Source organism: Shewanella psychrotolerans (assembly GCF_019457595.1).
GTDB classification, from domain to species: Bacteria; Pseudomonadota; Gammaproteobacteria; order Enterobacterales; family Shewanellaceae; genus Shewanella; species Shewanella psychrotolerans.
In genome coordinates this window covers 980,418-1,095,760 of record NZ_CP080419.1, presented here as the reverse complement: position 1 = coordinate 1,095,760, position 115,343 = coordinate 980,418, and the positions used below count along the sequence as shown (strand labels likewise).

The 115,343-nt window shown below is 44.1% G+C and carries 95 protein-coding genes, 2 tRNA genes, 3 rRNA genes, 3 pseudogenes and 1 riboswitch (2 of these 104 cut by a window edge); of the genes and pseudogenes, 46 read left to right on the top strand and 57 right to left on the bottom strand.

Annotation, left to right across the window (positions count from 1 at the left end; genetic code table 11):
• On the top strand, positions 1-110 hold the final stretch of the coding sequence (locus tag K0I62_RS04825; RefSeq protein WP_220070382.1) for an aryl-sulfate sulfotransferase. 1,690 nt of this gene lie to the left of the window's left edge; the window shows 110 of its 1,800 coding nt (coding positions 1,691-1,800); its start codon lies off the left edge, out of view; its stop codon occupies positions 108-110.
• Between the two features lie 52 nt (positions 111-162).
• Positions 163-319: pseudogene (locus K0I62_RS04820) on the top strand (IS5/IS1182 family transposase); the annotation flags it as partial.
• Positions 320-743: 424 nt separating this feature from the next.
• On the opposite strand, the gene K0I62_RS04815 reads toward K0I62_RS04820, so the two are convergent.
• Positions 744-820: transfer RNA gene (locus K0I62_RS04815), tRNA-Trp, on the bottom strand.
• 417 nt (positions 821-1,237) lie between these two features.
• On the opposite strand from K0I62_RS04815, the gene K0I62_RS04810 reads away from it, so the two are divergent.
• From K0I62_RS04810 to K0I62_RS04800, 3 genes are read left to right on the top strand one after another with little or no spacing between them, the layout of a single operon-like run.
• Positions 1,238-2,014: a gluconate 2-dehydrogenase subunit 3 family protein gene (locus tag K0I62_RS04810; RefSeq protein ID WP_220070381.1), complete on the top strand. Its 777-nt coding sequence runs from the start codon at positions 1,238-1,240 to the stop codon at positions 2,012-2,014.
• Between the two features lie 3 nt (positions 2,015-2,017).
• On the top strand, positions 2,018-3,787 hold the full coding sequence (locus tag K0I62_RS04805; RefSeq protein WP_220070380.1) for a GMC family oxidoreductase: 1,770 nt from the start codon (positions 2,018-2,020) through the stop codon (positions 3,785-3,787).
• Entirely contained in the window at positions 3,784-4,461 is a 678-nt protein-coding gene (locus K0I62_RS04800; RefSeq protein ID WP_220070379.1) for a c-type cytochrome, read from the top strand. The genes K0I62_RS04805 and K0I62_RS04800 overlap by 4 nt, the downstream gene beginning before the upstream one ends.
• Before the next feature lie 60 nt (positions 4,462-4,521).
• Here K0I62_RS04800 and rrf read toward each other — a convergent pair.
• The 4 genes from rrf to pssA form a co-directional block, all read right to left on the bottom strand.
• Positions 4,522-4,637, bottom strand: a 5S ribosomal RNA gene (rrf, locus tag K0I62_RS04795).
• Positions 4,638-4,740: 103 nt separating this feature from the next.
• Positions 4,741-7,634, bottom strand: a 23S ribosomal RNA gene (locus K0I62_RS04790).
• A gap of 369 nt (positions 7,635-8,003) precedes the next feature.
• Positions 8,004-9,546 (bottom strand): 16S ribosomal RNA (locus K0I62_RS04785).
• Together the 16S, 23S and 5S rRNA genes form the textbook arrangement of a ribosomal RNA operon.
• A gap of 812 nt (positions 9,547-10,358) precedes the next feature.
• On the bottom strand, positions 10,359-11,210 hold the full coding sequence (gene pssA / locus K0I62_RS04780) for a CDP-diacylglycerol--serine O-phosphatidyltransferase (protein WP_220070378.1): 852 nt from the start codon (positions 11,208-11,210) through the stop codon (positions 10,359-10,361).
• 151 nt (positions 11,211-11,361) lie between these two features.
• Here pssA and K0I62_RS04775 point away from each other — a divergent pair, with 151 nt between their 5' ends.
• Complete coding sequence (locus tag K0I62_RS04775; protein WP_220070377.1) at positions 11,362-11,805, top strand: DUF4124 domain-containing protein; 444 nt, start codon at positions 11,362-11,364, stop codon at positions 11,803-11,805.
• A gap of 55 nt (positions 11,806-11,860) precedes the next feature.
• Here K0I62_RS04775 and K0I62_RS04770 read toward each other — a convergent pair whose 3' ends face one another.
• From K0I62_RS04770 to rluD, 4 genes are all read right to left on the bottom strand, one after another.
• Entirely contained in the window at positions 11,861-12,172 is a 312-nt protein-coding gene (locus tag K0I62_RS04770) for a hypothetical protein (RefSeq protein WP_220070376.1), read from the bottom strand.
• 224 nt (positions 12,173-12,396) lie between these two features.
• Complete coding sequence (clpB, locus tag K0I62_RS04765) at positions 12,397-14,970, bottom strand: ATP-dependent chaperone ClpB (protein WP_220070375.1); 2,574 nt, start codon at positions 14,968-14,970, stop codon at positions 12,397-12,399.
• A gap of 110 nt (positions 14,971-15,080) precedes the next feature.
• The gene (gene pgeF / locus K0I62_RS04760; RefSeq protein WP_220070374.1) at positions 15,081-15,800 is read right to left on the bottom strand and encodes a peptidoglycan editing factor PgeF; all 720 of its coding nucleotides are present in this window, start codon (positions 15,798-15,800) and stop codon (positions 15,081-15,083) included.
• 15 nt (positions 15,801-15,815) lie between these two features.
• The gene (gene rluD / locus K0I62_RS04755; protein ID WP_220070373.1) at positions 15,816-16,787 is read right to left on the bottom strand and encodes a 23S rRNA pseudouridine(1911/1915/1917) synthase RluD; all 972 of its coding nucleotides are present in this window, start codon (positions 16,785-16,787) and stop codon (positions 15,816-15,818) included.
• Positions 16,788-16,908: 121 nt separating this feature from the next.
• Between rluD and K0I62_RS04750 the strand changes: the two genes are divergently transcribed.
• The gene (locus K0I62_RS04750) at positions 16,909-17,667 is read left to right on the top strand and encodes an outer membrane protein assembly factor BamD (protein WP_220070372.1); all 759 of its coding nucleotides are present in this window, start codon (positions 16,909-16,911) and stop codon (positions 17,665-17,667) included.
• A gap of 72 nt (positions 17,668-17,739) precedes the next feature.
• Here the strand turns inward: K0I62_RS04750 and K0I62_RS04745 are convergent.
• Positions 17,740-18,808 (bottom strand): IS630 family transposase gene (locus tag K0I62_RS04745; RefSeq protein ID WP_220068015.1). Its coding sequence is split into 2 segments (ribosomal slippage): positions 17,740-18,313 and positions 18,312-18,808, totalling 1,071 coding nucleotides; the frame shifts between segments, so codons are not numbered across the junction.
• A gap of 194 nt (positions 18,809-19,002) precedes the next feature.
• Between K0I62_RS04745 and K0I62_RS04740 the strand changes: the two genes are divergently transcribed.
• Positions 19,003-19,078: transfer RNA gene (locus K0I62_RS04740), tRNA-Phe, on the top strand.
• A gap of 382 nt (positions 19,079-19,460) precedes the next feature.
• Here K0I62_RS04740 and K0I62_RS04735 read toward each other — a convergent pair.
• Positions 19,461-21,323, bottom strand: a complete 1,863-nt coding sequence (locus K0I62_RS04735; RefSeq protein ID WP_220070371.1) for a methyl-accepting chemotaxis protein — start codon at positions 21,321-21,323, stop codon at positions 19,461-19,463.
• A gap of 441 nt (positions 21,324-21,764) precedes the next feature.
• Here K0I62_RS04735 and K0I62_RS04730 point away from each other — a divergent pair, with 441 nt between their 5' ends.
• Positions 21,765-22,706 (top strand): DUF4097 family beta strand repeat-containing protein, encoded by a 942-nt coding sequence (locus K0I62_RS04730; RefSeq protein ID WP_220070370.1) that lies wholly within the window; start codon positions 21,765-21,767, stop codon positions 22,704-22,706.
• Positions 22,707-22,757: 51 nt separating this feature from the next.
• On the opposite strand, the pseudogene K0I62_RS19210 reads toward K0I62_RS04730, so the two are convergent.
• The 7 genes and pseudogenes from K0I62_RS19210 to K0I62_RS04705 form a co-directional block, all read right to left on the bottom strand.
• Positions 22,758-22,976, bottom strand: a pseudogene (locus K0I62_RS19210) (hypothetical protein); the annotation flags it as partial.
• Between the two features lie 7 nt (positions 22,977-22,983).
• Positions 22,984-23,150 (bottom strand): annotated as a pseudogene (locus K0I62_RS19370) (transposase domain-containing protein); the annotation flags it as partial.
• Positions 23,151-23,521: 371 nt separating this feature from the next.
• The gene (locus K0I62_RS04725; RefSeq protein ID WP_220070369.1) at positions 23,522-23,755 is read right to left on the bottom strand and encodes a hypothetical protein; all 234 of its coding nucleotides are present in this window, start codon (positions 23,753-23,755) and stop codon (positions 23,522-23,524) included.
• Between the two features lie 286 nt (positions 23,756-24,041).
• Entirely contained in the window at positions 24,042-25,730 is a 1,689-nt protein-coding gene (locus K0I62_RS04720; RefSeq protein WP_220070368.1) for an NAD-dependent malic enzyme, read from the bottom strand.
• A gap of 198 nt (positions 25,731-25,928) precedes the next feature.
• Positions 25,929-26,393: a YehS family protein gene (locus K0I62_RS04715; protein WP_220070367.1), complete on the bottom strand. Its 465-nt coding sequence runs from the start codon at positions 26,391-26,393 to the stop codon at positions 25,929-25,931.
• A 79-nt stretch (positions 26,394-26,472) separates the two neighbouring features.
• On the bottom strand, positions 26,473-27,630 hold the full coding sequence (locus K0I62_RS04710; RefSeq protein ID WP_220070366.1) for a serine hydrolase domain-containing protein: 1,158 nt from the start codon (positions 27,628-27,630) through the stop codon (positions 26,473-26,475).
• Positions 27,631-27,706: 76 nt separating this feature from the next.
• Complete coding sequence (locus K0I62_RS04705; RefSeq protein WP_434086837.1) at positions 27,707-28,954, bottom strand: Nramp family divalent metal transporter; 1,248 nt, start codon at positions 28,952-28,954, stop codon at positions 27,707-27,709.
• A 589-nt stretch (positions 28,955-29,543) separates the two neighbouring features.
• Here K0I62_RS04705 and K0I62_RS04700 point away from each other — a divergent pair.
• Positions 29,544-30,176: a glutathione S-transferase family protein gene (locus tag K0I62_RS04700; protein WP_220070364.1), complete on the top strand. Its 633-nt coding sequence runs from the start codon at positions 29,544-29,546 to the stop codon at positions 30,174-30,176.
• A gap of 119 nt (positions 30,177-30,295) precedes the next feature.
• Here the strand turns inward: K0I62_RS04700 and K0I62_RS04695 are convergent, their stop codons facing one another.
• The 4 genes from K0I62_RS04695 to K0I62_RS04680 all read right to left on the bottom strand — a co-directional run bounded on the left by K0I62_RS04695 (position 30,296) and on the right by K0I62_RS04680 (position 34,383).
• On the bottom strand, positions 30,296-30,796 hold the full coding sequence (locus K0I62_RS04695; protein WP_220070363.1) for a DUF4447 family protein: 501 nt from the start codon (positions 30,794-30,796) through the stop codon (positions 30,296-30,298).
• A gap of 47 nt (positions 30,797-30,843) precedes the next feature.
• On the bottom strand, positions 30,844-31,245 hold the full coding sequence (locus K0I62_RS04690; protein WP_220070362.1) for an SMI1/KNR4 family protein: 402 nt from the start codon (positions 31,243-31,245) through the stop codon (positions 30,844-30,846).
• Between the two features lie 107 nt (positions 31,246-31,352).
• Complete coding sequence (locus K0I62_RS04685) at positions 31,353-32,132, bottom strand: RelA/SpoT domain-containing protein (protein WP_220070361.1); 780 nt, start codon at positions 32,130-32,132, stop codon at positions 31,353-31,355.
• 166 nt (positions 32,133-32,298) lie between these two features.
• Positions 32,299-34,383: a M13 family metallopeptidase gene (locus K0I62_RS04680; protein WP_220070360.1), complete on the bottom strand. Its 2,085-nt coding sequence runs from the start codon at positions 34,381-34,383 to the stop codon at positions 32,299-32,301.
• 386 nt (positions 34,384-34,769) lie between these two features.
• Here K0I62_RS04680 and rsuA point away from each other — a divergent pair, with 386 nt between their 5' ends.
• Positions 34,770-35,459, top strand: a complete 690-nt coding sequence (gene rsuA, locus K0I62_RS04675; RefSeq protein WP_220070359.1) for a 16S rRNA pseudouridine(516) synthase RsuA — start codon at positions 34,770-34,772, stop codon at positions 35,457-35,459.
• Positions 35,460-35,525: 66 nt separating this feature from the next.
• On the opposite strand, the gene K0I62_RS04670 is transcribed toward rsuA, so the two are convergent.
• On the bottom strand, positions 35,526-35,951 hold the full coding sequence (locus K0I62_RS04670) for a DUF3069 domain-containing protein (protein ID WP_258405088.1): 426 nt from the start codon (positions 35,949-35,951) through the stop codon (positions 35,526-35,528).
• A gap of 238 nt (positions 35,952-36,189) precedes the next feature.
• On the opposite strand from K0I62_RS04670, the gene K0I62_RS04665 reads away from it, so the two are divergent.
• Both K0I62_RS04665 and queG read left to right on the top strand, forming a co-directional pair.
• On the top strand, positions 36,190-38,100 hold the full coding sequence (locus K0I62_RS04665) for a tetratricopeptide repeat-containing diguanylate cyclase (RefSeq protein ID WP_258405087.1): 1,911 nt from the start codon (positions 36,190-36,192) through the stop codon (positions 38,098-38,100).
• A gap of 746 nt (positions 38,101-38,846) precedes the next feature.
• Positions 38,847-40,016, top strand: coding sequence for a tRNA epoxyqueuosine(34) reductase QueG (gene queG / locus K0I62_RS04660; RefSeq protein WP_220070357.1), 1,170 nt, complete (start codon positions 38,847-38,849; stop codon positions 40,014-40,016).
• A 20-nt stretch (positions 40,017-40,036) separates the two neighbouring features.
• Here queG and K0I62_RS04655 read toward each other — a convergent pair whose 3' ends face one another.
• The 3 genes from K0I62_RS04655 to K0I62_RS04645 all read right to left on the bottom strand — a co-directional run bounded on the left by K0I62_RS04655 (position 40,037) and on the right by K0I62_RS04645 (position 42,625).
• Positions 40,037-40,240 carry a dodecin gene (locus tag K0I62_RS04655; protein WP_220070356.1) on the bottom strand — a complete coding sequence of 68 codons (204 nt, stop codon included), beginning with the start codon at positions 40,238-40,240 and terminating at the stop codon, positions 40,037-40,039.
• A gap of 72 nt (positions 40,241-40,312) precedes the next feature.
• Entirely contained in the window at positions 40,313-41,998 is a 1,686-nt protein-coding gene (locus K0I62_RS04650) for a GMC family oxidoreductase (protein WP_220070355.1), read from the bottom strand.
• An 18-nt stretch (positions 41,999-42,016) separates the two neighbouring features.
• Positions 42,017-42,625 carry a gluconate 2-dehydrogenase subunit 3 family protein gene (locus K0I62_RS04645; protein ID WP_258405086.1) on the bottom strand — a complete coding sequence of 203 codons (609 nt, stop codon included), beginning with the start codon at positions 42,623-42,625 and terminating at the stop codon, positions 42,017-42,019.
• 210 nt (positions 42,626-42,835) lie between these two features.
• On the opposite strand from K0I62_RS04645, the gene K0I62_RS04640 reads away from it, so the two are divergent.
• Together K0I62_RS04640 and K0I62_RS04635 are read left to right on the top strand one after the other, a co-directional pair.
• Positions 42,836-44,389 carry a glutamate synthase-related protein gene (locus K0I62_RS04640; protein ID WP_220070354.1) on the top strand — a complete coding sequence of 518 codons (1,554 nt, stop codon included), beginning with the start codon at positions 42,836-42,838 and terminating at the stop codon, positions 44,387-44,389.
• Between the two features lie 202 nt (positions 44,390-44,591).
• On the top strand, positions 44,592-46,133 hold the full coding sequence (locus K0I62_RS04635) for a tetratricopeptide repeat protein (RefSeq protein ID WP_220070353.1): 1,542 nt from the start codon (positions 44,592-44,594) through the stop codon (positions 46,131-46,133).
• A 76-nt stretch (positions 46,134-46,209) separates the two neighbouring features.
• On the opposite strand, the gene metE is transcribed toward K0I62_RS04635, so the two are convergent.
• Positions 46,210-48,480, bottom strand: a complete 2,271-nt coding sequence (gene metE / locus K0I62_RS04630) for a 5-methyltetrahydropteroyltriglutamate--homocysteine S-methyltransferase (RefSeq protein WP_220071280.1) — start codon at positions 48,478-48,480, stop codon at positions 46,210-46,212.
• Between the two features lie 193 nt (positions 48,481-48,673).
• Here metE and K0I62_RS04625 point away from each other — a divergent pair, with 193 nt between their 5' ends.
• Complete coding sequence (locus K0I62_RS04625) at positions 48,674-49,579, top strand: LysR family transcriptional regulator (protein WP_220070352.1); 906 nt, start codon at positions 48,674-48,676, stop codon at positions 49,577-49,579.
• A gap of 140 nt (positions 49,580-49,719) precedes the next feature.
• Here K0I62_RS04625 and K0I62_RS04620 read toward each other — a convergent pair whose 3' ends face one another.
• The 5 genes from K0I62_RS04620 to K0I62_RS04600 all read right to left on the bottom strand — a co-directional run bounded on the left by K0I62_RS04620 (position 49,720) and on the right by K0I62_RS04600 (position 55,239).
• On the bottom strand, positions 49,720-50,451 hold the full coding sequence (locus K0I62_RS04620) for an HDOD domain-containing protein (RefSeq protein ID WP_220070351.1): 732 nt from the start codon (positions 50,449-50,451) through the stop codon (positions 49,720-49,722).
• A 251-nt stretch (positions 50,452-50,702) separates the two neighbouring features.
• Complete coding sequence (locus K0I62_RS04615; RefSeq protein ID WP_220070350.1) at positions 50,703-51,314, bottom strand: arylesterase; 612 nt, start codon at positions 51,312-51,314, stop codon at positions 50,703-50,705.
• 169 nt (positions 51,315-51,483) lie between these two features.
• The gene (locus tag K0I62_RS04610; protein ID WP_220070349.1) at positions 51,484-53,457 is read right to left on the bottom strand and encodes a TonB-dependent receptor; all 1,974 of its coding nucleotides are present in this window, start codon (positions 53,455-53,457) and stop codon (positions 51,484-51,486) included.
• A gap of 100 nt (positions 53,458-53,557) precedes the next feature.
• A riboswitch (cobalamin riboswitch) is annotated at positions 53,558-53,774 on the bottom strand.
• Positions 53,775-53,968: 194 nt separating this feature from the next.
• Positions 53,969-54,319, bottom strand: coding sequence for a DUF805 domain-containing protein (locus tag K0I62_RS04605; protein ID WP_220070348.1), 351 nt, complete (start codon positions 54,317-54,319; stop codon positions 53,969-53,971).
• A 302-nt stretch (positions 54,320-54,621) separates the two neighbouring features.
• Positions 54,622-55,239 carry a hypothetical protein gene (locus K0I62_RS04600; RefSeq protein WP_220070347.1) on the bottom strand — a complete coding sequence of 206 codons (618 nt, stop codon included), beginning with the start codon at positions 55,237-55,239 and terminating at the stop codon, positions 54,622-54,624.
• Positions 55,240-55,595: 356 nt separating this feature from the next.
• On the opposite strand from K0I62_RS04600, the gene K0I62_RS04595 reads away from it, so the two are divergent.
• Positions 55,596-57,725 (top strand): cation:dicarboxylate symporter family transporter, encoded by a 2,130-nt coding sequence (locus tag K0I62_RS04595; protein ID WP_258405085.1) that lies wholly within the window; start codon positions 55,596-55,598, stop codon positions 57,723-57,725.
• 71 nt (positions 57,726-57,796) lie between these two features.
• Here the strand turns inward: K0I62_RS04595 and K0I62_RS04590 are convergent, their stop codons facing one another.
• Complete coding sequence (locus tag K0I62_RS04590; protein WP_220070345.1) at positions 57,797-58,576, bottom strand: CLCA_X family protein; 780 nt, start codon at positions 58,574-58,576, stop codon at positions 57,797-57,799.
• A 229-nt stretch (positions 58,577-58,805) separates the two neighbouring features.
• Entirely contained in the window at positions 58,806-61,043 is a 2,238-nt protein-coding gene (locus tag K0I62_RS04585) for an acyl-CoA dehydrogenase (RefSeq protein ID WP_220070344.1), read from the bottom strand.
• A 465-nt stretch (positions 61,044-61,508) separates the two neighbouring features.
• Between K0I62_RS04585 and K0I62_RS04580 the strand changes: the two genes are divergently transcribed.
• The 3 genes from K0I62_RS04580 to K0I62_RS04570 are packed head-to-tail and all read left to right on the top strand — an operon-like array spanning position 61,509 to position 64,224.
• Complete coding sequence (locus K0I62_RS04580; RefSeq protein WP_220070343.1) at positions 61,509-62,252, top strand: (Fe-S)-binding protein; 744 nt, start codon at positions 61,509-61,511, stop codon at positions 62,250-62,252.
• Between the two features lie 9 nt (positions 62,253-62,261).
• On the top strand, positions 62,262-63,653 hold the full coding sequence (locus K0I62_RS04575; RefSeq protein WP_220070342.1) for a lactate utilization protein B: 1,392 nt from the start codon (positions 62,262-62,264) through the stop codon (positions 63,651-63,653).
• Position 63,654: 1 nt separating this feature from the next.
• Positions 63,655-64,224 (top strand): LutC/YkgG family protein, encoded by a 570-nt coding sequence (locus K0I62_RS04570; protein WP_220070341.1) that lies wholly within the window; start codon positions 63,655-63,657, stop codon positions 64,222-64,224.
• An 85-nt stretch (positions 64,225-64,309) separates the two neighbouring features.
• Here K0I62_RS04570 and K0I62_RS04565 read toward each other — a convergent pair whose 3' ends face one another.
• Positions 64,310-65,203 carry a LysR family transcriptional regulator gene (locus K0I62_RS04565; RefSeq protein ID WP_220070340.1) on the bottom strand — a complete coding sequence of 298 codons (894 nt, stop codon included), beginning with the start codon at positions 65,201-65,203 and terminating at the stop codon, positions 64,310-64,312.
• 235 nt (positions 65,204-65,438) lie between these two features.
• Between K0I62_RS04565 and ppiC the strand changes: the two genes are divergently transcribed.
• A complete protein-coding gene (gene ppiC, locus K0I62_RS04560; RefSeq protein WP_220070339.1) occupies positions 65,439-65,717 on the top strand; it encodes a peptidylprolyl isomerase PpiC in 279 nt (92 codons plus the stop codon).
• A 484-nt stretch (positions 65,718-66,201) separates the two neighbouring features.
• Here ppiC and K0I62_RS04555 read toward each other — a convergent pair whose 3' ends face one another.
• From K0I62_RS04555 to K0I62_RS04530, 6 genes are all read right to left on the bottom strand, one after another.
• Positions 66,202-66,399: a hypothetical protein gene (locus tag K0I62_RS04555; RefSeq protein WP_220070338.1), complete on the bottom strand. Its 198-nt coding sequence runs from the start codon at positions 66,397-66,399 to the stop codon at positions 66,202-66,204.
• 350 nt (positions 66,400-66,749) lie between these two features.
• Positions 66,750-66,962, bottom strand: coding sequence for a YhcB family protein (locus K0I62_RS04550; protein ID WP_220070337.1), 213 nt, complete (start codon positions 66,960-66,962; stop codon positions 66,750-66,752).
• A gap of 121 nt (positions 66,963-67,083) precedes the next feature.
• Positions 67,084-67,644 (bottom strand): hypothetical protein, encoded by a 561-nt coding sequence (locus tag K0I62_RS04545; protein WP_220070336.1) that lies wholly within the window; start codon positions 67,642-67,644, stop codon positions 67,084-67,086.
• Positions 67,645-67,753: 109 nt separating this feature from the next.
• Positions 67,754-68,386: a peptidase M15 gene (locus K0I62_RS04540; protein WP_220070335.1), complete on the bottom strand. Its 633-nt coding sequence runs from the start codon at positions 68,384-68,386 to the stop codon at positions 67,754-67,756.
• Positions 68,387-68,427: 41 nt separating this feature from the next.
• Entirely contained in the window at positions 68,428-69,471 is a 1,044-nt protein-coding gene (locus K0I62_RS04535) for a hypothetical protein (RefSeq protein ID WP_220070334.1), read from the bottom strand.
• 176 nt (positions 69,472-69,647) lie between these two features.
• Complete coding sequence (locus tag K0I62_RS04530; protein WP_220070333.1) at positions 69,648-70,568, bottom strand: PD-(D/E)XK nuclease domain-containing protein; 921 nt, start codon at positions 70,566-70,568, stop codon at positions 69,648-69,650.
• Between the two features lie 818 nt (positions 70,569-71,386).
• On the opposite strand from K0I62_RS04530, the gene K0I62_RS04525 reads away from it, so the two are divergent.
• Complete coding sequence (locus K0I62_RS04525) at positions 71,387-72,346, top strand: integron integrase (protein WP_220070332.1); 960 nt, start codon at positions 71,387-71,389, stop codon at positions 72,344-72,346.
• Positions 72,347-73,495: 1,149 nt separating this feature from the next.
• On the top strand, positions 73,496-74,851 hold the full coding sequence (gene mgtE, locus K0I62_RS04520; RefSeq protein ID WP_220070331.1) for a magnesium transporter: 1,356 nt from the start codon (positions 73,496-73,498) through the stop codon (positions 74,849-74,851).
• A gap of 280 nt (positions 74,852-75,131) precedes the next feature.
• On the opposite strand, the gene K0I62_RS04515 is transcribed toward mgtE, so the two are convergent.
• The 3 genes from K0I62_RS04515 to K0I62_RS04505 form a co-directional block, all read right to left on the bottom strand.
• A complete protein-coding gene (locus K0I62_RS04515; RefSeq protein WP_220071279.1) occupies positions 75,132-75,998 on the bottom strand; it encodes a mechanosensitive ion channel family protein in 867 nt (288 codons plus the stop codon).
• A gap of 197 nt (positions 75,999-76,195) precedes the next feature.
• A complete protein-coding gene (locus K0I62_RS04510; protein ID WP_434086836.1) occupies positions 76,196-77,455 on the bottom strand; it encodes a hypothetical protein in 1,260 nt (419 codons plus the stop codon).
• Between the two features lie 390 nt (positions 77,456-77,845).
• Positions 77,846-78,319 carry an Hcp family type VI secretion system effector gene (locus tag K0I62_RS04505; RefSeq protein WP_220070329.1) on the bottom strand — a complete coding sequence of 158 codons (474 nt, stop codon included), beginning with the start codon at positions 78,317-78,319 and terminating at the stop codon, positions 77,846-77,848.
• 518 nt (positions 78,320-78,837) lie between these two features.
• Here K0I62_RS04505 and K0I62_RS04500 point away from each other — a divergent pair.
• From K0I62_RS04500 to K0I62_RS04485, 4 genes are all read left to right on the top strand, one after another.
• Positions 78,838-80,370: a flavocytochrome c gene (locus K0I62_RS04500; protein WP_220070328.1), complete on the top strand. Its 1,533-nt coding sequence runs from the start codon at positions 78,838-78,840 to the stop codon at positions 80,368-80,370.
• Between the two features lie 57 nt (positions 80,371-80,427).
• Entirely contained in the window at positions 80,428-81,618 is a 1,191-nt protein-coding gene (locus tag K0I62_RS04495; RefSeq protein ID WP_220070327.1) for a DcaP family trimeric outer membrane transporter, read from the top strand.
• 57 nt (positions 81,619-81,675) lie between these two features.
• Positions 81,676-82,011: a cytochrome c3 family protein gene (locus K0I62_RS04490; protein ID WP_220070326.1), complete on the top strand. Its 336-nt coding sequence runs from the start codon at positions 81,676-81,678 to the stop codon at positions 82,009-82,011.
• Positions 82,012-82,194: 183 nt separating this feature from the next.
• On the top strand, positions 82,195-83,826 hold the full coding sequence (locus K0I62_RS04485; protein WP_220070325.1) for a sigma-54-dependent Fis family transcriptional regulator: 1,632 nt from the start codon (positions 82,195-82,197) through the stop codon (positions 83,824-83,826).
• Positions 83,827-83,971: 145 nt separating this feature from the next.
• Here K0I62_RS04485 and K0I62_RS04480 read toward each other — a convergent pair whose 3' ends face one another.
• Together K0I62_RS04480 and K0I62_RS04475 are read right to left on the bottom strand one after the other, a co-directional pair.
• The gene (locus K0I62_RS04480) at positions 83,972-85,477 is read right to left on the bottom strand and encodes a methyl-accepting chemotaxis protein (RefSeq protein WP_220070324.1); all 1,506 of its coding nucleotides are present in this window, start codon (positions 85,475-85,477) and stop codon (positions 83,972-83,974) included.
• A gap of 10 nt (positions 85,478-85,487) precedes the next feature.
• Entirely contained in the window at positions 85,488-86,084 is a 597-nt protein-coding gene (locus K0I62_RS04475) for an SCO family protein (protein ID WP_220070323.1), read from the bottom strand.
• Positions 86,085-86,679: 595 nt separating this feature from the next.
• On the opposite strand from K0I62_RS04475, the gene K0I62_RS04470 reads away from it, so the two are divergent.
• The 5 genes from K0I62_RS04470 (at position 86,680) to proC (ending at position 91,690) form a co-directional block, all read left to right on the top strand.
• Positions 86,680-86,856, top strand: coding sequence for a hypothetical protein (locus K0I62_RS04470; protein ID WP_220070322.1), 177 nt, complete (start codon positions 86,680-86,682; stop codon positions 86,854-86,856).
• A 3-nt stretch (positions 86,857-86,859) separates the two neighbouring features.
• Positions 86,860-88,356, top strand: a complete 1,497-nt coding sequence (gene putP, locus K0I62_RS04465) for a sodium/proline symporter PutP (RefSeq protein ID WP_220070321.1) — start codon at positions 86,860-86,862, stop codon at positions 88,354-88,356.
• A 10-nt stretch (positions 88,357-88,366) separates the two neighbouring features.
• On the top strand, positions 88,367-89,467 hold the full coding sequence (gene proB, locus K0I62_RS04460) for a glutamate 5-kinase (RefSeq protein ID WP_220070320.1): 1,101 nt from the start codon (positions 88,367-88,369) through the stop codon (positions 89,465-89,467).
• Between the two features lie 2 nt (positions 89,468-89,469).
• Positions 89,470-90,717, top strand: a complete 1,248-nt coding sequence (locus K0I62_RS04455) for a glutamate-5-semialdehyde dehydrogenase (RefSeq protein ID WP_220070319.1) — start codon at positions 89,470-89,472, stop codon at positions 90,715-90,717.
• A 160-nt stretch (positions 90,718-90,877) separates the two neighbouring features.
• Positions 90,878-91,690 carry a pyrroline-5-carboxylate reductase gene (gene proC, locus K0I62_RS04450; RefSeq protein WP_220070318.1) on the top strand — a complete coding sequence of 271 codons (813 nt, stop codon included), beginning with the start codon at positions 90,878-90,880 and terminating at the stop codon, positions 91,688-91,690.
• Positions 91,691-91,874: 184 nt separating this feature from the next.
• Here proC and K0I62_RS04445 read toward each other — a convergent pair whose 3' ends face one another.
• The 3 genes from K0I62_RS04445 to K0I62_RS19205 form a co-directional block, all read right to left on the bottom strand.
• A complete protein-coding gene (locus K0I62_RS04445; RefSeq protein ID WP_220071278.1) occupies positions 91,875-92,372 on the bottom strand; it encodes a VF530 family protein in 498 nt (165 codons plus the stop codon).
• Positions 92,373-92,776: 404 nt separating this feature from the next.
• Positions 92,777-93,457, bottom strand: coding sequence for an energy-coupling factor ABC transporter permease (locus K0I62_RS04440; RefSeq protein WP_220070317.1), 681 nt, complete (start codon positions 93,455-93,457; stop codon positions 92,777-92,779).
• A gap of 688 nt (positions 93,458-94,145) precedes the next feature.
• Positions 94,146-94,268 (bottom strand): hypothetical protein, encoded by a 123-nt coding sequence (locus tag K0I62_RS19205; protein WP_258405084.1) that lies wholly within the window; start codon positions 94,266-94,268, stop codon positions 94,146-94,148.
• 635 nt (positions 94,269-94,903) lie between these two features.
• Between K0I62_RS19205 and K0I62_RS04435 the strand changes: the two genes are divergently transcribed.
• The 4 genes from K0I62_RS04435 to K0I62_RS04420 all read left to right on the top strand — a co-directional run bounded on the left by K0I62_RS04435 (position 94,904) and on the right by K0I62_RS04420 (position 98,144).
• Positions 94,904-95,974: a PepSY-associated TM helix domain-containing protein gene (locus K0I62_RS04435; RefSeq protein WP_220070316.1), complete on the top strand. Its 1,071-nt coding sequence runs from the start codon at positions 94,904-94,906 to the stop codon at positions 95,972-95,974.
• Positions 95,975-96,233: 259 nt separating this feature from the next.
• Positions 96,234-96,470, top strand: coding sequence for an HP1242/YdcH family protein (locus K0I62_RS04430; RefSeq protein WP_220070315.1), 237 nt, complete (start codon positions 96,234-96,236; stop codon positions 96,468-96,470).
• 172 nt (positions 96,471-96,642) lie between these two features.
• Positions 96,643-96,948 (top strand): DUF1840 domain-containing protein, encoded by a 306-nt coding sequence (locus K0I62_RS04425; RefSeq protein WP_220070314.1) that lies wholly within the window; start codon positions 96,643-96,645, stop codon positions 96,946-96,948.
• A 539-nt stretch (positions 96,949-97,487) separates the two neighbouring features.
• Entirely contained in the window at positions 97,488-98,144 is a 657-nt protein-coding gene (locus K0I62_RS04420) for a nitroreductase family protein (protein ID WP_220070313.1), read from the top strand.
• A gap of 293 nt (positions 98,145-98,437) precedes the next feature.
• On the opposite strand, the gene K0I62_RS04415 is transcribed toward K0I62_RS04420, so the two are convergent.
• On the bottom strand, positions 98,438-99,322 hold the full coding sequence (locus K0I62_RS04415) for a sulfurtransferase (RefSeq protein ID WP_220070312.1): 885 nt from the start codon (positions 99,320-99,322) through the stop codon (positions 98,438-98,440).
• Positions 99,323-99,569: 247 nt separating this feature from the next.
• Positions 99,570-101,066, bottom strand: a complete 1,497-nt coding sequence (locus K0I62_RS04410; protein WP_220070311.1) for an aldehyde dehydrogenase — start codon at positions 101,064-101,066, stop codon at positions 99,570-99,572.
• A 257-nt stretch (positions 101,067-101,323) separates the two neighbouring features.
• Here K0I62_RS04410 and aptA point away from each other — a divergent pair, with 257 nt between their 5' ends.
• The 4 genes from aptA to K0I62_RS04390 all read left to right on the top strand — a co-directional run bounded on the left by aptA (position 101,324) and on the right by K0I62_RS04390 (position 105,500).
• Positions 101,324-102,664, top strand: coding sequence for an omega-aminotransferase AptA (gene aptA, locus K0I62_RS04405; RefSeq protein ID WP_220070310.1), 1,341 nt, complete (start codon positions 101,324-101,326; stop codon positions 102,662-102,664).
• Between the two features lie 58 nt (positions 102,665-102,722).
• Positions 102,723-104,213, top strand: coding sequence for a CoA-acylating methylmalonate-semialdehyde dehydrogenase (locus K0I62_RS04400; RefSeq protein ID WP_220070309.1), 1,491 nt, complete (start codon positions 102,723-102,725; stop codon positions 104,211-104,213).
• 76 nt (positions 104,214-104,289) lie between these two features.
• Entirely contained in the window at positions 104,290-104,655 is a 366-nt protein-coding gene (locus K0I62_RS04395) for a cupin domain-containing protein (protein ID WP_220071277.1), read from the top strand.
• A gap of 122 nt (positions 104,656-104,777) precedes the next feature.
• Positions 104,778-105,500 (top strand): TorF family putative porin, encoded by a 723-nt coding sequence (locus tag K0I62_RS04390; protein ID WP_220070308.1) that lies wholly within the window; start codon positions 104,778-104,780, stop codon positions 105,498-105,500.
• Between the two features lie 62 nt (positions 105,501-105,562).
• Here the strand turns inward: K0I62_RS04390 and K0I62_RS04385 are convergent, their stop codons facing one another.
• The gene (locus tag K0I62_RS04385; RefSeq protein WP_220070307.1) at positions 105,563-105,736 is read right to left on the bottom strand and encodes a hypothetical protein; all 174 of its coding nucleotides are present in this window, start codon (positions 105,734-105,736) and stop codon (positions 105,563-105,565) included.
• Between the two features lie 128 nt (positions 105,737-105,864).
• On the opposite strand from K0I62_RS04385, the gene K0I62_RS04380 reads away from it, so the two are divergent.
• On the top strand, positions 105,865-106,209 hold the full coding sequence (locus tag K0I62_RS04380; RefSeq protein ID WP_220070306.1) for a DUF3634 family protein: 345 nt from the start codon (positions 105,865-105,867) through the stop codon (positions 106,207-106,209).
• Positions 106,210-106,257: 48 nt separating this feature from the next.
• Here K0I62_RS04380 and K0I62_RS04375 read toward each other — a convergent pair whose 3' ends face one another.
• Together K0I62_RS04375 and K0I62_RS04370 are read right to left on the bottom strand one after the other, a co-directional pair.
• Complete coding sequence (locus tag K0I62_RS04375; RefSeq protein WP_220070305.1) at positions 106,258-106,434, bottom strand: hypothetical protein; 177 nt, start codon at positions 106,432-106,434, stop codon at positions 106,258-106,260.
• Positions 106,431-107,351: a polyprenyl-phosphate transporter gene (locus K0I62_RS04370; RefSeq protein ID WP_220070304.1), complete on the bottom strand. Its 921-nt coding sequence runs from the start codon at positions 107,349-107,351 to the stop codon at positions 106,431-106,433. The genes K0I62_RS04375 and K0I62_RS04370 overlap by 4 nt, the downstream gene beginning before the upstream one ends.
• Positions 107,352-107,557: 206 nt before the next feature.
• Here K0I62_RS04370 and K0I62_RS04365 point away from each other — a divergent pair, with 206 nt between their 5' ends.
• The 3 genes from K0I62_RS04365 to bamJ all read left to right on the top strand — a co-directional run bounded on the left by K0I62_RS04365 (position 107,558) and on the right by bamJ (position 109,239).
• Positions 107,558-108,034: a hotdog fold domain-containing protein gene (locus K0I62_RS04365; RefSeq protein ID WP_220070303.1), complete on the top strand. Its 477-nt coding sequence runs from the start codon at positions 107,558-107,560 to the stop codon at positions 108,032-108,034.
• Between the two features lie 63 nt (positions 108,035-108,097).
• Positions 108,098-108,736 carry a DUF1294 domain-containing protein gene (locus tag K0I62_RS04360; protein ID WP_220070302.1) on the top strand — a complete coding sequence of 213 codons (639 nt, stop codon included), beginning with the start codon at positions 108,098-108,100 and terminating at the stop codon, positions 108,734-108,736.
• Between the two features lie 29 nt (positions 108,737-108,765).
• Positions 108,766-109,239 carry a BamJ family beta-barrel-assembly machinery protein gene (gene bamJ, locus K0I62_RS04355; protein ID WP_220070301.1) on the top strand — a complete coding sequence of 158 codons (474 nt, stop codon included), beginning with the start codon at positions 108,766-108,768 and terminating at the stop codon, positions 109,237-109,239.
• Positions 109,240-109,330: 91 nt separating this feature from the next.
• On the opposite strand, the gene K0I62_RS04350 is transcribed toward bamJ, so the two are convergent.
• The 3 genes from K0I62_RS04350 to K0I62_RS04340 form a co-directional block, all read right to left on the bottom strand.
• Positions 109,331-110,560 (bottom strand): M24 family metallopeptidase, encoded by a 1,230-nt coding sequence (locus K0I62_RS04350; RefSeq protein WP_286670321.1) that lies wholly within the window; start codon positions 110,558-110,560, stop codon positions 109,331-109,333.
• A 256-nt stretch (positions 110,561-110,816) separates the two neighbouring features.
• Positions 110,817-111,590 carry an ROK family protein gene (locus K0I62_RS04345; protein ID WP_220070300.1) on the bottom strand — a complete coding sequence of 258 codons (774 nt, stop codon included), beginning with the start codon at positions 111,588-111,590 and terminating at the stop codon, positions 110,817-110,819.
• Between the two features lie 172 nt (positions 111,591-111,762).
• On the bottom strand, positions 111,763-112,950 hold the full coding sequence (locus tag K0I62_RS04340) for an MFS transporter (RefSeq protein ID WP_220070299.1): 1,188 nt from the start codon (positions 112,948-112,950) through the stop codon (positions 111,763-111,765).
• A gap of 194 nt (positions 112,951-113,144) precedes the next feature.
• On the opposite strand from K0I62_RS04340, the gene K0I62_RS04335 reads away from it, so the two are divergent.
• Together K0I62_RS04335 and K0I62_RS04330 are read left to right on the top strand one after the other, a co-directional pair.
• Entirely contained in the window at positions 113,145-114,932 is a 1,788-nt protein-coding gene (locus tag K0I62_RS04335; RefSeq protein WP_220070298.1) for an aminopeptidase P family protein, read from the top strand.
• A gap of 315 nt (positions 114,933-115,247) precedes the next feature.
• A protein-coding gene (locus K0I62_RS04330) for a DEAD/DEAH box helicase (RefSeq protein ID WP_220070297.1) crosses the window boundary here: on the top strand, positions 115,248-115,343 show its 5' end (the start). 1,203 nt of this gene lie beyond the right edge of the window; 96 of the gene's 1,299 nt are visible here — the first part of the coding sequence; the start codon lies at positions 115,248-115,250; its stop codon lies beyond the right edge, outside the window.

Genomic DNA, 115,343 nt, shown 5'->3' with positions numbered 1-115,343 from the left:
ACAGATATGGTGAGACCGAGCCAGCGGTGCGTATCGACATTAATAGCCATGATATGTTTGCTACAGGTTATCGGGCGCAAGTGATCCATCCAGAGCAGATGCTCAAATAAAGCAGCTGTAACAACACCGGCATTTAGCCGGTGTTGTTACTTTGAAAACACTATATCAGAAACAGCCATGTATCGAGTGAAGCAGTTGCTAGGTGGGAAGTTAAGCCTGAGAAATTACAATGCTCAGGTTGGTGAAACTTTACGCCATGATTAAAGCGCTGAACAAGCTTACAGGGCTTGGTATGCCTGAAACTCAGTATGTTGTATAAGAGCAGCTCAATTTCAGACAATTAGGTTTTCTGTCAGAATTACGCAACAAAGTCTCATCGAAGTAATAGCTTTTATCGGGTTTTCGGCTTACTAGTTTAACTATAGTGGTAAGGCGATTATTCGATATTAAGTACGACTAGCCACAGCAACTCCCCTTCCATCCTTGGTTGCGCACAGTAGTATTATCATATTGATGTTCATCTAACCGCTGTGGATCTCTAACCTTTATATCTAGCGCTAAGTTTAATGCAGATAAGATCTCAAACAGTGTTTCTAATTTTTTTAGTCGAGTCTGGATTTAGCTCAAAGCTTGAAACAGTATCATGACGAATACCCACCTTGCTTTGCGAGAGCTAAAAAGTAAAGAATTTAAAAAAACCAGAAAAGACAAAGGCCTAGCATTTCTGCTAGGCCTTCTAAATTTGGCAGGGGTGGCAGGACTCGAACCCGCAACCATCGGTTTTGGAGACCGCTGTTCTACCAATTGGAACTACACCCCTGTTGACGTGGGGCATTATGCAAAAACCACTGACAAAGGTAAAGCTCTTTTTCAACAAAAACCGCTAACTGAAGCATTTTCAGCCAAGTTAATCATTGGAATCTTTTAAAAGCCAAATAACTTATCCATTCCAGCTGAACATTCAAGTAAATCGCAGTGATGAACCTCAAGCGTGATGTGTTTAACTTGGTTAAATTTTAACTGTAACTGTCGTTTAAATTGCCGGTTCGCGATAGTTTAATGGGCCACCACTGATGGCTGCCTAACGTCTACTTCTAACTGCGATTAAAATAGGAGGATAACCACCTCATTTCTGTCACATACTTCATTTATGTCATACACTTCAGGTCAGTTCAGTAAGAACAACTAAATCTATTTTATTCAAAAATAGAGAGTTACACATGGAGAAAGTGACACTATGACAAAAAGCAAAACAGGTATTGAAGTTACAGAAGAATCGGTTGACATAGGAAGGCGTACCCTATTTAAAGCAGCAGGTTTAATCGCCGCAAGTACTGCTGTCGGTGCAGCCGTTACCGCTAACACTGCTTTCGCGGATAGCCAACCTCAACACGAGACAAAATTACCACAATATATTTTTTTACATCCTGCTGAAGTCACTTTTCTTACGGCTGCCACCGCGAGACTTATCCCTTCTGAAGCAGACTCACCTGGCGCACTAGAAGCCGATGTTACCAACTTCATCGATAAAGCATTGGCTGGTCCTTGGGGAGGTGGCTCTGATATGTACATCAGTGGCCCTTGGACACCGGGCACTCCTGAACAAGGCTATCAACTTAAATTCACACCATCAGAGCTGTACCGCACTGCGCTAACAGCCATCAATAAGCAACTAAATGAAGCTAATACCCCCTTTGATCAAATGGCACCAGCTCAACAAGATGCCTATTTAACCAAGTTAGAATCGGGTTCATTGGATTTAGATGGCGTTCCTTCAGCAACCTTTTTCTCAATGTTATTACAAAATACTATCGAAGGTTTTTTAGCCGACCCTAGCTATGGTGGCAATAAAGATATGGTTGGTTGGAAAGCCATCGGCTTTCCAGGAGCCTATGCGTCGTGGTACGACCTAGCTGATAAACATGGCATAAATTTAGATTCAAGAACCTCAAATCCAATTAGCATGGCAAATGCCCCAAAACACAATATGTCACACTCAGGGAAGGGAGAATAACCCATGGCAAAAACACTAGAAGCCGTTGATGTCGTTGTCATTGGTGTCGGTATGAGCGGTTCAATTATTGCACATGAATTAACCAAAGCAGGACAAAAAGTAGTTGGATTAGAGCGAGGAGCTGCTCGAAATACAGTGCCTGACTTTCAAGCGCCAGCCATGCACGATGAGCTTAAATATTCTGTTCGCAAAGGATTGATGCAAAGTGCACAAAATGAAGCGGTGACACTCAGAAATAACACTACCCAAACCGCTTTACCCATTAGACGCTGGCAGGCATTTCTTCCAGGTACAGGGTTAGGCGGCTCAGCAGTTCATTGGAATGGTAATATTTGGCGTTTTCAAGAAGCTGATTTCATACTGAAATCACACATTGAAAAACGTTATGGCAAAGATTTTATTGATCCTGCGCTGTCAATCCAAGATTGGGGGGTCACCTATGCAGACCTTGAGCCTCATTATACACGGTTCGAAAACCTCTATGGAGCCAGCGGTAAAGCGGGGAATATTCAAGGAAAAATTCAGCCGGGTGGCAACCCATTTGAAGCACCAAGATCAACGGAATACCCAAATAAGCCCATGAAACAAACCTATGCCTGCAGCTTATTTTCTAAAGCCGCAGAAAAACTAGGATATAAACCATTTCCAATGCCCTCTTGCACCATATCGCAGCGTTATACCAACCCGCTAGGATTAACCATGGAAGCTTGCGTAATGTGTGGTTTTTGTGAACGATTTGGGTGTGAACATAAAGCCAAAGCTAGCCCACAAACAACAATTTTACCCGTACTATTAAAAAGCGATCTTTTTGAACTCAGAACCCATGCCCAAGTTCAGAAAGTACAACTTGATAAACAAGGTAAAAAAGCAACGGGAGTGACGTATATCAATGCGGCTGGAGAAGAAATATTCCAACCGGCAAAATTAGTGATTATGAGTATGTTCTCACTAAATAATGTACGCATGATGTTGTTATCCGGTATTGGTAAACCCTACGATCCTAAAACGCAAAAAGGCGTTGTAGGGCGAAATTACACCTATCAAACCATTAGTGGCGCCCAAGTATTCTTCGATGACGATATTCGAATTAATCCATTTATGGCATCGGGCTCAACAATGTCAGTAATTGACGAGTTTTCAGGCGATAACTTCGATCATTCAGAACTCGGTTTTATCGGTGGCGCTTATCTTTATTCCAATATAACTAATGGGCAACCCATTGGTTTTCATCCGGTTCCCCCTGGAACACCTAGTTGGGGGAAAGCGTTCAAGCAAGCCATGCTGAAATATTACAATCATACGGTAAAAATTGGTGCACATGGTTCGTCCATGCCCACGCCAACAAACTACCTTGATCTTGACCCGACCTACAAAGACGCTTGGGGTCAACCCTTGTTAAGAATGACATTCGACTTTACAGAGAACGATATAAAAATGTCGGCTTATATCACCAGTAAACTAGAACAAATAGGGAAGGCTATGGGGGGGAAACAAGTGGTTGCTAGTCCTCGAAAAGGGCCTTTTGATAGCAATATATATCAATCGACTCATAATTGCGGAGGCGCGGTGATGGGGGCAGACCCCAAAACAAGCGCGGTTAATACATACCTCCAATGCTGGGATGTCTCAAATGTTTTTGTGGTGGGAGCATCAGCTTTTGCTCACAATGGAAGTTACAACCCAACAGGCACATTAGGCGCGCTAACATACCGCGCCGCCGAAGCGCTAACCACCAAGTACCTAAAATCACCCGGACCATTGGTATCATTATGATGAAAAAACACATCTTTAAAGCCTGTATAATGATTGCATCTAGCGCAGTCATGTTGCCATTAATGGCTGCAACACAGCTGACGGCTGATATCAATGCAGGTAAAACTATAGCTAATCAAGGTGGAGGAGCCGTTGCACCATGCATGACATGTCACGGTGCCAACGGTGAAGGCATGGGTATTAGCAACTTTCCTCGCCTAGCAGGTTCAAGCCAATATTATTTACGTAAACAGTTAGAAGATTTTAAGTCTGGTAAACGTCAGCAAGCGTTAATGCAACCTATGGCAGCTGGATTAAATGATCAACAAATACTGAACGTATCGGCTTATTACGCCAGCCTTCCTACGCCTAATTTAACCAAGCCAGCTGTTGTCGATCCCGCAATCTATGCAGCTGGAGAACAACTAGCCGAAAATGGGGATATTGCTCGCCAACTTGTTGCCTGTGCCAACTGTCATGGGCCAAGAGGAATAGGACTTCCTCCAGCCATTCCAGCTTTAATAGGCCAAAGTAGCGGTTATATTGAAGCACAGCTAAACGCATGGCAAAGTGGCAATCGTAAAAACGATGACGGTGGATTAATGACTGAAGTCGCAAGTAATTTAACCGCTGAAGATATCGCCGCTGTCGCCGCTTATTACTCTTCAGTCCGTCAAACTGAGTCAACACCTTAAGAGGTAGGTTTTAGAAACAAAAAAGCCCGCTACATCGTAGCGGGCTTTCTCGTATTAGGCGCCTGGAAATGACCTACTCTCACATGGGGAGACCCCACACTACCATCGGCGCGATTGCGTTTCACTTCTGAGTTCGGGATGGGATCAGGTGGTGCCACAATGCTATGGTTTCCAGACAAAATTGGAAATTTGAAAAGCTGTTTAAAATTGAGTCACACTAAATCAAGTGCGGTATTCTTTCGCTAAGTATTCACTTAGTTAGAAACCCTTTTGGGTTGTATGGTTAAGCCTCACGGGTCATTAGTACAAGTTAGCTCAACGCCTCACAACGCTTACACACCTTGCCTATCAACGTAGTAGTCTCCTACGGCCCTTTAGAGAGCTTAAAGCTCTAGGGATGACTCATCTTAGGGCTCGCTTCCCGCTTAGATGCTTTCAGCGGTTATCGATTCCGAACGTAGCTACCGGGCAATGCCATTGGCATGACAACCCGAACACCAGCGGTTCGTCCACTCCGGTCCTCTCGTACTAGGAGCAGCTCCCTTCAATCATCCAACGCCCACGGCAGATAGGGACCGAACTGTCTCACGACGTTCTGAACCCAGCTCGCGTACCACTTTAAATGGCGAACAGCCATACCCTTGGGACCGACTTCAGCCCCAGGATGTGATGAGCCGACATCGAGGTGCCAAACACCGCCGTCGATATGAACTCTTGGGCGGTATCAGCCTGTTATCCCCGGAGTACCTTTTATCCGTTGAGCGATGGCCCTTCCATTCAGAACCACCGGATCACTATGACCTACTTTCGTACCTGCTCGACGTGTATGTCTCGCAGTTAAGCTGGCTTATGCCATTGCACTAACCGTACGATGTCCGACCGTACTTAGCCAACCTTCGTGCTCCTCCGTTACTCTTTGGGAGGAGACCGCCCCAGTCAAACTACCCACCAGGCACTGTCCTCAACCCCGATTCAGGGGCCAGAGTTAGAACATCAACACTACAAGGGTGGTATTTCAAGGTTGACTCCACAAGAACTGGCGTTCCTGCTTCTAAGTCTCCCACCTATCCTACACATGTAGGGTCAATGTTCAGTGCCAAGCTATAGTAAAGGTTCACGGGGTCTTTCCGTCTAGCCGCGGGTATACGGCATCTTCACCGCAATTTCAACTTCACTGAGTCTCGGCTGGAGACAGCGTGGCCATCATTACGCCATTCGTGCAGGTCGGAACTTACCCGACAAGGAATTTCGCTACCTTAGGACCGTTATAGTTACGGCCGCCGTTTACCGGGGCTTCGATCATGAGCTTCTCCGAAGATAACCCAATCAATTAACCTTCCGGCACCGGGCAGGCGTCACACCGTATACTTCCTCTTGCGAGTTTGCACAGTGCTGTGTTTTTGATAAACAGTTGCAGCCACCTGGTATCTGCGACTCCCGTCAGCTTAGAGAGCAAGTCTCATCACCAACAGGAGCGTACCTTCTCCCGAAGTTACGGTACCATTTTGCCTAGTTCCTTCAGCCGAGTTCTCTCAAGCGCCTTGGTATTCTCTACCCAACCACCTGTGTCGGTTTGGGGTACGATTCCTGCTAACCTGAAGCTTAGAAGATTTTCCTGGAAGCATGGCATCAACTACTTCAGTTCCGTAGAACCTCGTCATCAACTCTCAGTGTATGTGCACCCGGATTTGCCTAAGTGCACCACCTACTGCCTTAAACGCGGACAACCAACGCCGCGCTAGCCTAGCCTTCTCCGTCTCTCCATCGCAGTTAGCAGAAGTACAGGAATATTAACCTGTTTCCCATCGACTACGCCTTTCGGCCTCGCCTTAGGGGTCGACTCACCCTGCCCTGATTAACATTGGACAGGAACCCTTGGTCTTTCGGCGTGGGGGTTTTTCACCCCCATTATCGTTACTCATGTCAGCATTCGCACTTCTGATACCTCCAGCGTGGGTTACCCCTTCACCTTCAACGGCTTACAGAACGCTCCTCTACCGCACTAGCGCAAGCGCTAGTACCCATAGCTTCGGTGTATTGCTTAGCCCCGTTAAATCTTCCGCGCAGGCCGACTCGACTAGTGAGCTATTACGCTTTCTTTAAATGATGGCTGCTTCTAAGCCAACATCCTAGCTGTCTAAGCCTTCCCACATCGTTTCCCACTTAGCAATAACTTTGGGACCTTAGCTGATGGTCTGGGTTGTTTCCCTTTTCACGACGGACGTTAGCACCCGCCGTGTGTCTCCCGAGTAGTACTCATTGGTATTCGGAGTTTGCAAAGGGTTGGTAAGTCGGGATGACCCCCTAGCCTTAACAGTGCTCTACCCCCAATGGTATTCGCTCGAGGCGCTACCTAAATAGCTTTCGAGGAGAACCAGATATCTCCCGGTTTGATTGGCCTTTCACCCCCAGCCACAAGTCATCACCGCATTTTTCAACATACGTGTGTTCGGTCCTCCAGTTGATGTTACTCAACCTTCAACCTGCCCATGGCTAGATCACCGGGTTTCGGGTCTACACCTTGCAACTAAACGCGCAGTTAACACTCGGTTTCCCTACGGCTCCGCTATTCGCTTAACCTCGCTACAAAATGTAAGTCGCTGACCCATTATACAAAAGGTACGCAGTCACGGTCTCAAGAACCGCTCCCACTGCTTGTACGTATACGGTTTCAGGTTCTATTTCACTCCCCTCACAGGGGTTCTTTTCGCCTTTCCCTCACGGTACTGGTTCACTATCGGTCAGTCAGGAGTATTTAGCCTTGGAGGATGGTCCCCCCATGTTCAGACAAGATGTCACGTGTCCCGTCCTACTCGTTTTCACGTAAAGTTAGTTTTCATGTACGGGGCTATCACCCTGTGCCGCTGTGCTTTCCAACACATTCCACTAACACCCTCTACGCTTAAGGGCTAATCCCCGTTCGCTCGCCGCTACTAGGGGAATCTCGGTTGATTTCTTTTCCTGAGGGTACTTAGATGTTTCAGTTCCCCTCGTTCGCCTCATTAAGCTATGTATTCACTTAATGATGACAGCTTATGCTGCCGGGTTTCCCCATTCGGACATCGTTAGCTCAAATGCTTGTTACTAGCTCGCCAACGCTTTTCGCAAGTTACTACGTCCTTCATCGCCTCTGACTGCCAAGGCATCCACCGTATACGCTTAGTCACTTAACCATACAACCCAAATGAGTTTCATAAACTAATGTCTACAAATCACATCCTATCCAAGCGGGTAAGCTCGGACGTTGTATCGTAACTAATGGTGTTTACTTTCGCCAAAAGAATACTCATGAATCATCATCCTAATTAAAGGTAATGATTCGGCACTTGATTTAAGTGTTTGAGAACTCAATTTTAATTTTCGCGTCAATGCTACAAACCATAACCACCTACAATGTAAGTAATTACAGTCCCTTTCACATCAACACTATCAGCTTTCCAAATTTTTAAAGAACAAGCATCGCCGTTAAGACGTGCCACCTGCTCTAACAAGAACAAGTTATCTGTGTGAACACTCAACAAACATTAAGTTAGTCGTATAGGTAAGGAGGTGATCCAGCCCCAGGTTCCCCTAGGGCTACCTTGTTACGACTTCACCCCAGTCATGAACCACACCGTGGTAAACGCCCTCCCGAAGGTTAAGCTATCTACTTCTGGTGCAGCCCACTCCCATGGTGTGACGGGCGGTGTGTACAAGGCCCGGGAACGTATTCACCGTGGCATTCTGATCCACGATTACTAGCGATTCCGACTTCATGGAGTCGAGTTGCAGACTCCAATCCGGACTACGACAAGCTTTGTGAGATTAGCTCCACCTCGCGGCTTTGCAACCCTCTGTACTTGCCATTGTAGCACGTGTGTAGCCCTACTCGTAAGGGCCATGATGACTTGACGTCGTCCCCACCTTCCTCCGGTTTATCACCGGCAGTCTCCCTAAAGTTCCCACCATTACGTGCTGGCAAATAAGGATAAGGGTTGCGCTCGTTGCGGGACTTAACCCAACATTTCACAACACGAGCTGACGACAGCCATGCAGCACCTGTCTCACAGTTCCCGAAGGCACTAAGGTATCTCTACCAAATTCTGTGGATGTCAAGAGTAGGTAAGGTTCTTCGCGTTGCATCGAATTAAACCACATGCTCCACCGCTTGTGCGGGCCCCCGTCAATTCATTTGAGTTTTAACCTTGCGGCCGTACTCCCCAGGCGGTCTACTTAATGCGTTAGCTTGAGAACCCAGTGTTCAAGACACCAAATTCCGAGTAGACATCGTTTACGGCGTGGACTACCAGGGTATCTAATCCTGTTTGCTCCCCACGCTTTCGTACATGAGCGTCAGTCTTTGTCCAGGGGGCCGCCTTCGCCACCGGTATTCCTTCAGATCTCTACGCATTTCACCGCTACACCTGAAATTCTACCCCCCTCTACAAGACTCTAGTCTGCCAGTTCGAAATGCAGTTCCCAGGTTGAGCCCGGGGCTTTCACATCTCGCTTAACAAACCGCCTGCGTACGCTTTACGCCCAGTAATTCCGATTAACGCTTGGACCCCTCGTATTACCGCGGCTGCTGGCACGAAGTTAGCCGGTCCTTCTTCTGCGAGTAACGTCACACCTAAACGCTATTAACGCTTAAGCTTTCCTCCTCGCTGAAAGTGCTTTACAACCCGAAGGCCTTCTTCACACACGCGGCATGGCTGCATCAGGCTTGCGCCCATTGTGCAATATTCCCCACTGCTGCCTCCCGTAGGAGTCTGGGCCGTGTCTCAGTCCCAGTGTGGCTGATCATCCTCTCAGAACAGCTAGGGATCGTCGCCTTGGTGAGCCATTACCTCACCAACTAGCTAATCCCACCTAGGTACATCCAATCGCAGAAGGCCCGAAGGTCCCCTCTTTTCCCCCGTAGGGCGTATGCGGTATTAGCAGTCGTTTCCAACTGTTATCCCCCTCGACTGGGCAGTTCCCTAGGCATTACTCACCCGTCCGCCGCTCGTCAGCAAATTAGCAAGCTAATTCCTGTTACCGCTCGACTTGCATGTGTTAGGCCTGCCGCCAGCGTTCAATCTGAGCCATGATCAAACTCTTCAATTAAAGTTTTGTTGAAGCTAAAAGCTTCGGCTCAATGAATTCTGATTCCACATTAAAGACTCGGAAGAATCTCTAACATGTTGTACATATTGCTATGAACACTCATCTTACATTGAGTAAAATTTTTGATTGCTTTACATCCGAAGACAGAAAAGCAATTTCGAATAACTCAACACCTGTGAGTGTCCACACAGATTTCTTGTTTCATCTTGTTAAAGAGCGTGGCTAATATGACGTTTTAACGCGTTCATTTAGCCGCCGTTGACGCTAGGTCGTTGGCTTAGGGATGCGTATTCTACACTTCCCGTTGTTGGCGTCAAGTGCTAATTTTAAGAAGTTTTTCAAGCGATGATTTGTTAAACAGTCATCATCATTTGAAGCCCTTAAAAGCGCTATCACCGAATTCAAATCGCTTACGCTTTTTGAATCCCTAACACCGCTACAAGTCCCATACAATCTAGCTTGTCGCTAACTCGTTGGCCTGCTGTGCCGTGTCAGTGGATGCGCATTATAGGGAGTTCTCGGATGGGCGCAAGCGCTTTTTTAATAAAAGCAAATGACAGCTCAATTTTCAAACAAAACAATGTAAACCCAATAGATTCACACATAAAAAATAACGATAACAACACAATGACACAACGTAGACACAACGTAACTCAATTTATCCCGTCTTATCTCGTCACCTTATCCAGCTTCAAGCTAATAAATATGTGTAAGTCTGAACGGGAGAATAAGTTTGGCACACAAATTACAACTCTGCCAAAAATCTATTTAAACATTTAGCAACTATCATACTCAGACATACTCAGACATGCTCAGAGGGGATCGTTTGGACGCGACGTGGTCTTATGCTCCCGCTTTTCCTGTTGAGGAGCTTTTTCAACGACATCAGAAGAAGGAACAAAATCAACATCGTCATCATCGCCAACCACATGACTGACTTTAAGCTTCTTAATACTACGTATGGTATGGATTGGCCCCGATAGTGCGTATAGTAAAAATGCAGAAAATAATATTGTTGCAGGTTGGACCGACACTATAACGAACAGCCCGACGAAAGAAAGTATCACGATAAAATTAACCTTACTTCGCCAGTCATAGTCTTTAAAGGAGTAGTAGCGGAAGTTACTGACCATTAATAGACCTATGCCCCCAGTAAGTAGCAATAGCAGATAACTTATTTGCCCTCCCGTAATCTCATAATATGTACCAGTCCAGATCGCCCCAGCAATAATCGCAGCAGCAGCCGGACTTGCCAGGCCTTGAAAATAGCGTTTATCAGCTACACCAACCTGAGTATTAAAGCGCGCCAACCTTAGCGCTGCACCTGCACAATAAATAAAAGCGGCCAGCCAACCCACTTTACCTAGTTCGGCTAGTCCCCAGTTATACGCAATCAAAGCCGGCGCCATTCCAAATGAAACCATATCTGCCATGCTGTCATATTCGGCACCAAATGAACTTTGGGTATTAGTCATCCTTGCAATCCGACCATCTAACCCATCGAATAACATAGCAACAAAGATAGCGATAGCTGCGGCTTCAAAATGATCATTCATCGATGCGATAACCGCATAAAACCCAGAAAACAGCCCTGCAGTTGTCAATAAATTGGGAAGTAGGTAGATTCCGCGGCTCTTAGCCGCCTGTTTGTTTAAATTTTGCATATAATGAAAGGCAGAGTTATCTTGACTAAATAAAACATAACACAGATTTGACGCTCGTATTTTGGTCAATGGTCTGAACATTGATACATGCTTGACTTTAATTTGAGATATAACAGCTACTATTGCTTATTAAAAATATATGGACGGTATCATGACGAGGAAAAGTTACTATACGTTGTTATTTATAGTGTTGTTAAGCCCAACAGTTTTCGCGACAACCATTTACAAGTGGGTGGATGAAAATGGTGTAACTCACTATAGTCAAGAAATGCCACCAGAAAAACATACAGAAAAACTCTACAGTGAAGATATTGAACCCAAAAAGGTTGGTTCAGTCTCACCAAAGAGCTCTAAACCCATTGAACCTAAGAAAACAGAGTTAGAGGCCGCTGCTACTAAAATAAAAAGTAAAGATAAAGAGCAAGCCCAAATGATATGTGACAGCGCCAAACATCAGCTTAACGTACTTGAAACCCATACTCGATTAACTCGAAAAAATGAACAAAGTGGTGAGATGGAAAGAATGACAGAGGAAGATAGGCAAGCTCAAATTGCATCTCAAAAAGAACGAATTCGATTATTCTGTGTGAAATAGTTTCCATATTAACTAAATATAAAAACAGACTCTAACGAGTCTGTTTTTTGAACCTTTACTTAACAGTATACATAGAGTGGCTGATCCCATCTTGGCATGCTGTTGTGCCAGCATCCCAGCCTCTATCAAACTCACTCAACCCATCGAGTACATCATCTTTCATCGATTCAACACTGCCAAGACTGGTATCGCGCTTAACCATACCCGCACTACGGCAGCCAATGTTATAACCATAATGATAAAGGCTATCATACTCAACGTTACCGACACCAATGTATCCATCATCGGTCTTAGGAGGCTGCGATGATGAACTGCAACCAAACATTATCAAGGTTAGGGTTGATACTATGACTAATTTTATTTTCATCCATTACTCCTTCAATGCATTGAAATCAAATTAACAACGACTCCTTGCAAACTAGTCGATTTTCGACCTTACCGCAAATCGCGTATTACACTACAAACGAAAAAGGTTCGAATCCAAAATGGAAATTCGAACCTTTAATTGGGTCTATTGAACTTGCAAACTTAGTGTTAATTCGCGAGAACAACATCATTAACGCCACGTCTTATAATAAAAGCGATCAATGCTTACTGGCTGAAAGCTAACTCGCCACCAGCGCTTTCTACTTTAATCGGTTTACCCGGTATAAGTTGTCCGCTAAGTATTTTTTGCGCCAATGGATTTTCTACCTCTTGTTGCAATGCGCGCTTCAGTGGACGTGCACCATAGACAGGATCGAATCCCGCCTGCGCAATAAGCGCTATCGCTGCTTCACTAACTTGAAGTTCAAAATCCTTCTCAGCTAAGCGAGCTCGGAGGTTATCCATTTGAATCTCAGCAATGTGAGCTATGTGCTCAGCCTCTAATGGATGGAACACCACACTTTCATCGACACGATTAAGAAACTCAGGTCTAAAGCTATGGGTCACAACATTCATGACTTCAGCTTTCATTTCGGCATAGGTCGCTACTCCGAAACGTTCTTGAATAATGTCCGAACCTAAGTTCGATGTCATGATCACAACGGTATTACGGAAATCGACCGTACGTCCCTGCCCATCAGTGAGTCGGCCATCATCAAGCACCTGCAACAGAATGTTGAACACATCAGGGTGTGCTTTCTCTACCTCATCAAGCAGGATCACCGAATAAGGCTTACGTCTAACCGCTTCAGTCAAATATCCACCTTCTTCGTAACCGACATAACCAGGAGGCGCACCAACTAAACGAGATACTGAGTGTTTTTCCATAAACTCAGACATATCAATTCGGATCATCGCGGTTTCTGTATCGAACAGGAACTTAGCTAAGGATTTACAAAGCTCAGTCTTACCAACCCCAGTGGGGCCAAGAAACAAAAACGATCCAATTGGACGATTAGGATCGGCAAGTCCTGCACGGCTACGACGAATTGCGTTCGCCACCGAATCAACAGCCTCATTTTGACCTATCACTCGAGTATGCAATGCATCTTCCATGTGAAGTAGTTTTTCTTTTTCACCTTCAAGCATTTTAGACACGGGGATACCTGTCGCCTTTGAAAGCACCTCAGCAATTTCTACATCAGTCACTTTATTGCGTAGTAATGTCATATCTTGCATTTCTGCTTGAGATGCCAAATCGAGTTGCTTTTCGAGCTCTGGAATTCGACCATATTGCAACTCAGACATGCGGGTGAGATCACCTGCGCGTCGAGCGACTTCTAGATCCATTCTTGCTTGCTCTAAATCAGATTTAATATGCTGAGTTCCCGCTAGCGCCGCTTTCTCGGTATGCCAAATCTCATTTAACTCGGCAGCTTTTGCTTCGACCTCTCTCAATTCACTACGCAAAATACTTAAGCGACGTAAACTACCTTCGTCAGCTTCTTTACTTAAAGCTTGCTCTTCAAGTTTAAGCTGAATAGCACGGCGCTCGAGTCTATCTAATGGCTCTGGTTTAGAGTCAATCTGAATACGAATACTCGATGCCGCTTCATCGATTAAATCGATCGCTTTATCAGGCAGTTTTCGATCGGAAATATAGCGATGAGACATACTGGCCGCGGCAACGATTGCAGGATCGGTAATTTCAACGTGATGATGCAATTCATACCGCTCTTTTAGGCCACGCAATATGGCGATAGTATCTTCAACATTGGGCTCTTCAACCAGAACCTTTTGGAATCGACGCTCAAGGGCCGCATCTTTTTCAATATACTTGCGGTACTCATCGAGAGTTGTCGCACCGACGCAATGAAGATCACCCCTTGCTAAGGCAGGTTTAAGCATATTGCCTGCATCCATGGCGCCGTCACTTTTACCTGCGCCAACCATAGTATGCAGCTCATCGATAAACAGGATCACTTGACCCTCTTCTTGAGCAAGCTCATTGAGCACAGCTTTCAAGCGCTCTTCAAATTCACCGCGATATTTTGCGCCTGCGACTAACGACCCCATGTCGAGTGAAAGCACCCGCTTATTCTTAATACCTTCTGGCACTTCGCCATTAATAATACGCTGAGCTAACCCTTCTACAATGGCGGTTTTACCCACACCGGGTTCGCCAATTAATACCGGATTGTTCTTACTTCGACGTTGAAGCACCTGAATGGTTCGGCGGATCTCGTCATCACGGCCAATAACAGGATCAAGTTTACCTTGCTCGGCTCGTTCGGTAAGATCTACGGTAAATTTCTTAAGGGCTTGACGCTGATCTTCGGCATTAGGATCGTCAATATTTTTCCCAGAGCGAACTTGCTGTATCGTCTGTTCAAGTAACTCTTTGGTTGCACCAGCCTTTTTAAGCGATTGAGCGAGAGGATCGCTCCCCTCTAATGCAGCAAGAACAAATAGCTCACTAGAGATAAACTTATCTTTGCGCTTCTGCGCTAATTTATCGCATAAATTCAATAAACGAATTAATGCTTGAGATAGCTGAACATCTCCGCCAGTGCCCTCTATTTGCGGCAAGCGCTCTAACTCTTGACTAAGCGAAGAACGCAGGGTGCTAACAGATATCCCCGCCTGAGTTAATAATGGATGAATTGAACCACCATCTTGATTTAGCAATGCCATCATTAAATGAATAGGTTCAATGAACTGATGGTCACGCCCCAACGCTAACGATTGAGCATCGGAGATTGCTATCTGAAATTTATTGGTCATACGATCGAGTCGCATACAGCCTCCTAATTAACGAATGAAGTTTACCTTCAGTATTTTGTTAACTTAAAGATGGGGGCTTTTTTGCCTAATTCAAGCAACTTGCGAAGAATAACGATAAAAAACTGCTACTTTTCTAACCAAATCAGAGACGCCATTCGTCCCGTCACAGGCTCTCGACGATAAGAAAAGTAACGGTCTTTGAGCTCATAGGTACAATGTGGCAAATTATAGATATTATTCACCCCCATTAACTGAGTGCGATAACGTGCGATGCCTTGAAGATCAGCAAGATATTTGCCAGCTCGCAGGATAAAAAAGGATTCTGATTGTGGATGTTTGTCAATGAATAACTGCCGAACTTCAGCACCCACCTCAAAAGCGTTAGCACCAATACAAGGCCCGAGATAAACACAAAGTTCATTAGGAGCGACATCAAACAGTGAAACGGCTTTTTCAATAATGCCATCACATAAACCACGCCAACCTGCATGTACTGCGGCCACTTGAGTGGCCGATTTATCGCAAATCAACACCGGCAAGCAGTCGGCAGTCATGACCACACATGTATGATTGGTCGTACGGCAAAAACTGGCGTCCGCCGTTCTATTGCTATCCGTATCTAGATTGACCACTTCAGTCCCATGAACTTGCTCTAGCCAAGCAGGCTCACTCGATAACGAAAGCTGTTGCAATAGACGTTGGCGATTTTTCAGGACTAACGACGGTTGATCACCGACATGAGTCCCGAAATTTAAACTATCAAATGGCGGCTGACTGACCCCACCAGTTCGTTCAGTGAAAGCAAACTTAACGCCCTTTGGTACAAACCAGTCAGCTTGAGACATGAGTCACCCTATGAACTAGTAATCCGATGGATTAGCTTTAGTATCTTCACGTAACGCCCGAGTTAAGGTATGCATATCATCAGGTATCGGTGCCTGCCAGCTCATAATCTCAAAGGTAAATGGATGTGCAAGCTCTAGTCTTACAGCGTGGAGTGCTTGACGCTTAAAGCCCATATAGATATCAAAAAACTCTGGGGTCACACCTTTTGGTGGACGCGGACGACCTGCGTAAACAGGATCACCGACCAACACATGACCAATATGCGCCATATGCACACGGATTTGGTGCGTACGTCCCGATTCTAGACGCAGTCTCAAACGAGTATGGGCACGGAATTTCTCAGCAACACGATAATGCGTCACAGCAGGCTTACCGTTATGAACCACCGCCATATGAGTTCGCTTCGTCGGGTGGCGATCGATAGGAGCATCGACAGTACCACCTGAGATAATCACGCCCTGAACGATCGCTTCATACTCACGCACAATTTCACGGGCTTGAAGCGCGGCAACGAGATGCGTTTGCGCCTCAACAGTTTTAGCGACCACCATCAATCCTGTGGTGTCCTTATCGAGACGATGAACAATGCCCGCGCGAGGTACTAGCTCTATTTGCGGACAATGATGCAGTAGCGCATTCATCAAAGTACCATCACTATTACCTGCACCGGGGTGAACCACTAATCCCGCTTGCTTATTAATAACGATAATATGATCGTCTTCATAAACAATATTGAGAGCGATATCTTGCGCTTCTGCTTTAGTTTCTTCCTGCAGCGTCGCTTCAACCTCGATCTCTTGTCCTTCGAGAACCTTCTCTCTAGGTTTAATTTGTACTACACCGTCGACATAGACAGCACCTGTCAATATCCACTCTTTAATGCGTGTACGAGAATAATCAGGGAACAATTCAGCCAAAGTTTGATCCAATCTTTGACCTGTTTGTGTTGCTGTTATCTCGCTTTTTAGATTAATCTCTTGTGTCATAGGAACCGTACCCGCTTTTTGGGGTCCAAAATAATGTGCTATCTGTTACAATCGGATTGTTTCTATTTTATCCTGAAATGGAAAAATTCTTAACTACAACTTAAAAGAATCGAATTCAAGTATGCATAATTTTGCCAAAGGCGCCGCAGTAGCCTTGTTATCACTGGCCTTATCGGCCTGTAGTAGTAGCCCTGAAGATGATATTCAACTATCTAAATCGTCACCTGAAGTGCTCTATTCTCAAGCAAGAACATCAATGGAGCTAGGAAACTACACCAAAGCAGTTCGCTCTTTAGAAGCTTTAGACTCTCGCTATCCGTTCGGCCCACATAAGACTCAGGTTCAATTAGACCTGATCTACGCATACTATAAACTTGATGATCCTGCGTCAGGAATAGCCAACATTGACCGCTTCATCCGCTTAAACCCGACCCATAAAGATATAGATTACGTCTATTATATGCGTGGACTCGTCAATATGCAGTCAGATAATTATATGTTTCATGACATGTTAAACATTGACAGGACAGATAGAGACCCCAAAGCAGCGCAAGATGCCTTTAAAGATTTTGACCGTTTGGTAAAGTCCTATCCTAACAGTAAATATGCTGCCGATGCGCAAAAACGTATGTTATTTTTGAAAAATCGTTTAGCGAAGTATTCAATTACGGTTGCCGAATATTATATTAAGATGAATGCATGGAGCGCCGCAGCAGTCAGAGCTCAAACCGTGATGGAGGTATATCCTGGTACGCCATCAACTGAGCGAGCATTAGAAATAATGGCAACAGCTTATGAAGAACTAGGGCAACAGCAGTTAAAAGATAATGTATTGTTGGTGATGAAAACTAACTTCCCTGATAATGACATGCTGAAGTAATCCTAAAAAAGCTCCGCATCTGCGGAGCTTTTTTATTCTCGTCGTCCCTAGTCCTTATAATACCATTCCATCTTAATACTTAGTCATTATTGCCCACTCTCTACGACATAAAGACATCACTCTTTTCGTATCGCTAATGAAGTTGTTCCAAGCATCAGAGCAGGCTGCAACGATATCATCGTATCCTTGAAAGCTGCGATTAGCTAAATGATGCTGCCGTAACCAACTCCATACTTGCTCTATCGGATTTAGTTCAGGGGAGTATGGCGGTAATTTGATGATGCTAAGGTTGTTAAACTCATCTGCGAGATCTGCTGTATGCCAACCTGCACCATCCATGACAACAACGGCATGCCTACCTGGTTTTGTCCTTTGTGCTATCAGTGATAGATGCTGACGCATGACGTCTTTGCTTAGGTAAGGAACGATCATCGCTTCAGTATCGCCTGTTTGCGGACAAACAGCGCCAAAGAAATGCGCATATTCGAACTGTTGCTGGCGTATAGCGCGAGGACGAGTGCCTTTTCTTGCCCATAAACGTGTGGTCGTGTTTTGCTGCCCGAAGCGGGCCTCATCTTGAAACCAGATATCAACTCGCTCAAGCGCCACACTACCAGGGATGTTAAGGATCGTTTCCAGTTGGAACTTTTTTAAAAGCCTCTTGGACTTCTATTGATTGCTTAGGATGTTTTGAACGACTCGTTATCCAACTAAAACCTAATTGTTCCAGTAATTTGTAAATCGCGTTTGGATGGTAATCAACATTAAAGTGATATTTGACATATTTTAGGATCGCATCACCTGTCAGTCTTCCACCTGAATCACTCGAGCATTGTTCCTCTATGTAGGCACTGAGTTGCTGCTTTTGACTTGAGGTTAAGTAGCTATCACGTCCCTTATTTTTCTTAGCATCCAACCCTTTGATACCGTTGGCAAGATACTTAGCTACCCAAGCGTTGACGCTAGCGCGGGCAACTTTGAGCCTCAAGGCGACATCAGTACGATTATTTCCCTCGAGGAAGAGAGCGACGGCAAGTAATCGCATACGTTTACGAGGTTCTTTTTCTGCTCTAGATAAAGCTAAAAGCTCTTCGGCACTATAAGTTTTCAATTTGGAATACGGGTTAAGGTTGGTGCGCATATTAGATCATAGATCATTACTAATTGGTATAAAGTGGCAAAAAACCAAGTTTCAATTTCTAATTATCCGCCAAAATCACTTTTGATCTAAAAACCATCATTTCGAGCAAAAGTTACCCAAACGAGAGCTTTCACCAACTATTTTCAAAAAATTAGTTGACTCAAATGCGCAAAAGCTTTTTAATGCACCCCGTCGCCCGAATAGCTCAGTCGGTAGAGCAGAGGATTGAAAATCCTCGTGTCCCTGGTTCGATTCCGGGTTCGGGCACCATATTCTGCGGGTGCCTAGCGCACCACACAAAAAAGCCTCGCAATGCGGGGATTTTTTGTATCTGCGATATTTGCTGCCCCTAAAACCAATCTAACAGGCAAGTTTTAGCACTTTTGATGCGTTGTTAACAAGGAGTTTGACCCTAGTTCAACTATGCCCTTCGCTCGTTGCAAACAACAAGGTCTTGTATGTTCTCAGCATACTTAGGATATTCCCTCATAAGCGCTAAATTCTCACTGATCGATCACATCCTTATACTGATTGGTATTAAGTATCTATTCCGAATGTAATGCCCAAATAAAATGCTGCGGATGAATCTAGCTAAACTAACTTCACCTGCAGCAGATAACATCCTTTTAGGTCTTAAAACCTGAATAAAAAATTAGATCTTAAATAAGCTTACCGCCTGAAGTAACGACTCGGTTCGCGCTTTTACCTCATCGGAAGACTTAGCATTATCATCTGCGGCTTGGGCCGACTCGGCAGCGATATCGCGAATAACCACCACATTCTTGTTCACCTCCGAAGCCACCATGCTCTGCTCCTCAATTGCCGCGGCAATCTGGGTACTCATATCCATAATATTCGTGACATCGGTATTAATTTGTTCTAGCAAAGCCCCTGCATTGGCGGCCTGCTCAGCACTTTCACCGCCCTGCTTTTGAGTCAACTCCATTAACTGAACGATTGAACGGGTCCGTGACTGCAGCGTTTGAATAATGCTGGCAATCTCTTCGGTTGATTCTTGGGTGCGCATAGCTAAGCTTCTCACTTCATCAGCAACCACGGCAAAGCCTCGGCCTTGTTCTCCAGCTCGGGCTGCTTCTATCGCCGCATTCAGCGCAAGCAAATTAGTCTGCTCAGCAATGCCACGAATGACATCGAGTACGCTACCTATCGTTTCGCTGTCTTTTTCTAATTCTGCTGCAACTTTAGCGGAATCATTCAATTCTTCAGCCAATGCTTGAATTTTCTCAATGGTTTGTACTACGCCAAATTGCCCTTTCTGGGCATTATCATGGGTATTACTCGCTCGTTCAGCAGCTAGCTCAGTATTGCTGGCAATCTCATCAATTGTTGCTCCCATTTCGGTAATAGCTGTCGCAACCATATCGGTTTCATTGAGCTGACGCGCAACACCTTCTGACGCTCGTATTGAGTTTGCAGACAACTCCTGGCAAGAACGATTAACGACATCGACTGATTCTAATACTTCCTTAATCAGTTGCTGAAAAGATGCCACCATGCCGTTAAAATGTTTGGCTATTTGCCCAATCTCATCATCGACTTTGGAGTCACAACGCAAGGACAAATCTTTTGTCTGCTCGATAGCTGAAATGACGCTGCTAATTCTTTGCACAGGGTCCATAATGCTGCGAATAATGGCAAGGGTAAAACTAATCAACACAATCGTAATTAATACAAAAATACCAATACTAATTGTCACCGCACTTTTTTCAGCCTTATGAATCGCCTCTGTTGCCTGCTCTTTTAAGGTTGCTAGCCCTTTTTCAGCATTAGAGATACTTGTCCTAAGCGTTGCCATTTGGCCATCATTCTCTGTCAACCCAAGTTCCTGCTCTTTATTCACTAAAGCTTTAAAGTCGGCACTATAGCCACCAATCAAACCATCAAGCTCTAATTTAATATCACTTTCCAAAAATGACGAATCAACTTGCTGTCTGAGTATTGCTAAATTGCCATCAAACTTCTCGACATAACTCAAACTCCGGCGCAACATAAAGTCCTTTTCATTTCGTCTTAGCTGCAACATGGTCACTAATAATTCTGGCTCGTTGTTTTCTTTCACTAAGGTTTCAACACTATGCACGGCATTACGTAATCGACCATAAAGCCCTTCTTTGGGACTAAGCCCTATCTGCTGCTGTAAATTGACTAAATCAATAAACAAAGTTTGATACTGTTCGATACTTTGTTTAAAGGAATTTAACGCACTGGTTGGGATATCATAAGCAAGGAAGGTTTTATTAAGAGCTGTTATAGTGTTGTCTAATTGGCTCGCATTAATCTTATGTTTATCAAGATAGCTCAAATCTAAACGAGCAAAGAAATCCTTTTCATCTTTTCGTAAACTCAAAACATCCCTTTCAAGTTCAACGACTTTTTCGGCAGCGTGAGATAGGTCGTCTAACGTTGCAGCTGAATATCTCTGTAAACCAAACATCGCAATAACCGAGCAAATAGATACGACAGCACTTGCGAGTAATTTATGGCGTATGAGCATAGAAAGAGAATCCTTACATTGATTATTGCCTGTGTTCTCTTTTACTGGATAGATCACAGGGATTTGTTTAAGCACTTCAAATGTTGATTATAGCCGTAATCGGCAACTGACTTGTGTTACACACAAATTTTGGTTTTCAACAGTGTCAACTATAGTCCAGATATCAACAAGTCAGACCAGAATAACTGCAAAACTTGATTTACAGCAACGGGAATATGCGTGAGGAAATAGACTTAGCTACCGAGCATTTCCTAGCTAATTAAGTAGCAAAACAAATGATAAGTTTGATATAAAACAAAACTGAATCGTAAACAAGAATTTAGCGTTGAGCATGTAGCCAACTTCAGATACACCAACGCAGATGTGAGACGCATTACTGATTAACCGCACAAAGCAAGGGCAATGAGTGCCGATTAGCCAAGTAAATAAGGACGACACAACATGAAGATCAACTACAAATTAGTCATTACTCCTATATTGATGATAAGCCCCGTTTTATTTGCGGCGCAAAGCGTCGACAAAACAATCAGCACAGAGCATAACCCGAAACTTAATGTAGTCGTTCATCGTGGAGAAGTGAGGATTATTCCTTGGGATAACAGTGAAATCCAAGTTAAAGGCACTCTAGATGAGCTCAGTGAAGGCCTTCTTTTCGAGAAAAAAGGCAACTCAATCACTATTGAAGATAAAATGCCAACGCACTATTCGAGCAATAATAAAGATGGCTCAAAGCTAACTATTATGGTCCCAAGAGAGCTTAAATTATTAGCCGAAGGCGTATCAGCTAGCTATCAAGTTAACGATCTTGATGGCGACATCAATATTGAATCCGTTAGTGGAAATATCAAGGCAACAAACCTCAGCAATGAAGTGACCATAAATACCGTCTCGGGCGATATCAGCAGCCAAGCGCTGCAGGGTAAGCTTAAACTGGAAACGGTATCAGGCAACATCAAAGACAAACAAAGCTTGGGCAAAGTCAGCTACACCTTGGTTAGCGGTAAACTTAACGCCGACAGCAATGCCGACCAGGTCTCTATCGAGCTGGTCTCGGGTGATGCCAAAGTGAGCTTAGATAAAGTGGAGCGCCTCAAGGCTCAAAGCGTCAGCGGGGATCTTAACCTCTCGGTATCCGCCCTAGCCACCAAGGCCAGTTTGGATAGTGTCAGTGGCGACATCAGCTTTAGCCTACCGGCAAACCTGGATGCCACCTTCGCTATCGACGGCGGCCCAAGCGGCGACATAGACAATCGCCTGACACAGGATAAGCCAAAAAGACCTAAGTATGGCCCTGGTAGCTCACTGCAGTTCCAGATGGGTAACGGTAGTGCCGATATTATCGTCAGTACCATCAGCGGCGAAATCAACCTCAAGGCACGTTAAGCTTTGAAATTGAAAAAGGGCTTTTAAAAGCTAATGCTATTCGCTTAAGTATTATTGCTTATATTTTGGAGGGTAACGGCTAGGTATATAGAGCACTGAGCGTGGATACGTTCGGTGCTTACTTTATCTGGAACGATAAAGTGTTTTATATTGGCTCGCATTTGCTTCAGCTTAGCCGGTAACTTCCCAGCGTTGCCAGTAGATATTAAGCAGCTTATCCTGTGGATACCGATTGGAGTCAACCAATGAGGTAACGAAGCCTTTAATTTCTCGGTGCAACGCGGGGCCCTATCCTGTCACCAGACTGAAGAGCAATATCCATTACGCTGCAGACCTCTTTAATCGATTGGTTTCCCCCATCGACAGTACAAGCCAGACCGCTTGCTGTGCAGGCAAGCGACGATTACGGATACAAGCCTTATTAAATGTAAGCAATGATTGATCAGCGACGATTTAGCACTAAAATTTAGCGCTGATGAGGCAAGGTCTTAAGTATGTTGGGAACATACAGGACCTTGTCGTTTGCAACGAGTGAAGAGCATGCTTGTTATAAAGTCTAACTCGTTAACACAATCAAAAGAGCTAAAACTCGCTGAGTAGATAACTTTCTTATACTGCTTGGTATTACAGAGCTATAGGCCCCACTTTCTTCAACAAACTCATTTACTCACTCAAGCTCTTGAGCAAACATAAAAATCCCCACCAGAATACTGGTAGGGATTATTAACCATTTGTAAGATCGTTCAAGTGCTCTTAAACGATCGGTATTACCTCATAGAGGGCCCTTTTTTATGCGCTCAAACCAACTCGCGCAATTATTCCATACCGTGGCAATCGGTACACTCTTTAATGGTCAACTCAGGCGTATGAATCTCTGCATCCGGTGCATGATGCTCACCTAAGGCGTGACAATCATTACAGGTCGCGAGTGTTGCCTCTGACTCTGTATGCATAGTGATATCGATGGACTCGTGGCAATCACTACAATCGACAGCAGCGGCTGCACCGGCAAAAAGCAGGCCAGCGGCTAAGGTAGCTAATTTTTTCATCTTGGGCTCCTGGTATCATCAAGTTTAGTAGCTAAATTTAACGTTTTCACCGCGCAAACAGGCAAGCAAGGCAAGGCCTTACTCACCAAATACTGGGTGTTACTCACGCCAGCTTTACTAGCCAAGATTAAGCGAAACTTAAAAACCAGTATCAAACAAAGGAAGTGCAAACAGGATCATACTTTGTATTAACACTTTGTGAGCAATAGCAAAATTTCATCAAAGCCTAAACCCCAAAAAAAGCTGCCCTAGGGCAGCTTTTCTATACAGACACTTAATGGTGCGTTTAGAAAGAGGTACGCTTATAACGGCGATATTCCGCTGTCCAGAAGTTATCTTCTATCGTCTGTACCAAGAGCTCATCGCTACAAGGCAGTGCATGGCCTTGTTCTATCGCCACTTTGCCTACCGCAAAGGCGATATGCTTACTGACCGCATGAATATCTTCCAGTGCTGGTAGCAAGGAGCCCTCACCCTCTTTAGCCAAAGGTGAGCACTCTGCCAGCGCGCGGCTCGATGCCATTAACATCTCATTACTGACACGCTTGGCACCAGATGACAGCACGCCCAAGCCGATGCCAGGGAAAATATAACTGTTATTGCACTGTGCGATCTCATAGGTCTGCTCCTCAATCACCACAGGTTCAAACGGACTGCCCGTTGCCACCAGCGCCTGGCCCTTAGTCCAGTGTAGGATATCTTTTGGTGTGGCCTCGACCCGACTGGTTGGGTTAGACAGTGGGAAGATGATAGGACGCTTACAGTGGGCGTGCATCGCCTTGATGATCTCTTCGCTGAACAGACCTGGGGCACCAGATACACCAATCAATACGGTTGGCTTACCGTTATTCATCACATCCAGCAGAGAGATATTCTCGCTATCGGTATCCCAGCCCTCAACCTTAGCCACCTTTTGCGCCAGGTTTTGCTGAAATGGCAACAGGTTAGGCATATTGTCTTGCAACAACCCCCAACGATCCACCATAAAGACCTGCTGACGCGCCTGCTCGTCGCTTATCCCCTCAGAGACCATCTGGGCGATGATCGCCTCGGCAATACCACAACCTGCACTACCGGCACCGAGAAAAGCAATTCGCTGCTTACTGAGTTTAGTCTTAGCCGCCTTGCAGGCTGCTAGCAAGGAACCCACAGTCACCGCCGCAGTGCCCTGAATATCGTCGTTAAAACAACAATATCTGTCTTTGTAACGCTCCAGCAGCGGCATGGCGTTTTTCTGGGCAAAATCTTCAAACTGGATCAAAGCATCCGGCCAGCGTCTATTGACCGCCTCCATGAAGGCCTCAACAAACTCAGCGTACTCTTCACCGCCAATACGCTGATTGCGCCACCCCATATACATAGGGTCTTCCAGCAGATGCGGGTTATCTGTACCTACATCTAAGGTAATGGGCAGCGTATAAGCCGGACTGATACCGCCGCAGCTGGTGTAGAGCGACAGCTTACCGATAGGGATACCCATGCCGCCGATCCCCTGATCCCCAAGACCTAAGATACGTTCGCCATCGGTGACCACGATGATCTTCACCTTCTGACGGGTCGAGTTATTCAAGATATCGTCAATACGATCTTTATTGGGATAAGAGATAAACAGGCCACGGTTACGACGATAGTTTTTTGAAAAACGCTCACAAGCCAGACCAACCGTCGGGGTATAGATGATCGGCATCATCTCGGTAATATGATTCTGCACCAAACGATAATAGAGGGTCTCGTTGGTATCCTGAATGTTTCTCAGATAGATATGCCTGTCGAGATCATTGCTGAAATTTTTGTACTGATCATAGGCACGCGAGGCCTGCTCTTCGATAGTCTCAATGACATGAGGCAAGAGACCTTCAAGGTTAAAAAAGATCCGTTCCTCTTCAGTAAATGCACTGCCTTTGTTAATTAATGGCGCTTCGAGGATCGCGGGTCCAGCAAAAGGAAGATATAGCGGGCGTTTATTATCGTCCATTGGTAACCTTTTTGTATTTGTAATAGTGAAGTTGCGGTCGTATTTATCTTCCAAGATTACCACAAAGTGTGATCTTTGTTGTCTTTTCAGCGATCATTTTTTAATTATTTTCATTGAAGCTAGCGTTTTAAACTCGGTGATTTTAAGCCATAAAAAAGCACAGCTTTAGCTGTGCTTTAAACAGAAATATATCCGAGATTATTTGCCGCGATACTTCAGTGATAAGCCAGTTAAGAAGTTACGCAAAACTTGATCGCCACACTCTTTAAAATGTTTATGACCAGGCTTTCTAAATAGTGCCCCTAACTCAGATTTACTCATGTTGAAATCTGCAAGCGCTAAAGTAGCAATAATATCCTCTTCTCGCATTTCAAGTGCCACTCGAAGCTTCTTAAAAATGAGGTTGTTGTTTAATTGTGCTACTGGCTCAGGAATTTCAGCGCCCTCTTTTAAGCCACGCTTCTCAATAATCAAGCCATCAAGAAAACGACAAAGCATCTTGTCATTACATGGTTGGTAACCCTCTTCAGCTTCTTTCTTAAGCATATTGAGGAGTTCTTCTTGAGTTACTTCGTGTTTAACTTTGGCAAAAATCTTTATCATTTTGGCATTTTGGTAGTCAAACACAAAACGTAAACGGCGTAATATATCGTTGTTAATCATACTTAGTTGTCTTTACCTTTAGGATTGCGCGGCTGCGCCATCTTCATTGCGCCATATTATAGCCGAGTTTTACTTTTACTTAGGGTTTATTTTTATCTGTCAGCGTCAGTATCAGATGTTGGCGTAGTATCGCCCTTAACCTATCATGCAGACCAAACACCTTATCCATATCGTCTAACGGCCAGGAGCTGTTTTCTAACAAGACAAAATAGGTATCGTTTTGAGGATAACTTAAACTTAGCGATTGAAACCCAGGCAGATATCCCGAATGACTATATTCCATCAGTTGCAGCTGATTAATCTGCATCCCATAGCCATAATAGAGCTCACGCCAGCGATGACTACGTTTAATAACAGGCGTTACCATGGCCTGATATAAGCCTTTAGGCAGCAATAATCCCCCATGTAACGCTTGTAAATATTGAGCTAAGCCATTCGCTGAACCTAACAAGCCACCACCGGGCAAGAGGTCGGCAGTGATCTCATAATCAACCATCTCGTAATTGACCATTTGATTGTCAACCCCATCTGGTGGACTATCTGGTCGCATAGCCATACCTTGAACACCTTTGTACTGGCTATTAGCTCTGGCTTTTATTGGGCCTATTTGTGCCAATATTCCATCAATCCCCTTGTCCAACAAAAACAGATTAACAAGGGTGCTGAATGGCCGTTGGTACTGAATTTCAAGCACTGTCGCCAACATCTCATAACCTAAGTTTGAGTATTGGAATTGACTACCGGGAGTAAAGCGGTTGTTTTTGCCTACAGGGGCGATCCCCGATGTGTGGCTAAGTAACTGCTTAATAGTAATATCTAGATGATATAAAGGCTTATTAGCTAACTTTAAATAGTGATTAAGCGTCTGATCTAATGAAATCTTCCCCTCATCTACAGCATTTAGCACAACGGCGGCAGTGACCATTTTTGACTGAGAAGCCAGTAAAAAATAACTATTACTATCTGGTTGTTCCATCCCCTGAAATCCATGTTTGTATTGGTAAACAACCTCGCCATCTTGTACCAGTAACATCGCCCCATAAAAAGGTCGCTCGTTAGCCAAGATGATATTGTCGAACGCCTCAGTCAAAGCTGCCAAATCAGAGGTTTTTATCTCGAAGAAGGGTTTCTCTATCTCAGTAGCGGAAGATAAACGACTAGTAAACACCGTCATCAACAGAGTGAATAACAGAGATGTACCAATAAAGCTATTGGCGCGATGAATAAATTGATTCAAGTAAACGTCCTTACTCAATACTATGCAGAATATTTAGATCGTCGGCGAGAAAACAGCGCCAAAGAAGTCAAATGATTCACATGGATAACTTCCAATAGATAAATAACAGCGCAAAACCTAACAAATAAAGCATTCCCACCCAAGATAGGAGGCGCATTTTGACGCCATAGCGATCATCAATTGCCAATCTGTCACTGGTCATCAAACGATAATTGAGCCACGCAAAAATAACGGTGGTCATAAATGCTAGGGTCATTACAAACTGCAGCAATGGCAACAAGGCACCTTTGAAAAATAAAATGATCCCAAGCCCCAATAGACTTACGCCAAGCATAATTCCAGTTAACCAGCGATCATGACGACTTTCTTGCTGTTGGGTTACTTGTTGAGTTAACAGTCGCCAACTTAATGCCAATGTGCGGCTATAGCCATCGATAACCGTCACCGTTGTGCTAAAAATACACAGCAACGCCACAATACCGATTAAATAACGAGCTTCACTACCTAATACCTGGCTATAAAGTGTGATCAGTTGATCGGCAAACTTAGCACCTGACGGAGAAAAGTGTTCACTGCTACCGTGCATGACTAATGCACCTAGAGATAAGAACACAACTGCAAGTACAGCCGTTGTAACGTAACCAAGATTGAAATCAAATAGCGCCTGAGCCTTGGTCACCACTTGCTGTTTTTGCTTCTCAATCAGCCATAATGAGTTCCACGCGCTTACCTCAATAGGCGCTGGCATCCACCCCATCATTGCGACTAAAAAGCCGACATGCGCCCATTGCCACGGAGAGGGCGAAATAAAGCCTTCAGTCATAATCGGTTCAGCGTTAAAAGCAAGTCCGGCGGCGGATAATGTGGCAATAGTCAGCACCAACATAATCACCTTAGTGACCTTATCCAACAGCTGATAATGACCCAATATCAACATGAATAAACTCGATGCCAATACGATTAACGCTAATAGATCAATCGATAACGGAATAAAAAGTGTCAGCATGGCTGCGCTTAACATGGCAACCCCAGCAGTACTGGCGACCGCTGCGATACTGTTTAACACGCTAAAAAGCAGCAGATAACCTCGTCCCTGCTTTTGATAACCATGCAGTAAAGTCTCACCAGTGGCAGCCGTATAGCGCGCACCAGCGGCAAAAAAAGGATATTTTAGTAAGTTAACGGCAAGAATAACCCAAGCTAACTGCCAACCAAACTCGGCTCCAGCGCGTGTAGAGGCGACTAGATGGGATGCACCAATTGCCGCAGCAGCCATCAGTAGCCCAGGCCCCGTGGCTTTTAGCACCCGATTAATACGCATCATAGGGTCTCGTGCTACCGCAGATTGCGAACTATTCAACATTGAAATTTCCCTTTGCTTGTCCCGATGTGGCGAGCATTGATTCGATACGACCTAAGGCAACAGTAATATGAGGCAAACAAATTAAGGCTCAATCTTGAGTACTATTATGCAACGCCTCAGAACCTGGTTGATGCTCGGCAATACCGCTGAGTTGCCCATAAACCGATGGGAAACCAGATAAGTAATAATGGGATCCCCACTATGGTGACACATCTAAGGACAGTGCCAACTACTAAGCGCTAACCAACACTGCCGTCGTGTTCTATTTCAATTTTTCTTATAACTGCACATTGCCTTCCATTGACATCCCCTCTATCCCATTAATCCACAGCGCAGCCACGAACGCGCCAAGTTACCATTCAGATTAATTAATCAAAATCATGAGCTTGAAGAGTAATACATCCTATCTTACTCCCTTACAATACTTAAATAGTACAATAGTCTATCGACAGCCAATCACTGCATAAAATGAATAAGATAACGTAATAGCTTTTACTAATCTCATCCTATCGAATATCTTAAAACAACGTTGAAACAATAAGGTAAAACAATGATCACTTTATATGGTACGCCAAAAAGTCGCGCGCTACGTGTGTCTTGGCTGTTAGAAGAGTTAAGCATCGATTGGACCTTTTCATTTATCAACTTTTCTAAAGGTGATAATCGCAGCGACAGCTTCTTAGCCCTCAACCCAAGCGGAAAAATCCCGGTGATAACAGATGATGACTTAGTGCTCACAGAATCGGCCGCTATATGCCAATACCTTGCTGAAAAGTATGGTGGAGGACGTTTACTACCGGCAGCAGGCACAGCTAGCGCAGGTCATTATCATCAATGGGTAAGCTTCATTATTTGCGAGTTAGAACAACCGCTATGGACCATGGGTAAACACAAGTTTGCACTGCCAGATGAGCAGCGTCAGTCAAGTATTTTACCTGTTGCTAAATGGGAGTTTGATAAGGCGGCAGCCCTAGCAGAAACCATGATACCGAACACGCCCTATTTGCTGGGTGATGAGATATCGGTCGCCGATATCCTATTAACTCACACCCTGATGTGGGCCACAATGTTCGATCAAGATATTCCACCAAAACTCGCTAGCTATAGAGACAGATTACAATCCAATCCTGCACTAATCCGCGCCTTAGAGAAAACGAAGGCTATTGCGGCGAAATCAGAGTAATACATTTAGAGAGCTAGATGGCGCTCATATGAAGTTAAAGGTTGTATTTCTAGGCTGAAGGCCTAATCAAAAAGGAAGCGATTAGCTTCCTTTTTGGTTACTAAAGATCCCCTGAAACATTAAAGCTGTGTTGCCGCCCATTTAGCACGGCTTTCACGGCTCTCTTTTAGCCCTGTTGTTTCACGATAAGCCTTATAAGCTTCAACATCTAACGCCACTAAGGTGACATCAACTTCGAGTACCAATTTACACTCTTTCTTAATCCGCCATGCCGCCGTGTTATAAAGCTCCGTAAGCGGTAACGCGCTCAAAAATTCTGGGTTATAAGCGGTATAAATAGCTTGTGTGGGATACACCACAAAACTTAAGGTACGCTTAGGCTCTTTGTTAAATAACTCTTCAATACCATCGCAGGTATTCAGTACTTGCATCTCAATGGTTTCATCGAGTTCCAACAATTTTTTAGCTGCTAGTCCCGATACTTCTGCCTCACCCGCTTCCCAAGCAAGTACTTGCTCTTCGGTGTTTTTTGACAGTTCTGCAACTTGCGCCGCGCTTAAACCTAATGAGTGGCGAAGATATTTAATTTCAATCGCATTTAATTCTGCATTCTTTGACATTGTATTTTCCAAATTGGAGATTAATTCTATAACGAGAAAGCAAGGCTTTAGGCGTTGATCCAAACCTCTTCAGCCCACTGCCAAAAAGACTCCCAGCGCTCTTCATCAAGCTCATCGTCACGCCACAGCATTACTTGACCTTCTTGGTCTATACAGTAAAAACTATCCCCTTGCTGACAAATAGCAATGTACTCTCTTGGCATGCCGATTGACCAAGCATAAGAGGTCACTTCCGGTAGATAAGTGTGTGAATGAGGGTCACTGGCGGTGACGGGCTCAAGCGTGCCATGAATAACATCACTGGCGTATAACAAATACTCTTTTAACTCTGATGGAAGACTAATGAGGATCTGTTCTTCGACTTCTACAAGTTGTTCAAACGTTGGTAGTTCTAATGGTACAGGAACGGTTTCACTTAAATCCTGTAGCTGCTCAATAAGATCGTGCATCTGTAATTCGCTAATTATCGGGCTAATGGCGGCAAGTATAATCGCTTTGGATTGAATTTGTTAATTCAATTTTAAACACCCACGCATGCCAAAAGCTCATTAAATAATTAAGCGGCGATTAAACTAGCATTATCCAAGCGTTTATAGTTAAGCCATGCTTTATGGTAAAGCTTGTGCGATTGCTGGCGCAATTGGGTAATTTTTGCCACCTCAATGTCGTTAAGCTGTCTACCTTGCTTTTTAGCGCTAGCTTCTATGGCTTGCACTGTTTCATAAACTTGATGCTCTTCACCATTTTTTATCTCAGAAATAGCCTTGAGATGGAGCTGAACTTCGACGATCATTTGTGTTTGCGGCAGTTTTACCAACAGGTTTAAATCGCGGTAGCCGGACGCTTTCGGAACGGCAAAACGATTCTTTACTTGAACTATTTTAGCCTTCTGACTGAGGTCTTCATATGCGATCATCAGACTATAAATATCATCAGCCACTAAGCTAGCTCTCGCTAAATCGGTGATTTGACTCGCATCACCGCCAAATTTGGTTGCGACCTTCTGCGCTGCGCGTTGATAACTTTTAATCGCTGGCAAGACAAGCTCACAATATTCTGCACCGTTAAGTGACGCGAGCAACTGGCTTAACTCTATCTGCGCCGCATTTGCTTGACAGTAAAGACGGTCTATGTCGCTACTGGTTTGACGAACTGTTGAAGAGGAGGTGGTGGATATGGCTATCAGGCCATCGAGATTTTTCGAAAAAGATTGTTTAAATGCGAAGTTGCTGCGGGATTCTTTTATTTCTGCCTGAGAGTCATAGCTAGTTGCAAAGCTACTGCGGGTCGACAGCAATAACAAAAAGATAAAAAAGGTGCGAAATAATCTATTCATAACCATCCTCGGTAACATCTCTAACCTCGAGGTTCTAATCTAGCCCCCTTTCACTTAACCAATGCTTAATAAAAAGTGAAACATTATTCATCTAAAAATCCTTGATAACAGACCATAAAAAAAGAGCGCGATTTGCGCTCTTTTTTATCATAACATCAGAAGTTTACTACCAAATTTTTACGCGCTTCTCCGGTGCGATATACATAGCATCGCCCTCTTTCACGTCAAACGTAGTGTAAAACTCTGGCATATTCGATAATGCCCCTAATGAACGGAATTTTGCAGGCGAATGCGGATCGGTTGCCACGCGGTTACGCATCGATTCCTCTTTGATCTTAGCGCGCCAGATCTGAGTGAAGCCGATAAAGAAACGCTCATCACCACTTAGACCGTCGATAACCGGTGCCTCTTTGCCATTAAGTGACATCTTATAAGCTTTGTAGGCAATGGTCACACCAGAAAGATCGCCGATGTTTTCGCCAAGCGTCAGCTCACCGTTAACGTTTAAGTCATCAAATACAGCATAGTTATTATACTGTTCAACCAAAGCCTTACCACGTGCAGCAAACTCTTTTAAATCTTGCTCTGTCCACCAATCACGCATGTTGCCTTCGCCGTCAAACTTAGCACCTTGGTCGTCGAAACCGTGCCCCATTTCGTGACCAATCACAGCACCAATGCCGCCGTAATTGACTGCGTCATCAGCCTCCATGTTAAAGAACGGAGGTTGCAAGATAGCCGCAGGGAATACAATTTCATTCATCGTTGGATTGTAGTAAGCATTCACCGTTTGTGGTGTCATATGCCATTCCCACTTACGAATTGGAGAGCCTAGTTTTTCAAGTTCTTTCTCATGGCTAAGTTCACTCGCACGAATACTATTACCAACGAGATCGTCACCCTTGATTGTCAGTTTGCTGTAATCTTCCCAGCGATCTGGATAACCGATTTTAGGATCGAACTTAGCAAGCTTATCTTTAGCAGCCACTTTAGTATCTGGGCTCATCCAAGATAGGTTTTCAATGCTCTCACCGTAAGCACTACGAAGGTTTTCTACCAATGTCTGCATACGCTTTTTGGCTTCTGGTGTAAAATGACGCTTAACATACACCTTGCCTACCACTTCGCCCAATAGGCTATTCACCGTACCAACGCCACGCTTCCAACGAGGTTGCTGCTCTGCTTGGCCATTTAGCGTTTTAGAGAAAAACTCAAAATTCTCTCTGTCCAAATCAACACTAAGGTTGCCAGCAAAATGAGTCAGCGTCTGCCAAGTCATGTAAGTTTGCCAAGTTGATAGGTCGTTGGCTTTAAGTACTTCGTTAAATCCTTCGATGAAGCTAGGCTGATTAACGATAATGTCGACCTGTTTATCCGCACCTAACACCTTAAGGTAACCGCTCCAGTTAAAATCAGGAGCCAATTTAGCCAGATCCGCAACCTGATATAGATTGTAAGTCTTAGTGCTGTCACGGTTTTCGACGACATCCCAATGACGGCTTGCTATAGCGGTTTCTAAGGCCAATACCTGCTCTGCGCTCACCTTAGGATCGCCAAGTCCGGCTAAGGTAAACATCTTCTCGATATGCTCAACGAAGGCTTTACGGATGTTAACGAAACGCTCAGCTTCATTAAAATAGTAATCTTTCTCAGGCAAGCTCAGGCCATATTGCCAAAGGTGAGTCGCGTAACGGCTAGAATTTTTAGCATCAATATCGATGTAAAACGCTAATGGCGTACCACCACCAATCACTTGACTGTGAGCGAAATACTCAACTAACTCGTCTTTATTTTTAAGGGCTGCAATTTTATCTAACTCACCTTGAATCGGCTTAATGCCTAGTTTGTTCAAGGTATCGGTGTCCATGAATGAGCGATAAAGGTCTGCCACCTTTTGCTCATCACTACCAGGGGTTAGGTTTGGCGTCGCAGCAACTTCTTCAATAATAGCTTTAACATCATCACGTGACTTTTCACGTAAGTCATAGAACGCGCCCGTGCTAGTACGATCGCCAGGGATCTCAGTGTTCTTAATCCAAGTACCATTTACATAGTCATAGAAATCATCTTGCGGGCGAACTGACTTATCAAAATTAGCAAAGTCGATCCCTGATGTAAGGGCCTTTTGTACCGCTACGGCAGTTTCAGTTTTTACAGTTTCTGGCGCTTTAACTTCAGCTTTATCACTGTTACAAGCGCTAAGCCCGACGATAAGAGAGGCACATAAACCCCCAACAAGAACTTTCTTCATGTTAATTCCTTTTTGATGCTTATTTCATTTATTGTTTTATGCAGCAGCGTTACTGATATCACAAGCCAAAAGTGGTGCTAAAACGGTTTCAAGTTACGTATGTTAATGGCTTCATACCAATGTAAACAAGTTCCGGCGGCGATTGTTCTCAATAATTGTGCAATTCATATGTAAGTAAAGGTTTCCTAACCTTCAATTTGGCACATTGAACTGAAGTTTCAATCAGCTAAGCATGGCAAGTGCCATCTCGATTGCAGTGGTGGTTCAATACAGAGAGTTTATCATCCCGTTTATCCCGATTGTTCTGCTATACACTACACAAGATCTTCCTCTTTACGCACTCACACTTCATAATGGTACCTATTATGATTTTATAGGCAACAACAGTGCGTTTAGACAAATTTATCTGCGAGTCCACTTCATTAACACGGTCATTAGCAAAAAAAGCGCTCCATAGAGGCGACGTTACTTGTGATGGTGTCATAGTTAAAAACTCAGGCTTTAAGGTAGAAGCAAGTCATCAGATCCATCTTGACGGTGAATTAATCACGGTAATTGGCCCTCGATTTATCATGCTAAACAAACCAGTTGAGACTATCTGCTCGACTATCGATGAAGAATATCCGTCAGTATTGAGCCTCCTCGATATCGCGAAAACAGAAGATTTGCATATTGCAGGGCGCCTAGATGTCGATACGACGGGGTTGGTGCTCATTACTAGTGACGGTCAGTGGTCACACAAGATAACTTCTCCCAAAAAAGAGTGCGGTAAACGCTATCTGGTTCAACTTGCTGATCCTCTCGCCGAGGAGCTTGTTGAGCAATTCACTCAAGGTATTGAGCTGAGAAATGAAGATGGCTTAACTAAACCCGCACAGCTGGAAATAATTGACAGCCATCAGGCTAGGCTAACGATTACTGAAGGTAAATATCATCAAGTCAAGCGTATGTTTGCAGCCGTCGGTAACAAGGTTGTGGGGCTGCACCGTGAATGTGTTGGCAAGATTGAATTAGATCGCAGTTTAGCACCAGGAGAATGGCGCTATCTTACCGACGACGAGATAGCATCGATTTAAACCGTGATACTCAACTTGAGATACTCAAACTAACGGAGCAACACTAAGACTGTGTTGCTCCGTTTTTTATCCTGCAATAACAGCCTTTATACTATTAAGTAGTGCTCTGTCGGTGCGTGCTTTTTTGAGTTTTTTAGCGCTCTCTTTCAAAGATGCTTCAGATAAACGAGTAAATATATCGTTATACTCATTTTCATCGATAGCTTCATCACTGTCAGCCAATTCAGCGATATCTTGGGCGACTCGGCTAAGTTGTAGCCAAGCATTTGCGATGTAAAAACCGTGAAAATCTTCCTTAGGCAATAGCACGCTCGCACTTGGTGGTAGCGCATCCCATGTTGCTGCAAATTTGAGATCTTTATCTTCAAGCAATTCATTAAACAGATTGGCGTAGGCTTCCATCAAATTAGCTGGCACCTGATCCATAGGAATAACATGATTGCACACGTTGAACGCTACTATCTCGGCGCGCTCCTTATATTCAGAATTCAATTTACTTTTACTCCACAATCATCAGTTAGCAAAAATCAGCAAAGGCTGAACGTTATACCTTCACCGTAAATGAAAAGCAAAAATTCAATCTAATGATTTACCTCAAGGCTTTTATGCTTAAAAAATATACTGTTACTATTAAAAATGTGTCATCCTTATAACAATAGTTACAAAAAACAATATCCACTATAGTTAACGGGTCACTTTACAGGGTGAACAAACTAATCAAATGATAACAATGATAATCTTAACATCATGGACGCGTTTAAGTTTGCTAGCGAGTATCGGTATGCTACTCGTCGGCCTTTCATTTCCAGTTCAGTCCGCTCCTTTTCAGCCCAAAAGCGTTGAAAAAGCTTTAGAGGTATTTGATAGTGGTGAACTAACCGATTCTGAAACAATAAAAGTCACCCTGAACTACCTTAAAAAAAACATCTCAGTAGAGGACACTAAAAATTATCTCAAGTTACAGGCTGTCATTTGTTGGAATGGCTTTGACTTAACCGATAATAAAGCAATTGAAGCGGCAATCGAGTTTGTAAACTTAAAGCTAGCGTCAAAACAGATCGCGAAATCTTCTGAAACAGCAACCGATCTTAAACTATGCAGAGCATATATGTATCAACTCATAGGTAAAGTTGACCTAGCACTTCAAGAGTATAATGACCTTGTTCATCAGGCCTATCTTATCGACTCCCCCAAGTTAATAGCAGACTCTCGTTCATTAAGAGGCGCGATGTATTCGTTTCAAGGAAATTTTGCTGGAGCTTTAGAGGATTTCATTATCGCTCAACATCTTTACGAATCACTTAATCTTAAAGCCTGGGCACAATATAACCTTATCGAACTGGCCACTAGTTATCGACGTTTTGGCGACCCACAAACGGCGATAAAATACTATCAACAGCTAGAGGTTCAATTTAGTAAACAAGGCGATAATGACACCGCCAATCTGATGAAAACAGAAATAGCCTACGCCTTAGAAGAGTTAGGAGAAAATAGCGCCGCATTAGAAAAACACTTACAAAGCTACCACTACTGGAAAGATAAATCCGATGATAAATCAAGTGCTTTTCAAGCCATTAATATTGCGGGAATATTAATAAAACTCGATCGCGTCGAAGAGGCGGAAAAATATCTATCACAGGCAACTGAATTTATCAAAGTTTCTGATGGAGCGAGTTACAGTTTTATGCGTCTTTTTCAGGCCCAAGCAGCACTTCATCACCACGAGATGGAAAAAGCACACGCATATCTTAATGAAGCTGAAACAGCCTTCACCAAAATTAAAAATTCTAGAGGTTTAGAGCAGTTGTACCTTGTGCAAAGTCAGGCTTTTATATCACAACAAAATTGGCAACAAGCAGTGATTGCACTGCAAGACTATATTGCTACCCATCAAGCACTCGATGCGACCCGACAAACCAATAGCACAACAGAAATGCGTACACGCTTCAATACAGAGAAAGTTGAGCGAGAAAATAAGCAATTATTGAAGATACAGAAGATAAAAGAAAATGAGCTAATAATTTTAAATCAAAATAAATATTTACAGTTAGCAGTGATCATTCTCTCCGGCATTATCATGGTGATCTTATCTGTAATCTCCTATAAACAATCAAAAAAATCTAAACAGCTCTCAGTATTAGCATCGACAGACCACCTAACACAATTGCCAAATCGACGCTCAACCTACCTTAAGGGAGAAACTTACTTTAAGTCGAAAGAATCCACAGAGCATCCACTCTCTTTAATCCTATTTGATGCCGACAACTTTAAGCAAATCAATGATCAACTCGGTCACGACATAGGTGATAAGGTCTTAATTTCACTTGCTAATATCAGTAACATGTTAATGCGAAAGCAAGACTTAGTTGGCCGTGTAGGAGGGGAAGAGTTTCTTATCGTCTTACCCAATACTTCGTCAGAACAGGCATTTAATATTGCTCAAAGACTCGTGGCGACAGTAGAAAAGAGTAATTTTGATGATATCCCTTCTGACTTAAAATTAACCATCAGTGCAGGAATTGCAACTCAGGCTGATGAAAATTCGTTTGATATGCTATTAAAACGAGCGGATAAGGCATTGTATAGTGCCAAAGCAGCGGGACGTAATTGCGCCGTATTAAGTGATAAAAACTCAGCTTAATCTCGCTGCTCAATAAGATTGAGTTGGGTAGGTGCATTAAACTGAGGAAATCAAGCCTGATAAGGTTGTCTCGCCCACCTTCCCTTTGCCGTTTTTTCACTGCCCTATACCATTGATTTACACTTGGGGTAAGGTGCCCTTAGCAAAGCGTGCTACGATGAAATGTTTTACCCCCTTCATCAAAATCGACTCGCCGATTGAGTCCCGATAAACCCCGACGCTTCTGGGCCTATCCATCTACAAAATATTATCTAACTGCACATCATCATTAGCGCTAGCGTAAACATATACACGACTTGTTGCGATAGGTCTTATAAAATCAAAAGCTTTCTACGCTCGTTATTAAGCGCGCATATAAACAACATGACATCAGGCTGAGAGACCGCTATAACATAGGCTCGAGCCCAAAGGAACACCTCAGTATTTGCATCAACATTTAACCGTTGAGCCAATAGCTCGGCTAGTGCCACTCCATATCCCTTTTGCGACTCCCTGTGCCTGAAAGCTCATTGGTGCCCATTCCTCAGTCAGCATTCGCATTAAGTGTTTTCCAATTTTAGACCTTTGACATCGCACAAGATTTATATAAAACGCCTTGGAACAGTTGAATTCAAATAAGCGGCTTTCCATCGTTTCAATGTTCTACACTATGGCGAGACAAGCATTTCGTCCAAGGTTTTGTCCTGCTTTGTTAACTGATATGATGAGTAGGTTATCCATCACTCATTATCACTATCATTGCCACTATGCCCACACACTCGCCAGCTCAACTCACTACCACACAGCTTCAAGAGCTAGCCTTAAAGATTAAAGAGTGGGGAAAAGCACTTGGATTCGCTCAAATAGGCATCTGTGATACCGATCTCAGTAAAGAAGAAGCAAAACTTCAAACATGGCTCGACAAGGGGTATCACGGAGAGATGGCTTACATGGAAACTCATGGCATGATGCGGGCACGTCCCCATGAGTTACACCCAGGCACCCAACGAGTTATTTCAGCCAGAATGGACTACCTTCCCCCCGACGCTGGCTTTGCTACTAACTTAAGCGACCCCAATTTAGCCTATATATCTCGCTACGCTGGCGGACGCGACTATCACAAAATGATCCGTAACAGGCTTAAAAAGCTAGGACAACAGATCGAAGCTGAGCTAGACAGTTTAGGATTGGCTAAACCCAACTTTCGCCCCTTTGTCGATTCTGCGCCTATTTTAGAACGACCTCTGGCCGATAAAGCTGGGCTTGGCTGGACTGGTAAACACAGTCTATTACTTAACCACCAGGCGGGGAGCTGGTTTTTTCTCGGCGAACTGTTGATCGACCTGGCACTTCCCGTCGATGTGCCAATAAAGGAAGAGTGTAATACCTGCGTCGCTTGCATCAAGTCTTGCCCAACTAACGCAATAGTCGAACCTTATGTGGTTGATGGCCGGCGTTGTATCTCCTATCTCACCATTGAGCTGCAAGGCGCTATCCCAGAGGAGTTTCGTCAACAGATAGGCAATCGAATCTATGGCTGCGATGACTGTCAGCTAGTTTGCCCGGTAAACTCGCGCGCGCCGCTAACGCAAGAGCATGATTTTCACACCCGAGATCCACTCAAGCATCCCGAACTCCTTACCCTTTTTAGCTGGAACGAGGCCGAGTTTTTAAGCTATACCGAAGGCAGCGCTATTCGTAGAATAGGACATAAACGCTGGCTGCGAAATATTGCTGTGGCGCTTGGTAACGCGCCACATTCAGAAAAAATCATCAATGCGTTGACCCATCGCCGCAACAGTGACGAGGTCGATGAGATGGTTATCGAACATATCGATTGGGCTCTCGACCAACAGCTTAATCACAAACAGCAAACTAACCGAAAGACCCAACGTGTCATTCGCGCGGTAACAAAGGGGTTACCCAGAGATGCCTAATGCCAATCCATACAAGCCCGCTAATCTAAGGTAAACCCAACTTTTACTGTTACTTGCCAATGAGCAATAAGCCCCTCTTCCAGATGGCCGCGGGTTTCCACCACTTGAAACCAGCGCAGATGATGCAGTGACTGACTAGCCTCCGCGATAGCGTTTTTAATCGCTTCATCGGAGCTAATAGGCGAAGAACCGACAAGTTCAATAATTTTGTAGGTATGACTCATAGTGATTATCCCAAGTTAATAATTTCATCAACTTGAGTATAGGAAGGATTTTGGCCTTCGATTTAACCTTTATTAGCCTAAGTGCTCAATCAGCTTATCGGCCACTCGAAATGCATTAGCGTATATGGTTAAAGTTGGGGTAACTGAGCCACCATTAGGCATAAATGAACCATCGCTGATATAGAGATTAGCGCAATCATGTACGCGGCAGTTTTTATCTAGTACCGATGTTTTGGGATCGTGACCAAAGCGGCAGCCTCCAGCAACTAAATTAGATGTGGGCGACGTAAACACATTCCCCCAGGCTTCATCGGCGCCCATCGCCTTCATCACCTCAACACCCCGATCAACTAAATACTGCGCCACCTTAAGATCATGGGGATGAAAACCGGCGCGCACCTTGGCCACTGGCTGCCCCCACTTGTCTTGCTCTTCATCGTCCAGAGTGACGTAACAATCATCATTGGTCAGCCAATCACAGAAAACCTCAAATTTAAAATCCCGCGACTGGGTGAAATGCGCCTTGATCTTCTGCTTAAGCGGCGTGCCCCACAAGAGGTTGCCCTCCTGCCACTTGAGTCCATTAGCCTCGCTGGTCGGCGAAGGCGGATCGAACACAAAATCTAAAGTGCCGCCCTTCACCGGCTTATCGAACACCGCTTTGTCATCAATCACATACCAATCCTGTAGGGCGCGATTGAAAAATGGACCTCTTATTTTCAATCCGCCGGCAACGTCAGGCGCTAATCTATCTAACTTAAATACCCCATGACCTGTGCCACCGGCGCAGCAATGTAAATTTTTACCGACTTGATCATAACGATTACCGATACCATTGGGATGCTTCCCCCCTTTACTGGCTAGCAGTAGCCTCGCACTTTCGATCGAGTAACAAGCCACCACAAACAATCGAGCAGAAATATCTATACTCTTACCCCTTGCATCGAAATAACTCGCACTACTGACCTCACCAGCCCCATTGGTGTTTAGCCGATACACTTTAGCTTGCGTCACTATTTTACAGCGCCCCGTTGCCACAGCATCATTTAACAGCGCCGCACGAGAGCTCGCCTTTGCACCAGAGTGACAACCATAACTGCCACAATAGCCAGAATACTCACAGCTTTTACGACCATAAAATGGTACAGATAGAATACCGCGCGCCATAGGTAAAGGGTGTAATTTTAGAGATTTACACGCTAAATCAAATTTAGCGGCAATAGGATGTTCGGCCGTGGGTGGCAATGGGTAATCTGGTGTCGAACGCGGCTCTAAATAGGGATGCTTCACCACTTTACCGCTAACACCAACAATCCGCTCCACCTTGGCATAATAGGGCTCGAATTCAGCATAGCTTATCGGCCAATCGACAGTATTAGCCCCCTCAATCGCACCGAACGTCGACACTAACGCAAAATCCTGTGGCTTAAGACGATGAAAATAGCCGCTCATAAAGTTAGAGGCACCACCGACAATATTTCCGCCCCAAAACTGAGCGGTCATATCACTCGACCATTGCCCATCGCCAGTCGGCTCTTCAAGCACATGGCGCTCATCTTCATATTGAGAACGAAATACTCGATGACGTGCTAGCTGCTCATCTTTAACAAAATCCTCTTCGGTAAACCATTTACCCTTTTCTAATACCACGACTGAAAATCCAGCCTTAGCTAACTCGTAGGCAACAGGCCCAGCACCGCTGCCAACGATACAGAGATCATACAGAGGCTTGATATTGGCGGGTATCGTGTTTGACATACATGTCACCTAATGTAGCTAAGATTGAAAATCGAGATAGGTCTTACCCGGTACCGGGCGTGGAAAACCAGGTTGATGCTCAAGCCAGCGCCAACCCATCTGATCGGGATTGCCACCATAAACTGGGTCTAGGGTCAGCGCCTCAATCAGGTAGTAGAGCAGCAAGGAGAGCCAGTTTTCACCGGCGCGGCTCTTGGCGATACGTGCTAGCATCGCCTCCTGCTCATCCCAGCTCAGTACCAAAAAACTGCGTTTCAGCTCAGTGTCGGCCAGGTCCTCTAACCAGGCAGCCCCCTGTAAAACAAACTGCCTATCGTCATCGGCGCGATTATCCGGATCTTCCATGGCCCATAAAAGATAGCTATAGGCATTGAGATCCTTGGCCGATGGACCATCACCATCATCGGGAAACAGATGCAATTGCACGCTCTCTATGATGGCGCGGTTGATCACGTCAAAATCTTGCGGCCGAGTGGCGAGTGAAAAGCTCTCATCATCCGCCCAGCTAAACTGGGGTTTCGCCGTTAACAAGAACGCCAGTGCGCCGCTACGGGCAAGAAACGCCCGCCGATCCAACCCACTCTCATAGGCATACTCTGTTGCCATCTTCTTTGCTCGTCCTGTCACCTTGTTCTCCTTTCGCCTGCGCCCAGATATCGCTTCATCGCCAGTTATAAGACCTAAGTTGAAGCCAAATGGATTCAGTTGAGTGTGAATTTTTCGGCGCGTCGGGTCAACACCCTGAGCGCTCCCACAAAAACAGTCGTGGCGGCAATGAGTCACAAAAGCACCTAGACTAGAAGATAAACTTGCTCAACTGCGCTTTAAGGATCTCCCATGACAAAACCTGTCATCGCCGATAACAAACCTAAGAAAGTCGAGTTAACCAAAGGAAAAGAATACTATTTTTGCGTCTGTGGTCGCTCAAACAGTCAGCCCTTTTGCGATGGTTCCCATAAGGATACGGGATTAACCCCCAAAGCCTTTACCGCCGAGGAAAGTGGCGAAGCCTACTTGTGCGCCTGTAAACACACAGGCAACGCCCCATACTGCGATGGCACCCATAAGCAGTTTAATTCAGAGCAGGTGGGTAAAGAGGGCCCTGGCCGAGAGGCCATCGCCAAAGATGATGCTGATAAACCGCCCAAGGCCGCAGCGACAAAAGAGGAGCCCAGCGTCGAACTCATCCATCAACTGGCCAGAGAGGGACTGAAAAGTCTAGGACACCACGGCCCTATGGTCGCTATGGGGGTGCCCAGATGTCAGCTCCCCAGCTGGGATGAGATTCAGATCATGACGGCCCAGATGGCCAGCAAACCACTGTTTGAAGAAGAAGCGGTAGACACTGAGCTGATTATTGGGCCCGAGGCACGAAAGCCCCTGCGACTCAAGATCCCCCTATTGGTGTCAGACATGAGCTTCGGCGCACTTTCGCAGGAGGCAAAAGTTGCCCTGGCCAAGGGTGCCGAGCTGGCGGGCACAGGGATCTGCTCTGGTGAAGGTGGCATGCTGCCCGAGGAGCAGGCGGCCAATTCGCGCTACTTCTATGAGCTGGCCAGCGCCCAATTTGGCTATCAGGAAGCCTTGATGAGTAAGATACAGGCGTTTCACTTCAAGGGAGGACAAGGAGCCAAGACAGGCACAGGCGGTCACCTACCGGGCAGCAAGAATCAAGGCAAGATCGCCGAAATCCGCGGTATTCCCGCGGGTCAGGACGCCATCTCGCCCCCTAGGTTCAAAGACCTCAACTCAGTGGCCGATTTTAAACGCTTCGCCGACAGGGTGCGGGAACTCAGCGGCGGCGTGCCTATCGGCTTTAAGCTGAGCGCCAATCATATCGAACGGGATATTCAGTTTGCCCTAGATGCCAGTGCCGACTACATCATACTCGATGGACGAGGCGGCGGTACGGGCGCAGCGCCGCAGATTTTTCGCGATCACATCAGTGTACCCACCATTCCAGCCTTGGCGCGGGCCCGGCGTTATCTCGACCAGCAGGGCGCCAGTGGCCGGGTGACGCTCATCATCACAGGCGGGCTCAGATTACCCATGGACTTTGTTAAAGCGATGGCACTAGGTGCCGACGGCGTCGCCCTGGCCAATAGTGCCATGCAGGCGATCGGCTGCGTGGCTGCCCGGATCTGTAATACCAATAACTGTCCCGCTGGTATCGCCACCCAAAACGCCGATCTGCGTCAGCGGCTCAATATCGACAAATCGGCCCAGCAACTGGCTAACTTTATGGCTGCCTCTACCGAGCTGATGCAGGTGATGGCCAGAGCTTGTGGTCACCATAAGCTAAGCCAGTTCAACTTAGATGATCTGGCCACCTGGCACAGCGAGATGGCCAAGCTCTCCGGCATCCCCTACGCTGGCGTGACACAGATTTAAAGCCATAGGCAACACCTTCACAGCCCGCCTCCTCTAAGAAGAGGCGGGCCAAGCCTCTTAAAATCAAAACAAATCCATATCTAGTAAAGACTTGTTTAACAAGATAAAAAAGTGCACACTTGCCGCCTAAGCTCTTAGGGCAACCCATAGCCCAAGTTCAACGCTCGTCTCATGTCAGCCATAGACAATGTGAAGGATCACAATGCAAACCGTTATTTTATTTATATTCTTAGCCCTGCTGTTCGTTACCTTAGTTTCGCTCTACATCACCTGGCGTAATAAACAACCAATCGAAGTCACCGGCGGCCCCGAACAAGTGATTTTTCTCGCAAACCAGCTGCTGCACAGCGGTCGAGAAGCACAGGCTATCGATTACCTGGAACGAGCAGTGGCCATGGGAATGGCCCATGCAGCGCAGTTCCTCGGTGAACTCTACAACCTCGAAGATACCCACCTATTTGACCAGGCCAAGGCCAACGACTGGTTTCAAAAAGCTGCCGAACTCGATGAGCAATTTGCTCAGCTTCAGCGCCAGATGCTGAAATTTAATGTTCACCCCACCCAGGAAGGCAACAGCTCACAGCTGGAAACCATGTTGAAACCCGGTGCTGACCAGGGCAATAGCCAGCATCAGGCAGAACTTGGTAAGCTCTATCAGGAGAGTCCGCTACTCGACCCTGAGGGTATTCAGGCACTGCATTACCTGACCCAGGCCGCTGAGGCGGGAGAGGTTGAAGCAAAGTACGATCTCGCCAACCTCTGGCTCTCACCGCGCCATGGCGAGCCTGACCCCGCCAAGGCCAGAGCACTGCTACAAAAGATTATTGATAGCGATACCAGCGCCAAGAGTCTGCTGGCGAGAATGCTACTTAGCGGTGAAGGCGGCCCTGCCGATCCCAGTGAAGCCGAGCGTTTGATGCGCGAACTGGCCCAAGATAATGACTTTGCCCTCATCGAGCTGGCCCGCCTCTATCAGCAAGGCAAAGAGCTACCTCAGGATATCCCCAAGGCGGAGGAGTGTCTGCGACAAGCCATCGCCATGGATAATGACAGCGCTACCTACCACTTGGGCGAGCTGCTACTCAATCATAAACTTGACCGCGACAGCCACATTGAGGCGATCGCCCTGCTGACGCCTCTGGCCGAGCAGTGGTGGACAGACGCCCTCTTCCTCCTGGGCAAGGCCCATGAAGATGGACTGGGCACCCGCTGCCATCTACCTACGGCCCTATCTTATTATCGCTTAGCGGCCATCGATCCAGCACCCTACCACTTGGCGCGGGTCAAGGATTTAAGTACCAAGATGGGTGAACATGAGAAGGAGCAGGCGGACAGCCTGTATCAGCAATTTCTGACCCTGCACCCGATAAGCCTATCTCAGCAGGCCAGCATAGACGTTACCCATGGGCAACGTCTGCTCCATGAAGATGATAGAGGGCGATGCCACCCGAGAGAAGCAATCCCTTATCTGGAGCGCGCAGTTCTCACAGGTGAAAACCTAGCGCTGGAACCTCTACATCAGGCCTGCACAGAGCTGGGACAAAGGGTCGATGCCGCCATCTGGGCGCAGATAGCCTTAGAAGATGAGTTCTATTTTCTGCCCACCGGTGAGATGGAGATTAGCTTAGCCAGCCTCAAGCAAGGCTTTAGCGAGGCCGAGCAGGCACTGTTTGAGCAGCGACTCGATGAGCGACGAGCCGAGATCGCCGCGAACCTCAGTGCTGCTAGCAATAACACACGATAACCAAGATTCAAAAGACAAAGGGCGGCCAGAGATCTGGCCACCCACTTAATCTAAAGGCAAAGAGTCGCCAGAGTCATTACCCAAGGCGTCTTCTCAGCTCCTTAGTGGCCTTCACCATGTTTTGTAGTGCAGGCTCTACCTCATCCCACGTCCTAGTCTTTAATCCACAATCTGGATTGACCCATAGCTGACGAACTGGAATCTTAGTCGCTGCCTTATCGATAAGCGCAACCATCTGCTCAACACTTGGGATGTTAGGACTATGAATGTCATACACTCCAGGACCGATCTCATTTGGATACTCAAAGTCTTCAAAGGCATTAAGTAACTCCATATTAGAGCGGGACGTCTCAATGGTGATCACATCGGCATCCATCGCTGCTATTGAAGCGATTGTGGCATTAAACTCGCTGTAACACATGTGTGTATGGATCTGAGTATCATCTTCAACACCCGCCGCGCTCAGTTTAAATGCATTGACCGCCCAGTCTAAATAATTTTGCCATTGCGACTCTTTTAGCGGTAAGCCCTCACGAAATGCGGGCTCATCGATCTGAATAATACCAATGCCAGCATTTTGCAGATCAACTACCTCATCACGAATAGCCAATGCGATCTGATTTGCGATCTGCTGACGACTAATATCTTCACGGGCAAACGACCAATGTAAAATAGTGACAGGCCCCGTCAACATCCCTTTTACAGGCTTATCTGTTAGGCTCTGGGCATATGTTGCCCAATCGAGCGTCATAGGTTGCGGGCGCGACACATCACCGTAGATCAGCGGTGGCTTAACACAACGCGAGCCATAACTTTGTACCCAGCCAAATTGGGTAAACCCGACGCCATCTAACTGCTCACCAAAATATTCCACCATGTCGTTACGTTCGGCTTCACCGTGGACTAACACATCGATGCCTAACTTTTGCTGCCGAGAAATACTGTCTCGCGTTACCGCTTGTAATTGTTCATTATAAGCAGCATAGGTCAGCTCCCCTTTGCGCCAGCGGTTTCTAAGTCCTCGTATTGCAGGAGTCTGTGGAAATGACCCGATTGTTGTAGTGGGTAGCAAAGGTAAACGGAAACGCTCTTGTTGCTTAACTTGACGCAAGGCAAATCCACTTTGACGCTCAAAGTCCACACTAGTTAACGCATCCACCCGAGCATTCACTTGGCTATTAGCCGCATTTTTTCTCGCGGTGCGCCTTTGAACACAGTGGGTAACGATCGCTTGAGATGCAACAGAATCGGGCTCGACTAACAGCGTTTGTAATTGGTGAAGTTCTTCTAATTTCTGTTTAGCAAAACTCAATTGTTGGCGCAAAAATGGTTCAAGCTCAGACTCCACATCAAGATCGACGGGAGTGTGCAATAGTGAACAAGACGGTGCTAGCCAAATCTGTTCACCATAATCGGCAACCACTGGCGTAAGCTGCTTAGCTATATTATCAAGCTCTGCCGCCCACACATTGCGACCATTGATCACTCCGAGGCTTAGCACTTGTTCAGGCTTTAAGCTTGCTGCAAACGCTGACAATTGCTCAGGTGCACTCACCAGATCAAGATGTAATCCAGCAACATCCAAATCACTAATAAGCTCATGATGGTGTTCGACCGAGCCATAATAGGTTGCCAGTAATAGTTTTACATCGGTGCCATTTAGCGCTTTGTAGGTATCGGCGAACGGTGCTCGCCAATCTTCATCCAGCTCTAACGCTAAAATAGGTTCATCTAATTGAACCCAAGTAACCCCCTGCTCGACAAAGCGCTCAAGAATGGCCTGATATACTTCAATAAGTTGAGGCAATAAACTCAATTTATCAAATTCTTGCCCGCTACACTTTGCTAAGTGGAGATAAGACAATGGCCCCAAGATCACTGGTTTTGGCTGATACCCTAAGGCTTTTGCTTGCTCAACCTCATTAAAAATCTGGTCGAAGGCGATCTTAAAAGTTTGATCTTGGCTCAACTCTGGCACGATATAGTGGTAGTTAGTATTGAAATATTTCTTCATCTGCGAAGCCGTGGTGGCCGTCCCTGTTGGCGCTCGTCCACGAGCCACTCTAAATAGGGTATCTAAATCGACCTTATCGCCGTCACGATGGCGTTCAGGAATCGCATTAATGGTGGCACTGAGGGTTAATACTTGATCGTAATAGGCAAAATCCCCCACAGGCAGATGAGTAACGCCCGCTTGTGCCTGCCACTCCCAGTGCGTTTGACGGAGTAAGCTGGCAACATCTTCAAGTGCTGTAGGAGTAATTTCTCCGCGCCAATACTTTTCTAGCGCAAACTTAAGCTCACGTTGACGACCAATCCTTGGAAAACCTAGCGAAGCAATGTTTATTGATTCCATATTTTATACCCCTTATTTGAAATGAGCTGAATTCACAGTTAGGACAGCAAGCAAGTGGTAGAGATATTAAATGACACAACCACAAGTAGGCGTCTGGACGTCTAGAAGTTTATTGTGTTAACCTGTCGTTTCGCAACCGAATTGATTTCAGGCACAACATGAGCAAAATTCATCTGAGGTAAAAATGATAGAGCTTAGACATTTACGAACAATAGTAGCCCTCAAAGAGAGTGGCAGTCTCGCTGGCGCAGCTAAAAAGCGCTTTGTCACTCAATCGGCATTGTCTCACCAAATAAAAGAGCTCGAGACCCGTATTAATTCGACGATTTTTGTCAGAAAAAGTAAACCACTCTCTTTTACTCAAGAAGGGATACGTTTGCTGACACTTGCAGAAGAGATACTGCCTAAAGTCATTGAAACTGAAATCGATCTCAAGAATGGACTTAATGATGAAGCAGGCGATCTCTTTGTAGGCATTGAGTGTCATAGCTGTTTTCGCTGGTTGATGCCAGTGATCGAAGTATTCAATAGTAACTTCCCTCGCACAAATCTAGAACTCTCGAGCCGGCATCTGTTTAATTCACTAGCGGCACTTAAACAGGGAGAGTTAGATGTTGTACTGACGTCAGATCCCATACCAGACAAAGATATTTCCTACCAACACCTATTTGATTTTGAAGTAAAACTATTAGTAGCTACTGACCATCCATTAGCAAAACAGGACTATGTGATCCCCTCCGAACTCAGCAGTCAATCTCTCATCACCTATCCGGTTCCATTAGAGCGTTTAGATATCTATCGCCACTTTTTAGAACCTGCTGGGATCCCGGTCAGTAAACAAATCCGCTGCGATCTTACCTCTATGCTTTTACAGCGGATCGCCTGTAAAGATGGAGTAGCAGCCCTACCCAGTTGGTCAATAAATGAAGCTCATGGTTTATCGTTGGCGACGTTAAAACTCGGACAGGAAGGGCTAAAAAGACCGCTATTTGGCGCTTATCGTCACAGTAGTAGCAATGCACGACTCGCCCAGCAATGGTTAGGACTTGTTGCCGTAGAGGGAATGGCTAAGCAAAATTTAATTAACTGATACTATTCAATCACTACATTAGATTGAACCGAAGCGGCTGAATAACATGTCTAACCAAGCTATTGCAGATAGTCTGGTTGAAAGAGCTGCTAAAAACTACCACAGGCAGTTTTTAGCACTGGTGAACTATTACGTCATTTTTATAGCGGATTAAGCAACTGATTACGCATAGATAATACGCGACGCAATACTAACCCTGGGGAATCAGGGTTGCGCGTTTGACGTAGATTATGGGCGATCATGAACTCTTCTTTGAGCTCGTCATCTAAGCCTAAAGATACGAATGCTTCAAGGGTTAAGGTTTGTTTTTGATTATCAATTAATGATTTGATAATAGAGAGGGGGAACGACTGCTCTGATTCGGCATTTAAATAAGCGAATGCGGTAAGTGCAATAATTTCACCAAATACACTAAACAACGCTAATGTTTGCACCTCATCAGGATTAATATTAACCCCTTCCATTTGATGCAAACTATCGACAGCATTGGTCGCAATACTTTCTGTTAGCGCCCAGTAACCAAAAACCAGTTTTTTATAAGGTTGTGGCAGCTCATCCAAGCGCTCTTTAAGATAAAAAGTAAAAGCATACCGGTAAATATTCACCTGACCCAAACGCACTAATGCATCTTTCAGTGAACGATTTTTTGAAGAAACGGTAACGCCAACATTTGCAGCTACATTACTACGCCACAACATGTGAGCGGCAAGCGCAGGATCGGAAGAAACAATGTCAATCACATTGCGAATATCACCATCTGCAATGATAGCCTTTTTCAATGGGATCAGAATGCCACGGCGACCAATGACCTGCTCTTCATTGGCGATAATTGCACGTACTTGAGTGAATACTTGATGCTCAAGATCTGTCATGAGAAGTTATTAACCTGATTTATTATTCTGGCAAGTCGCCATTTGTTATCCGAGAATTTACCCACAAAATGCCCGCCGTGGTCAAGTCGATTTAGGTTAAAAGAGAAGTCTAACCCAAATATTTCCACATTGTTACGCTAGCACTAATCAAATCTAGTGCTTTAACACCGTAAGATGACAACTTTCTGTCACTTTACAATTCGATGACGCTATACCGCTGGAGAGTCTATGCACCAAACGATGGCCAAAATTCACAATGCGCCAGCTTGCCTAAGTTGCAACTCAATATGTTCAGCAAGGCGTTCATATCCTGCATCATTAAGGTGAATCGTATCGGATTTAACCTCTGGTAATTTTAGCAGATCTGTTAAAAAATCCTCAATTAATAACAGCTGATATTTATCGCTAAGACGAGAATAGAGTTTAGCAGGTTCGAGCCAAAGACTCTTTTGCGGAACTGCGATTAATACCACAGTAATCGCTCTACTTTGTGCCTGTTCAATCATTAAAGCAAGATTAGCTTCTACTTGCTGTTCATCTACATTGCGCAGAAAATCGTTGCCGCCTTCAAGCAGCAACACCAACTCGGGCGCGGTTTCATCCAGTACAGTTGCAAACCGTCTTAGCCCCTCAGAAGTTGTTTCACCAGAAATCCCAGCGTTAATCACATTTAATCCTGTTAATCTGGCTAACACGCTAGGATAATCGCTTCCCTTCGACGCACCGACGCCTTGAGTTAAGCTATCGCCAAAGGCCAAAATATTAGCATCAGGAGAAAGTGGCGCTAATGTTCGATGACTATTTGGCCAGAACACGCCAATGAGAACCAGCGCCGCCACAACCAGCAACCATTTCAACTTCATCTTTAACAGTCTCCTCGATCTATATCTATTGAGATATGGTGTTGATGCCATCATGACCAACAGGCATAAAAAAAGCCAGTCAGTAAAGCTGACTGGCTTTTTTATCTATTGATCTGGCATTAGGCCTTGTATTGGGATCGGTTTAGCCGTTAGCTCAACATCAACGCCTTTAGAAGCGATAGCTCGCCGTTAAACGCACTGCGCGTCCACTGCCTGAATAATAACCATTACCCCAAGCGCTATAATAACCAGCGCTGACATATTGTTCGTCAAATAAGTTATCAACACGTAAACTCGCTAGCCACGCATTGCGGGTATAGTTAAGCGCTATATTAGTTAGCAAATAGTCATCGAGTTTAGGGTCAACATTGCCGTCATCGCCCTCAATGAAACGCTCACCTGTATAGACTCCTTCAGCAAATAGCTGCAAATGTTCATAGATATCATAACTAACATAAGCACGACCACTGTGCTCAGCGACCCAAGATAGCGACTTGCCATCATTGATCCCGTCAGTAAACTCGGCATCAATATAGTTGTATTCAACACCTAACTGAACTGCTTGGGTCACTTGCCAATCCCAATCCAAACTCACACCATAGCGACGCGATGCATCAGCGTTTACGTTGGCACCAGGAAAGCTTCCACCGGTTGGGGTTTCAGCGCTGGAATCAAATACAATTTCATCTTCCAAATCTAAGCGATACGCACTAACACGCAAACTATTGCCACTGAAAATCCAGTCCCAACCCGCTTCATAAGAACGACCCGTTTGCGGCTTAAGCCCTACGACACTTGCAGGTGTATAAGCTTGCTCATCAACTTTTGCAAAGCGGAAATTTTCATCGGCTCGAACATATAGACGATGATTCGCTGTTGGGCGATAGTTAAGACCAAGTTCAAATGCGTGAGCATCCTGATCTAAATCTACGCCATCGGGATACGCTTGGGGATCAACAAGATCATCAGCTACTTCGGCGTAACGTCCACCAACCACATAGCTGACACTTTGAGTGAGCGGGACAGTAGCCTGTACGTAAGCACTCACTTGCTCTTGGACATTGCTGCGTCCACTGCTGAAATCAGACTCTCCACGACTCAAATCGACACCTGTAACGAGATTCAACATGCCACTGTCTGTCGCTATATTCGCGATAATTTTAGGCATAAATTCTAATAGTGAACGAGTATCTTTTCTGGCCGTTCCCCAGCTATTAAGACCCGTTATCAGAGTGTCTGAATAATTTAAATCAGCCTGTAGCGCCCATTGCTCGCTAAGTTGACGTTGATATCCAGTTCTGGCTGCTGTTGTCATCTCATGCATATAACTATCGGGAGCGCCTACAAGAGTAGCATTTGACTGACGAGGGTCATCCTCTATCTGCTCCAATGTTAAATCACCCGCAAGTTCTCGATGGTTATCGTAGTAACTCGTTTCAACAAAAAACTCTTGCAGATCATCACGGTACTGGAGACGACCTAAAACAGATGAAGTTTCATTAGCATTATGGTCGCGATAATTGTCACCTTGGTTGTAACTGCCAGCCGCATATAATCGCCATCTGTCATTAATAGCAACTGAGCCTTCGGCTTGGCCTTCATAAGTATCGAAACTACCAGCAGACACTTGAACACTGCCACCAGCGCCATTTGGCGCTTTAGTAATAATATTGATCACGCCACCTACCGCTTGGTCACCATAAAGCACCCCTGCGCTACCCGATAAAATCTCAACCCGTTCAATCTGATTAAGTGGAATAGCATTGATCGTAGGTGCAGCGATATCAATATTATTAAGACGGCGACCGTCAATAAGGATCAAGGTATTGTTTGCTGCTTGGCTAGCACTAAAACCTCGCATCGCAAACACCGCACCTGAATTTGAATCTGAGATTTGAATACCGCTTTGACCACGCAATACATCTGTCAAGGTGGTCGCGCCACCCATCTCGATAGCAGCCGCGTCAATCACATTAACATTGGCAGCAATATTTAATGGGGTTGATTCGCTTCGACCGATGACCGTAATGGTTTCGTCAATCTGAGTTGCATTTTGGTTAGTCGCTTCTGCCGCCTGAAGTGGTGCAGAAACAGATAACATTGCACCGAGTAATACGGCAATTGTTGTAGGTTTTGTACCCATTTTCCTTTAACTCCTAAAAGGGAAACGGGGCAAGAAGTCACGGTAAATAACACCAAGTGCTGGTGAGAGTTATCGCATTTCGAGATCTGCCCGCCGAAATCTCAAAATCACCTTTAGGGCCGGTCTCCGGACTGAGGATAAGTACAAAAAGTGAATCACTTTTTATACGACAAGATTGGATTTTTTTAACGCTTAACGTAAACGCATCCAACTTTCACCTTTCACCGTTGCGGGGGCAGTGCCAGATTTTCACAGGCTTCCCGATTATCCCTATTACGCATAACACGTATCAGGGCACCACAAAAGATTAACTAGAATTTGGTTGTCTTTAATTAGTCATCAATAATATTATATTTCGTAGAAAATCACTAACGACTATTCAAGAACGGGGCATTATAGACGTCTACACGTATAAATGTCTAACTGCTTCTGCCAAGAATCAAGCTATTAAATAGCAAGCAAAGGCAATAAAAAAGGAGACCTAAGCCTCCTTAAAAATAATGATGTATGGTTAAGCCGCAGCGAATGCTTTCGGATTGCCACCATATTCGTTGTCTTCAACACTATCTTGTGCATAAAAAATAATCAGCACAATGGCGCCAATAAGTGGGATAAGGCAGAGCAACTGCCACCAACCTGAACGACCAGTATCATGTAAACGTCGCGCCGAAATAGACAAACTCGGGATCAACATAACTAAAGAGAATATACCTGTTAATGCAAAGGTCCCTAATATTCCATCGACCACAGCCAACGCGATATAAAAGATAAAGTAAAACAGAATATACATCCAAAACTCTGTTCTACGTGCGCGACCGGTAAAATCAGCAAACTTTTTAAACGCACCAATAAAATGTTCCATATTATTCCTTTTGTTTACGTAAAATATGTAATAAATACCCAATAAGGATCCAAGAGTTATGCAATAGCTCCATCCACCCCACCGCACGTCAATAATATATTAAATAATTAAAAACTTTAATTTAATTTTAATGACAATGAGATTTGTGAAGCTTTATTGACTTTAGATAACAGATGAAAAGCGCAATAAAAAATCACACCAATAAGTAAATTATTGGTAAGTAAAACAGCTCAATCTAGTCTAATCACCAACAGCCATCGCTGAAAACAGGCCAACTAACCGAACCAGAAATAAAAATAGAACTAACGCAAAGTGGTTATATCAGCCACCATTTTTAGTGGCGGCGTAACCGAAAAATGAGTAGCCGAAAGTAAATCATCCCCTCGAGCTGAACGATGTAACAAAAACAGATCGTCTGCGCCAGCTATCACTGTGTAATGACCGATTTCTCCCATGGCCACATCTTGTTTACTTTCGCCTCTATGGGTATGGGGCATTTTTGAGCAAGTCAGCATTGCACTATAGCTCTGCTTTCCCTCAATCGATGATGCCCCCAGTTTTTGATACTTAACCTCGCCCTCACAAATCTGTTGATAGTTGCTGGCAAAGGTGTCGAGAAACAACTCAGGTTCTATGGCATTAGCTAACCCTTTGAAAGCCTGAATACAATAGAGTGACGACCAACTGGTGAGAAATTCCTGCTGTGGTACAAATTCAGCCGAAAACATAGTGCCAATTTGTTCACTATGAGCAAGTCGCCAATGACTTGGGAAATACAGACCTAGTTGCTGCTTAAAGATAGTCAGTTGATGTGCGTTTGAGGCTGTAGTGGCGAGTTCGGAGGCATTTGTTACATTTGCCGCACACAAAAAACTACAGCCAATAAGCGTCATGAATCGATGATTTCGAGAAAAGTCCATTTCTACATATCCTTATGATGCGATTAGTGATGACAACAAAACTTACTGCAGTTTATCACTCCTAGAGTTGAAATCACCTATTTCAACTCACAATCAGTCGTTAATACTACACCTTCATGACTCAGCATTTACCTATTTAAAAAATAAATACTCACCCTTGAGCCACGCGCTACCTCACATTCCACCGTTCAATTGTTAAAAACTAGCTAAAGCATCTTTAAACTTATACCTTGCCCACTCTATAATTCAGCCTCTGTTTTATTTAAAGCAATTTATCTCTACTTTTAGACATCACCGCGCTCAATGGGAATATACCAGTGCTAAAAAAACTGCTTACAATGCAAAGCTCAACTCAGATGATAGTTGCAATGTTTATTGGTTTTGCCGTAGGCATTTTTTTCGGTGAATCCGTTGGCTGGTTAACCAGTATCGGCACTAGCGTTATCTTACTAATGCAGATGACAGTATTGCCCTATATTTTGGTCTCCCTGGTTGGTGGTATAGGTAAGCTAAAACGCTCGACCGCAAGTCTAATATTTAGCCGAGCAGGAGTGATTATGCTGCTGCTTTGGTTGGTGGGATTAGTCTTTGTCGCCCTAATGCCACTCTCTTTCCCTTTTGTTGAAACCGCCTCCTTCTTTAGTACCAGCATTATTGAGCCCGCGGCTACTATCGATTACTTCAAGCTCTATATTCCGTCAAATCCATTTGAATCAATGGCCGCGGGTTATGTTCCTGCAATGGTGATATTTAGCATTGCTATGGGGCTCGCACTTATAGGGATAGAGGGCGATAACAAACAACAGCTCATCAGCTTTATGCACACTTGCAGTGAGATTTTCTCTAAGATAACTCAGACGCTAGTAAAGGTATTGCCGATTGGCATTTTTGCAATGTCAGCTTCTGCAGCCGGTACCATGGGGGGGGATGAATTTGCCAGTATGCAGGTTTACCTCATCAGCTACTTCGCCCTGTGTCTGCTACTCACGTTTTGGGTGCTACCCTGGATCATCGCCTCGGTAACGCCAGTCACTTATGCCCAAGCGCTACGTATCTCTAAATCCAGCGTAGTGACAGCATTTGCTACCGGTAATATTTTTATCGTGATCCCTGTGATTGTCGAAGAGTGTAAACAGATCATGCGCGAACATGACAGCCTAAGCGATGACGCCGAAACGCTAATCGAAATATTAGTTCCTATCGCATTTACCTTCCCTAATATCGGCAAGCTAACGGTGATCCTATTTGTGCTGTTTGCGGGATGGTTTAACGGGACGCCAGTCGATATTAGCGATCTGCCATCGCTATCGATAAGCGGTCTGTTATCGCTGTTTGGCAGTGTCTATGTGGCAATCCCCTTCATGCTAGACCTGGTTCACCTGCCTCAAGATCTATTCCAGCTGTTTGTCATGTCGGGTTTTATTACTGGTAAATTTAACTCAATCACCGCAGTAATGAATCTATTCGCACTCACACTGCTTACCGTCGCACTGTTTGAAAAGCGTTTACGAGTTCGCCCACCACAATTAATAAAAATGAGTGTAGGAATCATCGCCAGTATCGCTCTAACACTAATCGTTTGCCGACTCGGTATGGGACTTTTCATTCACAGCCCCGATGTCACCAGCGGCGTTATTGCCAATATGCAGGTAGCAGATAAAGTTCCAACCATAGTTAACAAGCAGTTTCCTATCGTCGGCAAAACCCCTACTTCGCCGATTGCAAGCGTTAGCATGATCCGTCAACGCGGCGTGGTCAAAGTGGGTTATATCCCAAGTAACGTGCCTTTTAGTTACTACAACAACGCTGGGCAACTGGTGGGATTCGATAGTGCAATGGCCACCAAACTGGCTGAAGATCTTGGTGTGAAAGTGGAGTTTATCCCCTTTGATAAAGACAAACTCGCAGAATCACTTGAGGCGGGGTTTTTCGATATTGCCATGTCAGGTCTGGCGATGGATATAGCCCAAATGGATAAGCTCAGTTATGTCGATCCGGTGCTAAAACTCAACCTTGCTGTTGCAACCAAAGACCATAAAGTCAACAGTTTCAAGCGCAATGAAACCATTCTAGCAATGCAAGACACCACTATCGCTTATGTTGAACACAGCGATCTTATCGATGAAGCCAAGGCGTACTATACCAATTTAAACTTCGTCAAAATCGATGGCTATAAGCACTTCTTCAGGCAGAAGTCAGATAAGTATGATGCGGTCATTATCAGTGCTGAAGCAGGCTCTGCCTGGACGCTTTTCTTCCCTGGATACGGTATTGCACTGCTAGAAAATCAGGTGCAATACCCAGTTGCCTACGCGGTCGCTCAAGATAATCAATCACTACTGAATTATGTCAATAACTGGCAAAAACTGCGTAAAGTCGATGGCCACCAGCAAAAGTTATACAACTACTGGATGCTCGGCAAAGGCGCTGTAGAAGAAAAACCACGCTGGTCTGTGATTAGAGACGTTTTACATTGGGTAGAATAATCGCAGCAATGGATAGAATAGTCGCAAAGCGGGGTTGAATAATTTTCTGATTTTTAACCACATAGGGTGAACTACTCTCGCCCTAATGCCTCACCTAATGGCTCGAAGTAATTAAGCAGCTGCTGGAATATCTGACGCCGATGGCGTTCATCGGGATAGCCTCCCGCTTTAGCAAGTTCGGAATCCAATGTTTCATTCACTAAATAGGGATTGCTAATATCGGGATGGATCTCAATACAGGCTTCAAATGCCCGCGCCATTAACTCCGTCGGTTTAGAGAAGTAGTTCCGGCCATATTGCTTATCGAGTGCAACGGCCCGACCGACAAAATCATGCCCTTCTTGACCATCTTCACTTAGCAGGCAGGTTTTAAATAACCCTTCCAGACGCAGGTTTAATGGATGCACTATCGGCTTCATATCGCTAAGCCAGCAACTGCTAGCAAAAGCGATACCTCTAGTAGAAATATGGTAGGCTTTAGTCGCGATATAGTGATCGAATGCATGCCAAAACTCGTGTGCTAGTGCGCCAGCCCCGGCATTCTTAGCCAATGCCAACTCACGATGAGCAGGCATATAATGCGCCTGTACGCCGACCTGCCCCCCTGTGCCAAAAGCTAAATTTAAACTCTGTCTCAGCCCTATGGCTTTAGGCGGCAATTTCAATATAAATGCTAAATCAGCAAACGCATCAAAAATAAGATTGGCAGCCTTGTGCTTTTCTTCGGTCTCTACCCAGCTACCAAGCCGAATATGGTTAAGGCCAAAAACCTCTTTAATATCATTAAAGCTAACCTGTTCACCGCTACGATAATCAGGGCCAAGCCGATGATAGTTTTGTCGTTTTAACACTGAATATGCGCCATCCTATTTACCTATCTTATCAACCTATCTCATCAAACTATCTCATCAACCAGATTAATGAACTGACCTCATTCTGACAAATATCATACCTTAAAATGAGGTCTATTTATCGCAATGTCCATATCCATCAATATAAGAAAGTAACTGTAGTTACCCTCTATTGAATAGCAAAAAGCCGTCTATGTAGACGGCTTAAATAGGCGTTTAAGGATTTTATTTAGTTAGCAATCTTAAGCTCAACTCGCTCATCAACTAAATTCATATCGAAATCAAACTCATCGACACGAATAGCACGCTCACGTTTAAGATTGTAATCTTGAAGCTGCTTATATTCGCCGCTTGAGATCACCTTGGCCTCTAAGGCAGCATCCAAGGTTAAAGCAAATCGAACTCCAGACTTAAAGGCGCGCTGCTTTAAGCCTTTTTTGACCTTAGCAAGCATTGGTAAGCAAGCAATCTTCGCCAGATAAGCTTGCTCATTGATATCGTTACCATCACCGGCGACGGGCTTAATAAGGTGGGTCAACTGCTGCTTAAAGCCAGTATTAAGTTGCGCCTGATGAGCAAGCTCACGCACAAGATCGTCATTGATCTTCTTCATCTTAGGCGAGTAAGTCACCGTGATTAGCTTCATAAACTGACGAGTCGCAGCAGACGGGAAGTTATCGAGGAAATCGAGCAGTGCCTTCTCTGCATTTACAAGAGCCCAGCGAGTCGCATAGTGGAAATAAGGCGTCGCTTCACTGCGCTGCTCTGCGCTAACCTTCTGCTCGTAGTAACGAATCGATGCCATAGCGGCATAAAGATAGCTCATCACATCACCCAAACGTGCCGACAACATCTCAGCCTGTTTCAGCTTACCACCTAATACTAACAGTGAAAAATCCGCATAAACCGCAAGCTTAGACGCCAACTTATGTACCGCTTTCTCATACTCGGCAACTTCGCTCAGGTTCGATTTAGCGCCCGCAGTAAAAGGTAATAACCCTAAACGGAAAGCACGTAAACTATTACCAACGCTGTAACCTACCGTTTGTCTAAAGATACGGTTAAAGGTCTTATCGGCATCTTTTTCATCACTGTGAATCGACTCAACCATGCTTTGCAAATAGGGATGACAACGCATTACGCCTTGACCAAAAATCATCAAGTTACGAGTAAGAATGTTGGCACCCTCTACGGTAATGGCAATGGGCTGCGCCATATAACCTGAAGCCAAGGTATTTTGTGGCCCACGTTGAATCGCCTTACCCGCTTGAATATCCATCGCAGAATTGAGCACGTCGCGGCCAATCTCTGTCATGTGATACTTTGCAATCGCAGTCACCACCGACGGTTTCAGTCCAAGCCCTAGCCCTTCAGTAGTTAACACGCGCATCGCCTCTTGCAGATAGGTTTTGCCCGCGATATCGGCAAGCTTCTGTTGAATACCTTCAAATTTACCAATCGACAAACCAAACTGTTCACGCACCGCGGCATATTCGGCCGACGATTTAAATGACGCTTGGCTGACCGATACGCCTAATGCAGGCAAAGAGATCCCACGTCCCGCACCAAGACAAGCAACCAACATCTGCCAGCCTCGGCCGATATTTTGTTGACCGCCAATAATAAAGTCCATTGGGATAAAGACATTTTCACCGCGAGTGGTCCCGTTGTAGAAACGACACCCCATGGGATCATGGCGGTTGCCTAATTGAACACCGGGATGCGACTTAGGAATAAGCGCACAGGTGATACCTAACTGCTCTTTACCGCCGAGTAAACCTTGAGGGTCTTCAACCTTAAAGGCCAATCCCAACACGGAAGCGATTGGCGCCAAAGTGATATAACGTTTGTCCCAAGTGACCGACAAACCAAGTACCTGCTCACCTTGATATTCACCCATGGTAACGGTGCCAATATCAGGAATACCGCCCGCATCAGAACCGGCTTCAGGGCTAGTTAATGCGAAACAAGGGATCTCTTGCCCATTCGCAAGGCGTGGCAACCAAAAATCACGCTGAGCCTCGGTACCATAATGCATCAGCAGCTCACCAGGGCCTAATGAGTTAGGCACCATCACGGTAACTGCTACCGCTGAGCTTTTCGCGGCAATGGTAGCCACAATAGTCGAGTTAGCATAAGGGCTAAATTCGAGTCCGCCGTATGCTTTAGGTATGATCAAAGAGAAAAACTTATTCTCTTTGAGAAAATTAACAATGGCATCAGGTAGATGAGTATCATTTTGCAGCGCAAAATCATCCACCATTTCGATAAGTTGCTGCACAGGACCTTCAAGAAATGCTTGTTCACTCGCAGACAAGGTTGCAGCGGGTACCGCTCGCAGTGCATCAAAATCTGGAATCCCTTGATAAATCGATCCCTCAAGCCAAACATCGCCAGCGTCAAGTGCTTCTTGTTCTGTGGTAGAAATACTCGGTAGTACTTTTTTAAATGTTGTTCTTATACTCATCTTTCAGACTCATCCGACCATTAGATTTATGTGCATTACGTCACAAAACAAGCATTAGATCAAACATTCTAATTAACAAAAAACACCTTATTTTACAGTTACAAGCCAACAAAAAAATTAAAACCTTAATTTTTCATAAGGTTACACATGTACGCTTAAACAAAAAAATTAAACAACCGTTTGATACAGTCATTTGAAAAAGGCTTCATGAACCTAAAACGAAGCAAAAACAAATGATAATTTTGTCGGTGAAAGTTTGCGCAATAATATCGTTTCATTAATGAAAAAATGTCCTTCTATATTTACTAAATTAGCACTACTTATTATGTGGGTATATGCTTAAATCACCATCACGAATAACCCCCTGCAAAATGGGATAGACTCCTCCTTGTGTTACGGTAGCTCGACAAATCGATCGCCCGCGCACAAAAGCGCCCATGCTGCTACCGATTAAGAGAGCGCTTCATGAAGATAGCACTGTTTATACCCTGCCTGGTTAACCAGATGATGCCCCATGTTGGTATCGCCACCGTAGAACTATTAGAAAAACTCGGACATCAAGTGATTCTGCCCAAAGGGCAAACCTGTTGCGGCCAACCTATGACCAACTCAGGCTGTTTTGATGAAGCGAAAAAAACCACCTTAAAGCTACTAAACGCCTTCAAAGGTGTCGAATGTGATGCCATCGTTTGCCCTGCGGCATCATGCTTAGTGGCTGCAAAAGAAAATTTCCACGAGTTCGACACCAGCCCAGAAGCTCAAGCTGTTATAGACAAGCTTTATGAACTGACTGAATTCTTACACGATGTTGCGCCAATTAAAGCCTTTAATAAGCCCTTCAATCACAAGATCAGTTTGCAGCTTAGCTGCCATGGTATTCGCATGCTGGATCTCGCCACCCCAAGTGAGCAGATGGGCCCGCGCACCAATAAAGTGGAAGCCGTGCTAAAAGCTATCCCTAGTATTGAAATCGTCTACCCAGGTCGTCATGACGAGTGTTGTGGTTTCGGCGGTACATTTGCTGTCGATGAAGGTGCCGTATCGGCGAAGATGGGTAAAGACAAGGCTCAAGCTCATGCCGAAACTGGCGCAAAGTATGCTGTCGGTTTCGACCCCTCATGCTTACTTCACTTAGATGGCATGATGAGACGCCAAAAACTACCGATCGAAACCTTACATATTGCCGAAGTCATCAACGCTGCGCTGTAGGAGCACACTATGTCGACTAATCATACATCTGGGGCTGGCTCAGCGACTCATGCCAAGAAGGCCGAAATTTTCTGTCAAGATGAAGCACGCGTAGATTGGCACTCTAAAGCTCTATGGATGCTTAGAGAGAAGCGTGATCGCGCCGCTTCATCAATCCCAGAGTGGGAACAACTTCGTGAGTTAGGCTCACAGCTAAAACTGCATACATTAACCCATTTAGATCAATATTTAGAAGAGTTTGAAAAAAACTGTCATGCCAATGGCATTCAAGTTCATTGGGCTAAAGATGGCGCAGAGCACAACCAAATTGTGCATAAAATCTTAGCCGAGAAACAGGTTAAGAAGCTGGTTAAATCTAAGTCGATGCTAACAGAAGAGTGCCACCTCAATCCGTATCTCGAAAGTCATGGTATCGAAGTGATCGATACCGACTTAGGTGAGCGTATTATTCAGTTAGCCAAGCAGCCTCCTTCACATATTGTGGTCCCTGCGATTCACATGAAAAAAGAGGAAGTGGGCGATCTGTTTCATGAAAAATTAGGCACAGATGCTGGCGCATCAGACCCACTTTACCTAACCCGAGCTGCACGAGCCCATCTGCGCGAGCAGTTCCTGTCAGCCGATGCTGCCATGACCGGGGTCAATATGGCTATCGCTGATAAAGGCGCAGTCGTGGTCTGTACTAACGAAGGTAACGCCGATATGGGGGCAAACTTACCTAAGTTGCAACTGCACTCTATGGGTATCGACAAAATCGTTCCCAATTTAGACAGTGCTGCGGTCATACTTCGTACACTCGCACGTAATGCGACGGGTCAGCCAGTGACCACCTATAGCGCTTTCTACCGTGGCCCTCAAACCGATGGTGAGATGCATATCATCATCGTTGATAACGGCCGCACCGATATGTTGCAAGATAAAATCTTAGCAGAATCACTAAAATGTATCCGCTGTGGCGGTTGCTTAAATACCTGCCCTGTTTATCGCCGCTCTGGTGGTTACAGTTATAACTACACGATTCCAGGTCCTATCGGGATCGCCGTAGGCGCTCAAGCAGATGATACCAACTCTATTCCTTGGGCCTGTACTTTATGTGGCAGTTGCTCTTATGTCTGCCCAACGAAAGTACCTTTAGATAAGATCATTCATCATCACCGCAGACTCAAGGCAAAAGCAGGTAAGCTACCTTATGGTAAGCGCAGCTATATGCCACTCGTGGGTAACTTTATGGCCAGCGAAACCATGCTTAACTGCTCGATGAGCGTCGCCCGTACCGCTTTACGCATCCTGCCTGGCGCGGTGTTAAAGCCATTCTCAGGTGCATGGGGTAAATATCGTGAACTCCCAATCGCGCCTAAATCAAGTTTCGAAACTTGGTTTAACAAAAATAGAGGTCAGTAATATGTCTAGCAAACAATCTATCTTGCATGCCCTAAAAAGGGTTGCTGTTGAACCTCAAGCGATGCCTGAAATTAATGTAAGCCCTCGCCTTGATGATGTCATTGGACAATTTGAAACCAATCTAGGCGCTGTGGCGGGCACGCTACATCGCGAAGCGGGTCTTAGCGGTTTACAGGCTAAAGTGGATGAACTTATAGCTCAGGGTCAACAAGTGATATCCACAGTTGAAGGCATTACAGGCAACCGAACTCTCCCTGAAACAGCTCACGAGTTAAAAGATATCGATTACGCGGTGATCCCTGGGGACCTTGCTGTAGCTGAAAATGGCGCTATTTGGGTAAACAACAAAAACCTAGGTCATAGGGTAACGCCTTTCATCTGTGAAAACCTATTTTTGGTTGTCAAAGCCGATACCGTCGTAGCCAACATGCATCAAGCAGTGAAGCAAATTGGCTTAGAAAGCGGCGAATTTGGTGTATTTATCGCTGGCCCGTCAAAGACCGCTGATATTGAACAAGCTTTAGTGGTGGGAGCCCATGGTGCCTGCAGCCTAAACGTTTACCTGACTTAACAAAGATTAACCAACCCATTTAGCAGCCTCAAACTGCCTTATGCCACCTCTAACACTGGGGTGGCTTTTTTATCCATGACTCAGGCTAATCAAACAAGCAGCTGGCTTTCTGCTGCATAAACTCAATAAACAACTTCACCTTTAAAGGCTGCTGACTGCGTTGATGATACAAGAGTGAGATACGTCGTTGCTCACCACGCCAGCAGGGCAATACTCGCAGCAATTTTCCCGCTGCCAACTCTGGTTTAACAAACAATTCAGGACCATACAAGATCCCACCATCATCGACTGTCGCTTTGATAGCACCATGAAGATCCCCAAGGGTTAACTTAGCAGGTCCTTCATAATAGAAACCCTCACCATCGACATGTTTCATCGACCAATTAAACAATGGCCACACTTTAATCAGACTATGTTCAATTAATTGACTAGGGTGAGTCAACTCTTGTGCTTTAGCCAAGTAACCAGGCGATGCGTACAAACCATAATCAAGTACACCTAAGGACTTAGACACCCAAGATGAATCAGGCTGAGCACCACCGACAATCGCCACATCGACGCCTTCATCGATTAAATCTATGGTGCTGTTATTTTGAGTAATATGCAGCTGTATATCTGGGTAGGCTTTAGAGAAATCATTAATCACGCCGATAAAAATCATCGAGGTGATCGAGACCGGCGCCGCGATCCGCAACGTCCCCTCGGGCTTTTCCACTCGATTATCATTGCAACTATCAAAATGGGCGACCGCATCCTGATAACGGGAGAACAGTTCGCTGCCCTCCTCTGTTAGCCTAAGTTTACGGGTGCTGCGCATTATGAGCTGAGTATCGAGTAATGCCTCTAGCTTAGTTATTTTGCGGCTCACGGTGGCGATTGGCATGCACAGCTCTTTAGCTGCTTGAGAAAACCCGCCCGCATTGACTAAATGCACAAACAGATGAATAAGTTGAAGTTCAGAGCCAACACAACGCGCCATTCCATTTCCCTCGCAACATCTGCCTAAAAGATAGAGATTATAACAAACCTCCCAAACCACCACAGCATCTAAGCCAAAATCAAAACTGTGTTCAATCAATAAAAGCTGAAATTAATGATCCGAACCTACCCGCTAATGCTCCAACTAATTATATGAGTCAGGTTTAATCTGTGTCTGAAGGTAATGTATAATCACTCGATACCGTTAATATTCCCAATCCAAAGGTCACGTTCTGATGGCAAAAACTGCAGCAGCGCTTCACATCCTAGTCAAACACAAAGAGCTAGCTGAAGATATCATCAAGCAACTCAACAAAGGCGCTAAATTCGATGTGCTTGCCAAAAAGCATTCCACCTGCCCTTCAGGTAAAAAAGGCGGTAGTTTGGGCGAATTTAAGAAAGGACAAATGGTGCCCCCCTTTGATAAAGTTTGCTTTAGTGGTGAGTTAATCACGCCACATCTAGTTAAAACCAAATTTGGCTGGCACGTAGTTAAGATCCTTTACAGGACATGATGGTTAAAGTCTGCATAGACTAAGGCAAGCTGATTAATGTTTGTCTTAACTTTAATCACCGATACATCATCTGACACTTCCAATAAGACCACTAAAATAGATCATGCTAAGTATCATTAACTCACTTTTGGGCAAAAATAGGCTGACCTTGGAATGAAGGTGTTGGCATTTTTGTGATTTAACATTTGGCTGAGTTGGTTTTTGGTATGGCTGATGGTAGCGTTAACCTTCATCGTTTTGAATTGCTTGCAGCAGGCCTTTCGTGCAAACACATTTGTGACACGGTGAGTGAAGCGTAGCTTCGTGCTTACGAACGAGAGGCATGGACGCCGAACTGGCTTTTAGATATGGACGTTGTTCGAGCACTTCCAGGTGAGCTCTACCTCGGCATCCATGCCTCGGAAGGTCACAACTGTGTTCACACTGAGTTTTCTATTTCTTCGATTGGACCTTACTGGTACCCCTTGGGCAATCAAAAGTTAACTCATTTCTGGACAAAAGTATTTAGACCTTCGAATGAAGGTATTGGCTTTTTTAGCTTATAACCTTTAGCTGCATAGGTTTTTACTTCGCTGATGGCAGCGTTGACCTTCATGGCAACCAATTGCCTGCAGCATGCCTTTCGTGCAGGTGCTTCTTCGGCATCGCTGTAAACCCATCCTTGGGCGCTCTGCGATTTCATCCCTGAAATCGAAGGCCTCAGCCGCACCTACACCGACTTTTCTATCTCTTCGATTTGACCTCATTCAACGACCGACAAACTGACGTTTTATAAATAATAAGGATAATGGCTTAACCAATAAGAATGGGAGAAGCTTAACATATTGAAATCATGTAAGTTAAACTATTAGCAATGGCGCTAAGGAAGCTTGCTGTCTACCAAAAAGTTTCCCAATAAAAATCATCTCAAACAACGAAAATTCTCGTCTCGATATTTACATAATAAAAGTCATATCTTAGGTGTGCGGGCTTGTTCAACACTTGGGATAAGGACGCGGCTTCGCGCGGCCTATCCTTATTTGTTATATGCAATTACTTGCAATGATCTTTATTTTTAGAAACTCCTTGCTTAAGGAGCATAATCATTGCCCCAATACCTAGCCCTACGACAAGACCAGCTAATGCGTCAGAACTAAAGCCAAACAAAACATCCGTTTGATTTGATTTAATTATCCATTGACTAAGCATAAAGGTAACTACACAAATTACAGGAATCAAAACTAAATGTGATTTGTTATTTTCCATTATTTCCTCCTAAATTAGATTTTGCATATAACGCCCGCCTAACACGCAATGTGTTGGCATGGCTTTTTGCGTTGTTTGCCAAAACCATGACAACTTTACATTGTCGAAGTTTAGGCGCTTGTTATAGCCCGTACTTCATTGTGAGATATTCTGATTTTATTTGGTACTCAGCATATAATATTTTGGCTCTAGAACGAACACTTGTCGGGTTCGTAGACAGCTGTATAAGCCTCTGTTTATGCTCAGTCTTTGATGTAAGTTGCATTACATCTTCAAAACCAATATCAAAAATAACATAGGGGCTATCAGGCTGTAGGTAGCTATGAAGGTGGCGTTGATCAGCCTCGCCAATAAGTATAAGACGGTCATACTTTTTTCCCCCTCCTGAACCAAATACATTTTTCCACGACCAACGTTTAGTTGTGCCCGTTTGTTTTCTATTGGCTAAGTTGAGCTTGGAATACTTAACTTCGATACGTAATCCACAGTTTGTTTCAATATCGTGTGGTGCATTGAATTCGGTAATAGCTCCAGATACCAAACGGGACACAAAGGACTCTCCTCTAATGCCCGCTACGACATTTGGATGGTTCTCAAAAAAGGCAATTTTCTTTTTCAAGCTCAAATTTTCTTCGCTCAATTTTGCAATAGTCTTTTCTAATTCTTCTATGTGATTATCCATAGGTATGACCAATAGGGTTCTATCGCCTCATAGGCTGTAAAACGGCAGTAGGTTAAAATAGAGAGGTTCGAGCACAATCTAATGTTATGTATTAGCAATAATTTCTCTATTAGAGCCCAATCTCTCGAAGCATTTCTTCATAGTATTCAGAATGCTCACCGTCAAAATTATCCGCTCCAGGCTTTGTCAAATAGCCTTTGGAGCCTGTGATAAAACTATAAATTTCTTTCTTCGGCACTTCATGCCAAGATAAATTGAATGCAGCGTAGTTCGGGAAAAACTGCATATGGGAGTACTCGGGGATATTATCGTGAATCCACCATGCAAGAGCTTGCCAGTTCCCTGTTCTTTCATAATATGGAATAAATGAATTAACAATAATACAAGCTGTAGCGCCAAGGTAACCATTGGCATCTTTGTAATCCCATATATGAGATGCAAAGTTACTCTCGTTACTTGCACAACTATATTGGTTTTTATTATCTGCACCTTTTGCATTCACTAAAGGTGAGCGATAAGCTGAACGTATACTAATTCTTCCGAATTTATTTTGTAGAGGTTCAAGAAGTTTCTGACACAAGTTAGAGCCTGTTTGAATGGCGATATCAGGAAAATCGGGGATGTTAGGAATAGATTCAATTTGCGAAATCTCAGAGTGTAAAAAGTCTCTCATAAAAAATGAAGGCGAGAGCTGCACACGACCCAATTTCTCTAGTGATTTTACTGATTGTGGTTTTCTCATATATCTACCTAAGGGCTATAACGCCCAAAACAGCGGCGCGGTTACGCGTCCGAATGATTTTGATTGTTAGCTGACGAATTACTAAAATACATCAGTACGTCTTGGTCAGAAAAATCTTCTAAACTAACAATTTCTTCTCTTAGATCTTTCAATTTATCTATATCTTCTAGGATTTGCATGAGCGCAACTGCTATTTTATTTCTATTTCCATTCTCCGATATTCTTTTAGTACTGACAGATATTTTGAGCTCATTGTTACCGCCATTATAACCACGCCATTCATCTGAAAAGCGTCCACTTTTTCGATGTCTTTTAAAAAAGTCAATTACTTGAAGTGATGTTGAAAATCTTGAATCCTGATTGACTACGCGATCTAGATCACTGATCTCGTATGAATCATCAAATAAGTACATACTGTAGAGCGATTCCTCCATGGTGAAATAGGTAGTCAATAAACCGTCACGATCTTCTCTCCGATCAGATCGAGCAAGAAGTTGCTCATATAAGCCTCTAACAGAATTTTCAAAACTAAGGATCTTAGAAATAATAACCTTATCTTTCGAAAACTTGTTTCTATGAAGGATATAAGTGCTTAGTATATAAGAAAACAGGATTTTTACATAGGCATTAAGAGAACCAATAAACTGACCTGCATCCATTTTTTCTAGGTCATCAATATCTAGCTCTTCTATCTGCCTTCTTATCTTGCTGTCAAATGACACCGATATTTCAAGACATATTTGATGAACCTTCTCGATCCCAGTCTCGTAGGTATTAAAAGAATCCAAGTAATCTAAAACAAGATTGTACTGCTCTTCCAGATCGTTATATACGCTTAATGTTCTCTCATGGGAAATCGCATCTAGGACTGGAGACAGATCTGCTTGATATATATAGTTATGATGAATCTGAATAAATGTTGACGGTATATTGTTTGTACTTTCTTCATTATTCTTCAGTACTTTCACTATTTGTCCGTTTGAAACATCTCGAATCAGAGTCCCATCTCTCTTGAAATTACCTTTTTCAATCTCTTCTTCTATTTTATTATCCGATATTTTTAAAGAGGACTTATTGCTACCCATATTAATGAACCTTAAGAACCTGAGTTAGATAAAATATTTATGCCGTACAAGCTAACGCCGCGTTAAGGTGTGAGTAACGCAATACCGAAGCCTCTGCATTTCACCTTAAACACTACAACCACGCATGGTAAAAATGCCACGCGTTACGAATCACTCTTAAACGCTTTGTTAGGCATCTAATTTCCTTTAGGTGAAATTATGACTTGAACATCAATTCCATTGCTTGGTTTAGAAAGATCATTTTCAATGCCTTCAGGATTTTTAATTAATAATTCAGGATCATAAACAAAACAAATAAGCCTCTTACATTTAGGATGAACACTATACCTTCTAGTATCCACTATAAGTTGCTCTCCAATATGTTTATCTTTCAATGCTGTCCTAGTTTTCTTAACCTCAACTGCTATCTCCTCATCAGCAAGTAGAAAATCAATCCGTGAAGCCCCTCCCGCATAACTAGGAGTATACTCTTCTGCACGCACATCACTGAAATGAAGCTTAAAAATAGAGTGAAGTAAATCCTGAACATCATACTCATCAGATACAATAATCGTTTGTCTGTTATCATATCTTTTAGTTAGTTGGTTACAGAATTTGTGAAAATTGCGACATATAGTCTCTACGGAACTGCACAAGGGCTCAGCACCTTTTGAATCTTGGCGAATATTAACCTCATATAACTTAACTAAATCAGGACTATTTTTTAGAATTTTTAAATTAGTTTCTCCGATGGAAATAGCAATTTTATCCTTTACAACAGATACTACATTATCAAGGATCTGCTGTTTATTAAAACTGTCACGTTTTTCAGAAAGTTCTTTTGCCTTATATTCAGCAAGTTCACCCGTACTGTAAATAACATGTTTTTTACTAACTTCATGGGCAAAAATAATTGCTACTTTTATTTCATCTTTTATAACGTTGTTTAACTCAGATAAAATAAATTCATCTTCTTCTTGATAAAGTATATTGTTCTCAATTCGTATTTCAGATAAATATTCGAGAACACTATCAACCCAAACAAGTAAAGAGTAGTCGATATAGGCATTTATTGATTTGTAAAATACTGAGATAGGACCATATGACTCTTCGATCATTTCTCTTTCGAGATTAAGTAAGCACTCTGTTCTAGGGCTGTTTAAAAACTCATTGTAAAGATGTCTTATTTTAGAAGACACGAGATTATTCAAAAATTCCATTCTTTCAAACTTTATAGATTTAATGTATTGAGATTATATTACATGATTACACTGTATCAAATGAAACATGCACACTTATGTTATTGTTGCCTAACGATCGTGATTCACGAGCCGAAGGTCTCGTGTAATGGGTTGTTCTTTACTTTCGGAGAGAGGCGGTTATCGCTACTCAATCCGTGAGTTCATATTCCATGCCCTTGGGGCTTAATTGATGCCCCCCTGCGGCGTGAGGGAAGCATCGCTTCTTTACTTGAAGTCAATTGCAGGTCTCTTTAAAGCTTCGCTTTACGAGCCTTAGCAAGTGCCTTCAAGCTATCATAAATAAGGCGTTTCTTCCATCGCGTTTGGCTCTATCTATTCCTTCGGCTAGACTTAAATATCACTTCTTTTTTGCTAAAAATCGTCTACCGCAGGTCAAGAACATTTTATTAGTGCGCATGCGCGTTTACCTCGTTGGACCAGTGAAAACGCGCACAGTTAACTATCTGTATGTAATGAACTTATCAGCATTTTGCTAAATATACCATCTGGAAAAACGCGCATGCGCGTTTTCCAAACCTATTATCTCAAGTCGTCAACACATAACTGATTGATAAAAATGAATTATATGAATTAGTACGTGTATAAACGCGCAAAATTATTTCACTATTTTCCTTGATATTCGGAAATATCAAATAATACTGTATAAATAAACAGCACTTTAGAGTGAAGTTATCATGAGTCTAAAAAGCCCATTTCTAATCGGTGTTCAAGAAACAATGCGCATGCGTGGTTACAGTATTAGAACAGAAAAAACTTATCTGTATTGGATCAAGGCATTCATTAACTTTCACCACAAGCGTCACCCCGAAACAATGGGAGCGGAAGAAGTTACACAATTTTTAACCTTCCTTGCCAACCAACGGAATGTGGCAATCAACACTCAAAAAATTGCACTTAATGCATTGGCCTATTTGTATCAGAAGCATTTGCACCATGAGCTTGGGGATTTAGGTTTTTGCTATGCCACTAAACAGCGACATTTACCGACAGTGTTATTCCCATTGGAAATATCATCGATATTAAATCAACTCTATGGCCGCGACAGGCTAATCATTGAGCTGCTCTATGGTAGTGGACTGAGAGTTTCAGAATGTCTCCGGTTACGTGTCCAAGACATTGATATGGAGCGGGCTACACTGACCATTAGAGACGGAAAAGGGCGAAAAGATAGGCAAACCATCCTCAGCCATAAATGCGCCGAAAAGCTTACAGCATATATTGAGAAAGCTACTAAGATCCAACAGTATGACAACCAACGAGGGATAGGTCCTTCACTGCCAAATGCATTAGAACGTAAATACCCTAACGCTTTTAGGCAGCGCGGATGGATGTTTATTTTCCCTTCTAAAACGACCTGCATCCACCCGTTTACTGGAATAGTTTGCAGGCATCATCTGCATCAGAGTGTTATTCGTAAAGCGCTCGGGAATGCCGTGCGTAGTATTCAAATAAATAAACGCGTCACCTGCCACACGTTTAGGCATAGCTTCGCAACTCATCTACTTCAAGCCGGTCGTGATATAAGAAGTGTTCAAGAGTTACTTGGCCACAATGACGTGAGTACAACGCAAATCTATACACATGTACTTGGCCAACATTTCGCGGGGACAACGAGTCCGTTAGACACACTATAAAGTCGGAGTACTCTAGAAACTCTGTAGCATGACTAAAATTTGGTCAACTTATAGTTTGTAGAGTTAATTGTCAGCTGCCCCAATAACTCGCAATGGGGCAAAAATCAGTTAGCTTTCACGCCTGAAACACACCAATACCGTCAAATCGAAGAGATAAAATGACCCAGTGTAAGCACGGTTTTGGCCTTCGAAATCATGGATGATTTCGCAGAGCCCACATGGAAGTGCTCGAACAACGTCCATGTCTAAAAGCCAGTTCGACATCCCTGTCTCTCGTTCATGAGCACGAAGCTATGCTTCACTCACCGAGCCAAAAGAGTGCTTGCACATTCCTCGCCGGATAGGCGATTAGTAACAGCGAAGGTGTGACCTTCAAAGACTTCCAATAAATGAGAGTATAGCCCAACGCTACTAAGCCAAAAAATGCCATACCTTCATTTAAAGGCCAACAAACTTTGGGGCAAAACCTTCTTAGCTTTTAATTCTCAAGTCACACCAAACACTATCTATCACATCTGACCCATAGGGATATGGGAAATGTCAGTGTGATGTAGAGAACATCACTGACCATATGAACACGACATTGGTGCATCCATGCACTGCACTTACCGCAGGTGATAGATTGCCATGACTCAAACACACCCAACAAATAAGATGCAGACAAGCCCTACTAAGCTAAAAGATGCCAACCTTCACTCAAAGGAAACAAACCATTGTCAATCAGTGACTTGAAGGCACCGTTAGTTCAAGTTATAGAATGATTTTAACTTACCGATTGTACCATGACTTAATCAAAGCCGATGATAAGGCATCGATACCAAACACCTCAATATAGCGCTTCATATCGGTTCTCTCGATAATAGGAAGCTCTAACGCTAGGTGGTATAACTAGCGTCAATCCTGTATGGTATTAACATAATGATTTCAAGCACCTTTGTTCTATGCGCATTAGGTATCTTTGATGAATACCAATCGATAGTCTCAGCAAAGAAGCGTCTGGCTATACTGTAACAGCCGTCATCACCTCCTCTTTAAACGGGTTCATAATCGGATGCGCTATTATATTAATTGATCTCTATTGATTTTTTATCTGTATCTAATCGAGCATGCTTGGCTGGCGTTTGCACCAAATAACAGGACTTTGCCTATATGACCATAAAATTCCAGCACCTGATTAACTCTATTGACCATGCGATGGATGAAAACGATGACGCAGCAATACAGCAAATTTTGGCCAATACCTCTGCTGCTGAAATCGCTCGCCTTACCGAATCCTTACCCCAAAAAGACCGCTTAACGCTGTGGCCCTTTGTTCCCACCAATGTTCGCGCTAAAGTGCTACTAGAGCTTCACCAAGATCTGCGCCGAAGCCTTATCGCACACACAGATGAAGCCGAACTTACTGCCAGCCTCAGTGCAGTACAGATGGATGAGCTCGCCGATATTGATAACGACTTACCAATAACCGTCATCTCAGCCATGGTACAGGCGATGGACTCACAGCGTCGAGAACGCTACGAGTTAGTCAAACACTACCCAGATGAAAGTGCTGGTGGTCTGATGGATGTCGACATCACCGCCGTACGTGCCGATGTCTCACTCAAAGCCGCACTCAGGTATCTACGCCGCTTACGCCAAAGAGAAGGCGCACTGCCCGATCACTTAGACAGCTTAATGGTTGTCGATCGTAATAATGTCCTCTTAGGTGTTATTCCTCTCAGCCAAATTGTCTCAAATGACTTAAGCATCAGTGTTCGCGAGGTGATGTCAACTGAGGTCACCAGTTTTACCCCACTGGTCTCAGCCCGTAACGTGGCACAAGCGTTTAAAGATAAAGACCTTTTATCAGCACCAGTGGTGGATGAACAACATAAACTTATCGGCCGAATTACCGTTGATGATGTCATCGACGTTATTCAAGATGAAGCCGATAAAGAGGTGTTTGCACGAGCAGGTTTAGACAATCATCCCGATATGTTTGCACCTATCTTAAAAAGCTCCGGCCGCCGCGCCATTTGGTTAGGGATCAACTTGCTTACCGCCTTCCTTGCCGCCTGGGTCATTGGCTTATTCGAAACTTCAATTGAGAAAATCGTCGCGCTCGCCGTATTAATGCCTGTGGTAGCAAGCATGGGCGGCGTCGCCGGCAGTCAAACCTTAACGCTTGTGACCCGAGGCTTAGCCCTTAATCAGATCAACGGCAAGAATATGGCTAAGCTTATCGGCCATGAATTTAGTATTGGCGCCTTAAACGGTATGCTGTGGGCTGGTGTTGTAGGCATTATTGCATTCCAATGGTTTGGCGACTGGCAACTTGGCATCGTATTTGGCGCTGCAATGATAATCGTATTAATTGCTGGGGTATTGGCTGGCACCACTATCCCACCGTTGCTCAAAAAAATGGGCATAGATCCGGCACTCGCGGGCGGCGTAGTGCTAACCACGGTCACCGATGTCGTGGGTTTTTTTGCCTTCTTAGGCTTGGCAACAGTTGTGATCTTGTAATGCCATCAACATGAAGTAAGCAAATATCCGGCGGGTATCGCATTCGTTTCGATAAGTGGGCTGATGTGTAACTATTGCATATCAAACTTATCAACTATTTGGGTTAATAAGGCTCATTTGTGGTTCTGGTTACCAATGAACAAAAGCTGAAGTATTCTATTTTAGGTGTAGGTTAAGCTTTAATTTTAAAACAACATTAGCCCAATGTTGCACCACAATTTTGTGTCACAACGCCCTGAAACCAGAGTTAAAAAGAAGCAAGCCTTTTAAATTTATTATGTTAACGTAACGGACGCTCGATGCTAATCGCGCCATCGATATGAATATCCCGTTGTGGGTAAGCAATCTCAATACCATGCTCGGAAAACAGCTGATACAATCTAAAACGAATATCACTGCGAATTTTCCGAGTATCAGCTTCCGAATTAGCATAGATCCAAAAAATCCCATCGAATATCAGCGCATTGTCACCAAAATCGGCAAATAAAACCGATGATTCAGGAACCTTCATAATCTCCTCTCGCTCATCTAAAGCTTGCTTTATTAATAAGGCGACCAACTCAACATCGGAGCCATATGCCACGCCAACCGTAACGGTTGAGCGGGAGTTGTGGTCTATCAACGTCCAGTTAGTTACTGTATTTTCAAGTAAATGACTATTCGGCACCAGCATATGCACGCCATCACTACGACGAATTAATGTCGAGCGGGTATTAATGCTTTCCACGACCCCTTTGGTCTCGCCTATCTCTAAAAAATCACCAATGCGGATCGGCCTCTCCCACATCAGTATCCAACCGCTAATAAAATTATTAATGATGTTTTGCGCGCCAAAACCAACACCAATCGCGACGGCACCAGAAACAAAAGCAAACGCTTTAATGGGAATATTGAGGATCTCAAGGCTGGTGACTAACAAAATGGCGATAGCGATAACTAAATAGATACGAGAAAAAAGATGCACCGCATCTGGTGCCACGTTTCTTTTATACAGCGCACGTCGGATCAACTTGCCAATCCGAGTCACCACAAACCACGCCAGCAATAAAAGCAATGGCAATTGCAGTACTTGAGATACCGTAATGGATGAACCACTGTAGGTAAAAAGGACATACGACATGGCGTCGCTAATGGTTTGCCAATTCATCATCACCTCATACTCAATCTATTATTTGAGTATAACAGGCTGATTAAAAAGCTGAGTTTATAGAAGCTATCTCTTTCATCTATGCATGAACTATAGCGCAATAGTCACCTAGATTAATCCTAAAGTCATCGTCAATATCTCCTCCAAAGTATCTGAGCAGTACAAAGTAACGTATTAAATGCTATGGAGAAGACCAGCTAAATCTGGCTATTTTTCACAACTTTACGCTCAACAAAACTAGACATAATAAACATCAACATATAGCCGCTACCTAAGGCTAGCACCACGGCAACCACATTATCGGTGAATCGAGTATAGAGGTAGTAACTGATGATGAGCGCCAATATGCCACCAAGACGTATGATTAAACTTTGTAAAAATAATCCATGGGCTTTGATAAAGGCGAGCTGATACGCATTAAGCATCATAAATACAAAAAATAGTGAAAAATGCATTAACACTGGCGCGGCCTTAGCGTAGGTATCGGGAAACACCCAACCAACCAGTTGCTGCCCGGCAAGCAGCATGGTCATAAAGAAACTCAATGACACAATAATCGCAATTTTATATACCCAACGCTTTATTAAACGCACTTGCTCAAACTGTTTGCCACGCACACACACCGCTAATTCTGGCAAAACAAAGCGATAAATAGGGAATACAAACAGTAGGGTCAAATAGGCGATAACCGGCCGAACAACCACTTGGAAGTCACCCAGTTCATCCACACTAAAATGGCCGATAGTTAACAGCACCGTAATGTAGATCATCAACAACCCTGCGCCCGCCTCAAGCGCGGAAGTAATACTTTTTTGCACAAAGCTCTTAAGGCTGGGGGTCATATTGACCGAGGCTAAAGGCGTTGTGGCAATAAGCTTGCGACGATTAATAAACATGTACGCGGCGACCGCTAATGAAGACAACATTAAGCTATAGAATAGTGATGCGATAGCCGTTTGATCCAACAGATAAAAAGCAACACCAAAGGCAATGACCTGTCCTAACGGTTCCATCCAAGTTACCCTATTTGAGATGTTGTACATGCGGTACATCGCTATCTGATTGGCAAAATAGACCTTAAGCCCCATCCCTAAAATAATGCCCACTAAATGAAAATAGGCCACATCGAGATGTAATTTATGTTTGATATAGGGAAGCACTATTCCCCACGTTAGCAACACCATTGCGATCAGGGTATAACGAAAAATATTGGTGATATCTTTATCGTTTTGAGTTTGCGAATAACTCACCACCATAGATGAGCGAAAACCTGTCATCAGGATCAATGACATGGAAATAATATCGACCACAGTGTGATAGAGCGCCAAATCGCTTTTTATCACCCACTGCGCTAGCCAAATTTTAAAACCAAAACCTATAGAAATACTAACGAGTGTCGCCCAAATCCCTGCAACAAAAGCGCTTTTTACACGCTCAATGGGAGCTACCTGCATGATGCCCTCGAATAAATGATAAGCAATGAGAAATATCGGAAGAATGCCAAGCAAAAGATTTTAGCAAATACAGAGGGATAAAAACGTGACAACACAGAGAAGGCGCTAGATTTCTATCTGCAAAACTAATTTAACACTCAGCATCTACCGCTTTGGATAGAATCGATGAACGTACAAACTCACCTTATACCAATCAGTATAAGATAGTAACAGTAGCGAATTCTGGTAAGTAAAATCGCCGTAAAAAAGGCCTTACATCACTTTTTAAAGTGATGTAAGGCCTTATCTGTGTGCCTGTGTGCCTGTGTGCCTGTGTGCCACCAAGAATAAGGTACTGGATAGTTACTGCGTGCCTATAGAGATCGTGCAGATAGATACTGTCGACTTATAAATTTAACAAGGACTATTTAACGCAATATCGAAGCAGTATGCAGGACTGTCATCGACTTCATAGGTCACTCTGGAAAAATTGAGCGTGATGTTCTCTGTTTGCAGCGCCTTTTTATCACTCATACCACCCACACTGTAGGATGTCACCATAACTTGCTGCATACGGATCCGCAGCCCTTCGCGCTTCATATCTACATTTGGCAATATTTCGCCAGTAGCAACCGCGCGTAAAATGGCTGCCGATAGAGAATCGGTATAACGGGTCAGTGAAATATCTTGAAAATTGGCTTTTCCCGCACCGCCACCACCGCCAGTATGAAGCGAACCAGACTGAGAAGCTCCCCAAGACCAGGCTAACACCTCTGAGACACCAATTTCATCCAATGTCAGCATTGTTGGGCCATCAACCTTTGCCGATGCAGTGGAAGCCATTCCCATTGCAGCCAAGGTTAATATTATTTTTAATCTTTGACTCATAGCGATTACCTAATGATCAATCATAAAAACCAAAGTATAGACGAATGCAATGAGCTTACTGAATGAACATATAAAATCTGGGTGATGATATAAAGTGAAGAAATAACACATATGTTATACATATAACATTTGACTTAATATAAAATAACCAAGCATCAGATTTACCTATTAGATAAAAATAAAAAACAAGCTTTAAAGCAGGATGAAAAATAAACTAAATATTAAATTTAAAGATGACCACACTAATAAGTGACCTCGGTCTTAAATAAGCAATTCTCACTATACTTCAATCTGAGAAACTTATTCCCAACAATGCAGAGACACAGATCACATCAATAGAATACACAAATAAAAACACCTTTTAAACCAACAGTTAAACAATAATAAAATAGCTGGCACGCTCTGTGCTCTTATCCTTTTGCATATATTTCTCAGTAATAAAAATGAAAATAAGCAGTTTGCCTTTTTTTTAATCAGGCAACCCTGTTTAAATGACATTGAAAATAAGGGTAATGATAATGAGCAAAGATACTAAGACTAATCTATCTAGACGTAACTTTTTAAAAGCGACTAGCATCACAACGGCAACAGCCGGACTCGCACTGTCAGGGTTTGCCTCAGCAAAAACAGCACCGACTTGCAGCACGATGCCAGAACAATGGGATGAAACCTATGATGTCGTCGTTGTAGGTAGTGGCTTTGCTGGGCTATCGGCAGCTATCGAAGCAAAAAATGCCAAAGCATCGGTGGTTATCTTAGAGAAAATGCCCGTTCCAGGCGGTAATTCAACAATTAATGGCGGCGGTATGGCCGTTGTGGGTAGCGATATTCAAAAGGCCAATGGTGTCACCGATTCTGTTGAGGCGATGCTAGGGGATATGTATAAAGCAGGTCTTGGACTTAATTATCCTAAGCAAGCACGCATGGTAGCCGAACGCTCCAATGAAGCTTTTGAATGGTGCAGAGATTATCTAGGGGTGAAATGGAAAGACAAATTGGCGCAGTTTGGCGGTCACTCAATACCTAGAACTCATACAACATACAACCAATCGGGTTCGGGTATCATCCAACCTATGCTAGCTAAGTGTAAAGAGCTTGATATTCCCCTGAATAAAAAAGTCTATGTTAAACGCTTAATTAGCGATAACGAAGGGCGTGTTGTCGGTCTAGAAGTGGTGACTAAGTTTAAGCCAGGTAAAGAAAATGCTACCGCGACTCATTTTATTAAAGCTAAGAAGGGAGTCGTGATGGCCTCTGGTGGCTTTGCGGCCGATGTACTTTATCGCTCGACTCAAGATCCAAGACTCACTGAAGAGCTGGCAACGACTAACCACAGTGGCGCGACTTCCGAATGCTTAAAAGAGATGGTCCGTGTGGGAGCTAACCCTGTACAACTATCATGGATCCAGCTTGGTCCTTGGGCGTCTCCAGATGAAAAAGGCTTTGGCTTAGCTCCCATCTTTGCCGCCTACTCAGCCTTCACTCATGGGGTGATGATCAACCCAGAAACCAGCGAGCGTTTCGTCAATGAGCTCGCCGATCGTAAAGTTCGCGCAGATGCCATCATCAAAACGGGCAATGTGGCTGTCGCCATTTGTGACTCTGTTGGTGTTACAGCATCTATGCACGTTATGCCAAAACTGCTCAAACGCGAAGTTGTTCATACCTTCGATACGTTAGATGCACTCGCCGCACATTACAAAATGTCAGCGAAAACACTGCAGGCTCAAATCGAGCGCTACAACAGCTATGTCGCTCAAAAAAATGATCCTGAATTTGGTAAACCTTTCTCAATGAAACAAAAGGCCATTCTTAAGGCGCCTTTCTATGCCGTACGTTTATGGCCTAAAGCTCACCACACTATGGGCGGTGTAGAAATCGATACTCAAGCTCAAGTTATCAATGTCGCCACTCGAGAAACGATCCCTGGTTTATATGCATGTGGCGAATCGACTGGCGGTACCCACGGTGCTTGTCGCTTAGGTACTGTTGCTATTCCTGACTGCATCGTATTTGGACGCATTGCAGGAAAAATGGCGGCCAATGCATAGCAAGCGCTCACGGCCAGATGATCTGGCCGCTATTTGATATTGTTCGAGGGGATAAAAATGTTAAAGAACACAAAATTGCGTATCGCTATCTGTTCAGCTCTTTTGGCTTCAGCAGCACCTGCACTAGCCTATGACTTTAATGTTAGCGATACTGATCTCACCGTTGGCGGTTATATAAAACTAACCGGAATTTTTGATTCAGACGGCACAATAAACGCGCCATACAACGGAGATCTATATAGCGTTTATTCAACCCCAATTGATGGCTCACCTAATGCAGAATCAAGTGATTTTAGAATGACGGCAAGGGAAAGCCGAATATTCCTAAAGTCTAGCACTGCGACTGATTATGGTAAGTTAACATCACATTTTGAAGGCGATTTTTTCGCCGACATCGATAATGACGGACCGACTTGGTCTAACAGCCACGGATTTCGTATCCGCCACGCTTATTTTAAAATGGAAAATGGTGCCCACTCCCTTTTAGCTGGGCAAACGTGGACCAATTTCATGGATTTCGCAGGCTCAATGCCTTCACTCGATTTTGCCAGCGATCCCGGTAGTAGCTTTGTGCGTCAACCTCAAGTGCGTTACCAATACAATATAGCTAAGGGTCAATATGCCTCTGTGAGCTTTGAAAACCCAACATTAGGTTTAACAAAGGCGGGGCCTTTTACTCAGGTAAATGCTGGGTCTTCTAGTGAAGATTTAATGCCAGATATTGTGGCTAAATATTTTTATGCCAATAAACACGTTACCGTGTCACCACGTGCCGTCGTGCGTCGCTTCGAGCTTGATGGAAATGATACTTTTGGCTACGGGTTAGCGCTAAACAGCAGTCTAAAATTTGGCGATGGCCATAAAGCCGTATTGGGTCTTATGTATGGCGACGGTATTGGTCGCTATGCCGGCCTAGGCTTTAATGCTGGAGCAGGGATCGATAATCTAGGCGACATCGATACGCTAAAATTCAGCAGTATCAATGGTGGGGTTATATTCTCACTTAAGAAGGACTTACGTTTAGCTGTGGGAGCGGGCTATTCCGAGCAAGATGAAGACGGATTCGAAAATGGCATTTTGACGGAACATGCCAACAAAACGGCCTTCTCTTGGCATACCAACCTGTTCTGGAATATTACCTCGGATGTTGAATATGCAATCGGGGTGAGATCTGGGGAAGTTGAAAACATGGGAACACGAGAGGGCGATATGACTCGTTTCCAAACCTATCTCAAGTACACCTTCTAGATGAATAGAGAAAATGCAATCACCTGCATGGTTGCATTTTCTCATAATTGGATAAATATGATGAACATAAAAAGTCTAGCAATTCTATTACTTGCCTTCTTAGCATGCTCTTCACAAGCGTTTGCAATGAACAAAGTTAAATCTCACCATAAAGATGCAGGTTTAACATGCAAAAGTTGTCATACGACTAAACCTTTTGAAGCGGTCGAAATAGATCAATGCCTTACTTGCCATGAACTTCCCAAACAAAAAGAAGACTACCATGGCGCACCAGATAAGCACGACTCCCCTCACTACGGAACAAGTCTTGAGTGTGAAAACTGTCATGCCGAACATGAAGCATCAGAAAACTACTGTAATAATTGCCACGAATTTGATTTTAAAGTGCCTTAATTTATTAGCGTTTTAAACTCTGTCGTTAATATTAAAATGACGCTTTAAATTTTTATTAAAGCGTCATTTTATTTATGTCTTTAAGCTACTTTTCAACTATCTTATATAACTAAGAAGACCATCACTGAAACATAAAATATATAATGTTAACTTAACGTCACCCTTGTTAAATTTATGGTTTTAATGAAAACATCACAATTAGATCTTCGCGAACTCCTCTCCTTTAAACCTCATGGAGGTACCATGAGCTTTCTTGGCAGAAGAACCTATCTAACAGATATGGTTTCACATGGTCTGTTAAGAAAAGAGTTACTAGCGACTTTTGGCTACGAAATGACGCGTACCACGATTACACGCTCAGGGTTTATAAGAGGCTGGCTACTCGCGGAACAGATAAAACGCCAGATGCCTGAAGTATGGGATGAAGCTCGCGAAGGCGTCCTAGGACCGATGATCTGTTCAATGTTTGGTTTTGGCGAAGTCCTCAGCAGTCATCGAACCGATGGTATATCTGACGCTCCCCTAGTTGAGACCTACTTCATTGGCTCATATGAGGCCGAGCAACAACTTCGCTTAAACGGACTGTCAGAAAATGTCACATGCTGGGAGCAGGTAGGGTTTGCTAGCGGTTATGTCTCCCATATCGAGCAACGTACAGTCTATTTTATCGAGTCAGAATGCCAAGCTAAGGGAGATTGTCATTGCCACCTAATTGGTAAATATATTGAACAGTGGAACGAAGAAATTGATCCTTACCTGCCCTATTTTAATGGTATTAATATCGACACAGTTCAAGCTGAAGTCCACGATATCTTGAAAGTAGAAGAGTACTTTCCGCGCAATTTTAGTCAAAATCTAGATTTAAGCGTGAAAGCTAATTATGTCCGTTGTGGCTACCCAATCAACAATAGCTACCCGATGCAGAAACTCATTGATATGGCAATGACCGTCGCCAAGGTACCCACCTCGATTTTAATTACTGGCGAGAGCGGTGTTGGTAAAGAAAAGCTAGTAGAGTTTATTCATCAACATTCGGATTTAAGTGATAAACCGTTACTTGCAATAAACTGTGGCGCAATCACTGAGACATTGTTAGACAGTGAGCTATTTGGCCATGTCAAAGGGGCTTTTACTGGTGCTGACAATCACAAAGTCGGACTGATTGAGAGCGCAAATGGTGGCACGTTATTTCTCGATGAAGTGGGAGAGCTGTCCCCAACGATGCAAACTAAATTACTGCGTGTTATTCAGGAGAAACAGATCCGCCGTGTGGGTGATAACTGCATCAAAGATGTTGATGTTCGAATTATATCGGCCACAAATAAGGATTTAGAAGCCGCGGTAGAGTCCGGTGAGTTTAGACAAGATCTCTATTACCGCCTTAACGTGATAAAACTCACCATTCCACCATTAAGAAATCGTGGTGAAGATATACTACCTTTAGCGCGTTATTTCTTAGCGGACTTTAATAAAAAGTTGAACCGAAACATTACAGGTTTTAACTATAAAACCGCCGATCTTCTGCTCAATTACGATTGGCCCGGAAATATTCGTCAATTAGCCAATACCATAGAACGAGCAGTTGTATTAAGCGATGGTCCTCAAGTGATGCCAGAAGATCTGCCAGAAGAGTTTCATCAAAACATCACTAAACCGTCAGTCAACAATGGCATTAAACCATTAAATCGTATCGAGAAAGACTACATTATTTCAGTATTAGAGACGCTAAATAACAACAAAGCACTGACAGCCAAAAAACTAGGCATGAGCTTAGCCACCCTTTATCGAAAACTAAAAGAATATGATGAAGAGTGATCTATTGGCACTCAGCTTAGTTGATACAGGACTTGCTACCCACTTTTGCAGAGCGGATTAGTGGACTCATACTTTCAACCCAAATAGTTGAATCGAAAGACATCATTATCACTCAGTATTTCGATAATGATGACATTAGCATCAGCTAAACCTTATAAATTGCGGCTTTTGTTTGGTATTCTTTAGCAATACCTTGTATTGCAATCGCTGCGGTGGCTAATGTCTTAACCTGCTCAGATAAGAGCTGTATCGATTCTGCGTTCTGTAAGATCTCTGCACCAACACTTTCTAACACACTTGATTGTGATTTAGTTTCAGTTGCTACGCTTTCGCTTAGTTGAGCGACCTCTGAGATCTGCTCAGAGCGAACACCTAATCCGTCGGCAATATTTTGCGTATGGGTAACATTTTCTAGAGTCCGCTTTTGCCCAAGATCCATTGATTCAACCGTTTTGACCATAGAGGCATTAAGTCTCTCAAGCACTGTGGCGATCTCATCTGTCGAATGACTAGTTCTTTGGGCTAATGCGCGCACTTCATCGGCAACCACCGCAAAACCACGTCCAGACTCGCCCGCTCTAGCGGCTTCAATAGCCGCATTCAATGCTAATAAATTGGTCTGTTCTGAGATACTACGGATTCCTTGCAGTAAATTAGTGATCGCGGTGACATCAGATGTGAGCTCAGTTAATGAGCCTCGGATCTCATTAGTATTCGCCTCTAATAAGCGCATATCTTTCATCACATCTAGTGCACTATGTCTATCTTCTGTGCTTGTTAGCGCCGCTGACTTTGCTCGCTCGGCCGACAATTGGCTATTGCCGACAACTTCGTTTATCCGAGCAATCACATCTTGAGTGGTATAAGTGATGCTCTTGGCTTGCTGATTATAATGCTCTACTTCATGGACAGTTTTATCGCTAGTCACTTTCAATTCATCCGCCGTAGCATTCATCTCTTTGGCAATATCTCTATAATCTGCAAAAAGTTGAGCCAGTTGATCCAGCATAGTATTAAAGGCAGCCTCCGCACTACTGCTATCAGCTCCTAGACGTAGAGTGAGATCTTTATTCTGTGAAATAGTTTCAATTGCTTGCGCAATTCGCTGATTTGCCGACGACTCCTTACGCATAAACGACGCCAATAACATTAATATCCCCGTTTCGGCCGCAGCAAAGACCGCATGAAGAAATGTGATGTTCCAATTACATTCACCAGCGAAAATCATTATCGGCATATCCATAAAGCTGCCCTGCTGCAGCTGAATTGCTGTAAATAACAGATGATGAGCCGCCACCGTCAGCAACGCGGTTAATAAGGGCTGCCAACGCTGATAGATCAAAAATACAGCCATCGATGCAAAGATATGAAAATGCATCTCTATCATCCCCATTTGGGTCTGTATCAAGGCTGCTGAGACAGTCATCATAATCACAGCTGCAACAATCCCAAATAAATGGCTACCTTTTAGCAGGTGATAGGCCAATGAGGTCACCACTAGAATGATAACGGCACTCATACTCGCCAGCAAAGTGAGCTCAGATCCCACCCAACCACTAATAAACAAAATCGGCGCTTGAGCGAGCAAAATTCTGAAGATATAGAGATCGTTTCTCAACGTCTGGGCAACATGGTAATTATTAGGGTTCATAACTAAGACTCTATAGTGATAAAAGTGGAATTAAATCAGCTTGTATCTTCTCAATTGATAACTGCCATTGGGTATACACTCGCTCCAATGAGGTATCGCGTGAGAACAAATATAAATTCCCAACGTGGTTAGGTATCCCATCTTGTATAGCAACTTTTTCGCGTAACACCAATTGAAGTTGATCAAGATCATCTCGTGACATTGATGCACTAACAAAACGCTTTGACTGTCCATCGACCATCTGACGGCGAATAGCGGGGCTATCGGTTTGTGGGTCTACAGTGACAAAGAAGAAACGCACAGAACTATCGGAATAAGGAGATTCATCAAGCCATTTATCGAGTGCGATCATTTGACCAATCCGAACAGGACAAATCTCTGAACAGCTCAAAAATCCCATAAACAGATATGTCGTGCCCTGCTGCCAATCACTAAATTGATGTACCTCACCTTCAATATCCTGCCAGTGAAAATCAATCTCCTTATTTGAGGCTTTAAGACCATAGCCTCCTTGAGACACCTGCGTAATAAATAGCGCCAATGGAACTGCTACCAGCGTTAGGATAATAAGAAAACCCGCTAACACAACTTGTCGTGAAACTGCCATAAACTGATAACATCCTCCTTCTAGGTAGGTAAATTATGGTCAATATTCTTTCAATTGGGTATTCAACCCCCAAAAAAAACAGTTAAATCACTATTAATAGAAAATGCATTTGGTCTCGAACAGTCAATCAAATACCAATAGCTATAACAAATGGTCTGTGCGATGTATTTGTACGAGTAAATCCAAGCAATCGATTATCATTAGGTTTTGCCGATAAAAAATTGACTGTTTATTACGCAGTTAGATTCCCTATCTCAACAAGCATTAAGACATAGCACTGCAGTCGACGCAGCCAGTAATTCCCCCCCGACTGATTGAAATCCAATAGCACTTCAATCCTAGTAGCTAAGCTAACTTCACCCACCTCGTCATAAAATTTGACGCGGTAATTGAAGCCCAAACATCGGCCTCGAAAAACTCACGCCCCAAACCTTTTCCTAACATTAGCGCTCACGCATAAACCACATAAAATCGGACTCGAGGTGGAAAAACACTCTAAAACAGTGTTAACATAGTTACAGCACTAACTATTAGCCCTATAACTATTTTGGTGGCTAATGACAAATATAATCAAGATAATGCTCAGGAGGGCAACATGTCGTCAGACAATGCAACGGAAGAGAATCTCATTCAACAGCTATGGTCAACTATGGCTTTAAAATGTAAAGAAGGGATGCAACTGTTCTGCTTAATCGCTATTTTAAGCACCTATCTCTTTGTCATGTTGAAACCCAATGGGATTCAAAATAACAAAGCGTTAGGAGGTCAATAATCAATGAACTACCTAAGTTATGTATCATTGGCCATCTATTTTCTCGCCATGCTAGCCATTGGTTTATTTGCTTATCGACAATCCACCAGCGATGTTTCAGGTTACATTTTGGGTGGCCGTCAGGTTAGCCCACAAGTTACCGCCCTTTCTGCGGGTGCGTCAGACATGAGTGGCTGGATGCTAATGGGGCTTCCCGGCGCTATGTTCTTGGTTGGATTTGAGACCATTTACATTGCAGTCGGCTTGTTGCTCGGTGCATTAATTAACTATTTAATTGTCGCGCCTAAACTGCGTGTATATACGGAAGTTGCAGATAACGCTCTGACAATACCTGAGTTTTTTGCGAAACGATTCCATGATCCAAGCGGTAATATTCGTATTATTGCGGCAATCATCATCGTAATTTTCTTCACCTTGTACACGTCAGCTGGTTTAGTTGCTGGCGGTAAGTTGTTTGAATCGGCATTCGAAGTGCATTACGAACTCGGGTTAATGATCACCTTAGGCGTTGTGGTTTCTTATACACTGCTTGGTGGATTTTTAGCCGTCAGTCTTACCGATTTTGTCCAGGGCTGTATCATGTTCGTGGCTCTGATTTTGGTTCCGGTTGTGGCGTATCAAGAGTTTACCAGTGCCGATAAGATGATGGACTTTGCTTATCAGTCTATTCCTCACTTTGGTGAGGCGATGCAAAATGTCACCCTACTCGGACTCATCTCCAGTTTATCGTGGGGCTTAGGTTATTTTGGTCAACCACATATCATCGTCCGCTTTATGGCAATTCGCAGCGTTGGTGATATTAAAACGGCGAAAAATATTGGTATGAGCTGGATGACAGTAACCATTATTGGTGCATTAGCCACAGGTTTAGTCGGTATCGCCTATGCCAATAAGTTTGATATGAAGCTAAGTGATCCTGAAACCATCTTTATCGTATTCTCAGAATTACTATTCCATCCAATGATCAGTGGATTCCTATTAGCCGCTATTTTAGCAGCGATTATGAGTACGATTTCATCGCAATTACTGGTGTCTTCTAGCTCATTAACTGAAGATATCTATCGTGTGATATCGAAGAAAGAAGCGACCGAAAAAGAGATGGTAAAAATGGGACGCTATGGGGTAGCAGGTGTTGCATTTGTCGCTAGTTTATTGGCGTTAGATCGTTCAAACAGTATCTTGTCATTAGTCAGTAATGCTTGGGCTGGCTTCGGTGCAGCATTTGGTCCGCTAGTGCTATTTAGCCTGTACAAGAAGAACCTAACCCATAAAGCCGCAATAGCAGGCATAGTCTCGGGCGCAGCAACAGTACTGTTTTGGATTTACGCCCCAGTGCTTGCAGACAGCAAAGCGTTGACAACGGTCATATACGAGATGATCCCCGGCTTCTTAGTGAGTAGCGTCGTGATTTGGGTCGTGAGTGCATTGGACTCAGATCCCTGTAAAAACACGGTTAAGACATTCAACGAAGCGGGCCGAGTACTAGCAGAGCAAAAATAGGGAAAGCAAAATGGCAGATTTACACTGGAAACGCATAGTCGTCAAAGTGGGTAGTGCCTTGATTGCTCCCCATAAAAAGGGGTGTAGCAGCCACTTCCTACTAGGCATCGCACAATTTATTGCAAACTGTCGAGCCCAAGGGTGTCAGGTTGTATTGGTATCCTCTGGTTCGGTTGCCGCTGGCTGGCACCGATTCCCGGGGGTCTCCGACCCAAATGTATCGACTAAAAAGGCTATGGCTGCCGCAGGGCAAGCCGACATGATGGCCACATGGGATAAGTTATTTGATTTTCCATCAGCGCAGATGCTAGTCACCCATGGTGATCTTAGGGATCGTGAGCGCTATATCAGCATTAAAGATACGTTATTTAGCCTGTTAGAACATGGCTTACTACCGATCATTAACGAAAACGATGCGGTGACCACTGACAAACTCAAAGTCGGTGACAACGACAATCTATCGGCAATGGTCGCGGCCGCAGCCGATGCTGACGCACTCATTATCTGCTCAGACGTTAAAGGGCTTTATACCAAAAACCCTAATCTTCATGACGATGCCAAGCTGATAAAACAAGTAACAGACATCAACGCCGACATCTATGCTATGGCGGGTGGCGCCACCAGCGATGTGGGCACAGGTGGGATGCGTACAAAGATTCAGGCAGCTGAAAAAGCGATCTCTCACGGCATTGAAACTGTGATTGTTGATGGTTTCGATTCCAACTCGTTCAATCAGCTATTGAAGGGGCAGAACCCGGGGACCTTATTCACCCCGTTTGAGCATCCGATGCAAGAACACCTGCACTGGATGACCCACACTTCACAGGCACAAGGTGAGTTAATCGTCGAAAATGACTTTGACGCAGATCTTGAACAACAAAATACACAGCTGACTAGCGACGATGTAGTAGCCATAAAAGGTAACTTTTCCGTCGGTGATACGGTATTAGTGCGCAAAGGCGATGGCACTAAATTGGCAAAAGCCAAATCCAATTACAGCAGTTGCCTACTTAATTTTATTGCGGAGCAAGACGATCGCGATTTTGCTAACGATGTTCAGCAAAAGACTGGCCCGATCATCTCCGACAAAAATATCGCCATATTGGAGTAAATATGAGCTTAATAAAGAATTTATCGAAAGAAGCTGCAGAAGCAGCACAGACACTTGCTGTATTGGATGAGCAGCTAAAAAACACGGTACTACTGGACATGGCGCGCGCGATCCGAGCGCACAGCTATGAGATCTTAAGCGCCAATGTGATCGATATGGCTCACGCCGAATCAAACCAACTTGGCGCAGCAATGTTAGATCGCTTAAAAATGACGCCAGAGCGAATAGAAGCTATGGCGCAAGGCATTGAAACTATTGCAGCCTTACCCGACCCCATTGGTGAGCTTAGAGACATTGGTCAGCGCCCAAATGGACTAAACATTAGTAAGATGCGAGTACCACTTGGCGTTGTCTGTATGATTTATGAAGCGCGTCCTAACGTGACAGCTGATGCTGGCGCATTATGCTTTAAATCAGGGAATGCAGTCGTGCTACGAGGCGGTAAAGAAGCGCTTCAAACCAGTAAGGTTATTGCTGATATTTTACAGACGGTGCTCAAGCATTATGGCTTACCACCAGCATTGATCACTGTCGTGCCCGATCCCGATCGTGCTTTAATGATGGAGTTAATGCAGCAACGTGATTATATTGATGTGATTATTCCACGAGGCGGTGAAGGCCTGATCAACTTCGTAACTGATCACAGTAAGATCCCAGTTATTCAGCATTTTAAGGGAGTTTGTCACCTTTACGTAGATAAAGATGCCGATCTAGATACCGCATTAGCATTGCTACTCAATGGTAAAACCCAGCGTACTGGAGTTTGTAATGCGCTTGAGGGGCTTGTCGTTCACCAAGATGTTGCCGCTGAATTTCTCCCTAAAGTAGCGAGCGCCCTTGCTGAGCATCAGGTCAAGATCAATGCTTGCCAACACGCGGCCAACTACTTTAACAACTGCAATCTAATAGACGATGGTGATTTTGGCCAAGAGTATTTAGACCTTGAAATCGCCATTTGTCAGGTTGAAGACTTTAATCAGGCAATCGACCATATTAGACGCTTTGGTAGCCATCATACCGAAGTGATTTGTACCAAAAATGAGCTTACTGCAGCTCGTTTCCAACGTACGGTTGATGCATCTGTGGTAATGGTTAATGCCTCTTCACGCTTCTCTGACGGCGGCGAGTTAGGCTTAGGCGCCGAGATAGGCATTGCGACCACCAAGCTGCATGCTTACGGTCCAATGGGTCTTGAGTCACTCACCACCGAAAAGTATTTAGTGAGTGGTGATGGCCAAGTTCGTGCTTAATCCATTGCCCCAAACCGCATGCAGTTGATGACGACGCCTTATATAGCGATTCACCATATAAGGCGTCATTTTGTTATTCACTCAGCACTCATTTAGACACTCAATCAATCACTAAAGGAGCCTTATTATCTCTCACTACGACTTACAATTAGATCCACAGATGCGTATCGCCTTCATCGGTGGCGGAAACATGGCTAAAGCCATCATTGCAGGCTTACTGAAACATGGTCATAACGGTCAAAATATCTTGGTATGCGCGCCGACCCAAGCGACCCGCAACGGTATTGTCGATCAATTTAATGTACGAGTACATCAAGATAATAGCGCTGCGGTTGCCTTCGCCGATGTGATCATTATTGCAGTAAAGCCCTTTGTCGTACCTTTAGTGTGCGAAGACATTGCGCCAATGATGTCGGCACTAAGCGAAGATAAATTGGTTATCTCGATTGCGGCTGGGGTTAAACATGCCACTATCAGCAAAAAGTTGGGACATTCTAACCGTGTTATCTGCTCTATGCCGAATCTGCCAACGGCAATCGGTAAAGGCTTAACGGGTATGTATACAGCAACACAAACTGATGAGTTAGATATCAAGATAGCCGACGCGCTAATGAACGCCGTAGGTGATACTGTGTGGCTTAAAGATGAAAAGCAGATGTCGACCATTGTCGCCACTGCGGGGAGCTCGCCAGCTTACTTCTTCCTGTTTTTAGAAGCAATGGAAAAGGCGGCAATAAACCAAGGTCTGCCAAAACAAACCGCAACCAAAGCAGTTTTGCAAAGTGCTATGGGAGCGATATCGATGGCGGCGAGTAGTCAACTGGACTTTGCATCACTGCGACGCCAAGTCACCTCGCCCAAAGGCACTACAGAGCAAGCGATATTAGCGTTTCAGCATGGTGAACTCGACGAATTAGTCGCCAATGCAATGGACTCGGCGGCAGACCGAGCAAGAGAGCTATCTTTAGGTTAACTAGCTTAATCAAACTAGCCTAGCCTAATCGACAAGAGCGCAGCCATATTGGCTGCGCTCTTTTTATCTATCTTGCTACGCTTATCTCGTTACCTACACGCTAGAGTGGTCTCAAGCTAAACCCAATTTCAACTTAGATTGGCTAACTCATCAAGCAACTCAAAAGCCTTAGCTTCATCACCCGCTATTTCCCCCAAGGATTATTTGGATCTTGAGATGGCGCGGGACGTTTACTGCCTGAGCGCTTGTTTTGCGCATAGCTATCTTGAGCGCGAGACTTATCTTTACCAAATTTAGGACGGCCATTATTTTTCTTCATCGCTTCATAATCAGCTGTCGCTTTAGCTCGCATTTCAGCAATCAACTCAACGGTCAACTCTTGTGGTTTACGCGGCACAATCCCATCTGCAAAACCACGCTCACGCGGCTTTAACTCAAACTGCGCCGCACTACCTTTAGGCATACGCTTAAAACGATAAAGGTAGAAGCTTTCCACCCGCTCTCTGGCCCACTCGGTTTTTTTCAGAAACTTAACACTAGCTTCCATCGTCGGATTAAGATTAAAACACTCTAAACGCAATGCGGCGTAGAGTATTTTCCAATCGTAAAAATCGACTAACTCGGTAACCATGGCCTCTAAACCTAAGCCATGTAATGGGTTATTTTGTTGCAATTCAATCATGGGAGTTCCGGCTACCGCACATGCGGTATTTACTGTATTCAATAGAACGCTTAAGGCAAATAATGAGTAGCGATCATTGAGACTTAACTATTCGATTGGGTTAACGACCAAATCAATAAGCTATAACCTATCAACGTCAGTCGCACTATTTAAACGCTCTATCGCTTAGCGCTGTGATTGGTTAATAATAACAATAAATCCCGCTTTTCACCCAACCTATTTCACTGTTCACCTCAACTAATACCAATCAATATCAAGATCTGAACGCTCAACGACTAGCAAAGAAATACAAACAGGGATACTCCCTCAAAGGTTACAAGATGAAACATTGAACGCATCATTTTGATAGCGACTAATTAAAATAAAAACACCAATGAATTTATCTAGTACTGATTATAGCGTCGCTAAAAATAGGTTCGATCAGAATAGTCATAAAGCCAATCGGGGCGGTATACCACCATAAATGTCACCGCCATACCATTAAGTAGCGCCTCTGGAAACGCCAGTAGCGGAATCAATAATAGATAATTATCCGATAAGTAACTCCAATCATATTCGCTACTCACCCAGAGCCAAACCGACCAAGGCAGCATGTGGAATAAAATCGACAAAAAGCCATTCATAAATGCACCGCAAAAGATGTAAATAAATAAATGATGCGGCAGGTATTTGAATACTTGACTATAAACCACATAGCAAAGAAATAACGGTATCGAGACGGCAACTAATCCATAAACAGCAAAATCAAACGGCTGCTTGAGAACGAAGGTAGCGAAAAACAGCACAGGTAATAGCGCAATAAAAGTGGCTATACGCCATCCAAACATCAACATTAACGTCACTAAACCTAAAAAGTGTAGATGGATACCCACTGTAATACTGGCATTTATTAACCACAACGCATTGATCGCAAATGCCGTCAGCAGTAAACGCGACTGCAGGGCTTTATCGTGAAGCAAGGCCTTCATCTCTTCGCTCGGCCAAATAGCCCATAACCATGTCAAAAGCAGCCCGATTGCGAGTAATTGGCCACTCGTTATACCCCAATCGATTTCGTTTAAGCGTTGTAATAAAAAATCGCTCATGAATTAATTCCAATCTTCATACTAAGCAGTGCCAAAGATATTTGTCTTAACCTAAAACGTACCACACAGCTGAATGTTAGCAATAACTTACATTCTACGATTAATAAGCTATCGCACTCCGCTTAATGTTTAACTCAATCGTTGTAGTAATACCAATGAGTATAAAGATGTGATCGTTCAGCGACGATTTAGCACTAAAGGTTAGCGCTGATGAGGCAAGGCCTTTAATTGCGCCTCAGTAACAACCATGCGTTATCCTCCCCCTACATCCATATAGTCGTGCCCGAATTCAACTCCGAAGTGCGACATTCGCCGCATCAGGCCTCCGAGGATAGAGGAAATATCTTAAGTATGCAGAACACGCTGAGTTGAGCACTTTCTGATACTGATTGGTGTAACAATAGGAACAAAGTTTCCATCAGTTGTATGGGGACAGCTGCGTCAATAACGCTATCGGATTAATACTAAGATACCAAATGCTTGGAAGATGAGTGCGATGATTGAGATTGAGATTAAATTGAAGGGGGTTACCTAAGAAATGATAAAACTGGCACGGCATAATTAATCAAATTGTCTTTGAACGAATTAACGTACCAGTTGGCATATAGGTGATGCGTTAACGATATTATTATTAATTAACAATAAGATACCGAGTTAAACTCGCTTAACGCAATTTGAAAAAAACATTTTATTTAATGTTATCTAACAATCCTTTACCAGCTTTTTTAGCGTGCTTTTCATTGCGCTTTTCTTTAGCGGATTTTAAAGGCTGTTTTTTGCTTTCTTTACCGTTTCTGTGCTCTTTACTCATTTTTTGCTCCAGTGTTTACTGGGGCATCTTAGCCTGGGCTAACCGATAAAAGCTTAGTCATTTTAACGAGCGTTTGATGTCCTGAAGTAAACTAATTTTACTTACTCATTATGCAATACACGTGTTTACCACAAACTTTTAATTTAACTGATAAAATTGGTATGAGTTTGGTGTCCTATCAAAGTGCTTAGACTCCTCCATATTAACACTTATTATTTAAAATAAGCCCATATATTCATTAGAATAATTAACGCTAACTCTAGAACGCGATAGACTATACAAGTCTAAAAAATCAATGGCAATTCAGAGTGCATGACGATGGCAAATCAACCCATGTAGCAACACAAGCGCAGTAAGCATACACCTCTATCTCTCACCGTTGACGACGCTTAAGGTTATCGTCGACTAACTTGGCTGATACGAGTCTCACTTTTCAGCCTAAAGCACACTAATGCAGCGATCTTTACACTTCTTTAATTGAACCCTTAATTGATATTAATTATCATTCGCGACCATTAGTTTGACAAATGTTGACAAGCAGCACAGATAAAAATCTCCCTATCCAAACTGCAACCACTCATTTGTTACTCCATATCTTCAATCGCAATTAACTTCGATATATTGAGAACATCAAGATGAATCTAGTCCCTGCATTAAAGTGGTTCCATAACTGGGTAGGCTTTTTTGTTAGCATTGCCATGCTAATCGCGCTCACTAGCGGCGTTTATTTAGGGAGCGTTGATATAATCAAACGCCTAAATGATCATGGGCAAGAATATCAACCACTGTCTATCGCTCAGAAAGCCAATACTGTCGAAACGTTGTTCGCGCGTTATCCAGAGATGAGTACGGTGCGCTTTCCTACCGAACACACACCATTTGTACAGGCGGCCACCCGCGGTAAATCAATTGTTTTTGATAATGATCTTAATGAGCTGGCGATAAGACAATCATCCGATATTCCGATGTTTAGCACGATATTTTGGTTACATCGTCATTTTTTAATGGGTGATTTTGGTAAATACCTTAATGCTTGGGCTTCACTCACGGGCGGTGTCATTACCTTAATCGGCGTCTACCTGTGGTGGCGTGTTCGCAAGGGATTTAGATTCAAGCAGACGCTCCCCAAAAACACTCGCTCGAGTAGCTTATTAAAAAGCCATATTCAATTGGGACTTTTTATTTCTATTCCACTGTTTATTTTATGTATTAGTGGTTTTCTAATCACCTACAAGGGCTTGTGGATTAGCGCACTAAAGCAGCAGTCTATTGATGATATTAGTTATCCTGTTAGCCAATCGAGTAACTGGCTAAGCCAGCTCAGCACCGCACAAAACCTATGGCCTGACTCACAACTGGTTGCGGTAAGTAAGCCGCGTGTTAATCCTAAAGAAAAAGCGTTACCAACAGAATTAAACTACAGCATAGGTTTTGATAGCCACAGTGATGTTTGGCTTAGAGAAGCCGACAAAATCACAATGAACTTTGAGCAAGGTGTTATCCAGTCGGCTTTAAAACACCGTGATAGACCACTATCGGGCCGAATTGCTAGCTTCGTTCGGCCATTACATGACGCTCTGAACATGCCATTAAGCTATGTGATACTCATCACCTTTGTCTCTACCATTGGCGCGATAATATTCCTATTTACCTTAGTCACTTTTTATCGGCGAACCTTTAAGAAAAAAACAACGGCAAAACGATAAACGTTACGCTCACAAGCACAGTCATCAAATAGCAGCAATTACGCTGCTATTTTTTCAAAGCAACTTAAGACCTTGCATAAATTAAAACTCAACGATCAAGCTGAATGATTTTGTGTGACGGGGCTGTCAATGCTAACAATTGATCCACTTCAAGTTTGAACCATAACGCCACAGGAAATGCTTGAAATTCGCTCAAGAGTTAGCTTTACTTGTATTGTAACGGTACGGTTTATTAACTATCTAATTACAAGGAGTTTTTATGTTAGGAGAAGATCACTCTCTTATAAATGAGTTTCCAGAGCACCAAGCAACCATAGTAAAATTATCCAAAGCTGATCCCAACTTTGCTGATGCAGCCAAGCAATACAATGCTCTCGATAAAGAGATTCGAGAACTAGAACTGAATGGTGCACCTATCGACGATGAAGCCATGAATCAACTTAAACACGACAGAGCAGAATTAAAAGACGCACTGTATATACGTTTAACTCAATAATGTGACACCCATGATGAACCGATCCACAGGGGCTAGTTAATGCACCCTAAGCCCCTGTCCTATTTATAAAAATCATTACTTTTACTGGCATGTTCTAGTCTAGACAGTCATACTCAAAACAAGCAGCCAAAGTCCTATCAATGATATTTATCGCTGTTTATAAGGGGTTCCCATGTTAGTCACGTTCAAAAGCGATAACTACGCTAATATCACCTTGTTTGGTGACGTCGCCAAATCACTGTTAAAAATAATGGGCCATAGCGGCTCTGTCCCCGGTGCATTTAGGACTGAAGATGTGCCCGCTGCATTAGAGAAGTTATCTCACGCGGTTGCAATAGAATCTCCACCGCCTACACAAGCGTCAAGTGATGACGATGAGGAAAGCGAACAGTATATAAGTTTACGGCATCGTGCCCTGCCCCTTATTGAGTTGTTGGAATCGGCTAAAAATAGTCAATCAAACGTGATGTGGGAGTAAATGACTAACAACAAATAGACTAATTAACCTTTGTTTGAGAGTTCGACTTTTTCTGTCAGCAGAATCAACTAGCACTATTGTCAATAATATTTTGACAATGATTCTTCTATTAGCCTGTTTTATCTCAAACCCGTTAGTCCTATTATCTGCGAGTATGGTTGACTCACAGTATTAACGGCAAATATAGGAATGCAGAGGGACGGGCTGACGAGAGTGGCAAACATCATTGCCAAAAACAGATCAAATTGATCACGTCAAAGCCGAACCAATTAAACTCATTGACACCACACGCAAAGAAGAGGGCTGTATAAACAACGACCTTCATCAAGATCAGAATAATCCAGCACACTTTATTTTTATGAAAACTGGACATAGAGTGGACATTTGCAAACACATTTAGCCAGTAGCCATATCACCGACTATATCGCTGCAACCTAAGGCTGTGTTGAACAGTTCACCCTAAATGAAATGACACAAATCGCTAAATCATTTGCCAATGCTAGCTCATTGACAAGCTTACTCAATTAAATGGAAAAATTATGACTCACCCTATTATTACCGACTTAAAAAATCGCTACACAGCCAAAAGATACGATGCATCAAGACGAATCCCTCAAACCGATCTCGATGTCATTTACGAAGCGATGCGCCTATCTGCATCATCAATTAACTCACAACCATGGAAATTTATTGTTATTGAAAGCGACGCAGCAAAACAACGCATGCATGATACTTTTGCTAATAAATTTCAGTTCAATCAGCCTCATATAAAATCGGCATCACACATCATCTTATTCGCGTACAACCCAGCTTATACTCGTGATGATTACGCCAAAGTGGTCGATAAAGGCATCGCTGATGGCCGTATTAAGCCAGAAGACAGAGAGCAGGCTTTTGGCGGGTTTGCCTTTGCAGAACTCAATACCGATAAAAATGGTAACACCTCGACTTGGACAAAATCACAAACCTATTTAGCCTTAGGCAATACCATGCATACTTTAGCAAGACTAGGCATTGACTCCACTCCAATGGAAGGGGTCGATAGTGAGTTAATTGGCGAAATATTCAAAGAGGAGTTGAACGGGTTTATCTGTGAAGTAGGCTTAGCGATTGGCTATCATCACAGTGAAGAAGATTATAATGCTAGCTTGCCAAAATCTCGTTTAGCAGCTGAAGATGTGCTCACCGTTTTATAAAAGGCAATACCGATGCCATTAATTAATCTATCAGATTAATCCCCCTCTCAAAAACAGAGTGAAATCACTCTGTTTTTGTCTGCATTGAACCCAGCCCACGCTCGACATCATAAAAATTAGCATAACTCACTGATTAACATTTAATAGATCCATTTTTAGGAATGTCGCGATTTCAGTACAGCTTTCTTCAGAAAAATCGAATACAGCAAGGTAACACAGTATGAGCCTAGCATCAGATGTGAACTTAATAACACTTGGAAAATGGTGTTTCATAAGAGTTCCTTCTTGAGCTCTTATTCAATCTTAACATTACTGGAATTTGCATGATTCGATGGGCTTAAACTGATTGGCACTTGTGGATGGCTCCCCCACTCAGCCCATGAGCCATCATATAACACAGCTTTAACGTGGCCGGATGCGACTGAGGCTAATATTAATATGCATGCGGTGATCCCAGAGCCACAGCTAAAGATACGTTCAAAAGTTTGTTCATTATCTTGCCATTTAAACAACTCCTGAAGCGCTTCAACCTCTTTTAGCTTGTAGCCGTCGAGGACCTGAGCAAAAGGCAAATTGATCGAGCCGGGAATATGACCGCTACGTACATTCGCTCGCGGTTCAGCGACCTCACCATTAAAACGAGCAGCACCTCTGGCATCAAAGACTTGCACATCATTAGCATCGAATCGAGAGAGCATATAGGTCATGTCACACACAAGCCCATGTTGATACTCAGCTTGAAAATTACCGTGAGGCGACTTTTCATATTGATGATACTCATCGACCGTCATGCGCTCTTCGCTAAGCCACTGAGGCAGTCCACCATCGAGCACAAACACCCTATCAAAACCCATTAGCTTAAACATCCACCATGCACGGGGAGATGAGTAGATACCTTGGTTATCATAGATCACAACAGTACTGTCAACGTCGATATCTAAATGCGCTATCCCTTGATTAAATTGCGCGGCGGTAGGCATTGCATGAATTTGAGTTGAGGATAAATCACAAAACACGTTTTCTAAATCACACTTTTGCGCCCTAGGAATGGCAACAAATTTATCATAGACAATAGGCTCTTTACCTATCACTGTGTCCATGCTGGCATCAAGCACTATCACATTTGCATCAAACAAATTTGCTTCTAGCCACGCGGTACTCACTAAAGGATATTCCATCGTTACTCCAAACGGGCTTTCGCCAGTTGACAGTTTATTATCCATTGGGAACATAAACGAAGACACTTATAAACTACAAGAAAAATATCCCTGCTTCCGAGCACTGAACATGACCAAAATCAAGCCAATAAACAAAAAAGCCCTTGAACCATAGGTTAAAGGGCTTTTTCACGCTAAGACTTGAAATAAGGATAAATCGTAAAAAAAATCAACTGATAATGATTTGAAATATTGCGCGACTTAAACCTTAAAGCGCTATCCAAGTCGCTTTAATCTCTGTGTATTTATCGAAAGCATGCAGTGACTTATCGCGACCGTTGCCCGATTGCTTATAACCGCCGAATGGCGCGGTCATATCGCCACCGTCGTAATGATTGATCCATACCATGCCACTGCGTAGCGCCTTAGCTGTTTTATGGGCTTTACTAATATCAGAGGTCCAGACTCCAGCAGCCAAACCGTAAATGGTATCGTTAGCGATATGTATCGCCTCATCCATTCCGTCAAAAGTGATAACCGATAATACTGGGCCGAAGATCTCTTCTTTAGCAATGGTCATCTCATTTTTCACATTTGAGAAGATCGTCGGTTCGACATAAACACCGCCAGACTCAGCCATCACTTGCTGGCCACCTTGTACCAAACTGGCCCCCTCAGCAACACCAGCGCGAATATAGCCCAGTACATTATCTAGCTGCTGCTGATCGACTACCGCGCCACAAGTTGTGGCAGGATCAAGCGGATGACCAGGCTGCCATGCTTGCATCTCAGCTTCGATAAGCTTAATAAGCTCATCTTTAACCCCAGCTTCCACCAATAAACGAGAACCAGCTGTACATACTTCTCCTTGGTTGAATGCGATGGCTGACGCCGCCGCAACGGCGGCTTGTTGAAGATCTGGCGCATCATTAAACACGATATTAGGGCTTTTACCACCAGCCTCTAACCAAACGCGCTTCATGTTGGATTCACCCGCATAAATCATCAACTGCTTGGCAATTTTAGTCGAGCCAGTAAACACTAAGGTATCGACATCCATATGCAGTGCTAACGCTTTCCCCACGGTGTGACCAAAACCAGGCAAGACATTTAATACGCCCTTTGGAAGCCCAGCTTCAATGGCAATCTGTGCCATACGAATAGCGGTTAACGGAGACTTTTCAGAAGGTTTTAACACCACACTGTTACCCGTTGCGAGTGCAGGGCCTAACTTCCAACACGCCATAAGCAGAGGGAAATTCCAAGGCACAATCGCCGCAACAACACCTACTGGCTCACGAGTGATCATTCCTATCTCGTTATGAGCGGTTGGTGCAATCTCATCATATATTTTATCGACAGCTTCACCAGACCAACGTATCGCGCGAGCCGCGCCAGCCACATCAACACTACCTGAATAACGTATGGGTTTCCCCATATCGAGTGTCTCTAACAACGCCAGCTCATCTTGGTTCTGCTCTAATAATTCAGCAAAACGAATCATCACCTGCTTACGTTTAACTGGCGCCATCTGAGACCAATCACCACGTTCAAATACTTCACGCGCATTAACGACGGCAATATTGGCGTCTGCAAGATCGCAGCTAGCGACCTTGGCCAACACTTTTCCATCGATTGGACTCACACAATCGAAGGTTTCACCAGACACTGCCGCGCAGTATTCACCATTGATAAATGCTTGACCATTAATAGAAAGCGAATCTGCCATTTGCTGCCATTGTTCACGACTTTGGGGAGTACTCATTCTGACCTCTTAACGGGTGATAAATAATCTTTACAGTTAATAATAACCATTTGCGCGCCACCGAGCCGAACGCATGGTGAAGCAATTGTTGCCCTAGATTACGCCTTTCCCTATTTAAATTTCAATATTTTTTACAAAAAGTTATTTTTTGCTATAAATAATGAACAAATTGCTTTCATGTTCATTATTTCTGACATAGCATAGCGAATATCGACCACTTACAAAAACAACAATGAATCTGAACCAGGGTAGATGATATGGAAGACTTTAAGAAGACTGGGCAAACAAAAGTAGGTTCACTCGACCACTATTGGATGCCATTTACCGCCAATAGACAGTTTAAACAAAGCCCGCGGTTACTGGCACAAGCTGAAGGTATGTATTACAAGGATGTCGATGGACGCCCAGTATTAGATGCCACCGCAGGTCTTTGGTGCTGTAATGCTGGACACGGACGTAAAGCAATCTCAGAGGCGGTAAGCAAGCAGATCCATGAGATGGATTATGCGCCCTCGTTTCAAATGGGTCACCCATTAGCCTTTCAACTCGCTGAGCGTCTAGCCGACATCGCCCCTAAAGGCATCAATAAGGTGTTCTTTACCAACTCTGGTTCTGAATCGGTAGACACGGCATTAAAAATTGCACTCAATTATCATCGTGCTCGTGGTGAAGCCACGCGTACCCGCTTTATTGGTCGAGAGCTTGGTTATCATGGTGTGGGATTTGGCGGCATATCTGTCGGAGGAATCGGTGGAAATCGTCGCACTTTCAGCCAGCAGTTACTGCAAGGTGTAGACCATCTTCCTCATACCTTAGACATTAACACCAATGCGTTTTGCAAAGGCCTACCCGAAACGGGCGCCGAAAAAGCAGAGGTACTTGAACAGCTAGTCCTGCTTCATGGCGCCGAAAATATTGCTGCAGTGATCGTCGAACCAATGTCGGGGTCTGCTGGGGTAATTTTACCACCACAAGGTTACCTAAAAAGATTAAGAGAGATCACCCAGAAACACGGCATTCTACTCATCTTTGATGAAGTTATCACAGGATTTGGTCGTCTGGGCGCCGCCTTCGCGAGTGAGCGTTGGGATGTAAAACCAGACATGATCACAACAGCCAAAGCGCTCAACAACGGCACCATTCCAATGGGTGCAGTGCTTATCGACGATGCCATCTACGATGCCAGTATGGATGCGCCAGAGGGCGCAATAGAACTGTTCCATGGTTATACCTATTCAGGGCATCCTGTGGCTGCGGCTGCTGCATTAGCCACGCTGGATATCTACAAAGAAGAGCAGCTATTTGAACGCAGTAAATCCCTTGAAGATTACTTCGAAAAAGCCGTTCATAGCTTAAAAGGCTTACCCAACATTATCGATATTCGTAATACAGGGTTAGTCGCTGGTATTCAGTTCGCGCCCAGTGACAAAGGCATTGGCAAGCGTGGATTTGGTATTTTCGAGACCTGTTTTAAGCACGGCACATTAGTGCGTGCAACGGGTGACATTATCGCGCTTTCGCCACCACTTATCGTCGACAAACAACAAATTGACCATGTGGTTAACACCTTGAGCGATGCGGTTAAAGCCGTAGGCTAAATCAACCTCACACACCTAATTAAATACTTAATCATCTTTGGCAGGAATAAGAAGCGTTATGCAGCAGATAAACCACTACATCAATGGCCAACACTCAGGAAATAGCGAGCGCAGCAGTGCTGTATTTGAACCGGCGACAGGCGAACAAAAAGCGAATGTTTCCTTAGCCAGTGCAGCAGAGGTCGCAGAGGCAATTGAGTTAGCGAAAAAGGCTCACGGGACCTGGTCTCAAATGACACCACTGAACCGCTCACGGATCCTATTTAAATTTAAGGCGTTGGTTGAAGCAAACATGGATGAGCTAGCGGCAATGATCACCCGTGAACACGGTAAAGTGCTTGATGACGCCAAAGGTGAAATCATTCGCGGCCTAGAGGTCGTCGAGTTTGCTTGTGGCATCCCACACTTACTAAAAGGCGAGCACACAGAGCAGGTAGGCGGCGGCGTCGATGCATGGACGCTTAATCAGTCTCTCGGTGTTGTCGCAGGTATCGCACCATTTAACTTCCCAGTCATGGTGCCCATGTGGATGTTCCCCATTGCCATTGCAGCGGGTAACACCTTTATCATGAAGCCTTCAGAAAAAGACCCAAGCTCAGTGATGCGTATGGCGGAACTGCTGACAGAAGCCGGGTTACCTGATGGTGTATTTAATGTGGTTAACGGTGACAAAGAAGCTGTCGATACCCTACTGAGCCATAAAGATGTGCAAGCTGTTAGTTTCGTTGGTTCGACGCCTATCGCCCAATATATCTATGAAACCGCTTCTAAGCATGGCAAGCGAGTTCAAGCATTAGGCGGTGCCAAGAATCATATGCTGCTAATGCCAGACGCGGATCTGGACCAGGCCGTTAGTGCACTTATGGGTGCTGCTTACGGCAGCGCAGGTGAACGCTGTATGGCTATATCTGTAGTATTAGCCGTAGGTGATGCTGGCGATGCCTTGATTGAAAAACTGTTACCTCAAATCCAGGCGTTACGGGTTGGTAATGGTCTAGAGTCCGATATGGATATGGGGCCACTAATCTCCAAGCAACATCTGGATAAAGTGCGTGGATATGTCGATATTGGTGTTGCCGAAGGTGCCACACTGCTTGCTGATGGTCGCCAGTTAAGTGTTGCTGATCATGAACAAGGTTACTTCCTTGGCGGCTGCTTATTTGACAACGTGACGCCAGAGATGACGATTTACAAGGAAGAGATCTTTGGTCCTGTACTAGCGATAGTGCGCGTCAAAGACTACAGCGAAGCCCTACAACTGATCAATGATCACGAGTTTGGCAACGGTACCGCTATTTTCACCCAAAGCGGTGAAGCCGCTCGTCATTTCTGCCACCACGTACAGGTAGGTATGGTTGGGGTGAATGTGCCTATCCCAGTGCCAATGGCGTTCCACAGTTTCGGTGGTTGGAAGCGGTCCTTGTTTGGTCCCCTGCATATGCACGGTCCCGATGGCGTGCGTTTTTACACTAAACGCAAAGCGATCACCGCTCGCTGGCCAAAATCCAAAGATGCTCAGGCAGAATTTGTTATGCCAACAATGAAATAAACGGATAACAAAATTACAGAAAAGGTGTCGTTCTTTCTGCACCTTTATATGTAAAAATATTAAAGTTGGAGCAATGATGAGTTTAAATGTCGATGCCATTATCAATTTTGGTCAACACCAAGTTGAGACTGAATATTACGATGTAGCTAAAGAGAAAGTGATCTCAGGCGATCCGAAACAACAGCTAGATAATCACTACTCGAGCCCTTGTGATCAATTCCATGCAGGTGTTTGGCAAGGCGAAAAAGGCAGTTGGAAAATCAACTATACCGAACATGAATATTGCGAGATCTTAGCCGGGACTAGCGAGATAACCGATAGTTCAGGAAACAGCATCACTGTGAGTAAGGGTGACCGATTCGTCATTCCTGCCGGGTTTTCAGGTGTATGGAAAGTGATCCAACAGTGTAGAAAAATTTACGTCATTTTTGAACAGAAATAACCGAGTTCGATTTTGAGTAATCGCCATGTAGTCTCAGCAAAGTCAGCTGTTGTTTGGCTAAATTTAGTATTTTTTAATATTTAAAAATACTGATTTCAACCAAGTGAAATGGAGAAACCACCGTGTATAAAAAATTTAATAAAAAACGGATTGCCCAAGTTACTGGCTTAGCCTTATCCGCAGCGCTAATAGCACCTATCGCCCAAGCTGAAGTTTCTGGCGAAATAGGTGTAACTAACGACTACCGCTTCCGCGGTGTCTCACAGACCGCAGGTGAATTTGCCGTACAAGCTGGTATCGATTACAGCATGGAAAATGGTTTTTTTGTCGGCGCATGGGGAAGTAATGTCGATTTTGATGATCCAGAAGATGAAAATGGCGCCAACATTGAGATTGATTTGTATGTAGGCTACGCCGGCGCTATCGGCGAAGAAGTAGAATATGACGTCACACTACTTTATTACACTTATCCAGGTGATGATGTATCTCAAGACTACCTGGAGGGTACGATTGGTTTCTATTTTGCCGATCTCCATGCAGCATATTGGTATACCAATGACTACGGTGGAAGCGATCTTGATTACCATTACACAGAGCTAAACTACTCATGGGGATTTGCTGAAAATTGGAGCTTAGATCTCCATGTAGGTTATAACTTCGGTGATGCACCAGAAGATGATATGGGTACCTATGTTGATTACTCTATCGGTGTTTCAACAGAAGTTGCAGGTGTAGGATTATCAGTTGCTTGGTTAGACAATGACATCGATAGCGAATATCAGTTCGATGCCGGTAGTTTCCGTAACGATAGCACTTTCTTAGTATCGGCTTCGTACGCTTTCTAAATCTCCGCTCCGTTTACATCGTTATTATCGACACACTAAAAACCGCCATGATTGGCGGTTTTTTATTTCAAGTTCAAACTCTCACCGCGGTGAATCCGCTCAGCTAACATGCGCCAATAGTTAACCAGTTGCTGATGCGCCTCAGCACGCTCGGGAAAGGTTTGTGATAAACCTTGCAAAATATCAGCTTGCTGATGACAGAGCTTTTCCCAGCGACGGGCATTAGAGAGGTGCATAGCGTTTTTCCTTAACCGATTAAACTCCTTCGAAGAGTATAGCTATCTTTAAAAAATTTGATCTACCCCGCTAGGAAAAACCGTTAACCGAGAGTATCTTCAATGTTAAAGAACAATCTGGAGCTTGCATGACTGCCACTACATTTAAAGTCGTATTTATCCTTATAGGCCTAGTGCTTATATACAAACTGATCTTTAGCGGTAAAAAGGGATTAACGCTATTTGAAATGCATTTTAAAGAGGGACGATTAATCAGCCATAAAGGAAAAATCCCCGACAAATTCCAGCGAGAATGCAGAGGTATTGCTAAATCAGAAAAGTTGACTTGTGTGGTGCGAGCCGAAAAATCAGGTGATGTGCGCTTACATGTTTCGGCGAACGTAAGTGACGCGATTACCCAGCGTATCCGCAATCAATTTCCGTTTGAATACTACGATAAGAAACAGGTAGATAATAGCAAACAAACGGGCTAAACAAAGGCGGCTCACTGGCCGCCTATTTTCAACGAAAAACAGCAAATCTTAACGCTTATTCAGCTTTCCATCACGCTGGGCATCATCGATAATTCGTTGATTATCGGTGGTCATAGGATCTTTGACCTCCAGAGGATCGGTTTGCGGCTCCTCTTCCACAGAAAAATCAATCTGATGAACACAAGCCGTTAAACCTAATACGCCTAAAAGCAATAGTGTCTTCATTGACCTTTTTTCCCTGCGAAAATCTCTAATCCCCACACGAGTGCGATTCCCATAGACATAGCAGCAATTGCCCAGAAAAGCTGTGCTGGTTGGCCTGTAAACAGCTCAAACTGCATTGGCGACAAATTTTGTTCCAACAATGGCACTAACTCGCCTGCAGAGTTTTCTCTCCAAGTAAGAACCTGCTTCCACGGCCAGATCTTGCCTAACGTTCCTAGCATCAAGCCCGTAAGAAAAACAAGAGTCGCATCATGATAGCGTCGCATTAGCGCCGATAACAAATGGCTAAAGGTCAATAACCCAAATACACAACCAGAAGCAAAAATCGCTAAGACTAAAATATCAAAGCTCTTTGCCGCATTCAGAATCGAGGTATATAAACCCAGTAACAGCAAAATAAAACTGCCAGAAATACCAGGTAACAACATGGCACAAATGGCAATACTGCCACCGATAAACACATTGAAATAGGTCAGTTCAAGGGCGATGGGATTGAGTACCGTTATCCCCCACGCAAATGCTACACCAGCGATAAACAGCACCAATCTCGTCAAAGAAAAGCCTCGAACCTGCTTTAACATATGAATAACCGAAATAATAATCAGCCCAAAAAAGAACGACCAAACGGGGATCGGGTGATGAGTCAAAAGGTAGGTGATCAACTTAGCTAAGGTGAAAATACTGGTTAATATTCCCCCGAAAACCGCTAATAAAAATGGGCCGTTGATATATTCAAATGCAGATTTAACACCTTGACGGCGAATAACCTTGATCAAACTTGGGTTAACTCGACGAATGCTTTCTAATAGCGTATCCAAAATCCCAGTAATAAAAGCAATCGTTCCACCCGATACACCAGGCACAACATCAGCGGCCCCCATTGCCATGCCTTTTAAATATGTCAGCAGGTATTTCACTCAAAATCCTTATAAAATTGGTCTCATACCGCCATCACGGTATCGATAGCCCTTGATTATACCCATGCCAGTGCAATATGGGGAAATGAACTTTGCTTCATTTATCACGGCATGCTCATCTGTGCTAAGTCCTGTTGTTAACTAATTGTGATTAGGCTACCCTATGCACTCATCAGACCAGATAAATATAATAATAGAAACTTACAATGAAACAGAATCCCACTAAAGTTATGCGCCTCTACAATAGGCTTTCAAAACTACCACTTGGTAATAAGATTTTCTCTATTATGGTGGCACGTATGGCCCCCTATTTCGGCACCATACGCCCATTGATCACTGACCTACGTCCCAATTACTGCCAATGCTTTATTAAAAAACGTAAGGCGGTACACAATCACATTCAAACCGTGCACGTTATCGCCATCTGTAATGGCATGGAAATGGCTATGGGTGTAATGGCTGAAGCATCAATTCCAGCTCATTTACGCTGGATCCCAAAAGGGATGAGCGTTGACTATACCGCTAAAGCGGGCAGTGACATCCGCTGCGTTGCAGAAGTAAAGCCTGAGCAATGGGTCGAAGGCGATATGCTAGTTCCGGTTACTGCCTATGATGATAATGACGTTGTGGTGGTAAAAGGTCATATAAAGCTGTGGATCTCAGTTAAGCCTGCTAAAAACTAACATCAAGCGTTGAAAATACCTTAGGATAAGCTGATTAGTGATTTAGCGATAATTAGGCTGAAAATGAGGCAGAAACCATCCACAGGTATCTTAACAAAATGGCATAAGGATAAGGGTTTTGGCTTTATCCAGCCCCATGATGAAACAGCGCCTATATTTGTTCACATCAGTAGTTTTCCCTCAAAGACGCCCTCACCAAGCGTGGGGCAAATCGTCAGTTTTAAGCTGAGTAAAGATGCCAGAGGCCGACGCTGCGCCATCATTGTCGATAAACATGGCACGCCGCTAACGAGACAAAAACACCCATTTTTAGCCTTTAAAACGAAACAAGAGTTAAACTTAATCCTTGTCGCAGGGCTATTCATCGCGTTAACAATAGCCTACCTGACACAGCAGATCCCCATCGATCCCCTGCTCTATTATGCAGCCTTAAGTCTGATAACTTTTATCATGTTTGCGATCGATAAACGCGCCGCTCGCTTGCAAAACAGACGCATCAGCGAGCGTAGCTTACAGCTAATGTCCTTGTTGGGCGGCTGGCCTGGTGCCCTAGTCGCTAAGCAAACCCTAAGGCATAAATCTCAGAAGGTGAGTTTTCGCTTGGGTTTATGGCTGGTTATCGTGTTAAACAGCGCGACATTAATCTGGTTTGGCTATCGAGGCTATCTCAGTAGTTTTAGCCTTATAGATTGGGTATTATGAGACATCAACTTTAACTAAATGAATTAATTATGAGAATGATATTAGCGGTCGTCGTGATTGCTGGGGTGCTATTTTACTTTTACACCAGTATGAATAACCAAAAAGCAGCTAAAGAAAATATTGAGATTGGTCAGCAATTTTTAGCCGACAACAAAAACAAACCTGGTGTGATTGAAACCCTATCGGGACTGCAATATCAAGTATTGGCAAAGGGCGATGGCACCGAGCACCCTAAGGCGACTGATACGGTTACGGTGCATTACCATGGCACCTTAATCGATGGCACCGTCTTTGACAGCTCAGTTGAACGGGGCGAGCCCATCGCTTTTCCGCTCAACCGTGTCATTAAAGGTTGGACCGAAGGCGTACAGTTAATGGTGGAGGGCGAAAAGACCCGCTTCTTCATTCCAAGTACATTAGCTTACGGAAACCGCAGCACAGGCAAGATCACTGGAGGCTCGGTGCTCATTTTTGATGTTGAGCTGATCAGCATAGATAAGTAATTATCTTTAATAAAAAATGCGCCAAATGGCGCATTTTTTATGCTGTTTTACCACTGTGCATTAAGCGCACAGGACTGAAACCTGTTGAGGCCTAATAACCAAATGGGTTATCGATTGAGTCAGCAGGCTGGGTAAACCAAACTGGGCCAGTGTCGGTCATATAGAAGTGATCTTCATGACGCACCCCAAACTCTCCAGGGACACACAGCATAGGCTCATTACTAAAACACATACCTGGTGCGAGCGGCGTCAGATCGTTAAGTACTAGATATGGCCATTCGTGAATATCTAATCCGATCCCATGACCTGTCCGATGAGGTAAGCCAGGTACCTTGTATCCAGGACCAAACCCTGCAGCCTCTAACACATCTCGCGCAGCTTTATCGACGCTAGCACAGGTAGCGCCCACTTTAGCCGCTTCAAATGCTGCGATCTGCGCGTCTTTCTCTAATTGCCATAACTGACGTTGACGATCGCTTGGGGTACCAAATACATAAGTGCGAGTAATATCTGAGTTATAACCGTGAAGCTGGCAGCCAGTATCAATCAACACTGTATCATTAAGTTCTAGCACCTTGGGCGACTTAACGCCATGTGGGTATGCACTGTCTTCGCCAAATAGAACGATACAGAAATGGGATCCCGCAGGAATCCCTACCGCCTTATGGGCCTCATTAATAAAGTCTTCTACTTCACTAACCGAGATCCCGACGCATAAAATACGCGCCGCCGCTTTGTGCACTTCAAGGGTCATCTCTTTGGCACGCTGCAGCAGACTCAGCTCCGTTGCCGACTTAATCATACGACACGCAGCGGTGACGCTTTTTGCATTTACATACTCTAAACTTGGCGCAGCTTGACGCACTCCATCAAATATAAAGAAAGCGGCAGATTCATCGATGCCCACTTTACCGCTATCGATACCCATGTTATTGAGCACTTGGCCAAACAACTGATAAGGACTCTCATCTTCCTGCCAAGTATTCACCTTGCCATCAATAACCATAAAACCTTTTAGGGTATCTAACTCAAATGCGGGCGCGATATATTCCACGTCGCCGCTTGCAGGAATAATAGCACCAACCATGCGCTCACTGGCATACCAGCGTGTACCCGTAAAATAATAAAGGTTCGTTCCCGCGTTAATATAGATAGCCGCTAACCCTTGCTCAAGCATAAGCTGCTGCGCTTTTTCGACACGAGCAGCAAACTCATCTTGACTGATCCCTACCACGCCGTCAGTCATGTCCTTAAGCTTAGCTAGCTCTGCAGCTGACGTTGAGCCACCAATACCGATCGTACTACTGCTCATATCTGTCATAAAACACCCTTTATATTTTTCACTTCAAGAGTCAATGATGGACACCTTGTCGTGAGTGTTTAAGATTGCAAGTACGCTTATTAGCATAAAATATACAGAGTTTCAGTATAAATTTGATGAGCGATTTCTAATGGGGAGTGACAATTAGGTTAAGAACAATGCGACAGGGAAAACGATAGAAAATGAACAGTAAGGCAAACGCTGTAAAACGAACAAACAACGAAAGCGTCAAGCCACTTTCGAACATAGCAGCCTATCACTGTTGCCTTAGCAAGACTTGTAAGCCACGACAAACTAAGGTTTCCATATCATCAACCCGTGCAATATTAACGTCGCTCATTGGCGCTGTCAGGGCTAGCTGTTTTAACGAATCTACGCAGCCTCGATGATAATCGTGATTATTCATCATAGGGCCAGCTAACCAAATCCGGTTTGGGTTAAACAGATTAACAGACCATGCCAACCCCATCCCCAAATAACTCCCAGCACGATACAACTCTTGCGGTGATTTAAGCCCACCTCTACGAATAGATTCTCCGCTAGCAAGTTGCTCTAGGCTATATTCGCCAGACTCACTGATCACCCGACAATGCCCAAGCTCTCCGGCAACGCCAGCGGCACCAGTGAAAAGTTGGCCCTTAATGGCGATAGACATTCCAATTCCCATGCCGCTCATCAATAGCAATTCACAATCATTCTTAGCGTTACATAATACAAGCATGCCCGCGTCGATATCGTTATGAATAATGGCGCGTTTGGCTTTAGTGTCTAGTTGCGCCAGACAAAGCCCATTGAGCTTGGGTGACACTTTACAAGAAACTAAGGTTTGATTTTTTACTAAGCCGGGGACAGCAATACCGAGTTGATAATCAACAAGTCCATAATCCGCTTCAAGCTCCGCGATCTGCTGATTAAGTTGTTTTACCGTAAAATGCTCACCAGTGGCAATCTTATACTGCTCAGTACGTCCTTGGACTTCTATCTCAAAAAGGGCTGTCGAACCACCAATATCAATGGTCAATAATTGCATATATGCTCCGATAACATCTGTCCAAGTATAAAAATCAGCTTAACTTTACAGCCAACAATGTTATCACAAACTGGTGACGGTAACGCCATAAAAACTGCTTATAAGACACTGCTTTGATTACATTTACAGCACAGAGAATAAAGATTGGGTCACTTAAAAGTTACATTTCCACTCAAGATCCAAGCTTTGAATGCTTAAGTTGGGCGACGCTGCCCCACGCCATAAGGCATAAGTGAATTGCGATAAGCGGAATACAGCTTACGAGCATCACCTTCCATCCAAGATGATATAACACCAACCCCGCACTTAACGAAGCGATAGCTTGCGAGCTAAACACAAAGGCATCATTAAAAGACTGCACCTTAAATCGCTCTTCCCTTTGGTAATAGCTGCTCAATAGCACAGTGCCCACAACAAACAGAAAATTCCAGCCAATACCTAATAGCACGAGTGCAACCCAATAATTGAGCAGTTCATGTCCCATTAACGCTATGGTGATTGTTAGGCCATAGGCAAACAACCCTGCTAACATCATCTTTTGAGTGCCAAACTTAGCCATCAAATAGCCACTAAACAGTGAGGGGAAGTACATCGCGATGATATGGCTTTGGATCACCCATTTAGTATCGGCAAGTGAATGGTGCTCCATATGATGCATATGCAACGGCGTTGCTGTCATCACAAAACTCATCATGCCATAGCCTATGGTTGCCGCGCCAATGGCTGTCCAGATTTGTGGCTGTAATAAAATCTTCGCTAACGGTCGCCCATCTTTTACTGACTCATTAACATTCGATGCTGTAGTAAGCGGCTCTTGATAAAAGGTCAGTACCATGGCCGCTATCAAACAAACTAAGGTTAGAAAAAGGAACGCGCCAACATAAGATTCGCGAATAAGATGAGATCCCAAAACCGCGAGTTCCGGCCCCACAACCGCAGCAATTAACCCGCCAACAAGCACACGCGAAGCAGCCTTGGCCCCATCAATTGCCTCTACCGACTCCATTGCTGCAAATCGATATTGCTGCACGATGGCACCCGATGTGCCGAGCATCAAACCGCTAAAACAAAATAGTGAAAACCCATGTGTTTGCGTCGCAATCGCGGCAACAACACCCGCTAAAGCACCATAACAAGCGCCAAAAATGAACACTCGCTTGCGTCCAAAACGACGCATCAGCCGACTCACAGGAATAATCGACACTGCAACACCAATCACCATCATGCCAATAGGTAGCGTCGCCAACGAAGGAGTGGGCGCCAACTCAACCCCAATCAAACCACCAAGCAGCATCATCATGGGTGTGGCACTCATCGCAAAGGCTTGTGCTAAGGTCAACACCCATACATTTCTTGGCATCAAATAGTTCTCCATTTATCGGTTACGCATTTAACTCACTACCAGCAAGATAAACCACACATAGGCTAAGAATCTAGGTTAATCATCGAGGCATTGGCGACTCCCCCTTCCAACCTAGGTCTGCAACTGCGATAATCCTTACTCATTTGATCAAGCCCGATACTACTCTCACCGTAGTAAAAACAGGAGCCAGTATGACGACTGCAACAGCACAGCGCCTCAATTTAGTCCGTAACCAGCTACACTCAGCCCAGCTAGACGCCTTTATCCTTCCACGCGCAGATGAATATCTTGGCGAATATGTGCCAGAGCGAAATGAACGTCTTCAGTGGCTAACCAATTTTACCGGCTCGGCTGGAATGGCAATTGTGTTAAAAGAGAGTGCCGCTATCTTTATTGATGGTCGTTATACGGTGCAGGTAAAACAGCAGGTCGATGCTTCGCTTTACCAATACTTGAGCCTTACCGACACGCCACAAATTTCGTGGTTAGTCTCACAACTGTCAGCTGGCGCCAAAGTCGGCATCGATGCTCGCTTACACTCTTTGAACTGGTATCGTGCAGCCAAAACTGAGCTTGAGCGCGCGGGTATCGAATTAGTCTCGATGGCAAGCAATCCTGTCGATCTGCATTGGCAACAACGTCCAGAAGCCTCCACCGCAGCTATCATCTTATTTGATGAAGAAAGTGCTGGCCGCTCAAGCTTCGACAAGCGAAGCCAAATTGGCACAGCCATAAAACAAGCGGGTGCCGATTGCGCCCTTATCACCGCATTAGATTCATTTTGTTGGCTGCTCAATATTCGCGGCAATGATGTCCCAAGGCTGCCCGTTGTCCTCGGCGCATCACTGCTTTATTCCAATGGTGACATGGTGTTGTTTACCGATCTCAATAAACTCCCTCAAGGTATCGAGCAACATGTTGGCTCGGGCGTAACCTTTAAAAGCGAAAGCGAACTTGAAGCGACATTGAGTACCCTTTCAGGGGTTAAACTATTAATTGATCCCAACGGCGCCAATGCGTGGATGCAATTGACCGCAAAACAACATGGCGCAGAGCTAATTGAAGGTGCTGACCCCGTCGCCTTACCAAAAGCACAAAAAAATAGTGCCGAACTTGCGGGTATGACCGCCTGCCATATCCGAGATGGGGTAGCCGTTAGCCGCTTCCTCGCTTGGTTAGATCAACAAGTCGCCGCAGGTAAACTCTATGACGAAGGCGTACTGGCCGACAAACTGGAAAGTTTCCGCCTGCAAGACAGTTTATATCGTGAACCCAGCTTTGATACCATCTCAGCGGCTGGTGCCAATGCTGCAATGTGTCACTACAATCACAATAACGGCACCCCCGCCATGATGCAGATGGACAGCATCTATTTGGTCGACTCTGGCGCGCAATATTTAGATGGCACAACAGATGTTACTCGCACCATCGCCATCGGCAAGGTTACTGACGAGCAGCGCAAAATGGTCACTTTAGTATTAAAAGGTCATATCGCTTTAGATCAGGCTCGCTTCCCTAAAGGCACCACTGGCCAGCAACTCGATGGTTTTGCTCGCCAATATTTATGGCAACATGGATTCGATTATGATCATGGCACAGGCCATGGCGTTGGCCACTTTTTAAGTGTCCATGAAGGGCCTCAACGAATCGGAAAAAACAGCAACGCCGTCCCGTTGCTTCCGGGCATGGTGTTATCGAACGAACCGGGCTATTACCGCACCGATGCCTTTGGTATTAGGATTGAAAACTTAGTTGAGGTGCGCCCATGTGCCGCCTTGGAAGGTGCTGAACGGGAAACCTATGAGTTTCATGCCCTGACACTCATCCCAATAGATTCACGCCTTATCGACACTCAATTGCTAAATGATCATGAACTTGCTTGGTTCAACGCTTATCATCAACGTGTTCGCGATACCTTGTCGCCATTAATGCAAGGTGAAGAACTCGCTTGGCTATTACGCGTCACCGAAGCGATTTAAACAAAGTTCAAGTGATTCGAAGATCTCAATAAGCTAATATCGAAAAACGGCACCTAATCTAGGTGCCGTTTTTATTTCAGCAGAACAAAAGCGCCAATCCAAAGCTGTCATCATGAGATCTAAAGCTCTGGCTTTATCAACTTCGATTAAGCCAATACAATAAAAGTGCAGGTTTTAACCAAAAATTTTGCTATACTCCGCGGCCGCCATTTGGCGTCGGTCATTAATCGAAGAATTGTTTCTCCACGGATTAAGCAGCCCGAACTAGAGTGTTATATTGTCGTTATGTTGAATAGGTAAAAACAGGATACCCCAATGAGATTTGAATCTTTTAGTTTTGCTCCAGAGATTGTGCGCGCTATCTCCGATTGTGGCTATCAAAAAATGACGCCTATTCAGCAGCAAGCCATT

Excerpts from the sequence above, each read along its gene's own strand:
- K0I62_RS04635 (WP_220070353.1), top strand. The coding sequence starts at position 44,592 with ATGCAAACCGTTATTTTATTTATATTCTTAGCCCTGCTGTTCGTTACC.
- K0I62_RS04655 (WP_220070356.1), bottom strand. The coding sequence starts at position 40,240 with ATGAGTCATACCTACAAAATTATTGAACTTGTCGGTTCTTCGCCTATT.
- K0I62_RS04430 (WP_220070315.1), top strand. The coding sequence starts at position 96,234 with ATGTTAGGAGAAGATCACTCTCTTATAAATGAGTTTCCAGAGCACCAA.
- K0I62_RS04525 (WP_220070332.1), top strand. The coding sequence starts at position 71,387 with ATGAGTCTAAAAAGCCCATTTCTAATCGGTGTTCAAGAAACAATGCGC.
- pssA (WP_220070378.1), bottom strand. The coding sequence starts at position 11,210 with ATGCAAAATTTAAACAAACAGGCGGCTAAGAGCCGCGGAATCTACCTA.
- K0I62_RS04440 (WP_220070317.1), bottom strand. The coding sequence starts at position 93,457 with ATGAGCGATTTTTTATTACAACGCTTAAACGAAATCGATTGGGGTATA.
- proC (WP_220070318.1), top strand. The coding sequence starts at position 90,878 with ATGCGTATCGCCTTCATCGGTGGCGGAAACATGGCTAAAGCCATCATT.
- K0I62_RS19205 (WP_258405084.1), bottom strand. The coding sequence starts at position 94,268 with ATGAGTAAAGAGCACAGAAACGGTAAAGAAAGCAAAAAACAGCCTTTA.
- K0I62_RS04500 (WP_220070328.1), top strand. The coding sequence starts at position 78,838 with ATGAGCAAAGATACTAAGACTAATCTATCTAGACGTAACTTTTTAAAA.
- K0I62_RS04685 (WP_220070361.1), bottom strand. The coding sequence starts at position 32,132 with ATGAATAGATTATTTCGCACCTTTTTTATCTTTTTGTTATTGCTGTCG.
- K0I62_RS04575 (WP_220070342.1), top strand. The coding sequence starts at position 62,262 with ATGTCGACTAATCATACATCTGGGGCTGGCTCAGCGACTCATGCCAAG.
- K0I62_RS04410 (WP_220070311.1), bottom strand. The coding sequence starts at position 101,066 with ATGAGTACTCCCCAAAGTCGTGAACAATGGCAGCAAATGGCAGATTCG.
- K0I62_RS04725 (WP_220070369.1), bottom strand. The coding sequence starts at position 23,755 with ATGAAAAAATTAGCTACCTTAGCCGCTGGCCTGCTTTTTGCCGGTGCA.
- K0I62_RS04615 (WP_220070350.1), bottom strand. The coding sequence starts at position 51,314 with ATGAAGTTGAAATGGTTGCTGGTTGTGGCGGCGCTGGTTCTCATTGGC.
- putP (WP_220070321.1), top strand. The coding sequence starts at position 86,860 with ATGAACTACCTAAGTTATGTATCATTGGCCATCTATTTTCTCGCCATG.
- K0I62_RS04345 (WP_220070300.1), bottom strand. The coding sequence starts at position 111,590 with ATGCAATTATTGACCATTGATATTGGTGGTTCGACAGCCCTTTTTGAG.
- K0I62_RS04715 (WP_220070367.1), bottom strand. The coding sequence starts at position 26,393 with ATGATTAACAACGATATATTACGCCGTTTACGTTTTGTGTTTGACTAC.
- K0I62_RS04640 (WP_220070354.1), top strand. The coding sequence starts at position 42,836 with ATGACAAAACCTGTCATCGCCGATAACAAACCTAAGAAAGTCGAGTTA.
- K0I62_RS04400 (WP_220070309.1), top strand. The coding sequence starts at position 102,723 with ATGCAGCAGATAAACCACTACATCAATGGCCAACACTCAGGAAATAGC.
- K0I62_RS04600 (WP_220070347.1), bottom strand. The coding sequence starts at position 55,239 with ATGGACTTTTCTCGAAATCATCGATTCATGACGCTTATTGGCTGTAGT.
- clpB (WP_220070375.1), bottom strand. The coding sequence starts at position 14,970 with ATGCGACTCGATCGTATGACCAATAAATTTCAGATAGCAATCTCCGAT.
- K0I62_RS04700 (WP_220070364.1), top strand. The coding sequence starts at position 29,544 with ATGATCACTTTATATGGTACGCCAAAAAGTCGCGCGCTACGTGTGTCT.
- K0I62_RS04415 (WP_220070312.1), bottom strand. The coding sequence starts at position 99,322 with ATGGAATATCCTTTAGTGAGTACCGCGTGGCTAGAAGCAAATTTGTTT.
- K0I62_RS04800 (WP_220070379.1), top strand. The coding sequence starts at position 3,784 with ATGATGAAAAAACACATCTTTAAAGCCTGTATAATGATTGCATCTAGC.
- K0I62_RS04650 (WP_220070355.1), bottom strand. The coding sequence starts at position 41,998 with ATGTCAAACACGATACCCGCCAATATCAAGCCTCTGTATGATCTCTGT.
- K0I62_RS04570 (WP_220070341.1), top strand. The coding sequence starts at position 63,655 with ATGTCTAGCAAACAATCTATCTTGCATGCCCTAAAAAGGGTTGCTGTT.
- bamJ (WP_220070301.1), top strand. The coding sequence starts at position 108,766 with ATGAGAATGATATTAGCGGTCGTCGTGATTGCTGGGGTGCTATTTTAC.
- K0I62_RS04515 (WP_220071279.1), bottom strand. The coding sequence starts at position 75,998 with ATGAATTGGCAAACCATTAGCGACGCCATGTCGTATGTCCTTTTTACC.
- K0I62_RS04350 (WP_286670321.1), bottom strand. The coding sequence starts at position 110,560 with ATGACAGATATGAGCAGTAGTACGATCGGTATTGGTGGCTCAACGTCA.
- K0I62_RS04555 (WP_220070338.1), bottom strand. The coding sequence starts at position 66,399 with ATGAAATCGCAGAGCGCCCAAGGATGGGTTTACAGCGATGCCGAAGAA.
- K0I62_RS04620 (WP_220070351.1), bottom strand. The coding sequence starts at position 50,451 with ATGACAGATCTTGAGCATCAAGTATTCACTCAAGTACGTGCAATTATC.
- K0I62_RS04455 (WP_220070319.1), top strand. The coding sequence starts at position 89,470 with ATGAGCTTAATAAAGAATTTATCGAAAGAAGCTGCAGAAGCAGCACAG.
- K0I62_RS04445 (WP_220071278.1), bottom strand. The coding sequence starts at position 92,372 with ATGATTGAATTGCAACAAAATAACCCATTACATGGCTTAGGTTTAGAG.
- K0I62_RS04720 (WP_220070368.1), bottom strand. The coding sequence starts at position 25,730 with ATGGACGATAATAAACGCCCGCTATATCTTCCTTTTGCTGGACCCGCG.
- K0I62_RS04605 (WP_220070348.1), bottom strand. The coding sequence starts at position 54,319 with ATGGAACATTTTATTGGTGCGTTTAAAAAGTTTGCTGATTTTACCGGT.
- K0I62_RS04735 (WP_220070371.1), bottom strand. The coding sequence starts at position 21,323 with ATGCTCATACGCCATAAATTACTCGCAAGTGCTGTCGTATCTATTTGC.
- K0I62_RS04540 (WP_220070335.1), bottom strand. The coding sequence starts at position 68,386 with ATGAGAAAACCACAATCAGTAAAATCACTAGAGAAATTGGGTCGTGTG.
- K0I62_RS04610 (WP_220070349.1), bottom strand. The coding sequence starts at position 53,457 with ATGGGTACAAAACCTACAACAATTGCCGTATTACTCGGTGCAATGTTA.
- K0I62_RS04480 (WP_220070324.1), bottom strand. The coding sequence starts at position 85,477 with ATGAACCCTAATAATTACCATGTTGCCCAGACGTTGAGAAACGATCTC.
- K0I62_RS04775 (WP_220070377.1), top strand. The coding sequence starts at position 11,362 with ATGACGAGGAAAAGTTACTATACGTTGTTATTTATAGTGTTGTTAAGC.
- mgtE (WP_220070331.1), top strand. The coding sequence starts at position 73,496 with ATGACCATAAAATTCCAGCACCTGATTAACTCTATTGACCATGCGATG.
- ppiC (WP_220070339.1), top strand. The coding sequence starts at position 65,439 with ATGGCAAAAACTGCAGCAGCGCTTCACATCCTAGTCAAACACAAAGAG.
- pgeF (WP_220070374.1), bottom strand. The coding sequence starts at position 15,800 with ATGTCTCAAGCTGACTGGTTTGTACCAAAGGGCGTTAAGTTTGCTTTC.
- K0I62_RS04375 (WP_220070305.1), bottom strand. The coding sequence starts at position 106,434 with ATGAAGACACTATTGCTTTTAGGCGTATTAGGTTTAACGGCTTGTGTT.
- K0I62_RS04490 (WP_220070326.1), top strand. The coding sequence starts at position 81,676 with ATGATGAACATAAAAAGTCTAGCAATTCTATTACTTGCCTTCTTAGCA.
- K0I62_RS04365 (WP_220070303.1), top strand. The coding sequence starts at position 107,558 with ATGAAACAGAATCCCACTAAAGTTATGCGCCTCTACAATAGGCTTTCA.
- K0I62_RS04580 (WP_220070343.1), top strand. The coding sequence starts at position 61,509 with ATGAAGATAGCACTGTTTATACCCTGCCTGGTTAACCAGATGATGCCC.
- K0I62_RS04425 (WP_220070314.1), top strand. The coding sequence starts at position 96,643 with ATGTTAGTCACGTTCAAAAGCGATAACTACGCTAATATCACCTTGTTT.
- K0I62_RS04770 (WP_220070376.1), bottom strand. The coding sequence starts at position 12,172 with ATGAAAATAAAATTAGTCATAGTATCAACCCTAACCTTGATAATGTTT.
- K0I62_RS04595 (WP_258405085.1), top strand. The coding sequence starts at position 55,596 with ATGATAGTTGCAATGTTTATTGGTTTTGCCGTAGGCATTTTTTTCGGT.
- K0I62_RS04340 (WP_220070299.1), bottom strand. The coding sequence starts at position 112,950 with ATGCCAAGAAATGTATGGGTGTTGACCTTAGCACAAGCCTTTGCGATG.
- K0I62_RS04545 (WP_220070336.1), bottom strand. The coding sequence starts at position 67,644 with ATGGATAATCACATAGAAGAATTAGAAAAGACTATTGCAAAATTGAGC.
- K0I62_RS04395 (WP_220071277.1), top strand. The coding sequence starts at position 104,290 with ATGAGTTTAAATGTCGATGCCATTATCAATTTTGGTCAACACCAAGTT.
- K0I62_RS04625 (WP_220070352.1), top strand. The coding sequence starts at position 48,674 with ATGATAGAGCTTAGACATTTACGAACAATAGTAGCCCTCAAAGAGAGT.
- K0I62_RS04805 (WP_220070380.1), top strand. The coding sequence starts at position 2,018 with ATGGCAAAAACACTAGAAGCCGTTGATGTCGTTGTCATTGGTGTCGGT.
- K0I62_RS04380 (WP_220070306.1), top strand. The coding sequence starts at position 105,865 with ATGACTGCCACTACATTTAAAGTCGTATTTATCCTTATAGGCCTAGTG.
- K0I62_RS04730 (WP_220070370.1), top strand. The coding sequence starts at position 21,765 with ATGAAGATCAACTACAAATTAGTCATTACTCCTATATTGATGATAAGC.
- K0I62_RS04335 (WP_220070298.1), top strand. The coding sequence starts at position 113,145 with ATGACGACTGCAACAGCACAGCGCCTCAATTTAGTCCGTAACCAGCTA.
- K0I62_RS04530 (WP_220070333.1), bottom strand. The coding sequence starts at position 70,568 with ATGATCGAAGAGTCATATGGTCCTATCTCAGTATTTTACAAATCAATA.
- K0I62_RS04585 (WP_220070344.1), bottom strand. The coding sequence starts at position 61,043 with ATGAGTATAAGAACAACATTTAAAAAAGTACTACCGAGTATTTCTACC.
- K0I62_RS04470 (WP_220070322.1), top strand. The coding sequence starts at position 86,680 with ATGTCGTCAGACAATGCAACGGAAGAGAATCTCATTCAACAGCTATGG.
- K0I62_RS04665 (WP_258405087.1), top strand. The coding sequence starts at position 36,190 with ATGATAATCTTAACATCATGGACGCGTTTAAGTTTGCTAGCGAGTATC.
- queG (WP_220070357.1), top strand. The coding sequence starts at position 38,847 with ATGCCCACACACTCGCCAGCTCAACTCACTACCACACAGCTTCAAGAG.
- K0I62_RS04385 (WP_220070307.1), bottom strand. The coding sequence starts at position 105,736 with ATGCACCTCTCTAATGCCCGTCGCTGGGAAAAGCTCTGTCATCAGCAA.
- K0I62_RS04690 (WP_220070362.1), bottom strand. The coding sequence starts at position 31,245 with ATGCACGATCTTATTGAGCAGCTACAGGATTTAAGTGAAACCGTTCCT.
- K0I62_RS04695 (WP_220070363.1), bottom strand. The coding sequence starts at position 30,796 with ATGTCAAAGAATGCAGAATTAAATGCGATTGAAATTAAATATCTTCGC.
- aptA (WP_220070310.1), top strand. The coding sequence starts at position 101,324 with ATGGAAGACTTTAAGAAGACTGGGCAAACAAAAGTAGGTTCACTCGAC.
- K0I62_RS04505 (WP_220070329.1), bottom strand. The coding sequence starts at position 78,319 with ATGAGTCAAAGATTAAAAATAATATTAACCTTGGCTGCAATGGGAATG.
- K0I62_RS04485 (WP_220070325.1), top strand. The coding sequence starts at position 82,195 with ATGAAAACATCACAATTAGATCTTCGCGAACTCCTCTCCTTTAAACCT.
- K0I62_RS04435 (WP_220070316.1), top strand. The coding sequence starts at position 94,904 with ATGAATCTAGTCCCTGCATTAAAGTGGTTCCATAACTGGGTAGGCTTT.
- rluD (WP_220070373.1), bottom strand. The coding sequence starts at position 16,787 with ATGACACAAGAGATTAATCTAAAAAGCGAGATAACAGCAACACAAACA.
- K0I62_RS04565 (WP_220070340.1), bottom strand. The coding sequence starts at position 65,203 with ATGGCGCGTTGTGTTGGCTCTGAACTTCAACTTATTCATCTGTTTGTG.
- K0I62_RS04705 (WP_434086837.1), bottom strand. The coding sequence starts at position 28,954 with ATGATGCGTATTAATCGGGTGCTAAAAGCCACGGGGCCTGGGCTACTG.
- K0I62_RS04420 (WP_220070313.1), top strand. The coding sequence starts at position 97,488 with ATGACTCACCCTATTATTACCGACTTAAAAAATCGCTACACAGCCAAA.
- K0I62_RS04750 (WP_220070372.1), top strand. The coding sequence starts at position 16,909 with ATGCATAATTTTGCCAAAGGCGCCGCAGTAGCCTTGTTATCACTGGCC.
- K0I62_RS04535 (WP_220070334.1), bottom strand. The coding sequence starts at position 69,471 with ATGGGTAGCAATAAGTCCTCTTTAAAAATATCGGATAATAAAATAGAA.
- K0I62_RS04810 (WP_220070381.1), top strand. The coding sequence starts at position 1,238 with ATGACAAAAAGCAAAACAGGTATTGAAGTTACAGAAGAATCGGTTGAC.
- K0I62_RS04680 (WP_220070360.1), bottom strand. The coding sequence starts at position 34,383 with ATGAAGAAAGTTCTTGTTGGGGGTTTATGTGCCTCTCTTATCGTCGGG.
- K0I62_RS04550 (WP_220070337.1), bottom strand. The coding sequence starts at position 66,962 with ATGGAAAATAACAAATCACATTTAGTTTTGATTCCTGTAATTTGTGTA.
- proB (WP_220070320.1), top strand. The coding sequence starts at position 88,367 with ATGGCAGATTTACACTGGAAACGCATAGTCGTCAAAGTGGGTAGTGCC.
- K0I62_RS04360 (WP_220070302.1), top strand. The coding sequence starts at position 108,098 with ATGAGGCAGAAACCATCCACAGGTATCTTAACAAAATGGCATAAGGAT.
- K0I62_RS04475 (WP_220070323.1), bottom strand. The coding sequence starts at position 86,084 with ATGGCAGTTTCACGACAAGTTGTGTTAGCGGGTTTTCTTATTATCCTA.
- K0I62_RS04495 (WP_220070327.1), top strand. The coding sequence starts at position 80,428 with ATGTTAAAGAACACAAAATTGCGTATCGCTATCTGTTCAGCTCTTTTG.